Origin of the sequence: Aromatoleum anaerobium (assembly GCF_012910705.2) — a bacterium.
GTDB classification, from domain to species: Bacteria; Pseudomonadota; Gammaproteobacteria; order Burkholderiales; family Rhodocyclaceae; genus Aromatoleum; species Aromatoleum anaerobium.
The window spans coordinates 632,524-746,275 of record NZ_WTVG02000040.1; the positions used below are offsets into that span (position 1 = coordinate 632,524).

The window sequence follows — 113,752 nt, forward strand, 5'->3', positions numbered from 1 at the left end:
CGCGCTCGAGCGCTACCCGGCCGCGTTCCCGACGATCTACCGCGCCTCGGTCGCCGCCGGCGAGCAGTCCGGCGAGCTGCCCGGTGTGATGATGCAGCTCGCCGACTACCTCGAGCGGCGCAGCGCGTTGCGCCAGAAAACCCTGCAGGCGCTGCTGTACCCGGCGATCGTCGCGGCCGTCGCGCTGCTCGTCGTGATTGGCCTGATGACCTACGTCGTGCCGCAGGTCGTCACGGTATTCCAGCACAGCCGGCAGGCGCTGCCGCTCTTGACGCGCGCGATGATCGGCCTGTCCGCTTTCCTGCGCGAATGGGGCTGGCTGGTGCTCATCGCCACCGGCGGCCTGGGGCTGTGGGCCCGCATGCTGCTGCGCAATCCTTCGGTGCAACGGCGCTGGGACGCGCGGCTGCTGCGCCTGCCGGTGCTCGGCCGCCAGCTGCGCACGCTCGACGCGACGCGCTTCGCGAGCACGCTGGCGATCCTCACCGGCAGCGGCGTGCCGCTGCTGCCGGCGCTCGAGGCGGGCCGCGAAGTCATGACGCGCCTGCCGCTGCAGGACGCCGTGCGCGACGCGGCCGAGCGCGTGCGCGAAGGTCACGGCCTCGCGCGGGCGCTCGGCGCCACTGCGGCGTTTCCGCCGCTGCTGATCCACATGATCGCGAACGGCGAAGCCACGGGGCGCCTCGACGAGCTGCTCGAACGCGCCGCGCGGTTGCAGCAGCAGGAACTGGAAAACCGCACCGCGGTGCTGACCAGCCTGCTCGAACCCGCGCTGCTGCTCGCGATGGGGGCGCTGGTGCTCGCGATCGTGCTCGCGGTGATGCAGCCGATCATCGAAATCAACACCCTGCTGAGGTAAGCGAACAATGCCGCACCGCTCCACCCTCCCCCGCTGCCGCTGCCGCGGCTTCACGCTCATCGAAGTGATGATCGTCATCGTCATCCTCGGCGTGCTCGCCGCGCTGGTCGTGCCGCGCGTCATGAGCCGGCCCGACGAGGCTCGCGTCGTCGCTGCGAAGCAGGACATCGCCTCGCTGATGCAGGCGCTGAAACTCTACAAGCTCGACAACCGCCGCTACCCGACCAGCGAACAGGGCCTGCGGGCGCTCGTCGAGCGCCCCGCCGCGGCGCCGCAGCCGGACAACTGGAAGTCCTACCTCGAACGTCTGCCGAACGATCCCTGGGGCACCCCCTACCAGTACCTCAACCCAGGGCTGCAGAGCGACGTCGATGTGATGAGCCTGGGCGCGGACGGCACGCCCGGCGGCGAAGGTTTCGATGCCGACATTGGCTCCTGGAATCTCTGAGCAGCGCGCCGCGAGGCGGTCCGGCCACCGCACGGGGAGCGGTTTCACGCTCGTCGAACTGCTGGTGGTGATGATCGTCATCGGCATCGCCGTCGCGGGCGCGTCGCTCGGGCTCGACGCGCTGCGCGGCCGGGATGCGGCGCTCGCCGCCGAGCGCCTGCGCTGGGTGCTCGAGGCCAGCGCCGAGCGCGCGCAGGTGCGCGGCCGGCCGATCGCGATGGAATTGCTGCCGGACGGCTATCGCTTCAGCGCCCTCGATGCGGACGGCCGGTGGGTCGCGTTCGACGAACCTCCCGTGTTCGCGGAAAGACTCCTGCCGCAGCAGATGCATTGGGAATTGCGTGTCGAGGGCCGGCCGGCCGAGCGTCTCGTGTTCGGCGCCCGCGCGCCGCGCTTCGAGCTGGTGCTGCACGCCCCGGAAGGCGACATCACGCTGTCGGGCAGCGAAACCGGGGCGGTCGTCCAGCAGCGGTCGGCGGAGCGCGGCGCATGAAGCGCCCCGCCGGCTTCACGCTGCTCGAATGCGTCATCGCGCTCGCGATCCTCGCGGTCGCGATGACCTCGGCGCTGCGAGCAGTCGGCAACACCGTGCAGTCGGCCGCAGCGCTCAAGGAGCGCACGCTGGCCGGCTGGGTTGCGCAAAACCGCCTCGCCGAACTGCGCGCGACCGCCGCGTGGCCGGCTCTCGGACGCAACGCGGGACAAGCGATGCAGGCCGGCCGCCGCTACCTGTGGCGCGAAGAAATCCACCCGACGCCGAACCCGCTGTTCCGCCGGGTCGAAGTGCAGGTGTTCGGCGAATCCGGCACGACGGCGCTCGCCGGGTTTTCCGCTTTCGTCGCGAGGCCGCTGCGATGAGCGCCCGCCCCCAGGGACTCACGCTGATCGAGCTGATCGTCGCGCTGGCGGTGTTCGCGGTGCTCGGCACGCTGACTTACCGCGGTACGGCGCAACTGATCGACAGCCGGCAGCGGCTCGGCAGCGATCTCGAACGCTGGCGCGCGATCGAGCGCGCGCTGAACCTCATCGAGACCGACCTGCAGCAGCTCGCCGCACCGCGGCCGGTCGCTGGCCGCGCTGCCGCGATCGAACTGCACCGCAGCGGCGACGACAGCGAATTGCGGCTCCTCAGCCTGTCATCCGCAGACACGGCGCGCCGCATCGCGTTCCGCCATGCCGGGGCGCGCCTCGAATGGCTGCGCTGGCCCGGACGCGACGCGCACGAAGCGCCGCGGGTCGACACACTCCTCGATACGGTCAGCGCCGTGCGCTGGCGCTTTCTCGGCAGCGACGGATGGCTGGATCACTGGCCGCCCGGCTCCAGCCCCGGCAGCATTCCCGCTGGCGTCGAACTGCAGCTCGACCTGCCCGGGGCCGGCACCCTGACCCGCCTGTATGCGCTGCGCTGAGGCCGGTTCCCAACGCGGCGCGGCCGTGATCCTTGCGCTGCTCAGCGTCGCGCTTGCCGCCGGACTGGCAGCTGCGGTACTCGGCGATTTCGGCCGCTCGCTCGACAGCGTCGCTGGCCGCCAGGACCAGGCGCAGGCGCGGCTGCTCGCCCGCGGCGCGGTGGACTGGGCGCGCAACGTGCTGGCCGACGACTTCAAGCGCACGAACGTCGATCACGCGAAGGAAATGTGGGCGGTGCGCGTGCCGCCGACACCGGTCGGCGAAGGCGAAGTCGGCGGCGAGATCCAGGATCGCTCGGGTCTTTTCAACCTGAACAATCTGGTGCCCGACGGCAAGGCCGACCCGCTCGCACTGGCCCAGTTCGGCCGGCTGCTGGCGACGCTCGGCGTCGCGCCGGCAGACGCCGGCCGGCTCGCGCAGGCCGTCGTCGACTGGATCGGCCGCAGCGCGACCGGTGAGGAAAAAAACGGAATCGCGTCATCCGGCCTGCGCGACGCGCCGGGCGCGAACGGATCACTGCTCGATGCGGCCGAGCTGCGCCTTGCTGCCGGCTTCGACGAAGCCCTCGTCCAGCGGCTCGCCCCTTTCGTCACTGCGCTGCCGGCACCGAGCCGAATCAATGTCAACACCGCGCCGGCCGAAGTGCTGGCGGCGGTCGTCCCGGAGCTCGAACTGAACGACGCCCGCATCCTTGTCGCCGAACGTGAACGCGCGTGGTTCCGCGATCTGGCCGATTTTTCGGCGCGCCTCCCGTCCGGGGCGCAGCCGGCCGCGACGGCGCTCGACGTCAGGAGCCGCCACTTCGCCGTCATCGGGCGAGCCGGTTTCGGCAGCGCGGTGGTCCGCATGGAAGTACTGCTGGATCGCCGCGAAACCTGGCCCACCATCCTGTGGCAACGCCTCCTATGACCCAACGACTCATCATCTATATCGACGAAACCTGGCCCGCCGCCCCTTCGGCGCCGTGGGTGCTGCTCGATGAGCGCAACCGGATCGTGCAGGAAGGCCGATCCGAACCCGCGCACTGGCCGGTCGTGCCGCATTGCGAACTCGTGCTCGGCGGCGCCCAATGCAGCGCATTCGAGACCCGCATTCCGAAAGCCGCGCGCCGCGAACAGGAGCGGCTGCTGCGCTACGCGCTCGAAACCCAGCTGCTGAAGGACGTGGATGCACAGCACCTCGCGGTGACGCATCAACGCCCCGATGGCGCAGGGCTCGAGGCGGGCGTGCTGGTGATCAGCCGCGCGCGGCTTCGCACCGTGCTCGCCCGGCTCGCCGAAGTCGACCGCCTGCCGCTGCGCGCGGTCGCCGAACTGCAGGCGGTCCCCGACGCCGGATCGCGCTGGACGCTGGCGCTCGGCCCGACTGGCGGAGGCATCCTGCGTGTCGACGCGACGCATGCGTTCGTTGCCGATGCCGGCGCGCTCGCCGAGATCCTCGCGCATGCGCTCCTGCAGGCCCGCGCGAACGGCGCCGAACCGGATGCCCTGGAGGTCCGGCGTGCGCCCACGGCGCCGCGAAGCACGGAGCCGGCAGCGCTTGCCGGCACAGTGGCCGGGTTGAGGGTCGAGGCCGGCGCGGCGTATCGATGGTGGGAAACCCCGGCTGCGAGTGCCGATCTGCTGCACGGCGAATTCGCCCCCTCGCAGCGGAGGTGGGCCGGGCGACAGGCATTGCGCCGGCCGCTGATTCTCGCCGCCGTCGCGGTCGGGGTGTTTGTCGCGGTGAACCTTGCCTCCGTACTGTGGCAGCGCCACGAGCTCGACGGCATCGAAGAGCGCATGCGCCGGCTTTTCGTCACCGCGGTCCCCGACACGCCGGCGATCGCCCCCGCGCTGCAGTTGCGCCGCCATCTGGATGAAGCCCGGAGCCTGCACGGCGAACTTCGCGAAGACGACTTGCTCGCGCTGTTGGCCGCGTACACCGAGATCGGCGGCAGCGCGGCTCCCGCGTCGGTCCGCACCCTCGACTACGAAGCAGGGCAACTGAAACTCACGCTCGATGCAGCCTCGGCAAGCGGGATCGAGGTGCTGGAAAAGCGTTTCGCGTCGCTGGGCTACGTTGTTCGAAGCACCGGCGTCGCGGCGCCGAGCCTGACGCTTTCAAGGAAGAACCAGCCATGAACCCGCTGACCCGCATCGCGGGCGTATTCGCGGCGCGCTCGCCGCGCGAACGGCAACTGCTCGCGGTCGCTGCAATCGTCGTCAGCGCGAGCGCCCTTTTCCGCGTCGCGGACCAAGTGTGGGACGCACGCGCGCAGCTCGCCCGGCGCCTGCCCGAAGCGCGCAGCCAGCTGGCGCGCATGCAGGAAGACGCGGCCGAGCTGCAGCGACTACGCCGGGCACCACTCCCGGCAGCTGCAGCGATGCCGACGGTGCTCGAAACTGCGCGAGCCGCTGCCGCATCGCGCGCACTGCCGCTGCTGTCGATCGCCCTGTCCGGGGAAACGCTGCAGGTGCGGGGCGCAGCAGATTTCGCCATGCTGATCGAATGGCTCGCGGACATGCACGCGGAACTGGGTTTGCGGCCGCAGCGCGCGGTCATCGCCGCCCAGGGCGACACGGTGAGCGTCGACATCGATCTGACACGCGCAGCGACCCCCTGACCGATGAAGAAGCTCGCGCTCTTTCTGCTGCTGGGTCTTGCGCTGGTGCTGCTGCGCCTGCCTGCGAGCCTCATGGACCATGTCGTCGCCGCGGCCAGCGACGGACGCATCCGCGTCACCGCCGCCGAAGGCAGTTTCTGGCGCGGCAGCGGGACGCTCGCCACTTCGGACGGACAGCGCCGACTTCGCGCGATGCGGCCGCTCACATGGCGCTTCGGCGCCACCGGGAGCGCGCTGTCGCTGCAACTCGGAGAGCAAGGCAGGCCGCTGGCGCAACTGCTGATCTCCGTGAGCGGCGCCGATCTGTCCGGGCTCGATCTCGACCTGCCGGCGGCGCTTATCGCCGACGCGATCCCGCACCCCGCGGCACGCGCCGGTTGGCGCGGCAATGCGCAATTCTCAGCACCGGCGATCGCATGCGACTGGCAAGGCCTGTGCAACGGGGAACTGCGAATCACGTGGCGGGATGCCGGCGTCGATATCGTGCCCGGACAACGTTTCGGCGACTATCTGCTCACGCTGCGGCTGGTCGGCAAACGAACGGCGCTCGAACTCGACACGGTGATGGGGAGCCTTCGTGTTGCCGGCCGCGGCGAGCTGAACCGGAACGGCACGGGTTCATTCGCGGGCACGGTCGAGGGAGATCCCGAAATCGTCGACCGGATCCCGAACATCATGGACCGCAACGCGGCCCGAGGCGGCAAACCGGGGATGATCAGGATCATGTTCCCCTGAGCGGGATGCCGGGCAACCCCATTACTGCGGTGGCGTTTCCTTCGGCGGCCGCTTGCGGAACTTTCTTGCCGGTTTTCTGGGTTGCCCGTCTTCGGCCGGTTTCGCCTGGCCCTGCGGGGGTTTCGGCTGGGCCGGAGGTCTCGGCGCCTGCGGTCCGGAGCGCGGCTGGCCACTGCCCGGTTTCGCGTGTCGCCCCGGCTTGCGGGGCCCTCCCGTTCCCGAATCCATGCGCCGGGCGCCAGGCTGCGGAGCACCCTCACGGTTGCCCGGAGCCATTGAAATTTCGAGTTCGATGAGTTCGTCCCACTCGGCCTCGGTCCGCTGGCTATCAGGGATCTCCAGGAGTTCCTGCATGCGGCGGCGAGGGGAAGTCGGTTGTGGTGCGTTCATCGCGGCATTATCTCATCGTTCGCTGAATTCATGCTTTGAAAGTCGCCCGGTTTGTGCCAAATCGGCCACAAACCGGTGACACGACAGCAGTCGGCGCTGCATGTTCACCTGGGTGCACGCCGCGTGATGCGCTCCACGATCGAGTTTTGCGCGGCCATCTCGGTGGCGCCAGCCTCCTTGGCCGCCGCAAACGCCTCGGCGTCGAACTTGGACGCGAACGCGATGATGTCCACCTGCGGATGCGCCGCACGAAGCTCGGCGATGCGCACGCACGGGTTGCGCACTGCCATGTCGATGACGATACAGTCCGGCACCTCGGTCGTGTTTTTCTTCAGCACCGTCAATCCGGCTGCCGTCCATGCCGATTCGAGGTCCCGCCGGCTCGCCAGGTTGTCGCACCACATCAGTACTTTCATGTCCTACTCCACATCGTTAAGGTCGCGGTTTCACCGCGGCGGCTAGACTTCCGCTTCCTCCAGCGTGCGCCGTCGCCCGCGAACGATCTGCCGCGAAATCAGGAACATCGGCAACAGCCCGACCGCCACGATCGTCAGGGCCGCGGTCGAGGCTTCGGTCAGGCGTTCGTCCGAGGCGAGCGTGTGCGCCTGGGTGGCCAGCGTGTCGAAGTTGAACGGCCTCATCACCAGCGTGGCGGGAAGTTCCTTCATCACATCGACGAAAACCAGCAGGCCCGCAGTCAGGAGACTGCCGCGCAGGATCGGCACATGGACCCGACGCAGGGTGCCGAACTGTCCAAGCCCCAGGCAACGCGACGCGTCGTCCATGCTGGAGGTGATCTTGCCCAGGCTGGAATCCACCGTGTGCAGGGCTACCGCCAGGAAGCGCGTCAGATAAGCATACACGAGGGCCGCGATGCCGCCGGTCAGCAACAGCCCGGGGTTGACGCCGAACATGTCCTGCCACCACGCCGCGAGCTGGTTGTCGAGCCGCGTCACCGGGATCAGCACGCCGACCGCGATCACCGAACCTGGCACCGCATAACCGAGGCCGACGACCCGGTTGAGCACCTGCGGCAGTCGCGAACGGGCGAGCCGCGCCGCGTAGGCGAGCACCACCGCCAGCACCACCGCCAGCACCGAGGTCACCGACGCGAGGACGAAGCTGTTGCGCGCGAGGTGGAGAAAGCGCGAGCCGAATTGAGCATCGCCTTCCGAGAACGCCATGTCGAGCAGCAGCCCGGCAGGCAGCAGAAAGCCCAGCAGCAGCGGCATGAAGCAGGCCAGCGCAGCCACCAGCCCGACGAGCGGCGACAGGCGGATGGGGACCGGCGCCGCCTGCTGGCGCGAGGTGTTATTGAAGCGCGCCCGCCCCCTGCTGGCGTGTTCGAGCACGAGGACCAGCACGACAAACGCCAGCAACGCCGCCGACAACTGCGCCGCGGCGATGCGGTCGCCGAGCGAAAACCACGCCCGGTAGATGCCGGTCGTAAAGGTCTGCACGCCGAAATAGGCAACCGTGCCGAAGTCGGCCAAGGTCTCCATCAAGGCCAGCGCGGTCCCGGCGATGACCGCGGGGCGCGCCAGCGGCAGCGACACGCGGAAGAAACAGCCCCACGGGCCGAGGCCGAGCGAACGTCCGGCTTCGAGCATGCCCGAGGCCCGTTCGAGGAACGCCGTGCGGGCGAGCAGGTAGACATACGGATAGAGCACGAACATGAACATCGCGACCGCGCCGCCCGGCGTGCGGACGTCGGGAAACCAGTATTGTCCGGGACGCCAACCGAACGCCTCGCGCAGCCAGCTTTGCACCGGGCCGACGAACTGCAGGAAATCGGTGTAGACATAGGCCATGACATATGCCGGAACCGCAAGCGGCAGGACCAGCGCCCACTGGAAAAAACGCCGGCCGGGGAAATCGAGCATCGTCGTCAGCCAGGCCGTCGTGATGCCGATGCTCGACACGCCCAGCCCGACCCCGACGCACAGGACCACCGTATTGCGAATGAACTCAGGCAACACCGTGCTGGCGAGGTGCGACCACGTACCGGAAGTGCCCCCGGCAAAAACGTTCGAGAATACCGATATCACCGGCGTCGCGATCAGCGCAGCGATCAGGAGCGCGCCAAGCGTCAGCGACGATGCATTGCGTATCAGCTTCTCCAGTCCTCCTAGCAGCTTCATTACACTCCCGGCGCACAGTGCCGCGGACCCTTCCGCGCAGCAAATTGTCACGAATTATAATTGATCGCATTTGGATTGCCGCGATGCAATAATGCTTCGTGCGAAATCCTCTACTGTATCTGATCCGTCATGTCTCACCTTGAACTCGCCGACATCGACCTCGCCTACGGCGGTCATCGCGTCGTCCGCAAACTCTCGCTGCGACTCGAAAAAGGCAGCATCGGATGCCTGCTGGGGCCGTCCGGTTGCGGCAAGACCACGGTGCTGCGCTGCATTGCCGGCTTCGAACCGGTGGCAGCCGGCGAGATCCGGCTCGACGGCGTGGCCGTCAGCGGCAAAGGTCGCCACCTGCCCCCCGAGCGGCGCCGGATCGGCATGGTGTTCCAGGATTACGCCTTGTTCCCCCACCTCTCGGTCGCGGAAAACATCGCGTTCGGCCTGCGCGACCTGGACAAGACCCAGCGGCGCGAGCGCGTCGACGAACTGCTGCGCATCGTCGGCCTCGACCGCCAGGGCCACAAGTATCCCCATGAAATGTCCGGCGGCCAGCAGCAGCGCGTGGCGCTGGCGCGCGCCCTGGCTCCGCGCCCGAGCCTGTTGCTGCTCGACGAACCGTTCTCGAATCTCGACGTGGAACTGCGTGAACGCCTGTCGCACGAAGTACGCGACATCATCAAGGCGACACGCACCACGGCGATCCTCGTGACGCATGACCAGAACGAAGCGTTCGCGGTCGCCGACGAGATCGGCATCATGAACGAGGGGCGCATCCAGCAATGGGATACGCCGTACAACCTGTACCACCGGCCCGCGAACCGTTTCGTCGCGGACTTCATCGGCCAGGGCGTGTTCCTGCCGGGGGTGGTGTTGAACGATCACCAGGTGAAAGTCGAACTCGGTGTCCTGAACAGCGCGATCCCCGTCGAGTGCGGGGTCGGCTGCGCAAACTGCGATCGTGACTGCACGGTCGAAGTGCTGCTGCGCCCCGACGACATCGTCCATGACGACACCAGCGCGATGAAAGCCGAAGTCGCACACAAGGCGTTCCGCGGGGCGGACATCCTGTACACGTTGCGGCTGTCGAGCGGCGCACGGGTGTTGTCGCTGGTGCCCAGCCATCACAATCACGCGATCGGTGAAAAAATCGGCATCCGCCTCGATGTCGATCACGTCGTCACGTTCCAGAAAGACTCGCAAGACGCGGTGCACACTCGCCAGGAGCACCAACTCGTCCACTTCCCGGCATGATCCCGTGGCTCGCGGGACGACCGGATTTTCCGCCTGTCGAACAGGCGCTCGATGATCCGGACGGCCTGCTCGCCGCAGGGGGCGAGCTTTCGCCGGCGTGGCTGCTGGCTGCGTACCGCCGGGGAATCTTCCCCTGGTACACGCAAGACCAGCCCATCCTGTGGTGGAGCCCCGACCCGCGGCTGGTGCTGAATCCCGGACAAATCAGGATCAGCCGGTCGCTGCGCCGCACGCTGCGGCAGCAACGCTTCGACGTGCGCTTCGATACCGCCTTCGCCGACGTCATCGCCGCATGCGCCGAGCCCCGCGAACCGGGCGGCGGAACGTGGATCACTCCCGGCATCCAGGAAGCCTACCTGCGCCTGCACGAACTCGGATATGCGCACAGTGTCGAATCGTGGGTCGATGGGACGCTCGTGGGCGGGTTGTATGGCATTGCGTTGGGAAGGGCATTCTTCGGCGAATCGATGTTCAGCCGCCGAAGCGACGCATCGAAAGTGGCGCTCGCACACCTCGCCCTGCATCTGAAACGGCTCGACTTCGCCACGATCGATTGCCAGATGACCACTGCCCACCTGCTGTCGCTCGGTGCCGAAGAGATGCCGCGCGCCACGTTCTGCGCCGGCTTGGCCACCTGGACGAACGAAGGCCGCGGGCCTGGACGCTGGAGCTGCGACGAAGCGGCAGAGGTTTCCAGAAATTTTTCATGACGGGTGGAACATGCAAAAGGACTACCCCTACGCGCTCATCCAGTTTTACGCCACGGCGCCCTACACCTGTTCCTATCTGCCGGATCGCGTCGCGCGCTCCCAGGTCGCGACCCCCGGCCACCTGATCGACACGCCGGTCTACAGCGAGCTGGTGCGCAACGGCTTTCGCCGCAGCGGCATGTTCACGTACCGGCCGCACTGCGACCACTGCCGCGCCTGCGTGCCGGTCCGCGTGCCGGTCAAGCGTTTCGCGCCCGACCGCGGCCAGCGCCGCGCGTGGAAAATGCACCACGACCTGCGCGCCAGCGAGCAGCCGCTCGCGTATTCCGAGGAGCATTACGCGCTCTACCAGCGCTACCAGGCTGCGCGCCACGCCGGCGGCGGAATGGACCAGGACAACCGCGAGCAGTACGCCCACTTTCTGCTGCAAAGTCATGTGGACACCCGCCTCGTGGAATTCCGTGAAGGCGGGACGCTGCGCATGGTCAGCGTCATCGACCGGCTCACCGACGGCCTGTCGAGCGTGTATACGTTCTACGATCCGGACCACGCGCACGCGAGCTACGGCACCTACGGCATCCTGTGGCAGATCGAAGTGTGCCGCCGCCTCAAGCTGCCGTACCTGTATCTCGGCTACTGGATCAAGGAAAGCCGCAAGATGGCTTACAAAGTCCGCTTCCATCCGCTGGAGGGCCGGCTGCGCGGAGAATGGCGCGACATCGATCCGCTGCGCGATCGCGCCTCCGAATGAAAGGGCGGCTCGCAGCGAGCAAAAACCTGTGAGCAAAAACCCTGGAGCGGGGCGCCCTCCAAACCGGTAAAATCCCGCGATGCTCTACGACATCGCCCGCCCGCTGCTGTTTTCGCTCGACCCGGAAACCGCCCACGAATTCTCCCTCGCCGCCCTGCATCTGCTGGGGCGCGTCCTGCCCGCCGCAACCCCTGCGAAATCGGACCCCGTCGACGTCATGGGCCTGCGCTTTCCGAACCGCATCGGTCTGGCCGCCGGTCTCGACAAGAACGGCGAGGCGATCGACGGCCTCGCGCGCCTGGGCTTCGGTTTCATCGAGATCGGCACGATCACGCCCCGCTCCCAGCCCGGCAACCCCCGCCCGCGGATGTTCCGCCTGCCCGAAGCGCGCGCGATCATCAACCGCATGGGCTTCAACAACCACGGCGTCGATGCGCTGCTCGCGAACGTCAAGGCAGCAAAATACCGCGGCATCCTCGGCATCAACATCGGCAAGAACTTCGACACGCCGATCGAGCGTGCCGCCGACGACTACCTCGCCTGCCTCGACAAGGTCTATGCGCTGGCGAGCTACGTGACTGTCAATATCTCGTCGCCGAACACCCAGAACCTGCGGCAATTGCAAGGCGAGTCCGAACTCGACGATCTTCTCGGCCGGCTCAAGGCGCGCCAGCGCCAGCTTGCGGATAGTCACGGCCGTTACGTGCCGCTGACGCTCAAGATCGCTCCCGATCTCGAGCCGCCGCAGATCATCAACATCGCCGACGCGTTGCGCCGCCACCGCATCGACGGCGTGATCGCCACCAACACGACGATCGCACGCGACAAGGTCCAGGGTATTCGCTACGCCGAACAGCAGGGCGGGCTGTCGGGCGCGCCGGTCTTCGAAGCCTCCACCGCGGTCGTCGCGCAACTCGCCCGGGCGCTCGGCGGCGAACTGCCGATCATCGCAGCGGGCGGCATCCTCGACGGACGCGGCGCCTGCGCGAAACTTGCCGCCGGAGCGTCGCTGGTGCAGGTGTACAGCGGCCTCATCTACCGCGGTCCGTCCCTCATCGGGGAATGCGTACAGGCCACGACCGACTTCGCCGATCCCGGCCGCGCCGCCGTCCCCGCTTCCATCGGCGCCTGACCTCGCCCGCGGGGCGGCACAAATGGGTATAAGCCTATAATCCGGCCGTGCTTGAGCGGCGCACGGCGGGCGGCGATAATTCCGCGATTACACCCGGTACTGGATCATGAGCAGTTACATCTTTATCGTCATCGGTGCGGTCCTGGTCAATAACGTCGTTTTCGTCCGCATCCTCGGCCTGTGTCCGTTCATGGGCGTGTCGAAGAAGCTCGAGACCGCGATCGGCATGGGTGCGGCCACGACGTTCGTGCTGACGCTCGGATCGGGCACGAGTTACCTGATCGACCACTATCTGCTGCAGCCGTACGACCTCGCCTACCTGCGCACGCTGTCGTTCATCGTCGTGATCGCGGCGATCGTACAGCTCACCGAACTCGTCATCCAGAAGACCAGCCCGCTGCTGCACCAGGTGCTGGGCATCTACCTGCCGTTGATCACGACGAACTGCGCGGTGCTCGGCATCCCGCTGCTGAGCGTCGCGCTCGACTACACCCTGCTCGAGTCGCTGCTGTTCGGCTTCGGCTCGTCGATCGGATTCACGCTGGCACTGATCCTCTTCGCCGGCCTTCGCGAGCGCCTGGACGGCGCCGACATCCCCGCGCCTTTCAAGGGCACCGCGATCGCGATGATCACCGCAGGATTCATGAGCCTCGCGTTCATGGGTTTCGCGGGCCTCGACCGGTTCCAGTAATTGAAAATCAGCTCACGCATTTCTGACAAGACACAACACGCATCCGGGCGCGAGCGTTTGCGCTGCTGCGCCTCACTGACCGACATTTCATCATGCTGACCGCCCTCCTCGTCATGACCGGGATTGCCATCGTGCTCGGCGCAGCACTGGGCTACGCGTCGATCCGCTTCAAGGTCGAAGGCAATCCGCTGGTCGAAAAAATCGACGCGATCCTTCCGCAGACCCAATGCGGCCAGTGCGGTTACCCCGGCTGCAAGCCGTATGCGGAAGCGATTTCGAACGGCGAAGCCGACATCAACCAGTGCCCGCCCGGCGGCGAGGAAGGCATACGCAAGCTCGCCGACCTCCTCGGGCGCGAATTCAAGTCGCTGTCCGAAGAGCACGGCGCGGAAAAACCCAAATCGGTGGCGAGGATCGACGAGCAACTGTGCATCGGCTGCACGCTGTGCATCCAGGCCTGCCCCGTCGATGCCATCGTCGGCACCGCCAAGCACATGCATACCGTCGTCCCCGCGCTGTGCACCGGCTGCGAACTGTGCGTCGCGCCCTGCCCCGTCGACTGCATCGCGATGACGCCCGTCAAGGAAACGCTGGAAACCTGGAAATGGAAATACCCGGTGTTTGAACTGAGGTCCGCGGCATGATCGCCCGTCTGTTCAACTTCCACGGCGGCATCAAGCCGGATTCGCACAAGAACGCGTCCGCGGCGCCGCCGATCGCCGCCGCACCGCTGCCGCCGCGCCTGACGATCCCGCTGCGCCAGAGCGTCCGTTCGGTCGCCCGCTGCCTCGTCGCCCCCGGCCAGCGCGTGCTCAAGGGTGAACGCATCGGCGCCGGCGAAGGTCCGCTCGGCACCGACGTCCACGCCTCGACGTCGGGCACCGTCGTCGGCCTCGCCCCTTGCGCGATGGCCCATGCGTCGAGCCTCGACACGCTGGCGGTCGTCATCGAACCCGACGGCAAGGACGAATGGATCGAGCGCCGCGCATTCGACCACCGCGCCGTCCCGCGCGAAGCCGCGCTCCGGTACCTGAGCGCGTGCGGCATCGTCGGCATGGGCGGCGCAGGTTTTCCGACCCACATCAAGCTCGGTAATGGCCGCGGCATCGAAACCCTGATCATCAACGGCGCCGAATGCGAGCCGTGGATCACCTGCGATGACCGGCTGATGCGCGAGCGCGCCGCCGAAATCCTTTCCGGCGCGGCGATCCTGCACGAACTGATCGGCGCACGCCGCACGCTCGTCGGCATCGAGGACAACAAGCCCGAAGCGATCCGTGCGATGCGCGAAGCCGCAGCGGGTTTCCCCGGTCTCGTCGACATCGTCGCGATTCCGACGCGGTATCCCGCGGGCGGCGAAAAACAGCTGATCCGCGTGCTGACCGGCATCGAGATCGCCCACGGCAAGCTCGGCACGGAGTTCGGCGTGCAGTGCTTCAACGTCGGCACGGCGCAGGCCGTCCACCGCGCGATCCACCACGGCGAACCGCTGGTGTCGCGCGTCGTGACCCTGACCGGCAACGTCAGGCGCCCGGGCAACTACGAAGTGCTCGTCGGCACCCCGGTCGAGACGCTGCTCGCACTCGCGGCGCCGAAACCGGACACCGACCGCTATCTGATGGGCGGCCCGATGATGGGCATCACCATTTCCGACCTGTCGGTGCCGATCGGCAAGACGAGCAACTGCATCATTGCCGCCTCGGCGGCGCTGTTCCCGCCCCCACCGCCGGAGTTGCCGTGCATCCGCTGCGGCGCCTGCGCGCGCGCGTGCCCGGCCGACCTGCAGCCTTTCGAGCTGTACTGGTTCTCGCGCGCGAAGAACGTCGGCAAAGCACAGGAATATCACCTCTTCGACTGCATTGAATGCGGTTCCTGCGCCTTCGTCTGCCCTTCGCACATTCCGCTCGTCGATTACTTCCGCTTCTCGAAGAGCGAGATCTGGGCGCGCGAGCGCGAGCTCAAGGCGTCCGATCAGGCACGCGAGCGCTTCGAGTTCCGCAACTACCGGCAGGAGCGGGAAAAGGAAGAAAAGGCCGCCAAACTCGCGGCGAAAGCTGCCGAGACCCGGGCGAAGCTGAGCGGGTCCGCCACCCCGACCGACGCCGCAACCGGGGACGACCCGAAAAAAGCGCTCATCGCGGCGGCGCTCGCCCGGGCCAGGCAGCAGGTGGCGGTCGAACCCAGGAACACCGACACCCCCCACGCGGGCGTGCCGGGCGCAAGCCCGGGTATCGCCAGCCGGCGCGAGCAGCCGGACCTGCACGACAGCGACGCAACCTCCTGAACATGATCCATTCTCCCTACATCCGCAAACCGGCGAGCGTCCAGAGCGTGATGCTCGCAGTGCTGCTCGCGCTCCTTCCCGGCGTCACCGCCTACGTCATGCAGGTGGCCGCGGTCGTCGTCGTCAACCTGCTGATCGCGACCGTGACCGCGCTCGTCGCCGAAGCGCTGATCCTCACGCTGCGCAAGCGGCCGATCGCCCCGGCGCTGTCGGACCTGTCGGCCGTCGTCACCGCGTGGCTCGTCGTCCTGTGCTTTCCGCCGATCCTGCCATGGTGGGTCACGGTGCTCGGGGTGCTGATCGCGATCGTCGCGGTCAAGCATCTCTATGGCGGGCTCGGCCAGAATCCGTTCAACCCCGCGATGGTCGCGTACTGCGCGATGATCGTCGCGTTCCCGTCGCTGATGTCGCAGTGGCCGCCGGCCGGACAGATCGACTTCCAGACGCAGCTCGACCTCGTGCTCGGCGGCGCCCGCCAGCTCGACGCGATCACCGGTGCGACGGCGCTCGACGCGATGCGCACCGGCCTGCGGACAAGCGGCGCGAGCGTCGATAGCGTGCTGCAGCAAAGCGGTACGTTCGGCGCCGTCGGCGGCCGCGGCTGGGAATGGCTGGCGCTCGGCTACCTCGCCGGGGGTCTGTTCATGCTCGCGCGCCGCATCATCACCTGGCACATGCCGGTCGCGTTCATCGCGACGCTCGCCGTCGTGTCGGGCATCTTCTGGCTCGCGGAACCGGCGCGCTTCGCGCCGCCGCTGTTCCACCTCGCCAGCGGCGGCGCAATGCTTGCAGCGTTCTTCATCGTCACCGACCCCGTTTCCGGTGCGACGACGCCGCGCGGCAAGCTGATCTTCGCCGCCGGCGTCGCGGTCATTGCCTACCTCATCCGCGTATTCGGCGCCTTCCCCGAAGGCATCGCGTTTGCCGTGCTGCTGATGAACCTCTGCGTGCCGCTGATCGACATGAAAACGCAGCCGGCGGTATTCGGCCACCGCGGGAGCCGGCCATGAGCAACCGCTATACCGCCACCCATACCTCGCTGCGCACTGCCGGCATCATGGTGGTGTTCACGCTCGCCTTCACCGCGATGATGTCGCAGACGTACCGCGTGACCCGCCCGGCGATCGACGCGTCCGAACAGGAACAGAAGATGCGCCTGATCAACGACGTGCTCCCGCCGGGCAGCTACGACAACGCGCTCCTCGATGACTTCGTCGCCGCCGGGCCGACGCCCGAGCTCGGCCTCGACCGCGGCGGGCGCATCTATCGCGCGCGTCGCGCCGGCGTTCCCGCGGCCCTCGTGTTCGAAGCGGTCGCGCCCGACGGCTACGGGGGAAAAATCCAGCTCGTCGTTGCGGTCGGCGCAGACGGTCGCCTGGGTGGTGTTCGCGTGACCGCCCACAAGGAAACGCCGGGGCTCGGCGATTACATCGATCCCAGAAAGGATCGCAACAAGACCCGGCCGTGGATCGGTCAATTCGCCGGGATGTCGCTTGTCGAGGTTGCACCCGCGCAATGGAAAGTGAAGCGCGACGGCGGCGTCTTTGCGTATCGCATCGGCGCAACGATCAGTGCCCGCGCAGTGACGAACGCGACAGGGCGAGTCCTCGAATATGCGGCCGAGCACCGCGATGCGCTGTTTGCCGCATCTACCGGCAGCGCGATCTGATGGAAAAAAAATGAATCTCCAGACTTTTCGTGAAAACGCCTGGAATGGCCTGTGGAAGCAGAACACCGGCCTCGTGCAGCTGCTCGGCCTGTGTCCGATCCTCGCGGTCAGCACGAGCATCGTCAATGCGGTGAGTCTCGGGCTCGCGACGGTGTTGGTGATGGCCGTATCGAACTTCGCGGTCGCGTCGCTGCGCAACTTCATCCCCTACGAGATCCGGATCCCGGTGTTCATCCTGATCATCGCCGCGCTGACGACGGTGGTCGATCTCGCGTTCAACGCCTATCTGCACGACCTCTACCTGGTGCTGGGCATCTTCATTCCGCTGATCGTCACGAACTGCATCGTCCTCGCGCGGGTCGAGGCCTACGCGGCCAAAAACGACCCGGTGTCGTCCACCGTCGACGGCATCATGATGGGACTCGGGCTGGTGTGGCTGCTCGGCGTGCTCGGCGGCATTCGCGAACTGGTCGGCAGCGGCACGCTGTTTTCGGGTATCGAGATGCTGATCCCGGGCCTGTCGCCGCTGTCTGTGTTCGGCGACGATTACCCCGGCTTCCTGATCGGCGTGCTGCCTCCGGGCGCGTTCTTCACGCTCGGCTGCCTGATCGCGCTATCGAACCGGGTGCGTACGCGCGCGGCAGCCGGCAAGCCCGCACGCGCGGCGAGCGACGGCGAAGAAGCTGCCCCGGCTTCGGCAGCACCCTGAACAGCCGGATGAAACGCGAAGCGATCCGTGAATTTTTCCGCCGCCTGGCCGCGGCGAATCCGAACCCGACGACCGAGCTCGAGTACGGGTCGCCATTCCAGCTGCTCGTCGCCGTGGTGCTTTCCGCGCAGGCCACCGACAAGAGCGTGAACCTGGCGACGCGCGAGTTGTTCGCCGTCGCACCGACCCCCGAAGCGATGCTGAGCCTCGGCGAGGAAAACGTTGCCGCGCACCTCAAGTCGATCGGCCTTTACCGCAACAAGGCGAAAAACGTCGTCGCGCTGTCGCGGCTGCTGCTCGAGCGCCACGGCGGCGAAGTGCCGCGCAGCCGCGAAGCGCTCGAAGCGCTGCCCGGCGTCGGCCGCAAGACCGCGAACGTCGTGCTGAACACCGTGTTCGGCGAACCGGTGATGGCGGTCGACACGCATATCTTCCGCGTCGCCAATCGCACCGGCCTGGCTCCCGGCAAGGATGTTCTCGCCGTCGAGCAGGCCCTGATGCGTCGGGTGCCGAAGGAATATCTGCAGCATGCCCACCACTGGCTGATCCTGCACGGCCGCTACGTGTGCACCGCGCGCAAGCCCCGCTGCGGCGATTGCCCGGTGCGCGACCTGTGCGAGTTCCGCGACAAGACCGTTTGACAAGACGTTTAACCCAGCAACCGAGTCCCAAAGATGTTCAATCCCTCACGTGACCAGGTACGCAGCTTCTTCATCGAAAGCTGGCGGAAATATCAGGCGAAGGAAGTGCTGACGCCGCTCGAACACATCGCTTCCGACCTCGTGCTTCTGCATCCCGAATATCAGGCGCTGCTCGAAGACCCCGATTCGCTGTCGCGCGATTTCCTGCCGGAGGACGGACAGATCAATCCGTTCCTGCACCTGTCGTTCCACCTCGCGATCGAGGAGCAACTGTCGATCGACCAGCCGCCCGGCCTGCGCGCCGCGTTCGAAGCGTGCCAGCGCCGGCGGGGCAACCGTCACGATGCGCTCCACGACGTGCTCGAATGCCTCGGCGAAACGCTTTTCGACGCGCAGCGCAACAACGCCCAACCGGACGGCCCGGCTTACGTCTCGTGCGTCTTGCGCCGGGCACGCTCGAACTAGCCGGCGTGCCCCTCCCCTTCGCGCTCAGCGTTTCTGGTACAGGCCGCTCTGGCTGGCGAAGTACGCGGCAAGATCGCCCAGATCCGCAGGCGACAGGTTCTCGACCTGGGCGGCCATGATCGGATTCTTCCGCCTGCCCGTCTTGTAGTCGAGCAGCGCCTGGTAGAGATAATCTTCGTATTGCCCGCCCAGGCGCGGAAATTCCGGCGACGGACTGTTGCCGTCCGGGCCGTGGCACGCTGCGCAGACCGTCGACTTCTCCTTGCCTGCGGCAGGATCGCCCGCGTGCGCAGGGAAACCTGCCAGCGCAAGGGCCGCCAGTGCCGGGAGGGTGAAACTGCGCGTCATCATTGCGTCTCTCCTCCTGCAGCACTGTAGTAGGCCGCCAGGTCCGCCATGTCCTGCTCCGACAGGCTCGCGGCAATCGCGCGCATCGTCGGATGGCTGCGTTCGCCATCGCGATATGCCTGCAGCGCGCGCACCAGATAAGCCGCATGCTGCCCGCCGAGCTTGGGCACCGGGTAGACATCCGGGAAGGCGGTGCGATAGCCCGGAATGCCGTGACACCCCATGCACATCGAAGTCTTGGCCTGGGCGGCTTTTGCATCGCCTTCCAGCGCGAACGCGGCAGGTCCGCCCAGCGCAAGACAGGCGGCGATGAGCAAATGTCGTCCGTGCATGGCGTCTCCTCGGGTTGTTTTAAGTATGGCTGAAACGGTCGCAAAAAAATTCTACGTCGCCGAAAGCGGAATGCAAATACCTGTCATTCTTCGAAAAACTCCGTAAATCCGACAATCCGGCAGCCCCTTGCCCGCGCAGGCAGGCTCTATAATCGGTGCGGTCTAATCAGAGGATTCCCCGATGCGCTTCGAAGGTTCACAAGACTACGTCACCACTCCCGACCTGATGCTGGCCGTCAATGCCGCGATCAAACTGCAGCGCCCGCTGCTGATCAAGGGCGAACCGGGCACCGGCAAGACCATGCTGGCCGAGCAGGTCGCCGACGCGCTGGGGGTTCCGCTGCTGCAGTGGCACATCAAGTCGACGACCAAGGCCCAGCAGGGGCTGTACGAATACGATGCGGTGTCCCGCCTGCGCGACTCGCAACTCGGCGAAGACCGCGTCAAGGACATCGCCAACTACATCCTCAAGGGCGTGCTGTGGCAGGCGTTCGACGCGGAAACGCCAACGGTCGTCCTGATCGACGAAATCGACAAGGCGGATATCGAATTCCCCAACGACCTGCTGCGCGAACTCGACCGCATGGAGTTCCACGTCTACGAGACTCGCGAGACGGTGCGCGCGCGTCATCGTCCGATCGTCTTCATCACGTCGAACAACGAGAAGGAACTGCCGGACGCGTTCCTGCGCCGCTGCTTTTTCCATTACATCCGCTTCCCCGATCGCGACACGATGCAGCGCATCGTCGACGTCCATTTCCCCGGACTCAAGCGCGATCTGCTGCGCGAGGCGCTGGAAGTGTTCTTCGGCCTGCGCGACGTGCCGGGGCTGAAGAAGAAGCCGTCGACCTCGGAGCTGATCGACTGGCTCAAGCTCCTCGTCGCCGAGGACATTCCGCCCGAAGCACTGCGGGCAAAGGACCAGAAGGCCGCGGTCCCGCCGCTTGCCGGCGCCCTGCTGAAGAACGAACAGGATCTTCACCTGTTCGAACGGCTGGTGTTCATGGCGCGCAACAACCGCTGACGTCAGGGCGTTTGCCCCACTGCTTTCCCGGCATCGGCTTTCCCGGCATCGCCACTGGGCTCGCCACAAGAAATCATCCCGAAATCTTCCCCGGGTGCTCGAAATCGGGCGCCGGGGCGATTTCGGGAACGGAGCGGATCATGCTTATCGACTTTTTTCTGCATCTGAAAGCGGGCCAGCTCAAGGTGTCCACCCGCGAGTTCCTGACGCTCCTCGAAGGACTGCGTGACGGCGCCTGCAGCCACAGCATCGACGAATTCTATTTCTACGCCCGCACCTGCCTGGTCAAAGACGAATCCCATTACGACCGTTTCGACGCGGCGTTCGGGAGCTACTTCAAGGGAGTCACCGAGATTCCGGGGCTCGAAGCGGAGCTGCCGCAGGAATGGCTGCAGGCGATGATGAAGAAGCATCTTTCACCCGAGGACAAGGCGAAGCTCGAAAAGCTCGGCTGGGACAAGCTGATGGAAGAGTTCCGCAAGCGGCTCAGCGAGCAGAAGGAGCGTCACCAAGGCGGATCGAAATGGATCGGCACCGGTGGCAGCTCGCCGTTCGGCAACAACGGCTATCATCCCGAAGGCATCCGCGTCGGCGGCGAATCGGCCGGCAACCGCACGGCGATCAAGGTCTGGGAGAAGCGCGAATACCGCAACCTCGACGATTCCGTCGAACTCGGTACGCGCAACATCAAGGTCGCCCTGCGGCGGCTGCGGCGGTTTGCGCGGCAAGGCGCGGCCGACGAGCTCGATCTCGATGGAACCATCGCCGCGACGGCACGAAACGCCGGCTGGCTCGATCTGATGATGCGCCCGGAACGGCACAACGCGGTGAAAGTGCTGCTGTTTCTCGACGTCGGCGGCTCAATGGACGACCATATCAAGGTCTGCGAAGAGATGTTCTCGGCGTGCCGCAGCGAATTCAAGCACCTCGAGTATTTCTATTTCCACAACTGCGTCTACGAAAAAGTCTGGCGCGACAGTTCGCGACGCCACAGCGAAAACATCGCAGTCTCCGACCTGCTCCACCGCTACGGCCCCGACTACAAGCTGATCTTCGTCGGCGACGCCACGATGAGCCCGTACGAGATCCTGCACCCACACGGTTCGATCGAACACATGAACACCGAGCCAGGCGCGGCGTGGCTGCGCCGCCTGCTTGACGCATGGCCGGCAGCGGCATGGCTCAACCCCGAACCGGAACACCTGTGGCCTTACCGCAAGTCGATTGAAATCGTCGATCAGATCATGGGCGGGAGGATGTTTCCGATGACGCTCGGCGGACTCGAGCGGGCGATGCAGCAGTTGTCGAAGAAGCAGTAAAAGCAAGAAGCAGTAAAAGCAAAAAAGAAGCGGCCCGAAGGCCGCTTTCAAACTGCTGTCCGCACGTTCGCGAGACGATCGCCGGATGAACCGCCGGCGCGGTTTCCTACTCCGTAAAGGGCAAGGGCTGCATGCCGAAGCCCTCGTCCAGATCCTTGATCTGCCGCAGCAGACCGTCGAGTTCACGCTGCAGGCGCATCAGCGCATCTTCGTCGAGCAAGCGCAGCGCCTCGGGGAGCACACCCCGCGCGGGCGACGGAGAACGCTTGAGCAGATCGCGCCCTGCATCAGTCAGGTACAGACGGACGACGCGCTGGTCGGCGCTCGTGCGCTCCTTCCGGACCAGCTTTGCCGACTCGAGCTTGTCCACCATGTTCGACGCGGTCGACTGGTGTAGCGCCATTCTTCCCGCCAGTTCCCCGACCCGCAGCCCCTCCGCTTCATTGAGTTCCTGCAGCGCCCACAACTGGGCACCGGTGACGCCACTTTTGCGCTCGATCCACTGCGAATGACGCTGCGCAGTCCGGATGAGTACGCGAAAACGCTGCAAAACCGACAAGGGCGAAACCGATGACTTGCGTTCCGGGGATTTTGTCAAGGTCGAAGACTGCTCTTGCGACATGAATCAGGGCTCCAACTATATTTACTTGGGAAATATTTGTCAAAAACATTTAACAGCTGCACGCGGCGCGGGTATCGTAGCGGAAAGGGGATTCGCGGCGTACCGTGCTTTGGGTAAAAGACGACACCTTTCCCGATAAGCACGAGAACATGGTAAGCAGAACCTCAATGGCCACTTTCCCCGCACAGAGCAGGGTTTCACTCTCGTCGCAATGCATCCGCCACCAAGCTGGCGGACGACTGTCCAGCATACTGACTGACTCCTCTCATCGTGCCCCTCGATCCGCCAGGCGATAACGAAACCGCTTCCGGCCGCGCCCTGAGACAGTTCGCCCGCAGCAGCCGACGCTATGCGTTACCGTGGCTGTCGGTCGGCCGCTGGAGCAAGCGCATCCTGCTGGTCGGCGCGGCGCTGCTGGCCGGTCTCATTGCGATCCTCTTCGCGATCGGCGCCGATCTCGCCATCGACGCGCATCAACGCGTCATGGACGTGTCGCCGTGGCTGTCCCTGCTGGTCGCACCCGCGGGCTTTGCGGCGATGGCATGGATCGCCCGGCGATTTTTCCCCGGCACACAAGGAAGCGGCATCCCGCAGGCGATTGCCGCCTCGATGACCGACGACCGGCGCATTCGCCACAAACTGCTGTCGTTTCGGATCGCGATCGCGAAAGTCCTGTTGACGCTGGGCGGACTCCTGTCAGGGGGTTCGATCGGCCGGGAAGGGCCTTCGGTGCAGATTGGCGCCTCGGTCATGCACATGCTCGCCGGACGCAAGAAAGCGCGCGTCGCGTCAAGCCGCGACCTGATCGTCGCCGGCAGCGGCGCCGGCATCGCGGCGGCGTTCAATACCCCGCTCGGCGGCATCATGTTCGCGATCGAGGAAATGTGCCGCCACCGGGCCTTTCGCGCGAACAGCACGACGCTCATCGCCGTGATCTTCGCCGGGCTGATGTCGCTCGGGGTGCTCGGCAACTACACCTACTTCGGTCGCACGCCCGCGGCTCTGACGTGGCCGGCGGGGATCTGGCCGGTGTTGATGTGCGGCGCAGCCGGCGGCGTGCTGGGCGGACTTTTCAGCCGCCTGCTGATCGCATCCTCGCGCGGGCTGCCCGGCACGATCGGGGAGTTCTCGCGCAGTCGGCCGATCGCCTTCGCGGCCGCCTGCGGCCTCGGCACCGCGATCATCGGCCTGATGAGCGGGGGGCTTACGTATGGCACCGGCTATGCGGAATCGAAGGCCGCGCTCGAAGGCTCGGCCGCGCTGCCCTTCTACTTCCTGATCGCGAAGATGGCCGCGATCTGGCTCGCGTTCCTCAGCCGCATCCCGGCCGGCATCTTCGCTCCGGCGCTCGCCGTCGGCGCCGGGCTGGGCGCCGACCTCGCGATCCTTTTGCCCGAAGAACACAGCGCGGCGATTCTGGTCCTCGGCATGGTCGCGTTCCTCGCGGGCATGACGCAGACGCCGATCACGTCCTTCGTCATCGTCATGGAGATGACCGCGAACCACGAGATGCTGCTGCCGCTGATGGCGACGGCGGTTGTCGCTCACGCCTTTTCGAAGTCGGTCGCACCGGTCCCGCTCTACCACGCGCTCTCATATCCGACGTTGCGCCATGCCACCGCGCAGGTACGGGGCGAAAGCGCAATGCTGCCTGCCGGCAGTCGCAGCTCGGGAAAATAAAAAACGCCACATACCGTATGGGTACATGGCGTCGTCGCATCGCGCGGGCGCGCAGCCCGCCACGGCGCTCAGTCCGCGCCGGCGGAACTGCCCATCGCCATCATCAACTGGTTGATTCGTTTCACGAACGTCGCGGGGTCGTCGAGCGTGCCGCCCTCGGCGAGCAATGCCTGGTCGAACAGCACGGCTGCCCAGTCGTCGAACTGGCGTTCCTCGTATTTCAAACGCATCACGGCCGGGTGCTGCGGGTTGATCTCGAGGATCGGCTTCGACGCCGGCGCCTGCTGGCCAGCGGCTTTCAGGATCCGCGCGAGATTCATCCCGACGTCGTGCTCGTCGGCGACGAGGCAGGCCGGCGAATCGGTCAGGCGGTGGGTGACGCGGACTTCCTTGACGCGCTCGCCGAGGCTCGCCTTCATTTTCTCGAGCAGTTCCTTGTACTCGTCGGCGGCCTTCTCGGTTTCCTTCTTCTCCGCCTCGTCTTCGAGCTTGCCGAGGTCGAGGCCGCCCTTCGCGACGGATACTAGCGGCTTGCCGTCGAATTCCGGCAGGTTGCCGATGACCCACTCGTCGACCCGGTCGGTCAGCAGCAGCACCTCGATGCCCTTCTTGCGGAAGATTTCGAGATGCGGGCTGTTCTTCGCCGCGTTGAACGATTCGGCGGTGACGTAATAGATCTTGTCCTGGCCTTCCTTCATGCGGCCGATGTAATCGGCGAGCGACACGACTTCATCCGGCATGTCGGCGTGGGTGGAGGCGAAGCGCAGCAAGCCGGCGATCTTGTCCTTGTTCGCGAAATCCTCGCCGACGCCTTCCTTCAGCACGCGGCCGAATTCCTTCCAGAAGGTCGCGTATTTCTCCTTGTCGGCGGCGTCGTCGCTTGTGGCGAGGCTCTCGAGCAGGCCCAGCACCTTCTTCGTGCAGCCCGAGCGGATGGTGTCGATGTCCTTGCTTTCCTGCAGGATTTCGCGCGACACGTTGAGCGGCAGGTCGCTCGAATCGACGACGCCGCGCACGAAGCGCAGGTAGGCGGGCATCAGCTTCTCGGCGTCGTCCATGATGAACACGCGCTTGACGTAGAGCTTGATGCCGTGGCGCGCGTTGCGGTCCCACATGTCGAATGGCGCGTGCGACGGGATGTAGAGCAGCTGCGTGTATTCGTGGCGGCCTTCGACGCGCGCGTGAGTCCATGCCAGCGGCTCGTCGAAGTCGTGCCCGACGTGCTTGTAGAAGCCCTTGTATTCCTCTTCGGTGATGTCGTTCCTGGAGCGGGTCCACAGTGCGTTCGCCTGGTTGACCGTCTCGTCCTCCTCGGTCACGACCTGCTCGTTCTTGTCCTTGTCCCACTCTTCCTTCTTCATCAGGATCGGCTGGACGATGTGGTCCGAATACTTGCGGATCAGGCCGCGCAGCTTCCATCCCGACAGCAGGTCTTCCTGGCCTTCGCGCAGGTGCAGCGTGATCTCGGTGCCACGCGCGGCCTTGTCGATCGCTTCGACGGTGTATTCGCCGGCCGCGTCGCCGGTCATTGCGCATTCCCACTTCACACCTTCGCCCGCCGCCAGACCCGCGCGCCGCGTGACCACTGTCACCTTGTCGGCGACGATGAACGCCGAGTAGAAGCCGACCCCGAACTGGCCGATCAGGTGCGCGTCCTTCTTCTGATCGCCCGTGAGCTGCGAGAAGAATTCCTTTGTCCCGGATTTGGCGATCGTGCCGAGGTGCGCGATCACTTCCTCGCGACTCATGCCGATGCCGTTGTCCGACACGGTGACCGTCTTCGCATCGCTGTCGAAGCCGATGCGGATCGCCAGCTCGCTGTCGCCTTCGAACAGCTCCGGTTTGTCGAGCGCTTCGAAACGCAGCTTGTCGCACGCGTCCGATGCGTTGGAAACCAGTTCGCGGAGGAATATTTCGCGGTTCGAGTACAGCGAGTGGATCATCAGGTGAAGCAGCTGCTTCACCTCGGCCTGGAAATTGAGGGTCTGAGCGCCTGCGGCGTGCTCGGTCGTCATTGCGTGAACTCCATCTGCTGATTAACGCGCAGCAGATGGGAGCGGAGAGCCCGGATTTCAAGCCCCCGCACGAGATCAGACGTAGCGGATCTCGACCACTTCGATTTCGCGCGGCCCGGCCGGACTCATGAAGCGCACGACGTCGCCTTCGCGCGCCTTGAGCAGTGCCCGTGCGAGCGGCGAGATCCAGCTGATCCGGCCGACGCTGGCGTCGGCCTCGTCGACGCCGACGATCTGCCAGATCTGCTCGCTGCCGTCGTCACTGTCGACGTCGACGATGCTGACCGTGGCGCCGAAAAATACCTGGCCGATTTCCCGTTGGTCGGCGGGATCGACGACTTCGGCACTTTCGATGCGCTTGATCAGGAAACGGATGCGCCGGTCGATCTCGCGCAACCGTTTCTTGCCGTAGATGTAATCGCCATTCTCGGAACGGTCGCCATTCGACGCCGCCCAGGCGACGGTTTCGACCATCTTCGGCCGCTCGACGCGGACGAGGTGATCGAGTTCGCGGCGCAGGCTCTCGTAACCGCGCCGCGTCATGTAGTTTTTCGCGCCGGCCGGCAGGCGCACCGCAACGGGTACCTCGTCGTCATCGTCGGCGCCGTCGTTTTCTGTCACAAAGGCTTTGTTCACGATGGGTATCCAGTTCTTCGGGAAGGGCTTGCGGAAATGCGATAGCCGGTCGTCAGCGCTCAGCGTACGCCTTTCTCAGCAATTCGAGCACCCGCCGACCGGCGCGGCCGTCGGGCTCGAGCCCCTGCCCGCGCTGGAACTGCTGCACCGCTTCGCGCGAACGGGCACCCAGCACGCCGTCAGCCTCTCCGACGTCGTAGCCGAGCTGCGACAACAATGCCTGCACTTCGCGCCGCTCGGCGCGGGACAGGCCCGGGTCGTCGGTCGGCCACGAGGCGCGGAACGGCTCGCCGCCGCGGAGGCGATCGGACAAATGGGCGATCGCGAGCGCGTAGCTTTCGGCGGCGTTATAGGAATACAACGCATCGAAATTGCGCAGGACGAGGAAAGCCGGGCCCCGCTCGCCGGCGGGGAGCAGCAGGCCGGCGGCTTCGGTGCCCGGTTCGATCGCGCTTCCGTCCGCGCGCCGCACGCCGAGTGCGACCCATTCGGCCAGCGCCCGTTTGTTGCGGCGTCCGGCGAGCGCGGCGTTGAAGTCGGGCGGGAGAACGACTTCGAAACCCCATGGCCGGCCCGTCTGCCAGCCCGCCTCGCGCAGAAAATTCGCCGTCGAGGCGAGCGCATCGGGAACGCTGTCGATCAGGTCGCGCCGGCCGTCGCCGTCGAAATCGACTGCGACGCGCCGGAAAGTCGAGGGCATGAACTGCGTGTGGCCGAACGCCCCGGCCCACGAACCGGCGAGGCGCTGCGGTGCGACGTGGCCGTCCTCGATGATCTTCAGCGCAGTGAAGAATTCACCGCGAAAAAAGTCTTGGCGCCGCCCGAAGCAGGACAGGGTCGCGAGCGAAACGAGCAGCGGGCGTTTGCCGAAATTGCGCCCGAAGTTGCTCTCGACGCCCCACACCGCAACGACGGTGGCCGGATCGACACCATATCGCGCTTCAATGTCCTGCAGCGTCCCGGCCCATTGGACGGCCATCGCACGGCCGTCGGCGACGCGTTCGTCGTCCACCAGCCCTGCCAGATAGTCCCAGATCGGCGTGCGGAATTCGGGCTGGTAATCGAGCAAGCCGATCACTGCCATGTCCGGTTCGAGCCCACCCACATGCTGCTCGAAGGTTGCCGGCGCGATCTCGTGCGTGGCGGCCATGCCGCGCAACTGCTCGAGGCAGTCGGCAAAGGACTCCTGCGCGTCGGCGTGAAACGGAAGCAGCGCGGCACACAGCAGGGACCAGGCGGGGAGGCGTCGGGGAATCATTGTGGAACGGCTCGGGCAGGGGCGGACAGCGGCGAACGGGGCGGACGCAATTCGGACGCGGAGCCTGACACGAATGGCGGAACGAGGCAACCGGAGACACCCGCGCCATTTTCGTGCCCGGCACAACCACCGATCCCGCCTCCCTTGTCGATCGTGCAGTTGCCCGCTTCCAAAACCCCGGCCGGAGTTGTCATTGCCCGTTCTGCGGCATACCATCCAGCGTTACTGGCCCCGCCGCCCGGACGGCGTGCAATCCCCCTAAATTGAACAGGTATACGATGAGCGAGGAAGCATTCGACAACGTTACCAGCCTGCAGGTGAGGCTGGCCGAACTCAGGGCCGAGCATCGTGACCTCGACGAGGCGATCAGCCACCTCGATGCTTCGCCGCAGGAAGATGAATTGCTGTTGCGCCGCCTCAAAAAGCGCAAGCTCGCACTGAAAGACAGGATCGCCGTCGTCGAACGCATGCTCGAACCCGACGAGCGGGCCTGAAGCCGGACGACGAGGATTCCGGCCGCCAATGACCCAATACGGATCCCCCGCGCCCGAGACGCTCGCCCTGCATGCCGGGCAGTCTCCTGATCCGGCCTTCGGCGCCCGCGCGACGCCGATCTACTTCACCGCTGGCTACGTCTTTCCGGATGCCGATCACGCCGCGGCGCTGTTCAACCACGAACGCCCGGGGCACGTCGATACCAGCCACTCGAACCCCACCAACGCAGTCCTCGAGGAGCGCGTCGCGGCCCTTGAAGGGGGCATCGGCGCGATTGCGCTGGCGAGCGGCCAGGCTGCGCTGCATGTCGCGATCGCGACACTGATGGGCGCCGGCAATCATATCGTCGCGTCGCGTGCGCTAGGCGGTGCGGCGCGCAATCTGCTGGCCCACACGCTGCCGCGCTTCGGTATCCGGACGACCTTCGTCGATCCGCGCCGCCCGGACGAATGGCGCGACGCGATCAGGCCCGAAACCCGGCTCCTGTTCGGCGAAGCGCTCGGCAATTTCGGCCTCGAGGTGCTCGACATTCCCGCCGTTGCCGCGATCGCCCATGCCCGGCGCGTCCCGCTGCTCGTCGATGCGACGCTGGTCACACCCTGCCTGCAGCGCCCGTTGTCGCTCGGCGCGGATCTGGTCCTGCATTCGGCCACCGAGTTTCTCGGCGGCCACGGCGTCGCCGTCGGCGGCCTGCTCGTCGATGGCGGGCGGTTCGACTGGGAGCAATCGGGCCTGTTCCCGACGCTGACCGAACCGTACGACGGCTTTCACGGCATGGATTTCACCGAGGAGTCTTCGGTCGCGGCCTTCCTGCTGCGTGCCCGGTGCGAGGCGCTGCCGGACTTCGGCGCCTGTCTCTCGCCGATGAACGCATTCCAGATCCTTCAGGGCATCGAGACGCTGCCGCTGCGGATGCGCGCGCACGTTGCGAACGCACGTGCCGTGGCCACCCATCTTGCCGGTCAAGCACTCGTCGCACGAGTCGCGTATCCCGGACTCGCGCCCCATCCCGATCACGAGCTGGCGAGCCGCCTGTTACCGGATGGCGCGGGAGCGGTCCTGTCCTTCGAGCTGAGCGGCGGACGCGAGGCCGCCCGCGCCTTCATCGAGAGTCTGAAAGTGTTCTCGCACCTGGCGAACGTCGGCGACGCGAAGTCGCTCGTGAGCCACCCGTCGAGCACGACCCTTTCCCGCCTGTCCGCCGCCGCGCTCGCTGCCGCTGGAATCGGCGAAGGCACGCTGCGACTGTCGGTGGGGCTCGAGCACGTCGACGACCTGATCGAAGACCTGGACCGCGGATTGTATGCGGCGGGCCGGGTGGTTGGAGGATAAAGACGGTGCAGCTGACGGTATCCGGGCTCCCGGTCTTCATCTACACCGCCAGGCAGACTTTCGCTCCCGCGCAGCCGGTCGTCGTGTTGCTGCATGGCGCCGCTCACGATCACAGCGTGTGGAACTTCCAGGCACGCCACCTCGCGCACCACGGCTTTTCGGTTCTCGCCCCGGATCTCCCCGGGCATGGCCGCTCCGGCGGCGCGCCGCTCGCGTCGATCGAAGCGCTCGCAGACTGGCTCGCGGCGCTGCTCGATGCGGCCGGCGTCCGGCAGGCCGCCGTCGCCGGTCACAGCATGGGATCGCTCGTCGCGCTGCAGGCGGCGGCACAGTTCCCCGACCGCTTCACGCAGCTGATTCTGCTCGGAAGCGTCGCGCCGATGCCGGTGGCCGCACCGCTGCTGTCCGCCGCAAACGATGACCGGCCCACGGCCCACGCAATGATCAACCAGTGGTCCTACACTTTCGCCTCGCAGCTCGGGGCGAGCGCCGTGCCGGGAACCTCGCTCACGGGGCTGAATCGCCGCCTCATGGAACGGCAGGACGACGCCGTGCTGGCCACCGACCTCGGCGCCTGCAACGCCTACGAAGGGGGTCTCGCAGCGGCTGGCGCCGTCCGCTGCCCGACGCTGCTGCTATGCGCCGAGCGCGACCAGATGACCCCACGGCGCGCAGTCAAACCCTTGCACGAAGCGCTTGCCGGGGTAGCCGACGGCGCACGTATGATATCCATTCCTCGTGCCGGGCATGCGATGCTGGCCGAGGCCCCCGATGCAGTGGGCAATGCCATACGGAGCTTCCTCACCCGCAACTGACAACAAGACAAAGAGGCAATCCGTGCGCTGCATCGACAACAAAGTCCACAACAGGAGAGAGAGATGTCGCAGCCGGAGGATGTCAAGCTGGGAACCGAGGAGTGGGTGTTTCCCGTTGTCAGGGACGTCGGGGGAGGTGCGCCGTTGCACTGGATCAGGAGCGGCTGGGCGGATTTACGTGCCTGCCCGATACCGAGCCTGTTCTACGGATTCTGCTTTGCCGCGATGGGATTGCTCGTCACGATGGTTTTCGAGCACGCCTACGCCTACACCGTCGCCCTCACGTCGGGCTTTCTCCTGCTCGGGCCGTTTCTCGCGATGGGCCTCTATGAGATCAGCCGGCGGCGCGAGCAAGGTGCGGCTTGCGCGCTCCTTCCGACCCTGACCGTATGGAAGCGCAACGCCGGCAACATCGGCATTTTCGCCGTCGTGCTGGGCATCGTGTTCCTCGTCTGGGCGCGCGCATCGATGGTCGTGTTCGCGCTGTTCTACACCAACGAGATGCCGAACCTGTCAGGCTTTCTGACGCAGTTGCTGGCCCTCGACAACCTCGAGTTTTTGCTCGTGTATTTCGGCGTCGGCCTGATCTTTGCGACCATCGTGTTTGCCGTCAGCGTGATTTCCGTGCCATTGATGCTCGACCGCAACCAGGACGCGATTTCGTCGATGTTGACGAGCGTCGGGGCGTTGATGCGCAACCCCGGCGCGATGATCATCTGGGCTTTCATGATCGCCGGCCTCACGGTGATCGGATTCATGACCTTCCATCTCGGGCTGGTGGTGCTGATGCCGATCGTCGGCCACGCCAGCTGGCACGCGTATCGCGACCTCGTCGTGCAGCCGGGCGTGCCAGCAGGCTGAAGAACATCGTCAATCGTTCAATTCGAGCACCAGGGGCTGATGGTCGGACGCCGGTGTCGCGGTGTACACCTCCACTTTGGCGACACGGGCAGCAAGATCATCCGACACCCAGGCGTAATCGCAACAATAGGCCCGCCCCGGCCACTCGGCACCGTGAAGGCCGACCGTCGGATCATGTACACGGCTGCCATGCTTGACGCGCCAAGCGTCCCGCCACGGCGGGACGTGTAACGCGATATCCGCCGACATCAGCGTGTAGGCGCCGGATCCGGGCTCACAATTGAAGTCCCCGCAGACGACTGCGGTCACCGGCCCGCGCCGTGCGGCGAAAGCCGGGCTGGCTTCCCTGCCGCCAGGGCCGTCGCGGGCATGTCCGGCAACCTCCTTCTGCAGCGCCCGTAACATGGCCACCTGCGCCGCGCGCTGTCGTGCGGAATAGTATTCGAGATGCGTCGTCAGAACGCGGACGGAGCCCCACGGCGCCTGCAGTACGGCCTCGACGCAGCAGCGCTGAATCGCGGGCTGTTCCGGGTCGGCGGGACACGGAAGCAGATGCCGGAACACGGGGCCGACCGCAAGCCGTGACAACATCAGGTTGCCGAAACGCGCCCGCCCGCCGGCGCCATCGGGCACGTCGACGCCCGCCCCATATATCGCTTCATGGCCGGGAAAAGCCGCAGCCAGGATTCCCACTTCGTCTTCCCGGTTGCCGCCTTCGAGGCCGGGGAAATTCTGCGCGACCTCCTGCAGGCAGATCACATCCGCGTCGCCAATATCATGGATCGCCGCGACGGTCCGCGCCAGGTCGACACGCCCGTCCGCGCCGCGGCCCCATTGAATGTTCCACGAAACAATGCGCATACTTCGACTCCGGTTGCCCCGCCCGAACCCTCTCGTCCGGACGGTCACGCGCGCTCGCCCGGACCATGGGCAAATCCCGAGCACGGAACATGTTCATTGTAGGCATCCCCGCACGGGAACGCGGCGGGCACCTTTCGACGACCACGAACAGGATGACGGCGATCCACGACCACGCGCATCACGGCCACGGCGAGGCCCTCCACCGCGACGGGCGCCCCAACCGCGCCTTGCCCTGGGCGCTCGCGATGACCCTGAGCTTTGCGGCAGTCGAGGCCGTGGCAGGCTGGTGGTCAGGTTCGCTGGCGCTGCTCGGGGATGCCGGACACATGCTTACCGACAGCCTCGCCCTGGCACTGGCGACCGCGGCGAGCATGCTGGCCCGCCGTCCCTCCAGCGCCCGCCACACGTATGGGCTGCGCCGCGTCGAGACTCTCGCCGGGATGCTCAACGGACTGTTCATGCTGTTCGTCGTGGCGTTGATCGCGTGGCACGCGATCGAGCGCCTGATCACGCCGCACCCGGTGCAGGCCGGCACCGTGATCGGCGTCGCGGCGCTGGGACTGGCGGTCAACGTGATCGTCGCGTGGAGGCTGTCGCACGGCGAAGGCGATCTGAACACGCGCGCCGCGCTGCTTCATGTACTCGGCGATCTGCTCGGTTCTGTCGCCGCGCTCGCGTCCGGGATCGTGATCCATTACACCGGCTGGTACCCGGCCGACCCCCTGCTGTCGATGCTGATCTGCGGGCTGATCCTCGCCTCGACGCTGAAATTGCTTCGTGTGGCGACGCACACACTGCTCGAAGGCGTGCCCGACAATCTCTCACTGGTCGCGATCGGCCACGCGATGGCGGAAGTCGAAGGAGTGCATTCGATTCACGACCTGCACGTGTGGAGCCTGGACTCGAACCATGTCGCACTTTCGGCGCATGTTGTCCTGCACTCGTGGCAAGCGTGGCCGACAGCCCTCGTTGCGCTGCAACGGCTCCTCGCCGACCAGTTCGGCATCGGCCATGCGACGCTCCAGCCTGAACCCTTGCCGGGCCAGATCGTCACATTTTCATTGCGCCACCCGGGGCTCAAGTCTCCAGCGGGCGCTTCCCCCGGACCGCGCGGCGCAACGGAGACGTGATTCGCCGGCCGGGGAACGGGCGCCTCGCGACGATCCGCCGGATCGGGCAACTGCCCGGACCACGTTGCAAACTGGATCACCCCGGTGCTTCCGTGTCGGCAAGACGGTCGCCGCTCTTTCGCTTCCCGCCGGACGTCGGGGCGACAGGAATTCTTTTCATCAGGTCTCCGTCGCCCTTCCCGCACGAACCGCGCAAGACCCTTGCGGGACGTGGAATCGGGCGAAAACGGCCCTGCAGAACCTACTACATCTAGTGCAAATGTCGCTGTTGACATACTGCAATAAACGTTAAGTACTTGTTTTATAAATATTTTTAATTTTTTGCCTTATCGGCCTTTACACGCTATTCTTCGGCCACCTTCAGACCACTCCAAAAAAGACCATGAGCATCGCTATCCATCATCAGGCCAAGGGCAAGACCGACGTATCCACGCTGGCGCCGCAGGAGATTTCTGGTGAAGTCCTGGTCGAAAAATACGCCAAGGGTGACGAACAGAGCGTGGGCGAAGTGCGCGCACGGGTGGCACGTGCGCTGGCGATTGTCGAAGCCGAAGACAAGCGCGCACACTGGGAAGCGAAATTTCTCGAAGCCCAGGAAAAAGGCTTCGTGCCCGCCGGCCGCATCAACAGCGCTGCCGGAACGAACCTTCAGGCAACGCTGATCAACTGCTTCGTCCAGCCGGTCGGGGATTCGGTGACCGAAGCGGTCGATGGACGCCCCGGGATCTACACCGCCCTTGCGCAGGCAGCAGAAACGATGCGTCGCGGCGGCGGCGTCGGCTACGACTTTTCCAGCATCCGGCCCAAGGGCGCGCTGGTCCGGGGCACGCTTTCGAATGCCTCCGGCCCGGTGTCCTACATGCGCGTGTTCGATCGTTCGTGCGAAACCGTCGAATCGGCAGGTGCCCGTCGTGGTGCGCAGATGGGCGTGCTGCGCTGCGACCATCCGGACATCGAGGAATTCATCCACGCCAAGGATCATGGCGACCTGACCAACTTCAACATCTCGGTGGGCGTGACCGACGCATTCATGAAAGCCGTCGACACCGATACCGACGTCGAACTTGCGCACAAAGCCGAGCCGATCGAGGAGCTGAAGGCGGCCGGCGCCTACCAGCGTGACGACGGCCTGTGGGTCTACCGCAAGCTGCCCGCGCGCGAACTGTGGGACCAGATCATGCGTTCGACGTACGACCACGCCGAGCCGGGAATCCTGTTTCTCGACCGGATGAACCAGGACAACAACCTTCACTACTGCGAGACGATCGAGGCGACCAACCCTTGCGCCGAACAGCCCCTGCCGCCGTACGGCTGCTGCGACCTCGGTTCGATCAACCTCACGCCGTTCGTGAAGCACCCCTTCACGGACAAGGCGGAATTCGATTACCCGGCGTTCGGCAAGGTCGTCGACGTCGCGATCCGTATGCTCGACAACGTGCTCGATGTCACGCACTGGCCGCTGCCGCAACAGGAAAACGAAGCGCAGTCGAAACGGCGCGTCGGCCTCGGCTTCACGGGACTTGGCGACGCCCTGATCATGCTGTGCAAGCGCTACGATTCGCCCGAAGCGCGCGCCGTGGCGACGAAGATCTCGGAGTACATGCGGGACCGAGCCTACCTCGCGTCGATCGAGCTTGCGAAGGAGCGTGGCGCTTTCCCGCTGTTCAACGCCGATCTGTACCTGTCCGGCGGCAACTTCGCATCGCGCCTGCCCGCCGACGTCAAGGACCGGATACGCAAGCACGGGCTGCGCAATTCCCATCTTCTCTCGATCGCCCCGACTGGTACGATCTCGCTCGCTTTTGCCGACAACGCGTCGAACGGCATCGAGCCGCCGTTCTCCTACACCTACACGCGCCGCAAGCGCATGGCCGACGGGACCTACAAGGAATACGCGGTCGAGGACTACGCGTGGCGGCTCTTCAAGCACCTCGGCGGCAACGTCGACGAGCTCCCGCCCTATTTCGTCACCGCGCTCGAAATTTCCGCCCAGGCGCACAAGGACATGGTCGCAGCGGTCGCCCCGTACGTTGACACGTCGATCTCGAAGACGGTGAACGTGCCCGAAGACTACCCGTATGCGGAGTTCGAGGACCTCTACCTTTCCGCGTGGAAGGCCGGTCTCAAGGGTCTTGCGACCTATCGCCCGAACTCAGTGCTCGGTTCGGTGCTGTCGGTGACGCCATCCGCCGGCCCGAAGCAGCCGCAGGACATTGAATTTTCCGGCCCGAACAAGCGCTTGGCGATCAAGAGCCTGCCTGCCCCGGTGCTGTCGAGCCTGCGCTGGCCCGGCCGCCCTGAATTGCCCGACGGCAACCTCGCGTGGACCTACATGCTCGGCACGCCGCAAGGTGAATTCGCGCTGTTCGTCGGCCACATCGAAACCGAAACCCAAGGCGTCGGCGGCTTCCCGTTCGAGGTCTGGGTCAATGGCGCCGACCAGCCGCGCGGACTTGGCGCAGTCGCCAAGACGCTGTCGATGGACATGCGCACCAACGACCATGGCTGGCTGAAGCTGAAGCTCGAAACGCTGGCCATGACGATCGGCGAAAAATCGTTCGAGATGCCGTTCCCGCCCCACGGCGAGAAAAAACTCTTCCCGGGTGTCGTCTCCGCCTTCGCCCAAGTCGTGCGCTATCGTTGCGAGCGCCTCGGCGCGCTCGCCGTCGAGGGACCGACCCCGGTGCTCGATACGCTGTTCAGCCTGCAGGAGCCGAAGACCGGCACCGATGGCACGCTGTCCTGGACTGTCGACATCCAGAACCCTGCTACCGGCGAAGACTTTGTACTCGGGATGAAGGAGATCACGCTACCGGCCCAGGACGACTTCTCGGTGGGCGTCACCCGGCCGTACTCGCTGTGGCTCTCGGGCAATTACCCCCGCGCGCTCGACGGGCTGACCCGTATCCTGTCGCTCGACATGCGGGTCATGGACCCGGCGTGGATTGGCATGAAGCTGCGCAAGCTGCTGAACTACCCGGAACCCCTCGGTGACTTCATGGCGTTCGTGCCCGGGACGAAGCGCCAACAGAACTACCCGAGCACCGTTGCGTACATGGCGCGGCTGATCATCCACCGCTACGCGATGCTCGGCGTTCTCGACGAAAAGGGTTATCCGGTGCGCGAGATGGGGATTCTCGAGGCGCCACGCGAGAACAGCGACCCGAAAGTCATGCAGGGCGCGTTGTGCGCCGAATGCGGGAATTATTCGGTGATCCGCAAGGACGGCTGCGATTTCTGTACCGCCTGCGGTGCCGTCGGGACCTGCGGCTGAGGAGCCAAACAAAAGCCCGCGACTGGAAAATCGCGGGCTTTTGTTCATCGGAAAACAGCAAGAGGCAAAGCGAGGCACGCCTTGCCTCGAAACCGTTCAGCTGCCGCCAGCCGGCCCCACCGCCAGACCCAGCGCGCGAAAGCCACGGAACAGCGCAACGATGCTCTTGCCGTCCGTGATGCGTCCGTCCTGCGCAGCCTCCAGCGCCTCCTCGACGGAAAGGGTCAGGACCTCGAGAAATTCACCGTCGTCCAGGGCATCCCCGACATGCGAGAGGCCGCGCGCGAGAAAAATCTCGATGCGTTCGTCCGAATAACCGATGCACGGGTGCATCACACCCAGATACTGCCATTCGTCCGCCTCGTAGCCGGTCTCTTCCCGCAGTTCCCGGCAAGCACAACTCAGCAGGTCTTCGCCGGCATCGATCTTTCCGGCCGGCAGTTCGAGAAAAGCACGCCGAAGCGGGTAGCGATACTGGCGCTCGAACAGCAGCCTGCCGTCGGGAAGCACCGCAAGTACCACCACCGCACCGGGATGCCGCACATATTCGCGCATCGATTCCGCCCCGTCGGGCAGCCTGACCCGATCGCGTCGGACTTTCAGCAACGCCCCCTCGAAAACCGGCTCGGAGTCGAGTTCGAGTTCTTCGAGCGGGTCCCGCTCAGAGGGAGGCGAGCAACGCATAGGCGCAGACCGACATCAGCCCCTGGGGCAGCAGGCCGAGTACCGCGATCGCCAGACCGTTGGCCGAAAGCATCACGCGTACTTCGGCCGGAGCACGGATCGGCGCGGAGTCGGTGGGTTCGTCGAAATACATGACCTTCACGACGCGCAGGTAGTAATACGCACCGATCACCGACATCACCACAGCCAGCACGGCGAGCCACACATAGCCCGCTGCGACGACCGCCTGGAGCACGGACAGTTTCGCGAAGAACCCGATGAAGAACGGAATGCCCGCCATCGAGAACATGACGATCATCATCATTGCGGCGAACCACGAACTACGCTTGTTCAGCCCCTTGAAGTCGTCGATATTCTCGGCTTCGAACCCCGCACGCGACAGCAGGATCACCATTCCGAACGAGGCAAGGCTCATGATCACGTACGACACGGCGTAGAACATCGCCGAACTGTAGGCGTTGAGTGCGAAATGGCGGTCGCCCTCCACCACGCCGGAAAGCAGGCCCAGCAGCACGAAGCCCATGTGCGAAATGCCCGAATACGCCAGCATCCGCTTGATGCTCGACTGGGCGATCGCCGCGAAGTTGCCTAGAATGATCGACAGCACGGCGAGGAACATCAGCATCGACTGCCACTGTTCTGCCAGTTCGAACAGGCCATACACCAGCAACCGCATCGTCATGGCAAACGCGGCAAGCTTCGGTGCCGACGAGATCATCAGCGTCACGGCGGTCGGGGCGCCTTGATAGACGTCGGGCACCCACATGTGGAAAGGCACCACCCCCAGCTTGAATGCGATTCCCGCGACCAGGAACACCACGCCGAACAACAGCACGGTCTTGTTTGCGGCCTGGTGATAGATCGACTGCGCGATCCCCGAGAACTCGAGGCTGCCGGTCGCGCCATAAACCATCGACATGCCGTACAGCAGCAGCCCGGACGCGAGCGCGCCGAGCACGAAATACTTCATCGCCGCTTCGGTCGAGCGAGCCGACTCGCGGTCGAACGCCACCATCCCGTAGAGCGACAGCGACATCATCTCCAGTCCGATGTACAGCGACAACATGTGGTTCGACGTGACCATCACCATCATGCCGAGCGTCATCAGCAGCGTGAGCAGATAGTATTCGGGGCGATCGATGTTGCGGTCGGCGAGGTAGCCTCGCCCGTACAGCAGGGCGATCGCGACGGTGAAGTAGATCATGACCTTCAGGAAATCCCCCATCAGGTCTGAAATGAACATGTTGCTGAAAGTCAACGTGACCTGACCGTCCATCGTCCCAATCGTGATCAACGCGGCGACGACCAGGGTCGTCTGGGTCAGATAGTAGGCCAGACCGCGTGCAATCCGCCGCGCAAAGGTCGTCGCCATCATGATGATGAGCGCCATCACGGCAACAAAAATCTCGGCCGCCGCGGGGTAGAAGTCGGGAATAACAAAATTCATCTTCTGACCAGTCCGAAAAAAGTCTCGCCCGCTCGATTAGAGCTTGCTTACGGCAACGTGCCGCAGGAGTTCATTGACCGAAGCATGCATGACTTCGGTAAAGGGATATGGATACAAGCCCATTGCCAGCACGCACAGAGCCAGAACCCCGAGGAACGCGAACTCTCGCCCGTCGATATCATTCAGCTGCGCCACATGGCTGTTGCCGACCACGCCGAACATCACGCGCTTGTACATCCAGAGGGTGTATGCGGCGCCGAGAATCAGCGTAATCGCTGCCGCAAACGCGACCCAGAAATTGAACTGCACCGCACCGAGAACGACCATGAACTCGCCGACGAAGCCGCTGGTACCGGGCAACCCGGCATTGGCCATCGCAAACAGCATGAAGAATGCGGCGAACTTCGGCATCACCTTCACCACCCCGCCGTAATCGGCGATGTTGCGCGAGTGCATGCGGTCGTAAAGCACGCCGATGCAAAGGAACATCGCGCCCGAGACGAAGCCGTGCGAAATCATCTGCACCAGCGCGCCCTCGAGGCCGATGGTGTTGAACATGAAGAACCCGAGCGTGACGAAACCCATGTGCGAGATCGACGAGTACGCGACGAGCTTCTTCATGTCCGTCTGCACGAGGGCGACGAAGCCGATATAGACCACCGCTATCAGTGACAGCGTAATCATCATCGGTGCCATCGCCTGGGCCGCGTCTGGGACGATTGGCAGCGAAAAACGCAGGAAACCGTACGCACCAAGCTTCAGCGCGATTGCCGCCAGCACCACGGAACCCCCGGTCGGCGCCTCGACGTGCGCATCGGGCAGCCACGTATGAACCGGCCACATCGGCACCTTCACCGCGAACGCGATGAGGAAGGCCCAGAAAATCAGCGTCTGCGGCCCCATCCCGAGCGGCAGCTGGTGCCAGTCGAGAATGTTGAAACTGCCACCGGCCTCCATGAACAGATACAGCAACGCAATCAGCATCAGCAGCGAGCCGAGCAGCGTATAGAGGAAGAACTTGATCGCTGCGTACACCCGGTTCGCGCCGCCCCAGATCCCGATGACCAGATACAGCGGGATCAGCGAAGCCTCGAAGAACGTGTAGAACAGCACGGCGTCCAGTGCCGAGAAGATGCCGTTCATCAGGCCCGACATGATCAGGAAGGCAGCCATGTACTGCGCCACCTTCTCCCGGATCACCTGCCATCCCGCGATCACCACCATGATCGTGATGAACGCGTTCAACAGGATGAACAGGACCGAAATTCCGTCGACCCCGAGGTGGTAATTGATGTTGAAGCGCGGAATCCACGGCAGGATCTCGACGAACTGCATCGCGCTGGTACTCGCGTCGAACTGCGAGTACAGCGGCAACGTCACGAGGAAACCGGCAATGGCGACCAGCATGGCCAAGAATCGCGCCAGCGGCGCATTACGATCCGACCCGGTCGCTAGCACGAGCAACCCCCCCAGGATCGGTACCCAGATCGCAAGGCTCAGGAATGGCAAACCCGTCATCGTTACTTTCCGTCAAGTGCGTCGACGACCGACGCGCGTTTATCGTTATTCACTGTTCCGACCCGTTCAACCGAGATTGAACCAGAAGGTGAGCAGGATGAAGACCCCGATGATCATTGCGAACGCGTACTGGTAGAGGTGCCCGGTCTGGAACAGCCGGCTGATCTGTGCGACCCAGCCGACCAGCCTGGCGGTCCCGTTCACCGCAATTCCGTCGATCAACCCCTGGTCGCCGCCCTTCCATAATCCCTTGCCGAGTTGTCGCGAGCCGCCGGCAAAAACGATTTCGTTGAAACGATCGAAGAAATACTTGTTCTCGAGCAGCGCATGCAGCGGCTGGAAGGTGCGCTGTATCGCCGCCGGAATGTCCGGGCGCACCATATAGAAGAACCATGCGAGCCCGACGCCGCCCATCGCGAGCCAGAACGGCGCGGTCTGCAGCCCGTGGATCGCCATGGCCACCGGCCCGTGGAAGTTCTCAGCCAGTTCGGACAGACCGACGTGGTTGGCGCCGACGTGAATCACGCCCTTGAACCATTCTCCGAACAGCATCGGCTCGATCGTGAAGAACCCGATCACGACCGACGGAATCGCGAGCAGCACCAGCGGCAGCGTGACGACCCACGGCGACTCGTGAGGCTTCTGTCCGGGGGCCAGGCCATGATGGTGATCGGTCGACGGTTCCTCGTCGTCATGATCGCCGACATGCTCATGGTGTCCATGGTTGTTGCCGAACCGCTCCTTGCCGTGGAAAACAAGGAAATACATGCGGAACGAATAAAATGCGGTGATGAAGACACCGAACAGCACACAGAACAGCGCGTAGCCGGCACCCGGAATCGTCGAAGCATGCACCGCCTCGATGATCGAGTCCTTCGAATAGAAACCCGCGAAGAACGGAAAGCCGATCAGCGCGAGCGACCCCAGCAGCGACGTGAACCAGGTCACGGGCATGTACTTCCACAGGCCGCCCATGTTGCGCATGTCCTGATCGTGATGCATGCCGATGATGACCGAACCGGCGCCGAGGAACAGCAGCGCCTTGAAGAATGCGTGCGTCATCAGATGGAACACTGCCGCCGAATACGCCGAGACGCCCAGGGCGACGGTCATGTAGCCCAGTTGCGAGAGCGTCGAGTACGCGACGACGCGCTTGATGTCGTTCTGGACGATGCCGAGGAAACCCATGAACAGGGCGGTGGTCGCGCCGATCACGAGCACGAACGACAGCGCGACGTCCGACAGTTCGAACAGCGGCGACATGCGCGCGACCATGAAAATCCCGGCCGTCACCATCGTCGCCGCGTGAATCAGCGCGGAAATCGGTGTCGGGCCTTCCATCGAATCGGGAAGCCAGACATGCAGCGGGACCTGCGCGGATTTGCCCATCGCGCCGATGAACAGGCAGATGCAGATCGCGGTGATCAGCGGCCAGCCTGTAACCGCCATGTCCTGCGCGGCGAGTTCGCCCGCCTTGGCGAATACTTCGGCGTAATCGAGGCTCCCAGCGTAGGCGGCGATCAGGCCGATGCCGAGCAGGAACCCGAAGTCGCCCACGCGGTTGACCAGGAACGCCTTGAGGTTCGCGTAGATCGCGGTCGGACGCTCATACCAGAAGCCGATAAGCAGGTACGAAACGAGACCCACTGCTTCCCAGCCGAAGAACAACTGGAGAAAGTTGTTCGACATGACCAGCATCAGCATCGAGAACGTGAACAGCGAGATATAGCTGAAGAACCGCTGGTAGCCAGGGTCGTCATGCATGTAGCCGATGGTGTAGATATGCACCATCAACGACACGAAGCTCACGACAAGCATCATCATCACGGTCAGCGAGTCGATCAGGAAGCCGACCTCGAGGGTCAGGTTTCCGGTCGTCATCCACGTGTACACGGTTCCGTTGAACGTATTCCCGGCCTGCACATCCTGATAGATCACCACCGATGCCACGAGCGCCACTGCGACGCCGAGGATCGTGACGATGTGCGCGCCCGCGCGTCCGATCAGCTTGCCGAACAGTCCGGCGAGGAGTGCGCCGGCCAGCGGTGCCAGCGGCACCAGGAGATAAAGCTTTTGCATGTCCGTCATCGAGCCGCTTCCTTAACCCTTGAGGCTGTCGAGATCATCCACATGGATCGTCCGCAGATTGCGGAACAACACCACCAGAATCGCAAGACCAATTGCCGATTCTGCTGCTGCCACGGTGAGAATGAAGAAAACAAAAATCTGCCCTGCCAGGTCGCCGAGATAATGCGAAAAGGCAATGAAGTTCAGATTGACCGCGAGCAACATCAACTCGATAGCCATCAGCAGGACGATCAGGTTCTTCCGGTTGAGGAAAATCCCGACCACGCTGATCGCGAACAGGATCGCGCCCAGAACGAGATAGTGGGAAAGCGAAAGCATCAATGACTCCCTGATTGCATCGGCCTAACAGCGGCAGCAGTTCTTATTCTTTCTCGGCGGGCATCGAAATCAGTTCGACGCGATCGCCACGCTTGATCGAAATCTGTTCGGACGGATTGAGATAGCGGACGCCCTTGCGCTTGCGCAGCGTCAGAGTCACCGCGACGATCATCGCCACGAGCAACAACAGCGAAGCCAGCTCGAACGGATACACATAATCGGTGTAGAGCAAGCGCCCCAATTCCCGTGTGTTGCTGTATCCCGCCTGCGCCGCCGGCGGCTCGGGCATTGCTTCCAGTCCGAAGTACCGCCCGCCGAGCACCAGCGCCATTTCGACCACTAGCAGCACCCCGATCAGCGCGCCGACCGGCAGATAGCTCCAGAATCCCTGTCGCAGCCGATCGAGGTTGATGTCCAGCATCATGACGACGAACAGGAACAGCACCATCACCGCGCCCACGTACACCATGACGAGGACAATTGCGAGAAATTCTGCCGCCAGCAACAGCCAGATACCGCCGGCCGTGAAGAACGCCAGCACCAGAAACAATGCTGCCTGCACCGGGTTCCGCGCCGTAATGACCCTCAGCGCGGCAAAGACCATGATCGCGGCGAGAATGTAGAAGACGAAAGTCTTGAAATCCATTTTCTTTATCGTGGCGCCCGTCAGCGCCCTCCCTTAGCGATACTTGGCGTCGGCTTCGCGATCGGCAGCGATCTGTGCTTCATAACGATCGCCCACGGCAAGCAGCATCTGCTTCGTGTAGTAGAGATCGCCGCGTTTTTCACCGTGATACTCGAACACGCGGGTTTCAACCACCGCGTCGACCGGGCACGCTTCCTCGCAGAAACCGCAAAAGATGCACTTGGTGAGGTCGATGTCATAGCGCGTGGTGCGCCGCGATCCATCGTCCCGCTGCTCGGATTCGATCGTGATCGCCAGCGCCGGGCAGATCGCTTCACAAAGCTTGCATGCAATGCAGCGCTCCTCTCCGTTCGGATAGCGACGCGGCGCGTGCAATCCACGGAACCGCGGGCTCGCCGGCGTCTTCTCCTCCGGGAACTGCACAGTAATCTTGCGCGCAAACAGGTGACGCCCGGTCAGCGCCATGCCCTTGATCAGTTCCGTGAGGAACAGGCTACCGATGTAATCCTTCGCACCCATCTTCAGCCTCTCATTTCCAGATCGACAGCGGCGACATCATCCACACTGCCACCACGATCACCCACACCAGGGTGATGGGAATAAATACCTTCCAGCCCAGCCGCATGATGTGGTCGTAACGGAAGCGCGGGAACGTTGCTCGCGCCCACAGGAACACGAACAGGAAAAATGCTGTTTTCAACGCCAGCCAGAAGAACCCATCAGGCAGGAAACTGACCGGGGACAGCCAGCCGCCGACAAACAGCACCGACGTCAGGATCGAGACCAGGATCATGTTCGCGTATTCGGCGAGGAAGAACAGCGCGAACGCCATGCCCGAATACTCGACCATGTGGCCGGCCACAACTTCGGACTCGCCTTCAACGACGTCAAACGGCGCGCGGTTGGTTTCGGCAATGCCCGAAATCAGGAACACGATGAACATCGGAAACAGCGGGATCCAGTTCCACGACAGGAACGACAACCCCATTTCGTGGAATTGACCCTGCCCCTGCGAGCGGACGATGTCAGTGAGGTTGAGGCTCGCCGATATCAACAGCACGCAAATCAGCGCGAAACCCATCGCGACTTCGTACGACACCATCTGTGCCGCAGCACGCATGGAGCCGAGGAACGGGTACTTCGAGTTCGATGCCCAGCCAGCAATAATCACGCCATATACTTCAACCGACGTGATTGCCAGCAGGAAGAGCAACCCCGCATTGACATCGGCAAGCACCATCCCGTCACCGAACGGCACCACTGCCCAGGCTGCCAGCGAGGGCGCGATCGCCAGGATCGGGCCGAGAATGAACAGCCCTTTGCTGGCGCCGGACGGGACGATGATTTCCTTGAAAAGGAGTTTCATCCCGTCGGCGATCGGCTGCAGCAGTCCCTTCGGGCCGACCCGGTTCGGTCCGATCCGGACTTGCATGTAGCCGATGACCTTGCGCTCCGCCAGCGTCAGATACGCGACGCAGATCATCAACGGTGCGATGATCGCGACGATCTTCGCAAGCGTCCACACTGCGGGCCATGCGGGCCCGAACAACTGCGCCACGGGTTCCAGCAAAGCTTCCATCAGACACGCTCCAGGCTGATTTCGCCGCACATCGGGCCGAGGGCCGAGGTCGCAGGGTGAGCGGCCGCGATGCGAACACACTTGTCCGCAACGTTTTCATCGACGACCACGGTCAATTCAGCGGCTCCGCCCTGCTTCACGCGAACACGCGCACCTGCTTCGAATCCCAGGCGCGCCAAAGTCGCCGCGCTCGCACGAACGGACGGCGCCGCGGCATCCCGCGTCTTCTGCAGCGGGGGCGACCGGCGCACCAGCGGATCGGCGAAATAGATTGGCACGTCGCTCACCCGCTCCAGCCCGCCTGCAACAGCAGGGCGCGCCGAAAGCTCAACGCCCGACACGCCGTTCCCCAAGCGCTCGGCGACGTCCGTGGACAGCACTTCCGCGGCGACCGCCTCGGAATCGTTCTGGTCGAACCCTTCCAGTTCGAGCAGGTTGCCGAGAACGCGAAGCACTTTCCAGCCCGGTCGAGCCTCGCCGCGCGGACGCGCGACGGCATTGAAGTTCTGCGCACTGCCCTCGCAATTGACGAACGTGCCGGACGTTTCGGTAAAGGGAGCAATCGGCAGCAGCACGTTTGCACAGGACCGCAGCGCGGGCGACGTGAATGCGGACAGCGCTACGACTAGCCGCGCGCCGCGCAGCGCCGCCATCGTCGCGACAGGATTCGCAAAATCGAGATCCGGCTCGGCGTTGAGCAGCAGATAGGATTTCAGAGGCTGCTCGACCATCTGCCGGGCGTTGAACCCGCCGACGATCGGTGCCGCCTTTGCGAGATACCCGCCGACGCTGTTTGCCGCTTCGCCGATGAAGCCCAGGGATCCGCCGCTCAACCGGGCGATCTCCTGTGCAACGACCTGCAGTTCGGCAGCGAACTCGGACTGTTCGGCAAAGTTGCCCAACCACACGGCGACGCGAGCGCCAGTGCCGAGACTTTGTGCGATGGCACGCGCATCGCTCGAGATTTCCGCAGGCACGAGGGGGGCGATTTCGTCTGCGACCGGCAGGCCTTTTTCGGTCGCCAGAGCTCCCGCGACCTGCAGCAGCATGCCGACCATTGCCGACGGGGCGACCAGCGCCCGGTTCTTGACCGGCAACAACCAGTCGTCGCTCGCGGCATGAATCGCATTCACCTGCAGCCCACGCTTGGCCGCCTGGCGCACGCGCTGCGCAAGCAGCGGCGCGTCCTTGCGGAAGAAGCTGCCGATGATCAGCAGCCGGTTCAGCTCCGTGACCTCGGAGATCGCCATCCCGAGCCACGGAGCGCCCGTCCGATGACCGTCCGCGCGGAAATCCCACTGGCGCAGCCGGAAGTCGATGTTGTCGGTACCGAGCGTGCGCGCGAGTTTCTGCAACAGGTGCAATTCTTCGAGGGTCGAATGGGGCGATGCCAGTGCGCCGATCGTCGCCGGCCCATTCTCCTTCGCCGTCGCGAGCAGGCCGTTTGCGACGAATTCGAGCGCCGCCTGCCAGGCGACCTCTTTCCACTCACCACCCTGCTTGATCATCGGGACCGTCAGGCGATCCTCGCTATTCAAGCCTTCATACGAAAAACGGTCCTTGTCGGACAGCCAGCACTCGTTGATTGCCTCGTTCTCGAGCGGCAGCACACGCTTGACGATATCGTGTTTGACCTGAACGACGAGGTTCGAGCCGAGCGAATCGTGCATGCTGATCGATTTGCGCCGGGAAAGCTCCCATGTCCGCGCGGCGAAACGGAAGGGCTTCGACGTCAGTGCACCGACGGGGCAAAGGTCGATGATGTTGCCCGACAGTTCGGAGTCCAGCGTCTTTTCGATGAACGGCATGATTTCCGCATGCTCGCCACGAAATGCCTGGCCGAGTTCCATCATGCCTGCAATTTCGGTCGTGAATCGCACGCAGCGTGTGCAGTTGATGCAACGCGTCATGTCGGTTGCCACGAGCGGGCCGAGGTTCTTGTTGAACACGACGCGCTTTTCTTCCTCGTAGCGCGACTGGCTGCCGCCGTAACCCACTGCGAGATCCTGCAGCTGGCACTCGCCGCCCTGATCGCAGATCGGGCAATCGAGTGGGTGGTTGATGAGCAGAAACTCCATCACCCCCTTTTGCGCCTTGATCGCCTGGTCCGACCGCGTCCACACCTTCATGCCGTTGGTGACCGGAGTCGCGCACGCGGGCAGCGGCTTCGGCGCCTTTTCGACCTGAACGAGGCACATGCGGCAATTTGCCGCGATGGACAGTTTCTTGTGATAACAGAAGTGCGGAATGTATGCACCGATCTTGGTCGCGGCATCCATCACGGTGCTGCCATCCTCGACCGATACCTGCTTGCCGTCGATTTCGATCTCTAGCATCACGGACTCACGTAGATTTGGCTGCCCAGGTACTGAACCTCGGGCGGCACTAGACATTTCTTGTTTTCGATGTGGTACTCGAACTCCGAGCCGAAGTGCTTGATAAAACTCTGCACCGGCATCGACGCGGCATCACCGAGGGCGCAAATGGTGCGTCCCATGATATTGCCGGTCACCGAGTTGAGCAGATCGAGATCGTCCCGACGTCCCAGCCCGTTCTCGATCCGATGAACCACCCGATAAAGCCAACCGGTTCCCTCGCGGCACGGCGTGCACTGCCCGCAGGATTCCTCGAAGTAGAAATACGACAGGCGCTCGAGCGCCTTCACCATGCACGTGGTCTCGTCCATGACGATCACCGCGCCTGAACCGAGCATCGAGCCCGCCTTGGCGATGGAGTCATAGTCCATCGTGCAGTCCATCATCGCGGCTGCCGGCAGCACAGGCGATGACGAGCCGCCGGGAATCACGGCCTTGAGCTTGCGTCCGCCGCGCATTCCGCCCGCCATTTCAAGCAACTCCGCAAAGGGAGTGCCCATCCCGATCTCGTAATTCCCCGGACGATTGACGTGCCCCGAAATCGAGAACAGCTTCGTGCCGCCGTTGTTCGGCTTCCCGAGGTTGAGAAAATTCTCGCCGCCCATATTGACGATGAACGGCACCGACGCGAATGTTTCGGTGTTGTTGATCGTCGTGGGCTTGCCGTAAAGGCCATAGCTTGCCGGAAAGGGCGGCTTGAAGCGGGGCTGCCCTTTCTTGCCTTCGATCGACTCGAGCAGCGCGGTCTCTTCACCGCAGATGTAAGCACCGTAGCCGTGGTGCGCGAACAATTCGAACGAAAAATCCGAACCCAGGATTTTCTGCCCGAGCAGGCCCGCTTCACGCGCTTCGGCCAGCGCCTCCTCGAAGCGCTCGTAGATCTCGAAAATCTCGCCGTGGATGTAGTTGTAGCCCCGTTCGCATCCCATCGCATACGCCGCGATCGTCATGCCCTCGATGACGCTGTGCGGGTTGTAGCGAAGAATATCGCGGTCCTTGAAAGTGCCCGGCTCGCCCTCGTCGGAATTACAGGCGAGGTATTTCGCTCCCGGGAATGAACGCGGCATGAAGCTCCATTTGAGTCCGGTGGGAAAACCCGCACCCCCGCGTCCGCGCAGCGAAGAAGCCTTCAATTCGGCGATGATCGTTTCGGCCGGAATCTTTTCCGCGATGATTTTTTTCAGAGCGGAATAACCACCGCGTCCGAGATAGTCCTGTAACCGCCAGGTACGGTCGCCGTCGACCCCGGCGAGAATAAGTCCGCATGCGCTCATTTGTCTTCCAGATCGGCCAGCAGTTGATCGATCTTTTCCGTCGTCATCCAGCTGCACATGTGGTGATTATTCACCAGCAGCACTGGAGCGTCGCCACAGGCCCCCATGCATTCACCCTCCTTGAGGGTGAATTTGCCGTCCGGCGTGGTCTCGTTGAAATCGATCCCGAGCTTCTGCTTGACATAATCGGCCGCATGCACACCGCCCGACAGGGCGCACGGGAGGTTGGTGCACACCGTGATCTTGTGGCGTCCCACCGGCTGAAGATCGTACATGTTGTAGAAACTCGCCACCTCGTAAGCAGCGATTGCCGGCATATCGAGATAGCCGGCGACAAATTCGATCGTCTCTTTCGCCAGCCAACCCATTTCAAGCTGGGCGATGCGCAACGCCGACATTACCGCCGACTGTTTCTGATCGGGCGGATATTTCGCGATCTCGCGATCGATCTGTTGTAGCGATTCCTGACTCAGCATTTCGTGTTCGTCTTCCCGGATTGCCTGCCGACGTTTGTCATGCCAGTTCGTTCAGCGGTCGATTTCGCCGAACACCACATCCATCGTGCCGATGATCGCGACCACGTCCGCAATCATGTGGCCGCGGGCGATCTCGTCCATCGCCGCCAGATGCGCGAACCCCGGCGCCCTGAGTTTCAGACGATAAGGCTTGTTGGCGCCATCGGAGACGGCATAGACGCCGAATTCACCCTTCGGGTGTTCAATTGCCGCATACACCTCGCCGCTCGGGACATGCATGCCTTCGGTGAAGAGCTTGAAATGGTGGATCAGCTCCTCCATGTTGCCCTTCATCCTCTCGCGCGGCGGCGGCGCAACCTTGTAGTTGTCCGCGATGACCGGTCCCGGATTCTTGCGCAACCAGTCGATACACTGCTTGACGATCCGGTTCGACTGGCGCATCTCTTCCATGCGGCACAAATAACGGTCGTAACAATCGCCGTTCTTCCCGACCGGAATGTCGAAGTCCATGCGGTCGTATACTTCGTAAGGCTGTTTTTTGCGCAGGTCCCATGCGACGCCGGAACCCCGCAGCATCGGCCCGGTGAATCCCCAGGCCTTGGCCTGCTCGGGCGTGACCACACCGATACCCACCGTGCGCTGTTTCCAGATCCGGTTGTCGGTGAGGAGTGTCTCGTAGTCGTCGCAATAGCCGAGGAACCGGGTGGTGAAATCCTCCAGGAAATCGAGCAACGAACCCTGGCGGTTGTCATTCAGTTCCCGGACGGTATTCGCATTCTTGAACTTGTTAACAGCATATTGCGGCATACGATCCGGCAGATCGCGATAAACGCCACCGGGACGGTAATACGCGGCATGCATCCGCGCGCCCGAAACCGCCTCGTAGGCATCCATCAAATCTTCACGCTCGCGGAACGTATACAGCACCATCGTCATCGCACCGATATCGAGCGCGTGCGTGCCGATACCGAGGAGGTGATTCAAAATCCGGGTGACTTCGTCGAACATAACCCGGATGTATTGGGCACGGATCGGCACTTCGAGCCCCAGCAGGCGCTCGATCGCCATGCAGTAGGCGTGCTCGTTGCACATCATGGACACATAGTCGAGCCGGTCCATATAAGGAACCGATTGCACCCAGGTGCGTGTTTCCGCGAGTTTCTCCGTTCCGCGATGGAGCAGGCCGATATGCGGATCGGCACGCACCACGACCTCGCCGTCGAGCTCAAGCACTAAGCGAAGCACGCCATGGGCAGAAGGGTGTTGCGGACCGAAGTTGATCGTGTAATTGCGAATCTCAGCCATTGCCGACATCCCCGTAGTTCTCTTCGCGCACGATGCGCGGCGTGTTCTCACGCGGCTCGATGGTCACTGGCTGATACACCACCCTTCCCTGCTCGGGGTCGTAACGCATCTCGACGTAGCCGGAAACAGGAAAATCCTTGCGGAACGGATAACCCACGAATCCGTAATCCGTCAAGATTCGGCGCAGGTCCGGATGGCCGGCAAACATGATGCCATAGAGATCGAATGCCTCACGCTCGTACCAGTTGACACCCGGCCACACCCCAACCAGCGACTCGAGTACCGGAAATGCGTCGTCATCGGCGAATGCACGCAACCGAATCCGCCAGTTATGCGTGATCGAAAGCAGATGCACGGCGACAGCGAACCGTCTTCCCGCCCAGACTCCGTTTCCGTAAGCCGAATAATCCAGACCGGTAAGATCGACCAGTTCCTCGAACCGCAGATCGCGATGATCCCGCAGCAGTTGCGCAACGGGGAGGTAATCGGCCGCCGCGACTTCGAGCGTAACCTCACCACGGTCAACGACCACCGACCGTACCTTCGCACCCAGGATATTTTGCAGCGAACTGCTCAGACGTTCCAGCTTCGAGCTCATAAATGGGCCACCTGTCACCGCGCTATGGTGTTAGTGCGCTTGATCTTGTTCTGCAACTGAATGATGCCGTACAGCAACGCTTCTGCGGTCGGCGGGCAGCCGGGCACGTAGACATCGACCGGTACGATGCGATCACACCCCCTTACGACCGAATACGAGTAGTGATAATAGCCACCGCCATTGGCACAGGAGCCCATCGAGATCACCCAGCGAGGCTCGGCCATCTGGTCATAAACCTTGCGCAATGCCGGCGCCATCTTATTGCAAAGCGTGCCCGCCACGATCATGAGATCCGACTGCCGCGGACTGGGACGAAACACCACGCCGAAGCGGTCAAGATCGTATCGTGCGCAGCCTGCGTGGATCATTTCGACGGCACAGCAGGCCAGGCCGAAGGTCATTGGCCACAGAGAACCCGTGCGCGTCCAGTTGATCACCGCATCGAGCGAGGTGGTAACAAATCCCTCGCGAAAAACGCCCTCAATGCTCATGCATCACTCCCAGTCGAGTGCACCGTTCTTCCACTCGACGACATAGCCGATAACCAGCACGGCGAGAAAAACCATTACCGAACCGAATACAAACCAGGCAATTTCGCCGGCCGCAATGAATTCCTGAAAAACAGTCGCCCAAGGAAACAGAAAGGCAATTTCAAGATCGAAGAGAATGAAAAGAATGGCTATGAGGTAATAGCGCACATCGAATTTCATGCGAGCGTCTTCGAACGCCTCGAAGCCACACTCATAAGGTGACAGCTTCTCACCATCAGGCCGGTAAGGAGCGAGAACACGCCCGAGAATCACGGGAACCAGACCGAATCCCAGACCAACGAGGATGAACATCAGGACAGGAAAGTAGTTTTCCAGCATCGAAACACCCCGTTTTGAAATTAGACTTGCTCTGACTACGCTGTTGTACGGCATGAAAACGCCCGCATTAGCGGGCGATCTTCAATACCTGGTGCCGACGGTGAGACTCGAACTCACACGGCTTTCGCCACCACCCCCTCAAGATGGCGTGTCTACCAATTTCACCACGTCGGCAATATTTGTTACAGCCGCGAAATTATACGACTTTTTCCGCAGTGCGCAAACCCAAAATGAACTTATTTTGGAATCGCCTGCGCCTTCGAATCCTGCGCTCCGCCGCCGTCCGCAGGCTTCGCGTCCGTTGCCGGTGTGGATAAGGTCGAAGCGCCCTCCATCACGCTCGAGGGCTGGCTCGGCTTGTTGCTGGCAAGGTAACTGAGACCCAAACTGGTTATGAAAAAGACCGTGGCAAGGATGCCTGTCGTTCGACTGAGAAAATTAGCCGAACCGGATGATCCGAACACGCTGCCGGAGGCACCGCCGCCGAATGCCGCTCCGGCATCCGCCCCCTTGCCATGCTGCATCAACACCAGTCCGATAATGAACAAGCCTACCAGCACGTGAATCGTCAGAACGATTGAAAAAATATAGTTACTCATCGAGAACCTTTGAAATCACCCACATCGTCGTCCTGCGTAGCTACGGCAGCAGCTTCGCAGATCTCAAGAAATTGCTCGGCAACCAGCGACGCACCGCCAATTAGCCCGCCGTCCGAATCAGGCAGACTGAACAATGCAGCGGCACTGCCTGCCTTCACGCTTCCCCCGTACAGGATTCTGACCGCGCGAGAATTCCCCACGCGACGGGACAACCAGCACCGCACGAATGACAGGATCAACTGGACCTGCTCCGGGGAAGCTGCTCGTCCGGTCCCGATTGCCCATACCGGCTCGTACGCGATCACCAGCCGTGCGAGCGATGCGCCGTCGAGCATCTGGGCCAATGCTTCGAGCTGGCGCAGCAGGACATCTTCTGCATGCCCTGCTTCTCGTTCGACAAGCGACTCCCCGACGCATACGATCGGCACGAGGCCTGCGGCCAGCGCGGCACGGGCCTTTCGCGCAACAAGCAGATCATCCTCACGGAACAACGTACGCCGCTCGGAATGGCCGACGATGACGAAGCGGCAATCGAAGTCCGATAACATTCGCCCGCTGACTTCGCCCGTATACGCCCCGGCATCGAATTCACTCAGATTCTGGGCGCCGAGCATCATTGCACTACCCGACAACGCTCGCTGCCCCTGCGCCAGATAAGGAAACGGAAGGCACAGGGCAGTATCGACGCTGCCGGGACTGCGGCCGACAAGCTGTTCGAAGAGCGCCTGATTGCCTACCAGATCGCCGTTCATCTTCCAGTTGCCGACGACAAGCTTGCGTTCCATGCACTCGAATCCGCTAAATCGGGGCATTCTATCGTGCCCGACCCCGCGGGGTAAAGACGACCCGATGGACTGGCGGCCGCCAGGCTGGGCGGGGTGGGCCACCGATCCATCGCAGAAAAGCCGGTGCGCAGCGCAATCCCTAACCGAAGCGTCCCGTGATGTAGTCCTCGGTTTCCCGGCGAACAGGATTGACAAACAGTTGGCGGGTCCGGCCGAACTCGATCAGTTCTCCGAGATACATGTATGCGGTGAAGTCCGACACCCGCGCCGCCTGTTGCATGTTGTGCGTGACGATCAGAATCGTGACTTTCTGCCGCAGCTGGTCGATGAGTTCCTCGATGCTGGCGGTGGCAATCGGGTCGAGCGCCGAGGTCGGTTCGTCGAACAGCAGCACTTCGGGATCTGTCGCGAGACAACGCGCGATGCACAGTCGCTGTTGTTGCCCGCCGGACAAGGCAAACGCAGGTTCGTTCAGGCGATGTGCGACTTCCGCCCACAGGGCCGCGCCCTTGAGGGCCTCCTCCACCCGACCGTCGAGGACAGAGCGGCTTTTTTCCCCGCGGATGCGCAGTCCGTACGCCACATTCTCGTAGATCGATTTCGGGAACGGGTTCGGTTTCTGGAACACCATGCCGATTCGCATCCGGACCTCGATCGGATCGACAGCAGGGTCGAGCAGATTGGTGTTGTCCGGCAGCAGCCGGATCGCGCCCTCGTACCGGTTGCCCGGGTAGAGATCGTGCATCCGGTTGCAAGCCCGCAGCAGCGTGGACTTGCCACATCCGGACGGCCCGATGAGCGCCGTAACGTGCTTCTCGTAGACCGGCAGCGTTATGGATTTAAGTGCCTGGAACTGGCCGTAATAAAAACTGAAGTTTTCCGCCGCGGCCTTCACCGGCGGCGTGTCCGGCAAGGACCTGGCGTCGCGTGCATGCGCATTCGGTGCGCCAGCGACGCTCGCGGCAGTTGGTGTCGCTGCCTGCCGGTCGGGTCGATCAATTGAACGCATTGCGATGTTGCCTACCATTTGATGTCCTTGCGCAGATGATAACGAATCCAGATCGAAATCGCGTTCATGGCCAGCGTCATGAGAACGAGGACGAACCCGGCAGCGGCGGCATTCTGCTGGAAAGCCTCCTCGGGACGGGAAGTCCAGTTGAACATCTGGATGGGCATGACAGTGAATCCCGATTTCAGCCACTCGAAGTTGAGCCAGGGAAACTCGGGCCCGATCGGTGACTCCGGCAGGAAAGCGATGAAGGTCAGCGCGCCGATCGTGATGACCGGGGCAGTCTCACCGATCGCACGCGACATGCCGATGATGACGCCGGTAAGGATGCCGGGCATCGAATAGGGCACGATGTGGTCGCGCGTGACCTGCCAGCGCGTCGCGCCGAGCGCATAGGCCCCTTCGCGGATGTGCTGGGGAATCGAGCGTATCGCCTCGCGGGTGGCGACGATGACGACAGGGAGGATCAACAGACCCAGCGTCAGGCCGGCCGAAAGGATGCTCTGGCCCAAGCCGAAAGCGTAGACGAAGACGCCGAGTGCGAGCAATCCGTAGACGATCGAGGGCACACCCGCGAGGTTGGTCACGTTGATTTCTATGAGATCAGTGACCAAACTCCTCGTCGCATATTCCTCGAGATACACCCCTGCGGCGACGCCCAGCGGGACGGCTGACACCGCAGTCACCAGCATCACGAGCACCGAGCCGACCCAGGCGGAGAGGATCCCTGCCTGGCCGGCACGCCGTGACGGGAAAGAGGTAAAGAACTCCGGGGTCAGTCGCTCCCATCCCGCGAAGGCCATCTGCAGAAAGAGCGCGAGAAAGGTCAGCACGCCGATCAGCAGTGCAATGAAACCGAAGATCGCAAAGATCAGATCCCGGCGCTTGTTGCGCCGAATGATGCGTTGAATGCCGGAGAGATCCGCGGGAATCATGCTCATCCTCTCAATAGGCTTCACGATAGCGGCGCCGGACAAAGTGACCGGCAACATTGAGGAGCAGCGTCATCAACATCAGACTCAGGCCGGCGGCAAAGATGGACTGGTAGCCGATGGAGCCGTGAGGCAGGTCGCCGAGCGCAACCTGCACGATGTACGCAGAAATCGTTTGCGCAGGCTCCATCGGATTCATCGTGAAGTTCGGCTGCATGCCGGCGGCGACCGCGACGATCATCGTCTCTCCCACGGCGCGCGAAACCCCGAGGATGTACGCCGACAAAATGCCCGAAAGCGCCGCAGGAATCACGACCCGGACGGCGGTCTGGAATTTTGTGCCACCCATCGCATAGGAGCCCTCGCGCATGCTCATCGGCACCGCTCGCATGGCGTCCTCCGCCAATGAGCTCACATAGGGAATGATTGCGATGCCCATCACGATGCCGGCTCCGAGCATGTTGAAACCGGGCAAGCCCGGGATGAGCAACTGCAGCAGCGGTATGACGACAATCAGCGCAAAGTAGCCGTAGACGATCGACGGGATGCCGCCCAAGAGCTCGAGGAACGGCTTCACCGCTTCCCGCACCGCTGGCCTGGCGAACTCCGAAAGGTAGATCGCGATCGTCGTCCCGAGCGGAATCGCGACCACGACCGCGACCAACGAAGTCGTAAGCGTACCGGCCAGCAGCGGCAGGATGCCGTAATGGGCATCGGCAAAAAGCGGCGTCCACATCGTGTCGGTCAGGAAGGACCAGATCGGTACGACCGTGAAGAAGTGGTAGGACTCGCTGACCAGCACCCACACGATGCCGACTGTCGTCAGCACCGAGACACCTGCTGCGGCGAAAAGCAGAGCCTCGATGACGCGTTCCTTCGTGTTGCGCAGCGCCTTCCTGGCCAGCCGGTCGCTGACCCTCAGCGGCTCGAAGGATGCGCTTTCGAGCGATTCCATGCTGTTTGCGTCTTGCATTCTTGGCCCGTCGACAAGGAAAAGGGTGCGCGAGCCCTGCCCGCGCACTCGGACGTCAGAGCTTTGCTTCGCGGCTCAGAAGCGACTCGATGGTGACGCCGACCTCCGCCTCACCGCCAAAAACGGTGCCGACCTTCTTCTTGCTCATATTCTCCATCGCTGTTTCATATGCCTTCGGTGGCAGCGGAACATATTTCACTTCGGTCGCAAGATTCGATGCGTTCTTCATGTAATAAGTCACGAAATCGCGAACTTCCGGCCTCTCCAGCGCCTTTTCACTGACATAAATGAAGATCGGGCGCGACAGCGGATTGTAGGCACCGCTGATCACCGAATCGGGACCGGGCGAAACCGCCTTGCCTTCCTTGTTCACGATCGGCACGGCCCTCAACTTGCCCTGATTCTCGGCATAGTAGGCGTAACCCAAGTAGCCGATCGCCTCCTGATCGCGTGAAACACCCTGAACGAGGACGTTGTCGTCTTCCGACGCCGTGAAATCACCGCGCGAAGCCTTCGCCTTGCCAACGACCGCTTCAGTGAAATAATCGAAGGTGCCGGAATCCGAGCCCGCACCGAAGAGCTTCAGCGGAACATCCGGGAACGACGAGTCGATCTGCTTCCAGCTGGTGACCTTGCCCTGCGCGTCGGGCTCCCACATTTTCTTGAGTTGCTCGACGGTCAGCTGTTTGACGAAGGTGTTCTTCGGATTGACGATGACCGTCAACGCGTCGAAGGCAACCGGCAGTTCGTAATACCTGATGCCGGCGCTCGCGCACGCTTCCATCTCCTTTTTCATGATCGGACGCGAAGCCCCCGAAACATCAATCTCGCCCCGGCAGAATTTCTTGAAACCACCGCCTGTGCCCGAGATGCCGACCGTGACCTTCACCGAGCCTTTCCTGGCCTTCTGAATATCCTCGGCTACGGCCTCCGTGATCGGGAACACGGTGCTGGAACCATCCACCTTCACGATGGACTGGGCCTGCGCAGCGTGCGAACCGCACACGACGAGAGCAGCCGCCAAGGCGACCTGCTTGAAACCCGACATACGGAATCTCCTGGTAAATGAACGATGCCCGGTGCCGCTGCGATCTTGCCGCGACTTCAGGCGCCTCGAATCATCCTCGTCAAATGTGTCAGAAATTTGACATTGGCCGGGCGCCGATCCGCCGCATCCATGGCGAAGCCGATATCCATCGCAGAAAAACGATCCGGCTCGATGCTGCTCGGGCGGTCGAAGTGTACGGAGGCAATGTTTCAGGAGTGTTACAGGAAGGCTACTCGCTGCCGGAACCAAGAGAATTGGCCACAACGAGGCCGTCGAAGCCCTCGTCGCCGAAAGCCCCAAAGGCTCGGTGGCCCTCCGTCAGGCGCTGGCGTGCCGAATGCAGTCGGCGATATGCCGCGCCAGTCTATCGACTTGCGCACCGTCCTTCCCTTCAACCATGACCCGGAGCAGCGGCTCGGTTCCCGAAGGGCGCAGCAGCACCCGGCCCTGCTCGCCGAGCTCCAGTTCGGCATCGCTCCGCGCTTGGTCAATGCGCTTGTCGGATCGCCAGTCGAATCCTGCGGTCAGAGGCACATTGATGAGTTTCTGTGGATAGAAGACGAGGTCCGCACAAGCAGCCGCCAACGTGCACTGGCGCTTGATCAGCGCCGCGATCACCTGGAGCGCGGAGACGATGCCGTCGCCCGTGGTATGACGATCGAGGCAGATGATATGGCCGGAGTTTTCCCCGCCGAGTTTCCAGCCCCGTTCGTGCATGGTTTCCAGCACGTAGCGGTCGCCGACCTTTGCCCGCGCGAAGGCAAGGCCGAGGCGGCCGATCGCGCGCTCAAGGCCGAGATTGCTCATCAGCGTGCCGACGACGCCCTCCAGGCGCCCTTCGGCCTGCCGCGAGGCTGCAATCACGTACAGCAGCTTGTCGCCATCGTAAAGCTCTCCGTCTCCATCGACCATGATCACGCGATCGCCGTCGCCGTCGAGGGCGATGCCGAAGTCCGCCTTGTTCGCCAGTACAGCCGAACGCAGCGTCTGCGGATGCGTGGCGCCGACCTTGTCGTTGATATTCAATCCGTTGGGCTCGACCCCCAACGGGATCACTTCCGCGCCCAGTTCGTGAAATACGCTCGGCCCGATGTGATAGGCCGCGCCGTGGGCGCAGTCGAGGACGATGCGGTAACCACGCAGATCGAACTCGTTCGGAAACGCACTTTTGCAGAACTCGACGTAACGCCCCGCCGCATCGACGATCCGGCGCGCCTTGCCCAGGCGGGACGCCTCGGCGCAGACCATCGGCTGATCGACACGGAACTCGATCTCCTCCTCGAGCGCATCCGGCAACTTGGTGCCGTTCGCCGAAAAGAACTTGATGCCGTTATCGTCGTATGGGTTGTGCGAGGCGGAGATCACGACTCCGGCCTGAAGACGGAGGGCACGGGTGAGATAGGCCACCGCGGGCGTCGGCACCGGACCGGCAAGCATCACATCGACGCCCGCCGCTGCAAAGCCGGCTTCGAGAGCGGCCTCGAGCATGTAGCCGGAAATGCGGGTGTCCTTGCCGATGAGAATCGCGGGCCGCTCCCCGGGCGGCAACTGCTCCCGCCCTACCAGCGTCACCCCCGCCGCATAACCGAGACGCATGACGAATTCGGGCGTGATCGTCGAATCGCCGACCCGCCCCCGCACGCCGTCGGTGCCGAAATACTTTCTCCCCATTTTTCCCCCGCGACATTCGTCGAAAAGCGAATTATCGCATCAACCACGGGAGACTTCGTGCACGCATGTCTATGCCGGGACGCCGCTTACCGCCTGCCACACTTTCAAGGCATCGCGCGTCGCGGCCACGTCATGGACTCGCACGATCCGTGCGCCCCGTTCGACAGCGATCAGCGCCGCGGCGACGCTGCCATGCACTCGCTCGCCGACCGGTCGTCCCGTGATCGCCCCGATCATGGACTTTCGCGACACCCCGACGAGCACCGGATAGTCTTGCGCAACGAAGCGGTCGAGGGCGCGGAACAGGGCGAGGTTGTGCTCGAGTGTCTTGCCGAATCCGAACCCCGGGTCGAGGAGGATCCGGTCCCTGCCCACACCCACGTCCGCGAGAGCCCGAACACGCCAGTCCAGGAAATCGAGCACTTCCGCAACGACATCATCGTAGCGGGGATCGGACTGCATGCCGCGAGGCTCGCCCTGCATGTGCATCACGCACAGTGCCGCCTCGCTGTCCCGCACGGCGTCGATCGCGCCCGGCGCGCGGAACGCGTTGATGTCGTTGATCAGGCTCGCTCCGGCCCTCAGGGATTCACGCATCACGGCCGGCTTGAGCGTGTCGACCGAAACCGGCACCGCCCAGTCGGCCAGACGCTCGACCAGCGGGATGACGCGGTCGAGTTCCTCCTGCTCCGAAACAGGCTCGGACCCCGGACGGGTCGATTCGCCCCCTATATCGAGCAGATCCGCTCCCGCATCGACTGCAGCCTGCGCCCGTCGCACTGCCGCATCCAGATCCCGACCGAGGCCATCGCCCGAAAACGAGTCCGGTGTGACATTGACGATCGCCATGATGCGTGGGCGGTCCAGTTCCAGGCGGAATCGACCACATCTCAAAACCTGCATTTCAGTCCTCAAATGAATCGGGCCGGCTAAATGCCGGCCCGAAGAAGGTCGAACCTCTTGTCTCGTGCCGCGCGAATTACCCTGCCGGGGCAGGAGCCGTCGGCTCGGCTCCAGGCGCATCGTCCTTCGGACGGCTCGCCGGCGGTGTAATCGGCTTGGGTGCCCGCGGAGCACGTCCCGCCATGATGTCGTTCAGTTGTTCCGCATCCAGCGTTTCCCATTCGAGCAGTGCATGCGTCATCGCCTCGATCTTGTCGCGGTTGTCTTCGATCAGGCGCCGCGCCAGCGCGTACTGTTGATCGATGATCCGGCGTATCTCGGCATCGACCTTCTGCATCGTGGCCTCGGACACGTTCCGGTGCGTCGTCACCTGGCGGCCGAGAAAGATCTCTCCCTCTTCTTCGCCATACACCATCGGCCCGAGATTGTCCGACATGCCCCACTGCGTCACCATCCGGCGGGCGAGGTCGGTTGCCCGCTGAAAATCGTTCGAAGCGCCGGTAGTCATCTGGTTCATGAAGATCTCTTCGCAGATCCGGCCACCGAACAGCACGGCGATCGTCTGGAGCAGCCGTTCACGGTCCTGGCTATAACGATCCTGCTCCGGCAACTGCATCGTCACACCCAGCGCACGACCTCGCGGGATGATCGTGACCTTGTGCACCGGGTCGGTCTTGTCGAGCAACTTCGCGACCAGCGCATGTCCGGACTCGTGGTACGCCGTGTTGCGACGCTCCTCTTCCGGCATCACCATCGACCGCCGCTCGGACCCCATCATGATCTTGTCCTTGGCACGCTCGAAGTCTTCCATATCGACGAGCCGCTTGCCGCCCCGCGCAGCGAACAACGCTGCTTCGTTGACGAGGTTCGCCAAGTCGGCGCCGGAAAATCCGGGCGTGCCGCGTGCGAGGACGACGGGTTCGACGTCCGGTGCAATGGGCACCTTGCGCATATGGACCTTCAGGATCTGCTCCCGGCCACGGATATCGGGCAGCGGCACGACGACCTGCCGGTCGAACCGCCCCGGGCGCAGCAGTGCCGGATCGAGCACGTCCGGGCGGTTCGTCGCGGCGATCACGATGACACCCGTTTGCCCTTCGAAGCCGTCCATCTCGACGAGCAACTGGTTGAGGGTCTGTTCGCGTTCGTCGTTGCCGCCACCCATGCCAGCACCACGCTGACGGCCGACAGCATCGATTTCGTCGATGAAGATGATGCACGGCGCGTGTTTCTTCGCCTGCTCGAACATGTCACGCACGCGCGCCGCGCCGACGCCGACGAACATCTCGACGAAATCGGAGCCGGAAATCGAGAAGAACGGCACTTTCGCCTCGCCGGCAATCGCCTTCGCGAGCAAGGTCTTGCCGGTACCCGGCGAACCGACCATCAGCACCCCTTTCGGGATGTGCCCGCCGAGTTTCTGGAACTTGGAAGGGTCGCGCAGGAAATCGACGAGTTCGGACACTTCCTCCTTCGCTTCATCGCACCCTGCGACATCCGCAAAAGAAAGTGAGTTGGCGCTCTCATCAAGCATTCTGGCTTTCGACTTGCCGAACGAAAACGCTCCGCCTCGCCCGCCCCCTTGCATCTGGCGCATGAAGAACACCCAGACCCCGATCAGCAGCAACATCGGGAACCAGGAAACGAAGATGCTCATCAGGAATGACTGCTCTTCTTCGGGCTTCGAGGCGTTCACGACCACGCCGGCGCGGATCAGGTCGGATACCATCCAGATATCCTGCACGCCAGGCGTATACACGGTAATCTGCCGGCCTTCCTGCGTCGTCGCACGCACCAGGCGACCGTCGATTGTCGCTTTCGCAATGCGCCCGGCCCTGGCTTCCTCCAGAAACTGGGAGTACTCCATCGTACTGGCCGAAACCTGCCGCGTATTGAACTGGTTGAATACCGTCATCAGTACGACGCCGATAACCATCCAGATCGCGAGATTCTTGAAGAGATTATTCAACTTCTTTCCTTGAAAGCCCAACGAGGGCAGCGACAGATGGACTCATTCTAGTGGCGAACGTTCCGCGGCGTAAACCAATAGGCTCGATGAGCTGTTTCAATCACCGGATCAGCAGGCCGCAACGACTCCGATATGGGGTCGCCGGCTTGAATTGCAATACGGCCGCGAAAAGGATTGCGACCTCTCCGATCACCAACGGCAGACTCGAGGCCCGACTGCAGAGTTCCGCAGTTTTTGGCGCTGTGATGAGCATACTAACTGCCTCGGTGCCCGACACCCACCAGATACACTTCCGCACTGCGGTCGCGCGATGCCTTCGGTTTTCGCACGTGCAGCGCGTTGAAATGCTTCGCGGCCTCGTTTCGATACTCCATGAAACCCTGTCCCTGGAACACTTTCACGATGAAACTGCCACCGGCCTTGAGGTGCCGCGCCGCGAACTCCAGCGCCAGCTCCCCGAGGTAGATCGAGCGGGCCTGGTCGGTCGTGTCGATGCCGGACATGTTCGGCGCCATGTCCGACAGTACGACGTCGACGGGGAGCCCGCCGAGCCTGGACTCGAGTTCGGCAAGCACTGACTCTTCCTGAAAGTCGCCCTGTATGAACTCGACGCCGCCCAGCGGTTCCAGCGCCAGCAGGTCCAGTGCGAAGACCCGGCCCTCGCGTCCGACCCGCCGCAATGCGACCTGGCTCCAGGATCCCGGGGCTGCGCCCAGATCCACGACGACCATTCCGCTTCGCATCAGGCGATCGCGCTCATCGAGCTCGATGAGCTTGAAGGCTGCCCGCGAGCGGTAACCTTCGCTTTTTGCACGCTGTACGTACGGGTCGTTGACATGTTCCTGCATCCACGCCTTGCTGGTCTTGGTTCGCTTCATCGGAGTAGAATCCATGCCCCTGAAAGATTTGAGAAAAGTATGAGCGAGCTCACCCCCGCCCGGCGGCGCGAACTGCGTGCCGGCGCCCATCACCTGAACCCCGTCGTCAGCATTGCCGGAAACGGCTTGACGCCAGCCGTGCTGGGCGAAATCGACCGTTCCCTGCAGGCGCACGAGCTGATCAAGATCAAGGTCCACGGGGCCGAACGTGCTGCACGCGAAGCACTGATGAAAGCGGTCTGCGAGGCCCTCGATGCCTCACCGGTCCAGCACATCGGCACAATTCTCGTCATCTGGCGCCAACGTCGGGAAGAAGCCGAAAAATCCGTGCAGGCTAAACCTGTGACATCCAGCGCGAGCACGGGCGTCGCGAGGGCGAAATCGGCGCGGGCCTTTGCAGCCGCTGCGCGTCGCACCGCGCTGATCAAGGCCGCGTCGGACAAGAAGCGTCTTGCGGCAAAGCGCAGCCGGACTTACACCCGCAAAACCGGGCCTGCCGGCGGCAAATAGTTCGCCTGACGGGACGCCCCCGTCAGCGACCCAACAGTTTTCGGACACCCAGCACCAGCGGCAACGCGAGCACGCTCTGGATAAGATAGAGCACGCTCGAGACGCCGTGCCACGTGGCGAAACGGTCCCGCATCACGGTGTCCATCACCTCGCGCGGCCAGGCATCCGCTTTCATCTGCGCCATCAGCGGCTGGATGCCGAACTGGCTCGCGAGGGTCGCCAGCAGCATCGCCACGACCAGCCAGAACAGGCTGCTCCGGAACGCTCGCCATCGCCAGCGTGCGAGCATGAAACCCAGCACGTAAAGGGCACAGCCGACCCCGATCCACCCCAGTAGCGCAAAGAGACGCCCCGCGATGTCGCCGGCGAGTGCGCGGTCGGAAAGCATGCCGAACAGGGTCGGTGCGACGATGTAACCAATCGACCACAGCGCACCGGCCCAAAGCGTGATCAACACTACCAGCAGATGCTCGGAAAGACGGGTCACGATTTTTTCCGGCTGATGCCCGAACGAGACTCCTGATACGAAACCGGCGCTGCGCTCACACGTAGCGGACGTCGATGATCTCGTACTCCCTTACCCCGCCCGGCGCCTGGACTTCGGCGATGTCCCCGGCGAATTTGCCGATCAGGGCGCGAGCGATCGGCGAGCTGATCGAAATTTTGTTCTCCTTCAGATCCGCCTCGTCATCGCCGACGATCTGATAGGTCACCGGCCGTCCGGTGTCCATATCCTCCAACTCGACGGTGGCGCCGAACACGCATCGCCCGTCGGCATCGAGCAATTTCGGATCGATGATCTGCGCGCTCGAAATCTTGCCTTCGATCTCCTTGATCCTGCCCTCGACGAATCCCTGGCGCTCCTTGGCGGCGTCGTACTCGGCGTTTTCCGACAGGTCGCCATGGGAGCGCGCTTCCGCGATCGCGGCGATCACGCTGGGGCGCTCGACGGTTTTCAGCCGGTGCAGTTCGTTGCGAAGTTTTTCCGCACCCGCGACGGTAAGAGGAGTCTTGATCATGATTTTTGATTCAGTTCGGCATGCAGCGACTGCAACCCGTACACCTGCAGCCCCTCGAGATGGCGCATCCCCATGCATGCGGCGCGTGCACCTTCGATGGTGGTGAATACCGTGAGTTTCGCCGCGAGGGCGCTGGTGCGGATCGAGCGCGAATCGATGATCGCCTGGCGCTTTTCCTCCACGGTGTTGATCACGAGGCTGATTTCATTGTTCTTGATCATGTCCACGATATGCGGACGGCCTTCGTTGACTTTATTGACCATCGTGACGGGAAGGCCGGCGGCCTCGATCGCCGAGCCCGTGCCGCGGGTTGCGGCGAGTCCGAACCCGAGCTCATGAAGCTCGCGCGCGACCTCGACCGCGACGCCCCGGTCGGTCGGCTTGACGCTGATGAAGGCCGTGCCAGACTGCGGCAGGCGCACCCCGGCGGCGAGCTGCGATTTGACGAAGGCTTCGGCGAAGCTGCGTCCCACGCCCATCACTTCACCGGTGGACTTCATTTCCGGTCCGAGAATCGTATCCACGCCGGGGAACTTGACGAACGGAAAGACGGCTTCCTTGACCGCGTAGTAAGGAGGCACGATCTCGCTGGTCACGCCCTGGCTCGCCAGACTTTGTCCGGCCATGCAGCGCGCGGCAATCTTCGCCAATTGCAGGCCGCACGCCTTCGACACGAACGGCACGGTACGCGACGCGCGCGGATTGACTTCGAGCACGTAGACGGTCGCCTCGTCGCCGTCGCCCTGGATCGCGAACTGGACGTTCATCAGGCCGCAGACGTTCAGCGCGCGGGCCATCGCTTCGGTCTGGCGGCGCAGCTCGTCCTGGAGCTTCGCGGAGAGCGTGTAGGGCGGCAGCGAGCACGCTGAATCGCCCGAGTGGACACCGGCCTGTTCGATGTGCTCCATGATGCCGCCGATGATGACCTGCTTGCCGTCGGACAGCGCATCGACGTCGACTTCGGTTGCGTCGTTGAGGAAGCGGTCGAGCAGCACCGGCGATTCGTTCGAGACCTTCATCGCCTCGCGCATGTAGCGCTCGAGATCCTTCTGTTCGTGCACGATCTCCATCGCCCGGCCGCCGAGCACGTAGCTCGGACGCACGACGAGCGGGTAACCGATCTCGGCCGCGAGCCGCACTGCGGCTTCGGGCGTGCGCGCAGTGCGGTTCGGCGGCTGCTTGAGGCCGAGGTCGTTGAGCAGCTTCTGGAAGCGCTCGCGGTCTTCGGCGGCGTCGATCATGTCCGGGCTGGTGCCGATGATTGGCACGCCGTTGTCTTCGAGCGCCTGCGCCCTCTTGAGCGGCGTCTGGCCGCCGAACTGGACGATGACGCCGACGGGCTTCTCGATATGCACGATCTCGAGGATGTCTTCGAGCGTGATCGGCTCGAAATACAGGCGGTCGGACGTATCGTAGTCGGTCGACACCGTTTCCGGATTGCAGTTGACCATGATGGTCTCATAGCCGTCCTCGCGCAGCGCGAGGGCAGCGTGGACGCAGCAGTAGTCAAACTCGATCCCCTGCCCGATCCGGTTCGGCCCGCCCCCGAGCACCATGATCTTCTTGCGATCCGTCGGACGTGCCTCGCACTCGTCCTCGTACGAGGAGTACATGTAGGCCGTCGAGGTCGAGAATTCTGCGGCGCAGGTATCGACGCGCTTGAACACCGGGCGCACGCCGTTCGCGTGGCGATGCAGGCGCACGGCTGTCTCGTCGACGCCGAGCAGCTTCGCGAGCCGCCGGTCGGAAAAGCCCTTGCGCTTCAACTCGCGCAACTCGGCAGCCTGGATCGCCTTCAGCGACCGGCCGGCGAGCGCCTTCTCGGTCAATACGATGTCCTCGATCTGCGCGAGGAACCACGGATCGATTTTCGTCAGGTTGAACACCTGTTCCTGCGTGTAACCTTCGCGGAAAGCCTGGCCGACGTACCAGATGCGCTGCGCGCCCGGGTTCGCGAGTTCGTGCTCGAGGTCCTCGCGATCGGCTTCGACCTCGTCGAGGCCGTAGGCGCCGACTTCGAGCCCGCGCAGCGCCTTCTGGAACGACTCCTGAAACGTGCGGCCCATCGCCATGACTTCACCCACCGACTTCATCTGGGTGGTGAGGCGGTCGTTGGCCATGGGGAACTTCTCGAACGCAAAACGCGGAATCTTGGTGACGACGTAGTCGATCGAGGGCTCGAACGAGGCCGGCGTGGCACCGCCCGTGATGTCGTTCTTGAGCTCGTCGAGCGTGTAGCCGACGGCGAGCTTCGCCGCGACCTTCGCGATCGGGAAGCCGGTCGCTTTCGATGCCAGCGCCGACGAACGCGACACGCGCGGGTTCATCTCGATGACGATCATGCGACCGTCCTTGGGGTTGATCGCGAACTGCACGTTCGAGCCGCCGGTGTCGACGCCGATTTCGCGCAGCACCGCGATCGAGGCGTTGCGCAGGATCTGGTATTCCTTGTCGGTCAGCGTCTGGCTTGGCGCGACGGTGATCGAATCACCGGTATGCACGCCCATCGGGTCGAGGTTCTCGATCGAGCACACGATGATGCAGTTGTCCGCGCGGTCGCGGACGACTTCCATCTCGTATTCCTTCCAGCCGATCAGCGATTCCTCGATCAGCAGTTCGCTCGTCGGGCTCGCCTCGAGACCACGCTTGCAGATCTCGTCGAACTCTTCCATGTTGTAGGCGATGCCGCCGCCGGTGCCGCCGAGCGTGAAGCTCGGCCGAATGATCACCGGAAAACCGATGCCGCCCTGCACCTGCAGCGCCTCTTCGATGCTGTGCGCGATCGCCGAGCGGGCGGAACCGAGCCCGATCTTCGTCATCGCGTCCTTGAACTTCAGGCGGTCCTCGGCCTTGTCGATGGCTTCGCGCGACGCGCCGATGAGTTCGACGCCGTATTTCTCGAGGACGCCGTTGCGGGCGAGGTCGAGCGCGCAGTTCAGCGCCGTCTGCCCGCCCATCGTCGGCAGCAGCGCGTCCGGCCGCTCCTTCTCGATGATGCTCTCGACCACCTGCCAAGTGATCGGCTCGATGTACGTGACGTTCGCCGTTTCCGGGTCGGTCATGATCGTTGCCGGATTCGAATTGACGAGGATGACCTTGTAGCCTTCCTCGCGCAGCGCCTTGCACGCCTGCGCGCCGGAATAGTCGAACTCGCACGCCTGGCCGATGATGATCGGACCGGCGCCAATGATGAGTATGCTTTGAATGTCTGTACGCTTAGGCATTGCCTAACCTCGGTCTTGCGTTGATGAGCGGCAGCTGCGGCTGCCGCTGGCGAATTACTTGGCGCGCGTCTCGAGCATCCTGATGAAACGGTCGAACAGGTAGGACACGTCGTGGGGTCCCGGACTCGCCTCGGGATGTCCCTGGAAGCAGAACGCCGGCACGTCGGTCCAGGCGAGCCCCTGCAGGCTGCCGTCGAAGAGCGACACATGTGTCGTGCGCACATTCTCCGGAAGCGTATCGGGATCGACCGCGAAGCCATGGTTCTGGCTCGTGATCAGGACCTGCCCGGATTCGAGATCCTTGACCGGATGGTTGGCGCCGTGGTGGCCGAACTTCATCTTGACCGTCTTGGCGCCGGCCGCAAGCGCCATCAGCTGGTGTCCGAGGCAGATGCCGAAGGTCGGGATGCCGCGCTCGAGGAACTTGCGCACAGCCTCGATCGCATAATCGCAGGCACCTGGGTCCCCCGGACCATTCGACAGGAAAACGCCATCCGGATCGAGCGCGAAGACTTCCGCGGCCGGCGTCTGCGCGGGCACCACGGTGAGCCTGCAGCCCCGGCTGGCGAGCATCCGCAGGATGTTGCGCTTGACGCCGTAATCGTACGCAACGACGTGATAGCGCCCGTCTGCCTGCTGATCGTAGCCGCTACCGAGCGCCCACTCGCTTTCGGTCCATTGGTAGGGGCTTTCGACACAGACCGTCTTGGCCAAGTCCATGCCGTCCAGCCCAGGGAACGCGCGCGCCTGGGCGATCGCCGTGTCGGCGTTCAATGCGGCCCCGTCGGCCGCGGTGACGATGCAGCCGCCTTGGGCGCCCTTTTCACGCAGCACGCGCGTCAGCTTGCGGGTATCGATCCCCGCAATCGCAATGATGTTCTCGGCCTTTAGATAGGCATCGAGGGTCTGCTCCATGCGGAAGTTCGAGGGCAGTATCGGCAGGTCGCGGATCACCAGGCCTGCGGCATGAACACGTTCCGCTTCGACGTCCTCCCGATTGATGCCGGTGTTGCCGATATGCGGATAAGTCAGCGTTACGATCTGGCGGCAGTAGCTCGGGTCGGTGAGGATTTCCTGATAACCGGACATCGAGGTGTTGAACACCACCTCACCGACCGTGCTGCCGGCCGCACCGATTCCCTTGCCAAGAAATACCGTCCCGTCGGCAAGCGCTAGTAGGGCGGGCGGGGAAGCAGTCACGACAAACTCCTGAGTTCAGCCGAAAAGACACGGGGAAAGCCATCAAGCCACCCCGAACGTGAAAAAAACGGGACGAGCCGACCGGCCAATCCCGCTTTCAAGAAGCCGCTGATTATAGCGTTCCGCGCCCGTCGAGGCAATCGCGCGCGCCTCGCCGCCAGGCCCGAATCAGCGCAGGCCGAGCACGTCCTGCATGTCGAACAAGCCACTCGAGCGTCCCGCGAGAAAACGCGCCGCGCGCAGCGAACCGGAAGCATACGGCATGCGGCTGCCCGACTTGTGGGTGATCTCGATACGCTCGCCGATACCGGCGAACAGAACCGTGTGGTCCCCGACCACGTCGCCGCCGCGGATCGTCGAAAAGCCGATCGTCTCGGCCTTGCGCTCCCCGGTCACGCCTTCGCGCCCATAGATCGCGCACGTTTCCAGATCGCGCCCCAACTCGCGTGCGACCACTTCCCCCATGCGCAGCGCGGTACCCGACGGGGCATCGACCTTGAAGCGGTGATGCGCTTCGATCACTTCGACGTCGTACCCCTCGTTGAGAATACGGGCAGCCACTTCGAGCAGCTTGAACACCGCGTTCACGCCGACTGCCATGTTCGGCGCGAACACGACCGGGATTGTTTGCGCCGCCGCGGCAATCGATTCCTTCTCCGTCGTCGAGAAACCGGTCGTGCCGATGACCATCGCCTTGCCGAGTTCGCGTGCGATCGCAAGGTGGGCGAGCGTGCCTTCGGGGCGGGTGAAATCGATGACGCAATCGGCTGCTGCGATCGCGGCGCGCGAATCGTCCGTGATGAGAACACCGGTCGCGCTTCCGCACAGCTCGCCGGCGTCGCGTCCGATGAAGGTCGTGCCGGGACGATCGAAAGCCGAAGCGAGCACCGCTCCCTCCTCCTTCAGCGTGGTCTCGATCAGCATCCGGCCCATTCGGCCGGACGCACCTGCTATGGCAATGCGCAATGGCGACATCAATGAATTCCTCTTGCTCGACATGATCGGGAGCTTCGCGCGATGCGCGACCGCTTCCAGGACAAGGCTCAATCCTTGGCTGCCGGCGCGATCTCGACGACGCGGCTGCGCTCGGCCTGCGGCGCAGCCGTTGCAGCTTGCGGATCGCCGGGCTCGATGTCTCCTTCGACCCGGTCGAGCCGGTCGCTGACAAAGAAAACGCTCAGCGTACGCTGCTGCGGTTCGCCCCTGCCGGGCTGGAAGCGGTAAACGTAATCCCAGCGATCGGGATGGAAGGCGTCGACGATCAGCGGCGTGCCGAGCGCAAACCGTACCTGCTCGCGCGTCATGCCCTTTTTCAGCCTGGCCACCATTTCCTGATCCACGTAGTTGCCCTGCCGCACGTCGATACGGTAGGGATTGATCTGGTCGGTGAGCGAGCTGATGGAACAACCGGCCAACAGGCCGAAGGCGGGGACGGCCGCCAGGAGAGTCACGAAGCGCATGGATGGAGTTCTTGGTCGGTGGCGCCAGACGGCGTATCGTTCAGGCAAAGGCGAAAAAATATATCATACGCAGGCACGAGCCATGAGTTATTGGCTCCGGGGCCACCCAGCGGGGCGAGCATGTCAGAAAATTCCGAAAACCTGAAAAACATCGGCCTCAAGGCCACTTATCCGCGCCTGAAGATCCTCGATCTGTTCCAGACGTCCGACCTGCGCCACCTCACCGCCGAGGACGTCTACCGTCTCTTGATTGCAGAGGGAATGGATATCGGCCTGGCGACGGTTTACCGCGTGCTGACCCAGTTCGAGCAGGCGGGCCTGCTCGAACGGCACTATTTCGAGTCGGGCAAGGCAGTGTTCGAACTCAAGAAAGGCGGCCATCACGATCACCTCGTGTGCGTACAGTGCGGCAAGGTGGAAGAGTTTTTCGACGCGGAAATCGAGCGGCGGCAAAACAGGATCGCCGAAGAGCGCGGTTTCGTCGTCCGCGAACACGCGCTTTATCTTTACGCGGACTGCCTGAGAAAGGACTGCTCGAACCGCAAACTGGAAGACTGAGCAGGACGCTCGCCCCGCGGTCCGTTTTTTCGGCCGCGGCAGGCGAATCCTGCGATCAGCGTCCGAACGAGTCCGCACCGAGCATTTCCGCCGCGTGACGGCGGGTCGTCTCGGTGATGTTCACGCCGCCCAGCATGCGGGCAATCTCCTCGACCCGCGCTTCCCTGTTCAGCACGCAAACCGTGCTCAGGACTTCCGATCCGCGTGGCGTCTTGGCGATGCTCCATTGCCAATCGGCGCACGCCGCCACCTGCGGCAGATGGGTCACGCACAGCACCTGGCGCTCCTGCCCCAGCCGGCGCAGCAACTGGCCGACGATCTCCGCGACCCGCCCGCCGATCCCGACATCGACCTCGTCGAAGATCAGCGTCGGCGTCGCCGAGTCGCGGCTGGTGATGACCTGGATTGCGAGTCCAATGCGCGACAGCTCTCCGCCCGACGCAACTTTCGCGAGCGGGCGCAGCGACTGGTTGGGATTGGCTGCGACGCGGAATTCGACGGATTCCAGGCCGTAGGCCATTGGCGAAGCGCAGGCTTCGAGCGCCACTTCGAATTTTCCACCCGCCATCGCCAGCGTCTGCATCGCATCGGTGATGCCGCGCGACAAAGCTCTGGCTGCCGGCCCGCGTGCCTCGGAAAGACGCAGGGCGGCTGCCTCGTATTCGCCGCGGAGGCGCTTTTCCTCTTCGACAAGGCGGGCCGGATCCGCGCGGGAGACGAGATCGTCGAGCTTTCGCCCCCACTCGGCGCGAAGGTCCGGCAACTCGTCAGGGGTCACGCGGTGCTTGCGGGCCAGCGCCATGACGTCCTCGATGCGCCGCTCGATCTCGGCCAGGCGCTGAGGATCGAGGTCGAGCCGCTCGCGGTAGCGCCGCAGCGTGTGCAGCGCTTCGTCGGCCTGGATCGCCGCGCCGGCGAGCAGGTCACGGACATCGGCGAGATCGGAATCGATCTCGGCCATCCCATCGACCCGGACGCTGACGTGGCGCAGCTGCGAAGCGACCGCGAGATCGCCTTCGCCGAGCGTCGCGAGCACTTCGTCCGCTCCCTCGATCAGACCCGCCGCATGGGCAAGACGTGCATGTTCGACATTGATCCGGTCCCATTCCTCGGCGCTGAACGCGAGCTCGTCGAGTTCGCGTATCTGCCAGGCAAGGAGTTCACGCTCACGCTCGGACGCGGCCGAGTCCTGGTCCGCCGCACGGCGCAGCTCGACGAGGCGCTGCCACGCGTGGAAACGGGCGCTGACTTCCGCGGCAAGCGCTGCAGCCCCCGCGTGCGTGTCGAGCAGCGCGCGCTGCGCGTCGGGCTTGAGCAGCGCGTGATGGGCATGCTGGCCATGAATGTCGGCGAGCCAGTCGCCCGCTTCGCGCAACTGCCCCTGCGTGACCGGCACGCCGTTGAGCCACGCCCGCGAGCGCCCGCCGGCCTCGACCACTCGTCTCAGGATCACCACTCCGTCATCCGCCGCCAGGTCCTGCCCCGCCAGCCACTCGCCGAGCGGGCTCGACGGCGGCAGGTCGAACTCGGCCGCGATATCCGCCTTGCCGCATCCCGCGCGTACCGCGCCGGCCTCGGCACGCCCACCCAGGGCAAGGCCGAGCGCGTCGAGCAGGATCGACTTGCCCGCTCCGGTTTCCCCGGTCAGCGCGCCGAACCCCGCTTCGAACTCGAGCTCGAGGCGGTCGACGATCACGAAATCCCGAATGGTCAGGCGACGGAGCATGAGCGGTGCAGTGGTGGGGAAACTTTGGTCAGGGACGACGCGGCGGCGCGCTCCAGTGAAGCTTCTCGCGCAGCATGGCGAAATAGCTGTAGCCCTCCGGGTGCAGCAGGCGGACGACATCAGGCGAACGGGTGACGCGCAGCCGGTCGCCGGCGCGGGCGTCAAAGCGGGCCTGACCGTCGAAATGTATCCGGGCGTCATGCTGGGGCAACAGCACGATCTCGATATGTGAGGTATCCGGCAACGTGACCGGACGCGCGGTGAGCGCGTGGGGGCACAACGGCACCAGGGCGATCCCGCCGACGTTCGGATGGAGGATCGGCCCGTTGGCCGACAACGCGTATGCCGTCGAACCCGTCGGGGTCGTCAGGATCATTCCGTCCGAGCGCTGCGTATAAACAAATTCCCCGTCGATCGACAGATCGAACTCGATCATCCGGCCCAGGTCGCCTTTGTTCACGACCACATCGTTGAGCGCCAGCGTCTGGAATACGCGATGGCCCGCCCGCAGCACTTCGGCGTCGAGCATCGCCCGCGATTCCTCGCTGTAGCGTCCGTCGAGAATCTCGGCGAGTTTCGGCAACGCTTCGTCGCGCGAGATATCGGTGAGGAAACCGAGCCTGCCCTGATTGACCCCGACCAGCGGCACGCCGTGCTGGGACAGCCGGCGCGCCGTATTGAGCATCGTGCCGTCGCCGCCGAGCACAACGGCAAGGTCCGCCTGGGCGCCGATCTCGTCGTAGCTCGCGACGGCAAACTGGCCGGCCATGCCGATGGAACTCGCGGTCCCCTGCTCGATCCACACGTCAAGTCCGCGCACCCGCAGGAATTCGGCGATGCGCAGCACCGCCTCCGCCACGTCGGGGCTCTGGTACTTGCCGATCAGTGCAACGATGCGGAAGTTCTTGCTCATGCGCGGATTAAACCACATCGCGTAATGCCTTGGCAGACGCCAGTGCTCGTCCGCAGGCTGTTAGAATCATCGCAATAGTGCATACCGGATCATGAAGCTGCTAGACCCCCGCTCCCAGATACTGCTGAAGACCCTGATCGAACGATACATCGTTGAAGGTCAGCCGGTCGGCTCGCGTGCGCTTTCACGTTATTCCGGCCTCGAGCTGTCGCCGGCGACGGTGCGTAACGTGATGAGCGACCTCGAGGAGATGGGTTTCATCACCAGCCCGCACACTTCGGCCGGGCGCATCCCGACCGCCCTGGGCTACCGTTTCTTCGTCGATTCGCTGCTGACCGTGCAGCCGCTCGAACAGGCGCGCGTGCGCGAACTCAAGGGCCAGTTGCAGCCCGATCAGCCGCAGCGCCTGATGAATTCCGCGTCGCACCTGCTGTCCGACCTCACCCAGTTCGCCGGCGTGGTCGTTTCGCCGCGCCGCGATACGGTGAAGATCCGCCAGATCGAGTTCATCAGCCTCGCCGAGAACCGCATCCTGCTGATCATCGTGACCACTGCCGGAGACGTGCAGAACCGCATCCTGATCACGCGCCGCGCCTACTCCTCGGCGGAACTCGTCGAGGCGGCGGCCTACCTTACCGAGCACTTCGCCGGACTCGGATTCGACGACATCCGCGCCCGCATCCGCGACGAACTCAAGCAGTTGCGCAGCGACATGAGCGAACTCATGACGGCCGCCGTCGAGGCCGGCAATGCAGCCGCCGAAGAGGACAGCGCGAGCTATGTACTGTCGGGCGAAACCAACCTGCTCGACGTCGAGGATCTGTCGTCGAACATGGCCCGCCTGCGCGAACTGTTCAAGCTCTTTGAGCAGAAGACCGGCCTGATGCAGCTGCTCGACCTCTCGAACCGTGCGCAGGGCGTGCAAATCTTCATTGGCGACGAATCCGGGCTCTCGCAACTCGACGGCTGCAGCGTCGTGACCGCGGGCTACGAAGTCAACGGCAAAGTGGTGGGCTCGGTCGGCGTCATCGGCCCGACGCGCATGGCCTACGATCGGGTCATCCCGATCGTCGACATCACGGCCCGCCTCCTGTCGAACGCGCTCTCGAGCCCTGGCTGAACGCTTCGGCCCGCCCCCCAAAGGACTTGCATGGCCCGTTACTGGCCCGAACCCGCCCACACCCACGGCACCCCAGAGCGCACCGGCGTCCTGCTTGTCAATCTGGGCACCCCCGCGGCACCCACGGCCGCGGCGGTTCGCCCTTACCTCAAGGAATTCCTCTCCGACCCGCGCGTCGTCGAGATCCCGCGCGTGATCTGGTGGCCGATTCTGAACGGCGTCATCCTCAACCTGCGGCCGAAGAAATCAGCCGAGAAATACGCCGCCGTCTGGAGCGACGCCGGATCGCCACTCAAAGTCCACACCGAACGACAGGCAAAACTCCTGGCCGGGTATCTCGGCCACTCAGGGGTGAGCGGCGTCGTCGTCGACTGGGCGATGCGCTATGGGGCGCCGTCCATATCCGACGTCCTCGTCCGCATGAAAGCCGACGGCTGCAGCCGGATCCTTGTCGTGCCGCTGTATCCGCAGTATGCGGCGAGCACCACCGCGAGCGTCATCGACGAGGTCGCGCGCTGCCTGACCCGCTGGCGCAACCTGCCCGAGATCCGCTATGTGCGCAACTTCCACGATCACCCCGGCTACGTCGGAGCGCTCGCCAAGAGCGTACGCGACCACTGGGCAAAACACGGCGAGCCCGACCAGCTCGTGATGAGCTTTCACGGCATACCGAAGCGCTCGCTCGATCTCGGCGATCCTTACCACTGCGAGTGCCACGTCACCGCCCGCCTGCTCGCAGCGAAGCTCGACCTGCCGCCCGAGCGCTGGCAGCTCACCTTCCAGTCCCGCTTCGGCAAGGCGGAATGGCTGAAACCCTACACCCAGCCGACCCTCGAAGCACTCGGCCGCAAGGGGACCGGGCGCGTCGACGTGATCTGCCCGGGGTTCGCTTCGGACTGCCTCGAAACGCTCGAGGAAATCGCCCTCGAATGCAGGACGGCGTTCCTCGGCGCCGGCGGCAAGGCCTTTCATTACATTCCCTGCCTCAACGAGCGACATGACTGGATTGCCGCACTGACCGACATCGTCCGCAGCCGGATCGGTGACTGGCTGGAAGCTCCCCTGCCGGAGGCTGGGCACCTCGCCGCGACAACCCAACGGGCCCGTGCCGCGGGAGCGGAACGCTGAATAGTTCGATCGTCGCCAAGCTGCGCTGGAATTGACGGAAGCGCCGTTGGCAGCGCAAGTTTCCCGACTTATTCCTCGAGGATCTGCAGATCGAGCCCGCCCGTGGCGGTCAGGTCACCGATAACGGCCGGCTCGCCATACCTCCCCAGTTCCCGCGCCGCGGCCGCGAGCCGCCGCGCAACCGTCGTCGCCACCAGCCGGCGGAAAAGTTCCCGGACCTCTTCCGTCGCCAGTGCCAGCGCTGCCGGGTTGACCTCGATATACGTCGTCGGCGCCACCGCGACCGCGGTGACCGGATGCCGGTGGTCGATCGTGTCGAGCCATGCCAGCTCGCCGAAGACCTCCCCCGGGCCGAGCCGCTGCACCCGGCGTCCATCGACAGACAGTTCCACCTCGCCGGCCACCACGACGCCGAAGCGCTGGTCGGCGTCGCGCTCGCGAATCAGCGTCGTCCGTGCCGCCACGCTGCGCCAGGTCGAAGTGCGCAGCACCTCCCACAACTCGACATCGTCGAATTCGGTGAAGAAGGCAAGCTTGCGCAGAGTCGTAAACCGCGTCGTATCCTGCGGCACATCCTCGTCGTCGACGATCTTGTAGCGCACCGCTGACAGATCCTTTGCAAACTCGGCGCCGTTGCGGTAGCGCGAGTAAAGATCCTTCTCCAGCGCCTTGCGCAGGACCGTGTCCATCAACTCCGGCATGTCCGGGTTCAGCTGCGAAACCAGCGGCGGGTCCGCATTAATGATCTTGTAGATCAGCTGCGCCGGATTGGCCGCACGAAACGGCAAGCGCCCGGTCAGTAAATGGAACAGCACGACGCCGAGGGAATAGAGGTCGGTTTTCTGGTTCAGCGGGTAGCCCTTGATCTGCTCGGGGCTCATATAGGCGGGCGAACCGACGCCCATGATGAAAGTCGAGTCGGTCTCGACCTTCTTGTTGATGTTCAGCGCCAGGCCGAAGTCGGTGATCTTTACGTTGTCGTTGTCGTCGACAAGGATGTTGGCCGGCTTGATGTCCCGGTGGACAACGCCCTGCCGGTAGGCGTGGTCGAGCGCCATGCAGCACTTGAAGACGATGCCGATCGTGCGATGAATCGGCAGCAGGCGCTCGAAGCTGCAGTACCGCTCGAGCGATTCGCCGGGAAAATACTCCATCACCACGTAAGCCTGGTCCGGCTCGGTGACGACTTCATGGATGCGGACGATGTTCGGATGGTCGAGGCGGCTGACGACCGCCTGTTCGGCCTTCAGCAGCTTGAGCAGGCGACGGTTCCACTTCGCCTCGTCTCTCGCCTTGTCCTGGAAGCGGACGAGCTTGACGGCCAGCGGTTCGGGATCATCCGGCGATTCCACCCTATAGACGATGGCAGTCGCGCCGCGCCCCACCTCCTCGATGACCCGGTATTTTCCGATGCTGTGCGGAATCTCGCTCATCCTCGTTCCATGCCTTCCCGCCCGCAGTAAGCACTGCCCCGCGCGCGCCATTCACGCCAAGGGGGGCGAATCGTGACACACCCGCCGGCGAACCGGCAACCTTCGAAAAATCGCTGCACCTCCCTTGAAAAATGAAATCATGCCCCCAATTGGGCACGGTCGAAGAACAAAGGGAGATTCCACCCATGCAGGAAAACAAGCAGCCTTCCGAAATCCAGGGCGAACTGCCCGAGCTTCCAGAGGGCGAAACAGTGCAGCCGCAACCGGCGAACGAGCAGGCGGCCCCCGATACGGACACGATGCCGCGACTCGAGGAAACCCTGCGCCAGGCCGAACTGAAAGCCGCCGAACACCACGACGCGTGGCTGCGAGCCCGCGCCGAAACCGAGAACGTCCGCCGCCGGGCCCAGGAAGACATCGCCAAGGCGTCGAAGTTTGCAGCCGAAAAATTCGCCGCTGGTGTGCTTCCGGTCAAGGACAGCCTCGAAGCCGCGCTCACGAGCGAGAAACAGACTCTCGAGAGCCTGCGTGAAGGCGTTGAATTGACGCTCAAGCAACTGAACGCTGCCTTCCAGAACGCGGGCCTCACCGAAGAAGACCCGACCGGGCAAAAGTTCGATCCGAACAAGCATCAGGCGATCAGCGCGATCGAAGCCGAAGGCGAGCCCAATACAGTACTCAGCGTACTGCAGAAAGGCTACCTGCTGCACGGCCGCGTGATCCGTCCGGCAATGGTGATGGTCTCGAAAGCCAAGGGTACGTAAGCCTCGCCGCGAATGCTTGAAATCCGGCGCGGCGCCCCGATCTACTGAACAACGAAAATCCGGTGAGGCGTGGTTAGGCGACGCCAGGCGTCCTCCGCCTCACCCTTCACCCCTCACTTGAAAGGAACGGCAATGGGAAAAATCATCGGTATCGACCTGGGCACGACGAATAGCTGCGTCGCCGTAATGGAAGGCGGCAAGCCCAAGGTCATCGAAAACTCCGAAGGCGCGCGCACCACCCCGTCCGTCGTCGCGTACGCGGAGGACGGCGAGATCCTGACCGGCGCACCGGCCAAGCGTCAGGCGGTCACGAACGCGAAGAACACGCTGTTCGCCGTCAAGCGCCTGATCGGCCGCCGCTTCGAAGAGAAGGAAGTGCAGAAGGACATCGACCTGATGCCCTACACCATCTGCAAGGCCGACAACGGCGACGCGTGGGTCGAAGTGCGCGGCAAGAAGATCGCGCCGCCGCAGGTTTCCGCCGAAGTGCTGCGCAAGATGAAGAAGACCGCCGAGGACTACCTCGGTGAGGAAGTCACCGAAGCGGTCATCACCGTGCCGGCCTACTTCAACGACAGCCAGCGCCAGGCGACCAAGGACGCCGGCCGCATCGCCGGCCTCGAAGTCAAGCGCATCATCAACGAGCCGACCGCGGCGGCGCTCGCCTTCGGCATGGACAAGAAGCCGGGCGACTCGAAGATCGCCGTGTATGACCTCGGCGGCGGCACGTTCGACATCTCGATCATCGAGATCGCCGACATCGACGGTGAACACCAGTTCGAAGTGCTCGCGACCAACGGCGACACCTTCCTCGGCGGCGAGGACTTCGACCAGCGCCTGATCGACTACATCGTCACCGAGTTCAAGAAGGAACAGGGCGTCGACCTGAAGAAGGACGTGCTCGCGCTGCAGCGCCTGAAGGAAGCAGCCGAGAAGGCGAAGATCGAGCTGTCGTCGGGCCAGCAGACCGAAGTGAACCTGCCGTACATCACGGCCGACGCATCGGGCCCGAAGCACCTCGCGGTGAAGATCACGCGCGCGAAGTTCGAATCGCTCGTCGAAGAGCTGGTTCAGCGCACGATCGAGCCGTGCCGCATCGCGCTGAAGGACGCCGGGCTGAAGATCACCGACATCGACGACGTCATTCTCGTCGGCGGCCAGACGCGGATGCCGAAGGTGCAGGAGAAGGTCAAGGAGTTCTTCGGCAAGGAAGCGCGCCGCGACGTGAATCCGGATGAAGCGGTCGCGGTCGGCGCCTCGATCCAGGGCGGCGTGCTGCAGGGCGAAGTCAAGGATGTGCTGCTGCTCGACGTGACCCCGCTGTCGCTCGGCATCGAGACGCTCGGCGGCGTGATGACGAAGCTGATCCAGAAGAACACCACGGTACCGACAAAGGCGAGCCAGGTGTTTTCGACTGCCGACGACAACCAGAACGCGGTGACGATCCACGTGCTGCAGGGCGAGCGCGAAATGGCATCGGGCAACAAGAGCCTCGGCCAGTTCAACCTGTCGGACATCCCGCCCGCTCCGCGCGGCATGCCGCAAATCGAGGTCACGTTCGACATCGACGCGAACGGCATCCTGCACGTATCGGCGAAGGACAAGGCCACCGGCAAGGAAAACAAGATCAAGATCCAGGCGAACTCGGGCCTGTCCGAGGACGAGATCCAGCGCATGGTGCAGGACGCCGCCGCGCACGCCGAGGAAGACAAGAAGGCCCACGAACTCGTCGATACCCGCAACCAGTGCGACGCGCTGGTGCATTCGGTGAAGAAATCGCTGACCGAATACGGTGACAAGATCAGCGCCGACGAAAAGGCCAAGATCGAACAGGCGATGAAGGACGCCGAAGAGGCGCTGAAGAGCAACGACAAGGACACCATCGAAGCCCGGATGCAGGCGTTGGCGACGGCCAGCCAGAAGCTCGGCGAGCAGATGTACGCGCAGTCGCAGGGTGCCGAAGGCGGTGCCACGGGCGAGGCAGCGGGCGGCAAATCCGCGGGCGGCTCGAAGGCTGCCGATGCCGACGTGGTCGACGCCGAGTTCACCGAAGTCAAAGACAAGAAGTAATCGCTCGCCGGAAGGCGAGATGTCGGCCGAGCCCCTGCCGGTGCCCCTCGCACTGGCCGGCTCGGCCTTTTGCATGATCTGGAGACCCTCCCGGTCTCACAGCCTGAGCGGACCAAGATGGCAAAAAGGGATTACTACGAGGTGCTGGGTGTCAACCGCGACGCCTCGGATGATGAGATCAAGAAGGCCTACCGCAAGTTGGCCATGAAGCACCATCCGGACCGCAATCCGGACAACAAGGACTCCGAGGACAAGTTCAAGGAAGCGAAAAACGCGTACGAAATCCTGTCCGATGCGCAAAAACGCGCCGCGTACGACCGCTATGGACATGCCGGGGTGGATTCGTCTGCCGGCGCCGGGCCTGGCGGGCAGGGTTTCGACGGGTTTGCCGACGCGTTCTCGGACATCTTCGGCGATATCTTCGGCGGCGCGGGCGGAGCCGGACGCGGACGGTCGAACGTGTATCGCGGCGCGGATCTTCGCTACAACCTCGAAATCTCTCTCGAAGAAGCGGCCCGCGGTGCCGACAAGACGATCCGCATCCCGACCGTCGAGGAATGCGACACCTGCCACGGCAGCGGCGCGAAACCCGGCACGCAGCCGAAGCCCTGCCCCACCTGCGGCGGCGCCGGCCAGGTGCGCATCCAGCAAGGCTTCTTCTCGATCCAGCAGACCTGCCCGAAGTGCCACGGCACGGGGCGGATCATTCCGGACCCGTGCCGCGACTGCGGCGGGGCCGGGCGGGTGAAGCGGCAGAAGACGCTGGAAGTGAAGATCCCGGCGGGAATCGACGAAGGAATGCGACTGCGCCACGCCGGTCACGGCGAACCGGGCGTCAACGGCGGGCCTCCGGGAGACCTGTACGTCGAGATCCATATCCGCGCCCACCCGGTGTTCCAGCGCGACCACGACGACCTGCACTGCGAGATGCCGATCAGCATCACGACCGCAGCGCTCGGCGGGGAGATCGAAATCCCGACGCTCGAAGGCATGGCACGGCTGAAAATTCCCGCCGAGACGCAGAGCGGCAAGGTGTTCCGGCTGCGCGGGAAAGGAATTCGCAACGTCCGCTCGCAGGGTCACGGCGATCTGATGTGCCATGTCGTCGTCGAGACCCCGGTCAATCTCACGGAGCGTCAGAAAGAGCTGTTGCGCGAATTCGAGGAGGTTTCCAGTTCGGACGCCGACCGCCACAACCCCAAGGCAAAATCCTGGATGGACAAGGTCAAGGACTTCTTCGGCGCCTGAGCCCCAGGCTCACCAGGGCAATCGTTACCTGCCCGGAGGCTCGCGTTCGCAAGTCTCCGGAAGCAAGCCCATTCAGGCGCGGCGCCAGACGGTGCCTTGCGGCGTATCCTCGAGGACGACTCCCGACGCGAGCAATTGCGCACGAATCCGGTCGGCCTCCGCGTAGTCCTTCGACTTCTTCGCCAGCGCGCGGCGCTCGATCATCGCCTCGATCGCGACGCCTCCCTCCTCGTCCGGTTCGCCGGCTATCCTGCCCTGAAGGAAGCTCGCCGGCTCGCGCGCGAGCAGTCCGAGCACGCCTCCCAACCCCTTGAGCTGGGCCGCAGTCGCGGCGGATCCGGTGCGGTTGGCTTCGTTCGCAAGTTCGAAAAGCACCGCCACCGCCTCCGCTGTATTGAAATCATCGTCCATCGCAGCGCGGAATCGCACTGCGTGCGGTTCGTCCCAATCGATCCCTGCATCGGACGGCTCAACGTTGCGCAATGCAGTGTAGAGGCGTGTCAGCGCCTGGCGTGCATCTTCAAGGTGGGCGTCGGAATAATTCAGCGGACTGCGGTAGTGCGCGCGCAGGATGAAAAAGCGGACGACTTCAGGGTCGAAGCGCTTGAGGACATCGCGGATCGTGAAGAAGTTGCCGAGCGATTTCGACATCTTTTCGTCGTCGACGCGGACGAAACCGTTGTGCATCCAGTAATTCACGAACGTATGCCCGTGCGCGCCCTCGGACTGCGCGATCTCGTTCTCGTGATGAGGAAACTGCAGATCCTGGCCGCCGCCATGGATGTCGAACCGTTCGCCGAGCAGGTCCGAACTCATCGCCGAGCACTCGATGTGCCAACCCGGGCGCCCCGTTCCCCACGGTGACGCCCACTTGACTTCGTCGGGCTCGTCGGTCCGGGCATGCTTCCACAGCACGAAATCGAGCGGATCCTGCTTGTCGCCGGCGACTTCGACGCGCTCGCCGGCGCGCAGTTCGTCGAGCGACTTGCCGGAAAGCCGACCATAGCTGTCGAATTTTCGAACCGAGTAGCACACGTCGCGGTTCCCGGCCACATAGGCGAGCCCCTTTTCCCGCAAGCGGCCGATGAGCGACTGCATCTGCGTCACATATTCCGTTGCACGCGGCTCGTGGTCGGGCCGCAGTACGCCGAGGGCGTCCGCGTCCTCGTGCATCGCGGCAATGAACCGGTCGGTGAGCGTGCGGATCGATTCGCCTCTCTCGCCCGCCCGCCTGATGATCTTGTCGTCGATGTCGGTGATGTTCCGCACATATGTGAGTTTGAAACCGCTCGCCCGCAACCAGCGCGCCACCAGGTCGAAGACCACCATCACGCGCGCATGCCCGAGGTGGCAATAGTCGTAGACCGTCATCCCGCAGACGTACATCCGCACCTTGCCCGGGTCGATCGGAACGAAGGCTTCCTTTCTTCGTGTCAGCGTATTGTGAATGTGCAGCATGTTTCTTCCGCCTGGTCGGGTTCCGGTCAGCTGATTCGCAGGGTCGCAAATGGAATCGGCCACCGCTACCGATACAACAAAAAGGGCGGTACCCGTCGGTCCGCCCCAGCCGTTTCGCCTCCATCACTCGATGCGATGCGGCGCAGATTTCTTTGATAGAATGTCGCGTCGATCCGCGCGGATTTCACGGAAAGTCGGGGTGATTCTAGCACAACGACGACATGTTCCGAGCCGGAACCGGTTCGAATCCATTCGTTGCACGGACTCACCCGTGCGGCTTTCATCACGACCCGAGGCGGGGCTCGACGATCACCGCCAAGGCCGTGGCCCGATTAAATACCTGCTTCCCCTCCTCACTCCTGGAAACCCGAAAATGAAGCGCCTGCTCGCCTCTCTCTTTCTGTTCGGCTGGCTCCTTTCCGCCGGCGCAGCCAACCCGGTTGTCGAGATGCGGACCAGCGAAGGTCCGGTGATGATCGAACTTTTCGCCGACAAGGCGCCCAAATCGGTCGCGAACTTCATTGAGTACGTAAAGAGCGGCCACTTCAACGGCACCATTTTCCATCGCGTCATCGACGGCTTCATGATTCAGGGCGGCGGCTTCGACGCGACGATGAGGCAGAAACCTACCCGCGCCCCGATCGAAAACGAAGCGAAGAACGGCCTGCGCAACGAAGCCGGCACGCTCGCGATGGCACGCACAGCCGATCCTCATTCGGGCAGTGCCCAATTCTTCATCAACCTCGTCGACAACCGCTTTCTCGACTACCCGTCCCGCGATGGCTGGGGGTATGCCGTTTTCGGCAAGGTCACCAAGGGGTTCGACGTCGTGCAGAAAATCGGCCGGCTTCCGACCCGCACCGTGAATGGCATGCAGAACGTTCCCGAGCAGCCGGTCACGATTGAATCGGTCCGCATCGTAGACGCGGTGCCGGCAAAATCCACCAAGCAGTAAGCCCAACCAGGAGCTTTCCATGGCAGTCAAGCTTCATACCAACCACGGTACGATCACCCTCGAACTGGATTCCGAGAAGGCTCCGGAAACGGTCAAGAATTTTCTCGCCTACGTTACCGCCGGCCATTACGACAACACGATCTTTCATCGCGTGATCAAGGGCTTCATGATCCAGGGTGGAGGTTTCGAACCCGGCATGGTGCAGAAACCCACTCGCGAGCCGATCAAGAACGAAGCCGACAATGGCCTGAAGAACGTCACCGGCACGGTCGCGATGGCCCGTACGCAGGCCCCGCACTCCGCGACGGCGCAGTTTTTCATCAACGTTGCCGACAACGACTTCCTCGATTTCCGTTCGGCGGACACCCAGGGCTGGGGCTACTGCGTGTTCGGCCGGGTCACTGAAGGCATGGATGTCGTGGATGCGATCCGCTCGGTCAAGACCGGCTCCAGCGGCTTTCATCAGGATGTCCCGGTCGAGGACGTCGTGATCGAGCGCGCCGAAATCGTCTGACTCGTTGCGTAACTTGCCGGCACAGGCCTCGATGTCGGCCCTGTTCATTTCCGACCTCCACCTGTGCGAGCAACGGGCCGGGACGCTCCGGGCTTTTTTCGCGTTCCTTCAAGGCCCGGCGCGCAGCGTCCAGGCCCTCTACATCCTTGGCGACCTTTTCGAATACTGGGCCGGGGATGACGATGCGACGCCACTGGGCAACGCGGTGGGCAACGCGGTGGGCGACGCGCTGGCGGCGTTCGCCGAGACGGGGGCGAGCGTCTTCTTCCTGCCGGGCAACCGCGATTTTCTGCTTGGCGAATCGTTCGCGCGCCGAGCCCGCCTGCAGATCCTTCCCGATCCGGCGCTGATCGATCTCGGCGGCGAAGCGGTACTGCTGAGTCACGGCGATATCCTGTGCACCGATGACGAGCATTACCAGTCGTTTCGTCGCCTGGTTCGCGACCCCGCATGGCAACGGGCCTTCCTGGAACGGCCGCTCGCGCAGCGCAAACAGGTCATCGAGGGCCTGCGATCCCAAAGCGAAACCGCGAAGCAGGAAAAGACGATGGAGATCATGGACGTGAATGCGTCCGCCGTCGAAGCGCTACTGCGCGAGCACGGTTATCCGGCGCTCATCCACGGCCATACGCATCGCCCGGCGCACCACGTGCACGTCGTGGACGGCCGCTCATGCGAACGATGGGTTCTCGCCGACTGGCACGACGACGCGCCCTATCTGCGCTGGGACGGGGCCGGCCCCCCGGTGGCGCTGCGGTTCCGGCCGAAACCCGACGGCTGACTGCGTACCTCTCCGACGAGACCGAAGGATCAGGCCCCCAGCCCCCGGGCAAGGTCGGCACGCAGATCCTCGATCGACTCGAGGCCGACGGCGATGCGCAGCAATCCTTCTCCGATTCCCGCAGCAGCACGGGCTTCGGCGCTGATGCGGCCGTGCGTCGTCGACGCCGGATGAGTGATCGTCGTTTTCGTGTCGCCGAGATTCGCGGTGATCGAAATCATGCGCGTGGCGTCGACCACCTGCCACGCGCGTTCACGGCCCCCCGCGACTTCGAAGCTGACGATCGCGCCGCCGGATTTTTGCTGGCGCATCGCCAATGCGTGCTGCGGGTGCGAGGCGAGGCCGGGGTAAAACACGCGTACCACTCCCGGCTGCTGTTCCAGCCAGCGCGCCAGATTGAGGCTCGTCGCCGACTGCGCTTCCATCCGGATGCGCAGCGTCTCCAGACCTTTCAGAATCACCCAGGCATTGAATGGCGAAATGCTCGGTCCGGCAGTACGCAGGAACTTGAGCACCTCGTCGACGACGATTTTCGCCCCGGCCACTGCACCGCCGAGCACTCTTCCCTGCCCGTCGAGGTATTTGGTCGCCGAATGCACGACGACGTCGGCGCCCAGTTCCAGCGGGCGCTGCAATGCGGGGGTGCAGAAACAGTTGTCGACGGCGAACAGTGCGCCCGCAGCGTGGGCAATCTCCGCGACCGCCGCGATGTCGATGACTTCGGTGAGCGGGTTCGACGGCGTTTCGACGAAGAAGAGGCGCGTATGCGGCGTCACCGCAGCGCGGTACGCATCGAGTTCGGTGGCGGCGACAAAGCTGGTGTCGATGCCGAATTTCGAGAGGATCGTGCCGAATAGCTGCTGCGTTGCACCGAACAGCCCCGTCGAAGCAACCACGTGATCACCGGCTTTCAGCGTCGCCATCGCCAGCGAGAGAATCGCCGCCATTCCCGACGCGGTCGCGACGCACGCCTCGGCGCCTTCGAGCGCCGCGAGCCGCTCCTGCATCGCCGTGACGGTCGGGTTCGAGAAGCGCGCATAGACGTTGCCCGGCTCCTCGCCGGAAAAACGCGCTGCCGCCTGCGCGGCACTGCCGAACACGAAGCTCGAGGTCAGGTAAAGCGCCTCGCTGTGCTCGTTGAACTGGCTGCGTGCAGTGCCTGCCCGCACTGCCAGGGTGTCGAATTCGTAGGGATTCATGGGCGCGGTTCAGTTGTCGTGGCTGCCTACCAGGTTGAGATCGAGTTGTCCGTCCTCGCTCTCGTCCGACGAGGAGGTGCCGGCTTCGCGCCGGTTCTCGATCCCGTTGAGATACTCCGACGTGATGTCTCCGGTCACGTAGCATCCGTCGAAGCACGAGGTTTCAAAGAAGTTGATCGCCGGATTCACGGCTCTCACCGCGGCCTTCAGGTCGGCGAGGTCCTGGTAGATCAGCCCGTCCGCGCCGATCTCCCGGCAGATTTGCGCCTCGTCGCGGCTGGCGGCAATCAGTTCGCCGCGCGTTGGCATGTCGATCCCGTACACGTTCGCATATCTGACCGGAGGGGCCGCCGAGGCCATGTAGACTTTCTCGGCGCCGGCCTCGCGCGCCATCGTCACGATTTCGCGGCTGGTCGTTCCCCGCACGATCGAATCGTCGACGAGGAGCACTTTCTTGCCCCTGAATTCCTGCGGAATGGTGTTCAGCTTCTGGCGCACTGACTTACGCCGGACCGCCTGTCCCGGCATGATGAAGGTGCGTCCGATATAACGGTTCTTCACGAAACCTTCGCGATAGGGAAGGTTCAGCCGGTGGGCCATTTCCATCGCGGAAGGTCGGCTCGAGTCGGGAATCGGGATCACGACATCGATCTCGGCGTGCGGCATCACGCGCTTGAGCTTGTCGGCGAGGAACTCGCCCATCTTGACGCGCGACTCGTACACCGACACCCCGTCAATGATCGAATCCGGCCGCGCGAGATAGACAAATTCGAACATGCAAGGCGCTTCGACGGTTTTGTCCGCGCACTGCCGGCTCCGGAAATTCCCCTGCGTATCGATGAGGATCGCCTCGCCGGGGGCGACGTCGCGCAGCATCCTGAATCCGAGGACATCCATCGCGACGGACTCCGAGGCGACGAGCCACTCCTGTCCGGCCTCGACATCATTGCGCCCGACCACGAGCGGCCGGATCCCGTACGGATCGCGGAACGCAAGCAGGCCGTAGCCGGCAATCATCACGACCACCGCGTACGCGCCCCGACAGCGCCGATGGACACCGGAGACGGCGCGGAAGACCGCGTCCTCATCGAGCTTGAAACCCTTCGCCGCTGCCTGCAGTTCATGGGCCAGCACGTTCAGCAGCACTTCGGAATCCGAATTCGTGTTGATGTGCCGCAGATCGGAAAGGAACATTTCCCGCTTGAGTTCCTCCGAGTTCGTCAGGTTGCCATTGTGTGCAAGCAGCAGCCCGAACGGAGAATTGACATAGAACGGCTGCGCTTCGGCGGGATTGCACGCGGATCCCGCGGTGGGATAGCGCACATGGCCGATGCCCCAGTTGCCGACGAGATTGCGCATGTTCCGGGTACGAAACACGTCGCGCACGAGACCCGGCCCCTTGTGCATCAAGAAGCGCCCGCCCTCGGAGGTCGCGATCCCGGCAGCATCCTGACCACGGTGCTGCAGGACCTGGAGGCCATCGTAGAGCAACTGATTGACCGGGGAAGTTGCGACGACCCCTAAAATTCCGCACATGGGATAAACACCTATCTGAAACGAATCCTGTCGGCCACCACGTCAGGCAGCCACGGTTTGACGGAAATCACCGCCATTTCCATCGGGGGCGCAAACATCGCGTTTGCCCACCAGGGCTCCCGCGCCACACCGACCATTCCTCCAAGCAGCACCGCCGAGAACACGATCGCCAAGCCTCGTGCCAACCCATAAATCGCGCCAAAAAGATGATCGGCAGCGCCGAGTCCGACAGCTTTCAACAATTCCCGGAGCAAAAACCGCAACAGCGCCCCCAGCAACAGAACCGCGATGAAGATCAGGACAAACGCCGCCACATACTGCCACGCGGGCTCGCTCACGATTCCCGCCAGCGATGCTGCCGCCTCGCTCCCGTAACGCCAGGTTGCAAACAGCGCCAGCACCCACGCCAAAAGGGAAATCACTTCGCTTGCCAGGCCTCGCCACAGGCCGATCAATGCCGAAAATCCCAGCACGCCCAGAAAAATGTAGTCAAACGCGGTCATCAAGAACGCGAACTCGCAGCAGACTCACCGCTGCACCACGACGCCGCTCATACCGCTCAATCTCAGCTTTTCGGCGACCTTGTCCGCCTCTTCCCGACTGCCGAAAGGTCCGATGCGTACCCGCGTGACGGCCCCGGCCTTCTCCGTATAGGCAGCAAATCCGCGGCTCTTGAGGTCCGCGCCCAAGGCACTTGCTTTCGATGCTTCGCCGAACGCGCCGATCTGGACCACGAAAGACTCGCTAGCCGAAGCTGCAGCCGGTTTCTTGCCCTCCAGCAACGCCAGCGCTCGTGCCGCGTCATCGCCGGGCGGCGCTGCAAGCGCGCGATCCGGCGCAGGACGGACGTTCGGCTCGACCGGTTTCGGAGCAGTGCCGGCCGACCCTGCAGGAGACGGCGGCTTCGGCTCGACAAGCGGTGCAACAGGCACAGGGTCCGCCTCGACAGTCTTGTCCGGCGGCGATGGCTGTTCCTCGGGCGACTGCACGAGCGGGGGCTCGACCGCTGCTGCAGGGCGACCGGCGATCGGCAGGGAAAGCGCAGCGTCGCCTTCCCGGTCGGGAATCGTGATCTGGATGTCCTCGGCGGGCGGGCGGGGCTCCTGATCCATCACCATCGGGAGCACGATTGCCGCAAGCAAGGCAATGGCCGCGGCACCCACCAAACGGCGTCGCGACCGTTTCTTGAGGTCGAGGTTGTCGTTATCTGTCACGCGAAACCTCAGCGGCGAGCAGCGAGCACTGCTTCGAGCACGTCCGCCACCGTGAGAAATGAACCGAAGGCGACAATTCTATCACCCTCCCCGGCGCTCGTTCGGGCGAGTTCGAACGCATCCGACGGGCGATCGAAACAGCGCACGTCTCCGCCGACCCCGGACGCAGCGAGGCGCTCGGCCAATGCGGGGGCGGACAGACCGCGCGCGCCCGGCAGACTGGCGAGCAGCCAGTGGTCGATCTTGTCGCGAATCAGGCTGACGACGCCTTCGACGTCCTTGTCGGCGAACATGCCGAATACTGCCCACGTCTCCGGGAAGTAGCCCATGTTCGAAAGATTCTCGGCCAGCACGCCCGCCGCCTGGGGGTTATGCGCCACGTCGAGCACCACCGAGGGCTTCCCCGCGAGCACCTGGAAACGCCCCGGCAGTTCGACCAGCATCAAGCCCTCGCGCACCGCCTGCATCGATACCGGAATACGCTCGCGCAAGGTTTCCAGCGCCATCAGGACCGCCGCCGCATTGAGCAGTTGATTCGCCCCGCGCAGTGAGGGGTACGCGAGCCCGCCTCGACGGCGCCCGTCCCGGCTCCACCAGGTCCACTGCGTGCGATCGCCCGAAAACCCGAAATCCTGGCCTGCGAGGCGAAGGTCGGCGCCGATCTGCCGGGCGTGCGCGACGAGCGATTCCGGTGGCAGCGGATCGGAACAGATCGCGGGGCGGCCGGGGCGGAAGATTCCCGCCTTCTCGAAGCCGATTTTCTCGCGGCTATCGCCCAGATAATCCATGTGATCCATCGCGACGCTGGCGACGATCGCGCAATCCGGCTCGAACACATTGACCGCGTCGAGGCGACCACCCAAACCGACTTCGAGAATGATCACGTCGAGCGGCTCACGACAGAACACGTGCCAAGCTGCGAGCGTGCCCTGTTCGAAATACGTCAGCGGCACGTCGCCGCGCGCCCGTTCCACTTCATGGAAAGCCGCAACGAGCGCTTCGTCGCCGACCTCGCGCCCGTCGATGCGCACGCGTTCGTTATAGCGCAGCAAATGGGGCGACGTATAACAGCCGACGCGATACCCCGCCGCGATCAGAATGGCTTCGAGCATCGCGCATGTCGATCCTTTGCCGTTCGTGCCTCCGACAGTTATCACGACCGCGCGGCTTCGGCTGTCGAGAGCGTCCCGGACTTGGGCAACCCGCTCCAGGCCAAGCCGGATCGGCAGGCCGGGGCGGCGCTCCAGCAGTTCCAGCCAGCCTTTCAGGGTTTCGGGAGATTGCATCGGGAGTCGATTCCGCTTCGCCTATACGCCGATCGCCGGCTGGCGCGTCAACAGCGTCAGCAGTTCGGCGAGCTTCGGCCGCATCTCGCGCCGATCGATGATTAGATCGATCGCGCCTTTTTCGAGCAGGAACTCGGATCGCTGAAATCCCTCGGGGAGGGTTTCGCGCACCGTCTGCTCGATCACCCGCGGGCCGGCGAAGCCGATCAGCGCGCCGGGCTCGGCGATCACAATGTCGCCGATAAACGCAAAGCTCGCCGACACCCCGCCCATCGTCGGATCCGTCAGCAGCGTGATGAAGGGCAGCTTGCGCTGGGCGAGCTGGGTGATCGCCGCGGTCGTCTTCGCCATCTGCATCAGCGAGAACAAGCCTTCCTGCATCCGCGCCCCGCCGGTCGCCGTGATGCAGATGAACGGCAGGCGCTGATCGAGCGCGGCCTTGGCGCCGCGGACGAAGCGCTCGCCGACGACCGAACCCATCGACCCGCCCAGAAACTCGAACTCGAAGCAGGCGACGACCACGGGGACGGTCAGGATCGCGCCCTGCATCACTACCATCGCGTCCGCTTCGGAGGTATCTGCGCTCGCCGCCGACAGGCGTTCCGTATAGCGGCGCGAGTCCTTGAATTTCAGCGGGTCGACCGGCACCACCTCGGCGCCGATCTCGAACCGGCCTTCCGCGTCGAGCAGCAGGTCGAGGCGCGCCCGTGCGCGCAGGCGTTGATGATGTCCGCATTTCGGGCACACCATCTGGTTGCTTTCGAGATCCGATCGGTACAGCACCGCTTCGCATGCGGAGCACTTGCTCCACAGCCCTTCTGGGATCGACTTGCGCGCCGCCGATTCCGCCCGCTTGATCTTGGGCGGCAACAGTTTCTGGAGCCAGCTCATCGCACGGCCCCTTCGACCTGGTCGAGTGCCGTGCGAACTTCCCTGAGGAAGGCAGTGACGTTGGCGGTGAGCCGATCACGCGGGCTGCGCTCGATCTCCTCGATGATGCGGCTGCCGATCACCACCGCGTCGGCCACTTCACCGATGCGCCGCGCGGACTCGGCATCACGGATGCCGAAGCCGACGCCGACCGGCATCCCGACCTGCGCGCGAATCTGCGGAATGCGCGTCGCCACCTCGTCGAAATCGAGCGTCGCGGCGCCGGTGACGCCTTTCAGCGAGACGTAATAGATGTAGCCGCTGCCGACTCTCGCGACATCGCGGAAGCGCTGCTCGGTCGAGGTCGGCGCGAGGAGGAAGATCGGATCCAGTCCGGCGTCTTTTGCCGCCTGCGCGAAGCTCTCGCACTCTTCCGGCGGGTAGTCGACGATCAGCACGCCGTCGACCTGCGCCTCGCGCGCGGCCGACACGAACCGCTCGACGCCCATCGCCTCGATCGGATTCGCGTACCCCATCAGAACCACCGGCGTCTCGGCGTTGCCGGTGCGAAACTCACGAACGGTATCGAGCACCCTGCGCAACGTCATGCCGTTGGCCAGAGCGCGTTCCGAGGCGCGCTGTATCGTCGGGCCATCGGCCATCGGGTCGGAGAACGGGACTCCCAGTTCGATGATGTCGGCGCCCCCCTCGACCAGCGCGTTCATCAACGGCACCGTCAGTTCCGGTGCCGGATCGCCGGCAGTGATGAAGGGAATCAGCGCCCGCCGCCCGGTGGCTTGCAGGCGCTGAAAAGTGGATTGGATTTTGGACATATTCGGTGTCAGGAATGCGGGCCGCGAGTCGACCCGTCAGGCTCAGAACTGGATGCCGGATTTCTCGGCGACGGTGTGCATGTCCTTGTCCCCGCGCCCGGAGAGATTGACCAGCAGGATCTTGTCCTTCGGCAACGTCGGCGCGAGCCTTGCCGCGTAGGCGAGCGCGTGCGACGACTCGAGCGCGGGAATGATGCCCTCCAGGCGGCACAGGTCATGAAACGCCTTCAGCGCCTCCTGGTCGGTGACGGTCACGTATTCCGCGCGGCCGCTGTCCTTGAGCCATGCATGCTCGGGTCCGACGCCGGGATAATCGAGGCCGGCGGAAATCGAATGCGTCTCGATGATCTGGCCGTCGTCATCCTGCAGCAGATAAGTCCGGTTGCCGTGCAGGACGCCGGGTTTGCCTGCGGTGAGGCTGGCTGCGTGCCGGCCCGATTCCATCCCCTCGCCTGCCGCCTCGACGCCGATCAGGCGCACGTCGGGCACGTCGATGTACGGGTGGAAGATGCCCATCGCGTTCGACCCGCCGCCGACACAGGCGATCACGCAGTCCGGCTGCCGCCCCGTCATTTCCGGCATCTGCAGCAGGCATTCCTGCCCGATCACGGTCTGGAAATCGCGCACCATCAGCGGATATGGATGGGGGCCGGCAACGGTGCCGATGATGTAGAACGTGTTATGGACGTTCGTGACCCAGTCGCGCATCGCCTCATTGAGCGCGTCCTTCAGGGTTTTTGAACCGGATTCGACCGGCACCACCGTGGCGCCGAGCAGTTTCATGCGATAGACATTGGCAGCCTGCCGCCTGACATCCTCCGACCCCATGTAGACGACACATTCCATGCCGTAACGCGCGGCAACGGTCGCGGTGGCTACGCCGTGCTGCCCCGCGCCGGTTTCGGCGATCACCCTCGGCTTGCCCATGCGCCGCGCGACCATCGCCTGGCCGATGCAGTTGTTCACCTTGTGTGCGCCGGTGTGGTTGAGGTCCTCGCGCTTGAGGTAGATTTGTGCGCCGCCGAGCAGGTCGGACCAGCGCCTGGCATGGTAGATCGGGCTCGGGCGGCCGACGTAATGCTTGAGCTCGTAGTCGAACTCGGCAATGAACGCCGGGTCGTCGCGGCAGGCTTCGTATGCCGCACGCAGTTCGTCCAGCGCCGGTATCAGCGTCTCGGCAACGAAGACGCCGCCGTAAGGACCAAAGTGACCGCTCGGGTCGGGAAAACGGTAAGGCGCGTCAGCCATCTGCATGTCGAACTCCAGCGATGAACGCGGCGATGCGCGCCGCGTCCTTGATCCCCTTGCCCGACTCCACGCCGCTCGACACGTCGACGGCCCATGGCCTGACGCGACGGATGGCCTCGCCGACGTTGTCGGGATCGAGTCCGCCGGAAAGGATCAGAGGTTTGTCCAAGCCTGCAGGAATCAGGGTCCAGTCGAATACTTTGCCACCGCCTCCGTAGCCTTCGACGAACGCGTCGAGCAGCAGCCCCGAGGCACCCGGATGGCAAGCCGAGAATTCTACCAGATCGACTCCGGGACGCACCCGTGCCGCCTTGACCCACGGACGCCCATGATGCGCGCAATCGCTGTCGTCTTCATCGCCGTGGAACTGGAGCAACTGCAGCGGTACGCGGCTCAGCGCCGCGGTGACGAAAGCCGGATCGGGATTGACGAAAAGTCCTACTGTCGTGACGAACGGCGGGACGAGCGCAGCGAGCTCGGCGGCCGTTTCGAATGACACGAAGCGCGGACTGGGCGGATAGAACACCAACCCGATCGCATCGGCGCCGGCCTCGACCGCAGACCGGACATCCTCGGCGCGGGTCAGGCCGCAGATCTTGATACGGGTTCGGGCCACTCAGACGAAAGGAATACGAGGAACGGCGATGATACGCCCTTCACCCGGCAGAGACCAGTGCGGGGCATACTCGACGCCGCACAGGTAAAGGCCGTCAGCGGGAAACGTCAGCGCGGCCAGACTGCGGTCACGGGCGGCGAGCACTTCTGCGAGCCAAGCGGCCGAATGGCGTCCCTTGCCGACGTACACCAGGGCGCCGACGAGATTGCGCACCATGTGATGGAGAAAGGCGTTGGCCCAGAAATCAAACACGATGTAGTCGCCATCGCGCTGCACCCGAACCTCGTGCATCAGCTTGACCGGCGATTTCGCCTGGCAACCCGCGGCGCGAAATGCGGAAAAGTCGTGCCACCCTTCGAGACAGCGCGCCGCTTCGGCCATCGCGATCTCGTCCAGCGCCGGATGGAACCATCCGACACGGCCGGCGAGCAGTGCGGGGCGGACCGGCGAATTGTGCAGGATGTACCGGTAGCGGCGCGACACCGCGCAGAAACGCGCATGGAATTGGTCGCTGACCTCGGTCGCCCAGCGCACGACGACCGGAGAAGACAGCCGGCTATTGACGCCGCGCACCCAGCCGGAGTTGGGCCTGACCGATTCGGTATCGAAATGCACGACTTGCGCCGTCGCATGAACGCCGGCATCGGTGCGGCCGGCGCAGTGGAGACGCACCGGATGGGCGGCAATATGTCCGATCGCGGCCTCCAGGTGATCCTGCACCGTGCGCCCATGAGCCTGGCTCTGGAAACCCTCGAATGCATTTCCGGCGTATTCCACGCCGAGCACGATTCTCACTTCACGATCCCCAGCAAGGCCGCGCCCATCGCGATGCACAACGCCGATATCGCGATCTCGCGCAAGCCGAAACGCTCCCGGGCAACGCTGATCGTCTCGTCCGACGGATTGTCGGCCTCGTCGAGCCAGTGCGTCCAGCCGTGCTCGGCCCCGGCTTCGACGTAACGCATGACGAGCAGCAGGCGAACCGCGAGCCGGCTCGCCGGCAGGCCGGCAAACTCCAGCGGCCGTAACAGCGCATACAGACCGCTGACGAGGCGATCGACGGAAAGCCGCTGGAGCAGGATGGCGACGCAAAACACGACTGCGACGAGCCGCCCGCCATGCTGCGCGGCCAGCAGCACGCCTTCCGCAGTCGGGCTCAGCACGGGCCAGTCCGTCACCAGCGCCTCACCGGGCGTGAACCAGGCAAAGAACACGACGATTGCAAGCAGCAGGAAGCGCACCCGCCGCGCGAGGCGCCAGGTGCGCGCCGGAGCGAGCAGCGATGCAACGAGCCCGCTCGCGATCACCGCGGCCAGGAGCCACACGCCGGAGAGGGCCTGTATGACCGTAACGCCGGCGGCCCATATCAGTATCAGTAATCCTGCGTGCATGCCAAAACCGCTTTGCAGGCGAGGCGGCCGGGCAATAGCGGGAAACCGCGACGCGCGCTGCAATCAGACAAGCTGCTCGAGCAGGCGTTTCCCCGCTTCGCGCTGGGCGGGCGAGCCTTCTCGCAGCACCTCGTCGATCAGTTCGCGCGCGCCTTCCTTGTCGCCCATCTCCTCATAGGCCCGTGCGAGTTCAAGCTTGGTGTCGACTTCCTGGATCGCCTCGTCGCTCAACGCTCCGCCCGTCGGTTGCGGAATGTCGAGCAGTGGCGCAGCGATCCCGCGTTCACCGCGCCGGGGCTCGTCAAGCGTGATGCTGGACGGGTCCAGCGCCGGGACAACGCCCGAGGAATCCATGCTGGTGTCGTCGAAGTTGAAATCGAAGTCGAGAAGGTTGCTGTCGAATGTCGTTTCCTCGGGATCCTGAGCGGCAAGGCTTGTGTCGCCGGAAGCTTCACCGGAAATCAGCTTTGTCGCTTCGAGATTGAAATCGGTGGTCCCGGCATCCGGCACTGGTTCCTCGATATCCGGCGGAAGATCGAAGTGGGTGTCCGGCATCAGCGCCGGCAGGTCCGCGCCGCTGTCGCTGACGAACGTTGCCCCCAGAAGCGCTTCAGCTGCTGACGGAGCGCCGGCTTCACCGAGAAAATCAAGATCCGGAACCGGGCCGCTTTGCAACGGAGAGTCGACTGCCGCGCCGGCATCCTGGTCGCCGCTCGCAGACGCGGCTTCGCCCCCCCACGGGAGGCCGACATCCAGGTCGAAATCAAGTGCTGCGGCATCGATCTCCGGCAACTCATCAAAGACGACCGGATCGAGCTCGGTTGCATCCAGTGTGATGTCGCTCGCGTCAGCGCCCGGTTTGTCACCGGTTTCGCCGGCGGGGATCTCCCACGGATTCTTCAACAGCGCCGATTCGGCTTCGGCGGACAGCGAATCTGCTGGTGAAATATCGCCCACGTCCTGGGAATAGGTGGTGAAATCCAGGTCCTTGACCGCTCGCCCGGCCCTGTCGGAGGCCGGCGAAGACGCGGCAGACTGATCGAAATCCGGGGAGGTGCCGCCGGCTTGCGCCGCGACGGCACCAAACCCGGCGCCCATCGCCGCGAAGGGGAGCGTGTCGCTCGCGGTTGCGCCTTGCTGAAGTTCGGTGGCGACGGTGCGGGAAGCCGCGGTCGATGCGCCGTAGAGCGGATTGTCCGGATCGATCTTCCGGCCCATCTCCGCCGCTTTCTCCCAGTCCTGCCCCACGCCCCCGGTACGGGAATGGAGCGCCGACGCGGTCGCTTCGAACTGCTTCGGACTGTTGCGCCGGGCATAAATTTCGAGCAGTTTCAGCGGTATCGCAAGGCGCGAAGTGTCTGCCTTGAGCGCATCGAGGAGTATCTCCTCCGCCTGGACATCCCGTCCGTACGCCATATATACATCAGCCTCGGCAACGGGATCGACTCCCTCGTCGGTATCGATTGCGGAGAGGCCGGACTGGCTGAAATCGGTGTCGAGGATGCTGCGCTCCCCGGTGTTCACGTTCTGCCCGCCGGCCGCACCGAAGCCCGCGGCGAGTGGCAACTCGCTCATGATTCCCAGTGCGTCGCGGCTGTCCTGCACCCCCTTGCGCCGTTCGCGCACCTTGATTCCGGCATAGCCGAGAAGCAGCACGAGAATGCCGCCCCCTGCCGCGAGCAGCTTCGGATCGTCAGCGAGGCCCTGGAGAAAATCGGCCTCGACAACCGGCGCCGCGACTTCCGCCGCCTTTGGTGCCGGAAGCTGCGCTTCGGGTTTCGACTCATCCGCGAGCGGTCGCGAAGCCTGAGTCTCCACGGTCGGCTGTTGTGCACTCGCGCCCCCGGCCGGCGCCGCTGCCGCCGGTTCATGCGCCTGCGACGCACCCGGGCCAGCGCCGTCCGGGGTACTGCCGCCAGCCCGCTGCTGCAGTTCTCCGAGGCCTTCGCTTCGAATTTCCAGCAGTTGCTGCATTTCGCGGATGCTGGCCTCAAGGGCGGCGAGCCGGCTGTTCGCTTCCTCCAGTGCCTTGTCGCGGACGACCAGTTCTTCCTCGAGCGACTGAAGCCGGGCAAGGCGCGGAGACTGGACGGCCGGGGCCGCCGTCGGATTCAAGGGAGCCGATACTTTTACCTGATCGCCGCCTACCCCCTGCCCCGCGGGTTCGTCGACTCTTGCCACGATCGCGCCGGCCCCGGCCCGAGACGCCGGCGGCTCGCTTGTTGCGGCGCGTGCGGCAACGGTTCCGGCCAACCGTTTTCGATAGGCTTCGAAATCGGCTGCCTGGGCGACAACTTTCCGGTGCGCCTGGGCTGGTTCCACTGCAGTCACGGCCGCCCCCGAGGGAACCTTGAGAATTGCACCGGCCCGCATCCGGTTTATGTTCTCGCCCTCGAACGCGTCGGGATTCTCGTGGAATAGTGCAACCAGCATCTGGTCGAGACTCGCGCCCGGGGGGCGATGCGCTTCGGCGATTCCATGCAGCGTATCGCCGCGCCGTACCTCGTGCCGGGCCGGGGGAGCCGACGGGCCGGAAAGCGGCGGCCGTGACGGCGGTGCAGCGCGTTGCGTCTCTGACGACGCGGCGACAGCCGGGGCCACCGGCGCCGCCACGACTGCCGGCGGCGTTCCTGCCGGAGCCGGATCGAGCAGGAACGTGTATTCGCGAATGACGCGCCCGGAAGCCCAATCGAGCTCGATAAGCAAATCGACGAACGGGTCGCTCAGCGGACGGTCGCTCGAAATGCGCACCACGGCGCGGTCTCCGCGGCTCTCCACCGCGAGCTTCAACGCGCTCATGATGGGGGAATAGGCAGGCTCGCTTGCCGAAATGCTTCGGCCGACGCAATCCTGGCGGTCAGCGACTGCATCTCCTGCGACGTCGCCTTGAGTTCGACCTCTGCCCTGAGCGGCTGGCCGATGGCACTGAAAACGTTGATCGGACCAAGTCCGGCAGCGTGACTGCCGGAGGGAAGCGTGGCGATCGCGGCTGCGACCAGGGAAGCCTTGAGCGAGGTCTTCATAGCTGTATATCATCCGCACCCTGCAAGGGCACCAAGCTGCGTGGAAGATGGCGTCGTGGACGTGAGCGAGCGTTCGCTATGCCTCGCGCAATCTAACATTTTGTTTCAAAACTGGCAGCAATTCTCTGATCGCCGAGGCAATTCACCCACGAACGCCTCCCCGAACGGCCTTCGTGACATGCAGGAGACGAATTGGGCCGGAACCGCGTCAGAGGCGCGATTTCCGGCCGGCAATTTCACTGCGACAGCAGGATCCGCAGCATGCGCCGCAGGGGCTCGGCTGCGCCCCAGAGAAGCTGGTCGCCGACGGTAAAGGCGCCCAGGTATTCCGGTCCCATCGCCATCTTGTGCAGCCGCCCGACCGGAACACTGAGCGTCCCCGTCACGGCGGTCGGCGTCAGTTCCCGTTCGCTGATTTCGCGCTCGTTGGGAACGACTTTCACCCAGTCGTTGGCCGTGCCGATGATCTCGCCGAGTTCATCCAGCGGCACATCCTTGCGCAACTTGATGGTCAATCCCTGCGAATGACAGCGCATCGCACCGATGCGGACGCACAGTCCGTCGATCGGCACGCTGCCGGCGCTGCGGAACGGGGGGTTGCCGAGAATCTTGTTGCATTCCGCCCCGCCCTTCCATTCCTCCTTCGACTGGCCGTTTTCGACCGGGACGTCGATCCACGGGATCAGGCTGCCCGCCAGCGGCACACCGCGGAAATTCTTCACCGGGAAATCGGCCGAGCGCATCGTCGCGGCGACTTTGCGGTCGATGTCGAGGATTGCCGATGCGGGGTCGGCCAGCTCGGCCCGCACCGCGTCGTGCAGCACCCCCATCTGGCTGAGGAGTTCGCGCATGTTCTGGGCACCCGCGCCGGACGCGGCCTGATAGGTCATCGCCGAGACCCACTCGACGAGTCCGTGGCGGAACAGTCCGCCCAGGCCCATCAGCATCAGCGATACGGTGCAGTTGCCGCCGATCCAGTCGCGGCCGCCCTTCGCGAGCGCGTCCTTGATGACGTCGAGGTTCACCGGATCGAGGATGATCACGGCGCTGTCTTCCATCCGCAGCGCGCTCGCCGCGTCGATCCAGTGACCCTTCCAGCCCGTCGCGCGCAGCTGCGGATACACGGCTTTCGTGTAGTCGCCGCCCTGGCAGGTGATGACGATGTCCATCTGCCGCAGCATGTCGACGTTCATCGCATCCTGCAGCGGCAGCGGCGCTTCCCGGCCGCCGAAAGCCGGGGCTTTTCCGCCCGCCGCGGACGTCGAGAAATACACCGGCTCGATGTGGGCGAAATCGCCCTCCTCGACCATCCGCTGCATCAGCACGGAGCCGACCATGCCACGCCAACCGACCAGACCTACCTTGTTCATTGCCTTCACCTCGAATTGCCAGAAATCTCAGAGTGCCGCCAACACGGCGTCGCCCATTTGCTTGGTACCGACCTTCGTCGTACCCGGCTCGAAAATGTCGCCGGTGCGCAGGCCCTGCGCCAGCACCTTCTTCACCGCGTTCTCGATGCGGAGCGCCGCACTTTCCTGATTGAACGTGTAGCGCAGCATCATCGCCACGGAAAGGATCGTCGCCAGCGGATTGGCAATGCCCTGACCGGCGATGTCGGGTGCCGAACCGTGCGACGGCTCGTACAAGCCCTTGTTGTTCGCGTCCAGCGACGCCGACGGCAGCATGCCGATCGAGCCGGTCAGCATCGACGCCTCGTCGGAGAGGATGTCGCCGAACATGTTGCCGGTGACCATCACGTCGAACTGCTTCGGCGCGCGCACGAGCTGCATTGCGGCGTTGTCGACGAGCATGTGGCTGAGTTCGACGTCCGGGTACTCGGGGGCCAGCTCGATCATCACGTCGCGCCACAGCTGCGTCGTCTCGAGCACGTTCATCTTGTCCACCGAACACAACCGCTTGTTGCGCTTGCGCGCAGCCTCGAACGCGACGCGGCCGATGCGGCGGATCTCGGATTCGGTGTAGTGCATCGTGTTGAAGCCGAAACGCTCGCCGTCACGAACCTCGATGCCACGCGGCTGGCCGAAATAGATGTCGCCGGTGAGTTCGCGCACGATCAGGATGTCGAGCCCTGCCACCACCTCGGGTTTCAGCGACGACGCATTCGCGAGTTCGGGGTACAGAATCGCCGGGCGCAGGTTCGCGAACAGGCCGAGATCCTTGCGGATGCCGAGCAGGCCGCGTTCCGGGCGCTGTTCGCGCGGCAACGTATCCCACTTCGGCCCGCCGACCGCACCGAGCAGCACCGCGTCGGCCTCGCGCGCGAGCTTGCGCGTCGCCTCCGGATACGGATCGCCGGTCGCATCGACCGCTGCTCCACCCAGCAGGGCTTCTTCCATCTCGAACTTCAGGTCCAGCGCCTCGAGCACGCGCACCGCCTCGGCCGTGATCTCCGGCCCGATGCCGTCACCCGGCAGAATGCAAATCTTCATCGGCAAACGTCTCCTGCTATGCCCGGCCGGTCCGGCTCAGGCAACAAAATAATAAGGATGATCGGCGCGGCGCTTCTCTTCGAAGGCGCGGATCCTGTCCGCATGCCGCAGCGTCAGGCCGATGTCGTCCCAGCCGTTGAGCAGGCATTCCTTGCGGAACGGGTCGACGTCGAACGCAATCGTCTTGCCGTCGGGACGGGTGATTGTCTGCGCCGCGAGATCGACCTTGAGCCGATACCCGTCGGTGGCCTCGCACTGCCGGAACAGTTCATCGATTTCCGGCGCGGGCAGCACGATCGGCAGCAGGCCGTTCTTGAAGCAGTTATTGAAGAAGATGTCGGCGAAGCTCGGACCGATCAACACCCGGAAACCGTAGTCTTCGAGCGCCCAGGGGGCGTGCTCGCGCGAACTGCCGCAGCCGAAGTTGTCGCGCGTCAGCAGGATCTGCGCTCCTTCATAGCGGGGCTGGTTCAACACGAAGTCCGGGTTTTTCGGCCGGTTCGCACAATCCTGGCCGGGCTCTCCGTGATCGGTATAGCGCCATTCGTCGAACAGGTTCGGGCCGAAGCCGCTGCGCTTGATCGACTTCAGGAACTGCTTCGGAATGATCGCGTCGGTGTCGACGTTCGCGCGATCGAGCGGGGCAACGCGCCCGTTGAGTTCGGGAAACGGCTTCATGATCTCACCACCTCTGGACGGCTTCGCCATCCTTTCGAAATATCCATACCCTGCGCCGCGGCGACGATCACGCCAGTTCGCGCACGTCGACGAAATGCCCGGTGACCGCTGCCGCGGCAGCCATCGCCGGGCTGACGAGATGCGTCCGACCGCCGGCGCCCTGCCGGCCCTCGAAGTTGCGGTTCGACGTCGAAGCGCAGTGTTCGCCGGGCTCGAGCCGGTCGGCATTCATCGCGAGGCACATCGAACACCCCGGCTCGCGCCATTCGAATCCGGCAGCGAGGAAGACCTCGTGCAGCCCTTCGGCTTCGGCCTGACGCTTGACCAGGCCCGAACCGGGCACGACCAGCACGCGCTTGACGCTCGGCGCCTTGCTGCGCCCCTTCGCGACCGACGCCGCCTCACGCAGGTCCTCGATGCGGGAATTGGTGCAGGAACCGATGAACACCTGATCGACCGGAATCTCGCTGATCGGCGTGTTCGGCGCGAGGCCCATGTACTTCAGCGCACGCTCGATTCCCTCGCGCCTGACCGGATCGGCGACGCTGGCCGGATCGGGCACGCGTCCCGAAACCGTCTCGACCATCTCCGGTGAAGTCCCCCACGTGACTTGCGGCTGGATCTGCGCGGCGTCGAGTTCGACGGTCCTGTCGAATTTCGCGCCCTCGTCCGTTTTCAGCGTGCGCCAGTAATCGACTGCCTGATCCCACGCCTCGCCTTTCGGCGCCAGCGGCTTGTCGCGCAGATAGTCGATCGTGGTCTGATCGACCGCGACCAGACCGGCCCGAGCGCCCGCTTCGATCGCCATGTTGCAGATCGTCATCCGGCCTTCCATCGACAGCGCGCGGATCGCGCTGCCACCGAACTCGATCGCGTAGCCGGTTCCGCCCGCGGTACCGATGCGGCCGATGATCGCCAGCGCGATGTCTTTCGCCGATACGCCGCAGCCCAGTTCGCCGTCCACCCGGACCAGCATCGTCTTCGAACGCTTTTGCAGCAGGCACTGGGTCGCGAGCACATGCTCGACTTCGGAGGTTCCGATGCCGTGGGCGAGACAGGCGAACGCGCCGTGCGTCGACGTGTGGGAATCGCCACACACGACCGTCATGCCGGGGAGCGTTGCGCCGTTCTCGGGCCCGATCACATGGACGATGCCCTGGCGCGCGTCCCTGAAAGGAAAGTAGGCCAGCGCGCCCACCTCGCGGATGTTCGCGTCGAGCGTTTCGACCTGTTGGCGCGAGACGGGATCGAGAATGCCTCGTTCCCAGTGGTCGGTCGGCGTGTTGTGGTCGGCCGTCGCGACGATCGAGCTGACGCGCCACGGCTTGCGCCCGGCAAGCTTCAGGCCTTCGAAGGCCTGCGGGCTGGTCACCTCGTGGATCAGGTGGCGATCGATATAAATCAGCGCCGTGCCGTCCGCCTCCTGGTGAACGACGTGACTGGACCAGAGCTTTTCGTACAGCGTTTGGGCTTCCATCCCATGCATTCCGTGGAAAGAAAAGGGATTGATTATTTCACAGGGGAGACAGCGTGAATAGCCGCGCCCCGCAAGGCCTTCCTCATCGTTTGGCCGCTTCGTACAACGGCATCACCCGCGCTGCGTATTCGGCCAGATCCTTCTGGCGATTGGCATGGGCGGGGTGAGTCGACAGCCATTGCGGGGGCGAACCGCTCGCGCGCGACGCCATCTTGTCCCACAGCCGCACCGCCGCACGCGGATCGTAGCCGGCCCGGGCAGCGAGTTCGACGCCGATACGATCCGCCTCGACTTCGTGCAGGCGCGAATTGGGCAGCTCGAAAGTCACCTTGGCCACCATGCCCATCAGGTCCTGTCCCACCTCGCCGACGCCCAGCAAGGCTCCGGCGACGGAAATACCCAGACCGGTCGCCATCGCTTTCGAAACCTGCTCGCGCGAATGTTCGCGCAGTGCGTGCGCGATCTCGTGCCCCATCACCGCCGCGATTTCATCGTCGCTCAGCTGAAGCTGCTCGATCAGCCCCGAATAGATCGCCATCTTGCCTCCGGCCATGCACCATGCATTGAGCTGGTCGGAACTGAGCACATTGACCTCCCACTGCCAGTCGCCGGTATCGGGGCGGAATGCCGTCGCCTGCGAAACCAGCCGGCTGGCGATCGCGCGGACTCTGGCCACCTGCCGCGGATCGCGATTGAGCGCGTTCTTCTTGCGCGCTTCGGCCAGCACCTCGGCGTATTGCTTGCTCGACGCCTGCTCGACCTCCTCGGCCGACACCATCATCATCTGCCCGCGCTCCACGCCGACTGTCCCGCCCCGCGTGGTTTGCACCGTCTGACATCCAACTGCGATAAAGCCGGCGATCAGTGCCGCGATGCAATACCTCAATCCGTTTTTCACGCTACCTCTCCTTTGATCGTTTCCAACCCCGGGCGCCATCCCCACAGCAACCACAGCAGGCCGCCCAAGGCAAAGCCGGAGCCGAAAGTATAGGTCCAGGCCGGCCCGATCGTTTCCCACGTAAAACCACTCAGCAGCCCGCCGAGCATGCCACCGGCACCAAAGGAAATGCTCCCGTACAACGCCTGCCCCCTCGATTGGAGCTTGCCGGGGAACCAGAGGTTCACCGTGGCGATGGCTGCGGCATGATAGGCGCCGAAAGTCGCGCCATGGAGCAGCTGCGCGAACACGAGGGCGGGCAGCGACTCGACTCCCCAGCCGATCAGCGCGAAGCGCAGCACCGCGCAGGCGAACGCGAAAACCAGGATGGTGCGCATCGAAAACGACCGGGCGATGCGGGGCATCAGCATGAACACCCCGATCTCGGCGAGCACGCCAAGCGTCCACATCCAGCCGACGAGGGCCTTGCTGTAGCCGTGATCGACAAGATAGATCGAATAGAACACGTACAATGCGCCGTGCGCCGCCGACATGAAGAAACATGCGCCGAAAAGGGCCTGCACTTCGGGCCGGCGCAGCGTGTCACGCAAGCGCCCGGTCTCGCAGTGCAGCGCCGGAACGCGGACTTCGGGCAGCGTGAGTGCACACAGCGCGATGCCTCCCAGCACCAGCGCAGTCATCCACAGCACCGAATCGAGCGGCAGGAAATCGAGCAGGTAGCCGATACCGAGCACTGCGACGATGAACCCGATCGATCCCCACACCCTGACGCTGCCGTAACGGCTTGCCTGGGCCCCGAGATGCGCGAACGTCAGGCTCTCGACCAACGGCAACGCCGCGCTCCAGAAGAAGGCCATCAACGCCATCGCGATCAACAGTCCATCGAAGCGCGTCGTCACGAAGAAGATGCAGAATCCGGCAAGGCTGGCAATCGCCGACAGCCTGATGATGAACAGGCGCCGTCCTGCATGCTCGGCGAGCCAGCCCCAGAGGTTGGGTGCGATCACGCGCATCACCTGCATCAGCGACATCAGGATCGCGATATCGGCTGCAGAGAGCGAGATCGACTGGAGATAGAGCGTGAAATACGGCGAAAAGGCGCCGACGAACGCGAAATAGAAAAAGTAATAGGCGGACAGGCGCCAGTACGGCAACACGGATGCGCCCTAGCTGCGCCGGCCGCGGGCGGCAGACAGTGCCTGACGCACGGCCGGCGCCCGAACGAACGGCAAAGCCGTCAGCGCGGGGGCGCGGGAACGCGCTGCACGCCGGAGGGCGCGAGCCGGGCGAGCTTCGGCGTCGCGCAGGAAACGTCGCCGCACTGGGCGCGATGACGCAGCGCGTGGTCCATCAACACGATCGCCAGCATCGCTTCGGCGATCGGGGTGGCGCGGATACCGACACACGGGTCGTGGCGACCATGGGTGTTGATGACCACGGCGTCGCCCTGCTTGTCTATCGAGCGACGATCGAGTCGAATGCTCGAGGTCGGCTTCACAGCCATGCTCACGAGAATGTCCTGCCCCGTCGAAATGCCGCCCAGCACTCCACCGGCATTGTTCGACAGGAAACCTTCGGGGGTCATTTCGTCGGAATGTTCGGTGCCGCGCTGCGCAACGCTGGAAAAACCGGCGCCGATCTCGACGCCTTTCACCGCGTTGATGCCCATCATCGCGTAGGCGATATCTGCATCGAGCCGGTCGTACACCGGCTCCCCCCAGCCCACCGGAACGCCGCTGGCCACCACATCGATGCGCGCTCCGACCGAGTCGCCGGATTTGCGCAGTTCGTCCATGTAGTCCTCGAGCGCCGGCACGATCGACGCGTTGGGGGCGAAGAACGGGTTGCGCCCGACTTCATCCCAGTCGACGAACGGGATCTCGATCGGTCCGAGCTGCGACATGAAGCCGCGGATGACGACTCCGTACTGCTGATTCAGCCATTTGCGTGCGATCGCACCCGCCGCCACGCGCACCGCCGTCTCGCGCGCCGACGAGCGGCCGCCACCACGGTGATCGCGTATCCCGTATTTCTGCCAGTACGCATAATCGGCATGACCGGGGCGAAACGTCTCGGCGATGTTGCCGTAATCACGAGAGCGCTGGTCCTGGTTGCGAATCAGCAGCGCAACCGGAGTGCCGGTCGTAACGCCCTCGAACACTCCCGAAAGAATCTCCACTTCATCCGGTTCGCGCCGCTGCGTGACGTGCCGCGACGTCCCGGGCTTGCGCCGATCGAGCTCGACCTGGATCTCCTGCGTCGAAATCGGCATGCCCGGCGGACACCCGTCTACGACACAGCCGATCGCCGGACCATGCGACTCACCAAAAGAAGTGACGCAAAAGAGTTTGCCTAAGCTATTGCCGGACATCGAATCCCGATTTCAGACGAGGGGTGGAGATGCGCCAAGTTTAGCACAGCGCTTCAGGACGCCCTCCCGGTCTTGTCCGGGCCGCTCTCCGCACTCTGCAGCCCATTCGCGCCATCGCTCGATGCTCAGTAGAAGAATTTCTCCAGCCGTTCGAATACTTCATGCTCCGCCCCGTGGCGGCGCACCGACAATACGTCGACGAGCTTCTCCACCTGCAGCACCATCTGCTCCAGCCGCTGGTCCTCGAACACCAGCAGCCAGATGCGGCTGCGGCGCGGATCGGACAGCGGCATGCACAAGATGCCTTCGACGTTGAACGCACGACGGGCGAACAGATTGCAGATGTGACTCATCACGCCGGGGTGATTGTTGACCTCGAGTTCCAGCACGACTTTGGCGAAGCCGGATTGCTGCAAGGGTTCGGCAACTTGTTCGATCATGTCAGCCTCCGATCATTTCGGTGTTCGCACCGCCGGGAGGCACCATCGGATAGACGAATTCCTCGCGGTCGATCGATGCGTGGATCAGGCACGGCCCCGGGGCGTTCAGCGCCTGGGCAAGCGCCGCGCGGGGGTTCCGGGCCGTATCGAGATCGACGCCGTCGATGCCGAAGCCCCCGGCAATTTTCAGAAAATCCGGTGCGCCCTGGTACTTCGACGCGAACACCCGTTTACCGTAGAACAGGCTCTGCTGCTGATACACCAGCCCGAGCGAGTTGTTGTTCATCAGCACGATCTTCACGTTGAGTCCCTCTTCGGCGAGCGTCGCGAGCTCCTGGATGTTCATCTTGAAGCTGCCATCACCGGTGAAGCAGATGACCGTTCGCGCGGGAGCTGCCAGCGCTGCGCCGACCGCCACCGGCAAGCCGAATCCCATCGTCCCGAACCCGCCGGAGGTCAGCCACTGACGGGGCCGGCGAAACGGATAAGCCTGGGCAACCCACATCTGGTGCTGCCCGACGTCGGTGGTGACCACTGCCTCATCACTCACCGCACAGGCGACCGCCTGAACGAGACCATAGGGGCTGCGCGGATCCTCCAGCCTCGGCATGTGCAGCGGAAAACGGCTTTTGAGGCTACCGACATGTGACAGCCAGCGCTTGCGCAGCCTGATGTTCACCCGCGGCAACAGCGCGTCGAGAACCACGCCGACATCCCCATTGATCGCGACATGCGCGTTCCTGATCTTGTGCAGTTCGGACGGATCGATGTCGATATGTACGATCTTCGCCCGCGGGCAGAATTGCGCCGCCTTGCCGATCGCCCGGTCGTCGAAGCGCGCACCGACGCAGATCAGCAGGTCCGATTCCTCGAGGATGAAATTCGTGTAGCGCGCGCCATGCATCCCCAGCATGCCGAGCGAAAGCGGGTGGTCGATCGGCATCACGCCCAGCGCCATCAACGTCATCGTGGTGGGCAAGCCGGCACGCTCGGCGAGCATGACGATTTGCTGCGCTGCGCCGGAATGAATCACGCCGCCGCCGACATACAACACCGGGCGTTCCGCAGCATTGATGAGTCGTGCCGCCTCCTCGATCGCGTCCGGATCGCTTGCGGGCGCGGCATCCGGGATGGCCGGCAGCGGAAACGCATCGAAGCTCACGACCTGGGTCTGCACATCCTTCGGGATGTCGATCAGCACCGGGCCGGGACGCCCGGACATCGCGAGGCGAAACGCGTCGGGAATCACCTCCAGCAATTCGGCTGCCGAGCGCACGAGGAAATTATGCTTCGTGACCGGCACCGTCATGCCGTAGATGTCGGCTTCCTGGAAGGCGTCGGTGCCGATCATCGAAAGTGGCACCTGCCCGGTGATCGCCACCATGGGAATCGAGTCCAGATGCGCGTCGGCGATCGCCGTGACGAGGTTGGTCGCGCCAGGGCCGCTTGAAGCGAAGCACACTTCCGGGCGGCCCGACACCCTGGCCATCCCCTGGGCGATGAATCCGGCCCCCTGTTCATGACGGGCGAGCACGTGGCGAATCAGCTTGCTATTCGACAAAGCATCGTAGAGCGGCAGGATCGCTCCGCCCGGAATGCCGGCAACGGTGCGTATGCCCTGCCGTTCAAGCAAGCGCAGGATCAGTTCGGCGCCGGTCATCTGGATCATGATGATCTCCTTCGGTTCATATTCGGCGACAGAAACCGGCGGCGCAAAAACCAACCCCCGCCGGGCTTGCGCGCCGGCGGGGGTTGGAATCGATGCTACTGGTTGTCCCTTGCCCTTAAGACGCGCGCCTGCCTACGCTTGCTATTACGCGTACCGGCAGTACTACGGCGAGGGAGAGAACCAGATGCGTCATGGCATTACAAAATATCGGGGACCAGTGCTCCGGATTCTAACTACGGATCGAACGAAAAAACAAGCGCGACGCACCAGCGCGTTTCTTCACGCCTTCCCGTCCCGCAACAGGCGCCGCAGGATCTTCCCGACATTCGTCTTCGGCAATTCGTCGCGAAACTCCACGAGGTGAGGGACTTTGTATGCGGTCAGGCTTTCGCGACAATGGGCAATGATCATCTCGCGGGTCAGCGAGGGGTCCTTGCGCACGACGAACACTTTGACCGCTTCGCCGGTGCGCTCGTCCGGCACGCCCACCGCGGCGACCTCCAGCACGCCCGGATGGCTTGCGACGACATCCTCGATCTCGTTCGGAAAGACGTTGAAACCCGACACCAGGATCATGTCCTTCTTGCGATCGACGATGCGCACAAAGCCTTTGTCGTCGATCGTCGCAATGTCACCGGTGCGCAGGAAACCATCGGGCGTAAAGACGTGGGCCGTATCCTCCGGCCGATTCCAGTATTCGCGCATCACCTGTGGTCCTCGGACGCACAGCTCGCCGGGCTGCCCGAGCTGCATTTCGCTGCCGTCGTCACCGCGAATGCTCACTTCCGTCGATGAAACGGGCAGGCCGATCGAATGATTGAAGGCGGGCAGATCCAGCGGGTTTATGGTCACCGCGGGCGAAGTTTCGGTCAGCCCGTAGGCCTCGATGAGCGGCTTTCCGGTGATCCTGCCCCACCGCTCCGCCACCTGCTGCTGCACCGCCATTCCCCCGCCAAGCGCGATGTGGAGCCGGGAGAAATCGAGCTTGGCAAAATCCGGGTTGTTCAGTAACGCATTGAACAGCGTATTGACGCCGGTAATGGCGGTGAATTTGTACTTGGCCAGCTCCTTGATGAAGCCGGGAATGTCGCGAGGATTGGTGATCAGCACGTTCGTCGCGCCGAGCTTGAAGAACGTCAGGCAGTTCGCAGTCAGGGAAAAAATATGATAGAGCGGGAGCGCCGTGATGATGATTTCCTCGCCTTCATACAGGAAGGGCCGGATCCAGGCGTGTGCCTGCTGCAGGTTCGCGATGATGTTGCGATGGGTCAGTACCGCCCCCTTCGCCACGCCGGTGGTGCCACCCGTGTATTGGAGAAAGGCGATGTCGTCGTGTCCGACGCTCACCGGCTCGAGCGGGAATGCGGCGCCCCTGGATAACGCCGCCGAAAAGCTCACATGGCCCGGGAGATTCCATGGCGGCACCAGCTTCTTGACCTGCCGGACAACGAGATTGACGATCAGGTTTTTCGGAAAACCGAGCATTTCACCGAGGCTCGTGACCACGATGTGAGGCATCCTGAGCTTCGGCAGCACGTGTTCGAGCGTGCTGGCGAAATTCTCGACGATGACAATCGTCTCGGCGCCGGAGTCGCGGAGCTGGTGCTCCAGTTCACGAGCGGTGTAAAGCGGATTGACGTTGACGACGACGTAGCCGGCCCTGAGCACTCCGAACATTGCGATCGGGTATTGCAGCAGGTTAGGCATCATCAGCGCAACGCGCGCCCCCTTCGGAAGCTTCAATGCGCCTTGCAGGTAGCCTGCGAACCGGGCGGACAACCGGTCGAGTTCGGCATAGCTGATGCCCTTGCCCATGTTGATGTAGGCGGTCCGATCGCCGAACTGCCGTACGCTGCGGCTGAACAGGTCGCCGATGGAGCTGAACTCGCCGGGATCAATTTCTGCGGGAACGCCACGGGGATAACTCTGCAGCCAGATCTTTTCCATCATCGACTCCTTCAGCTAGAAAACCGCTGCCGGCAAGCGTGATGGGCATGCTCGTCCGGGACCTGCTCGGAGCCAGACGCACGGCGCCGGTTTCCAGCCTGTAACCGGAGCCGCGGCGATCGTCACGCCTCCTCACCGGACTCGCAAATCCGCCGCAACGGGAAGCTACTGCGTTATTTTTCGTCCTCTTCGCCTGGCTCGCGCGGCCAGTTGCGAATGTAGTTTTTCAGCATCCGGTTCTCGAAACTCTGCTCTTCAAGCACCGCCTTCGCCACGTCATGGAAGGACACCACGCCCATCAGCGTATTACCGTCCATCACTGGCAGATAACGCTGGTGGTGATCGACCATGAGGCGGCGCAGCGCGTCCATCTCCATGTCCGGGGACGCGATCATCGGTCCGGAAAGCATCGCCGCTTCAACGGGCATCTCGGCCCATCCCGCCCCGCCTTGTATACCGCCTGCAGCACCTCGCGAAAGGTCAGCATGCCGGTCATCTGGCCCTGCGAAAAAACCACGAGCGAGCCGACGTCCTGCTCCGTCATGATGGCTACCGCTTCAGCCATGCTCCTGCTGGGGGCAATCGTATAGAGCACCTTGCCCTTGATCGCAAGAATCTCGCTCACCAGCATTTGTGTTCCCCCACCATTTTCATGTAATTCACCTTGAGCGATGTTAGTGGATTGTCGTGAGCGCGAACAGCGCCTGCATAAATCGCCGCACTCGCCGTCGCGGCGTCCGCGGACGTCGAATGCGGCTCTCCACTTCGTTATTCGGGTTTCTTATTTGGCCAGTTCGTCGAGCTTGCCCGTTCGCTTCGCCCACTCGTCGGCATCCGGCAAAGGATCCTTGCGTTCGACGATGGGCTTCCACTGCTGCGCGAGTTCCGCATTGAGGGCGATGAAATGGCGCTGCCCCTCGGGGACGTCGTCCTCGGCAAAAATGGCTTCCACCGGGCACTCTGCGACGCAGAGGGTGCAGTCGATGCATTCCGTCGGGTCGATCACAAGGAAATTTGCCCCTTCCCTGAAGCAGTCCACCGGACAGACGTCAACACAGTCAGTGTACTTGCAGCGGATGCAGGCTTCAGTTACAACATAAGTCATTATTTGAACTCCATCAGTTCGATACACGGTCAAAATGGGCGATACTCCCAGTGCTCACAATATAGCCGAGAGAGCCCGCTTCATGCCATTGCCGCCACCCTCGGCTCACCAACGCAGCGCCCGACCCGGAGAACTTCTTGACGCGCGGGCCGGCTTCGCATAACTTTTCGGAAACTCCCAGCACAAGGCGGTTCGATTCCGCCTTTGTCGACCGGGCCCGTCGGGGCCCGTCCCCTATCCGAAGCACTACCGTTACCCCTGATGCGAGGAAACATGAGCGAGCATATCCACTACGTCACTGACGGCAATTTCGAAGCCGAGGTGCTTCAGTCGCAGACCCCCGTGCTGGTCGACTACTGGGCCGAATGGTGCGGTCCGTGCAAGATGATTGCGCCGATCCTGGACGACGTCGCCAAGGAATACGCCGGCAAGCTGAAGGTCGCGAAGCTCAACATCGATGAAAACCAGGAGACGCCCGCCAAATTCGGCGTGCGGGGCATTCCGACGTTGATGCTGTTCAAGGGCGGCAACGTCGAAGCCACCAAGGTCGGGGCGCTGTCCAAGTCCCAGCTCACCGCCTTCATTGACAGCAACCTCTGACCAGCGCTACAGTCCAGGTCGTTTCCGCGGCGCCTTCCGCGCCCCGTGCCGAAATTCCCGGCGCCGCGATTGCCTCTCTCCCCGATCCCTTCACCTGCTTCATCCAATAGCGCCTTGTTGCGCCCTCTCGCCATGCAATTATCGGAGCTGAAGTCCCTCCACGTAAGCGAACTGCTGGAAATGGCCATCGCGAATGAAATCGATGGCGCCAACAGACTGCGCAAACAGGAACTCGTGTTCGCCCTGCTCAAGAACCGGGCGAAGAAGGGCGAACCGATATATGGCGACGGGGCGCTCGAAGTCCTGCCCGACGGGTTCGGATTCCTGCGTTCCCCGGACATTTCCTATCTTGCCGGAACCGACGACATCTACGTTTCCCCGTCACAGATCCGGCGCTTCAACCTTCACACCGGCGACACGATCGAGGGCGAGATCCGCACGCCCAAAGACGGGGAGCGATATTTCGCGCTGGTCAAGCTGGACAAGATCAACGGCGAACCTCCCGAGGCCTGCAAGCACAAGATCCTCTTCGAGAACCTCACGCCGCTGCACCCGAACGAATGCCTCAAGCTCGAACGGGACATCCGCGGAGAAGAAAACATCACGAGCCGGGTGATCGACATGATCGCGCCGATCGGCAAAGGCCAGCGCGGACTGATCGTCTCCCCGCCGAAGAGCGGCAAGACGGTGATGCTGCAGCACATCGCCCACTCCATCGTCGCCAATCATCCCGACGTCGTCGTCATCGTGCTGCTCATCGACGAGCGCCCCGAGGAAGTGACCGAGATGCAGCGATCGGTCAAAGGTGAAGTGGTCGCCTCCACCTTCGACGAACCCGCTTCTCGCCACGTGCAGGTCGCCGAGATGGTGATCGAGAAGGCCAAGCGGCTGACGGAGCACAAGAAGGATGTCGTGATTCTGCTCGACTCGCTGACGCGCCTCGCACGCGCCTACAACACCGTGGTGCCCGCTTCCGGCAAGGTGCTCACCGGCGGCGTCGACGCGAACGCGCTGCAGAAGCCCAAGCGCTTCTTCGGCGCTGCCCGGAACATTGAGGAAGGCGGATCGCTGACGATCATCGCGACCGCGCTGATCGACACCGGCAGCCGCATGGACGACGTGATCTACGAAGAGTTCAAGGGCACCGGCAACATGGAGTTGCACCTCGATCGCCGCATGGCCGAGAAGCGGGTTTACCCGGCCATCAACGTCAATCGGTCCGGCACGCGCCGCGAGGAACTCCTCCTCAAGCCCGACGTACTGCAGAAAGTGTGGATCCTGCGTAAATTACTGTACGGCATGGACGACATCGACGCGATGGAATTCCTGCTGGACAAGATCAAGGCCACCAAGAGCAACGGTGAGTTCTTCGACGCGATGCGGCGCGGCTGAAGCAGAACGCTCAAGTCATAACGCCACCCGAGGGTGGCGTTTTTTATTGCACCGTTCCGGAGGAGGCTCTACAGCGGGACTCTACAGCCGGCCGCCTCTCCGGAGTAGTTATTTGTACTCGAAGAAGCCTTTGCCTGACTTGCGGCCGAGGTAGCCCGCCTCCACCATCTCCACGAGAAGCGGAGCCGGGCGATACTTCGGATCCTTGAAACCCTCGAAGAGCACCTGCATCACCGCGAGTTCCACGTCCAGACCGATCATGTCGCCAAGCGCGAGCGGGCCGATTGGATGGTTGCAGCCGAGCTTCATGGCCTCGTCGATCTCGGCCGCGCTCGCGAGGCCTTCCCCGAGGGCAAAAATCGCCTCGTTGATCATCGGACACAGCAGCCGGTTGACGACGAAACCCGGGCTGTTGCGCACTTGCACCGGCGTCTTGCCGACCGCCCGGGCAAGCGTCTCGACGGCCGCGTAAGTGGCGTCGGATGTTTGCAGGCCGCGAATGAGTTCCACCAGCGCCATCACCGGGACGGGATTGAAGAAATGCATGCCGATGATTCGCTCGGCGCGTCGCGTGGAAGCAGCGAGCTTCGTGAT

110 protein-coding genes, 1 tRNA gene and 2 pseudogenes (2 of these 113 running past the window's edge) are annotated in these 113,752 nt (G+C 63.8%); 42 read left to right on the forward strand and 71 right to left on the reverse strand.

What is annotated here, in order from left to right:
• The 9 genes in view from gspF to gspN are tightly spaced (at most 7 nt apart) and all read left to right on the forward strand, a layout consistent with a single transcriptional unit that may run on beyond the window.
• Positions 1 to 859, forward strand: partial view of a type II secretion system inner membrane protein GspF gene (gspF, locus tag GO606_RS18435; RefSeq protein ID WP_169117042.1) — the 3' portion only. It extends 344 nt beyond the left edge of the window; only the last 859 of its 1,203 coding nucleotides appear in the window; its start codon lies beyond the left edge, outside the window; its stop codon occupies positions 857 to 859.
• 7 nt (positions 860 to 866) lie between these two features.
• Positions 867 to 1,307: a type II secretion system major pseudopilin GspG gene (gene gspG / locus GO606_RS18440; RefSeq protein WP_169117041.1), complete on the forward strand. Its 441-nt coding sequence runs from the start codon at positions 867 to 869 to the stop codon at positions 1,305 to 1,307.
• Entirely contained in the window at positions 1,279 to 1,800 is a 522-nt protein-coding gene (locus GO606_RS18445; RefSeq protein WP_169117040.1) for a prepilin-type N-terminal cleavage/methylation domain-containing protein, read from the forward strand. Before gspG ends, GO606_RS18445 begins: the two co-directional genes overlap by 29 nt.
• Positions 1,797 to 2,165, forward strand: coding sequence for a type II secretion system minor pseudopilin GspI (gspI, locus tag GO606_RS18450; protein ID WP_169117039.1), 369 nt, complete (start codon positions 1,797 to 1,799; stop codon positions 2,163 to 2,165). The genes GO606_RS18445 and gspI overlap by 4 nt, the downstream gene beginning before the upstream one ends.
• Positions 2,162 to 2,716 carry a type II secretion system minor pseudopilin GspJ gene (gene gspJ / locus GO606_RS18455; RefSeq protein WP_169117038.1) on the forward strand — a complete coding sequence of 185 codons (555 nt, stop codon included), beginning with the start codon at positions 2,162 to 2,164 and terminating at the stop codon, positions 2,714 to 2,716. Before gspI ends, gspJ begins: the two co-directional genes overlap by 4 nt.
• The gene (gspK, locus tag GO606_RS18460; RefSeq protein ID WP_281503930.1) at positions 2,703 to 3,626 is read left to right on the forward strand and encodes a type II secretion system minor pseudopilin GspK; all 924 of its coding nucleotides are present in this window, start codon (positions 2,703 to 2,705) and stop codon (positions 3,624 to 3,626) included. The genes gspJ and gspK overlap by 14 nt, the downstream gene beginning before the upstream one ends.
• Positions 3,623 to 4,840, forward strand: coding sequence for a type II secretion system protein GspL (gene gspL / locus GO606_RS18465; protein ID WP_169117036.1), 1,218 nt, complete (start codon positions 3,623 to 3,625; stop codon positions 4,838 to 4,840). The genes gspK and gspL overlap by 4 nt, the downstream gene beginning before the upstream one ends.
• Entirely contained in the window at positions 4,837 to 5,322 is a 486-nt protein-coding gene (gspM, locus tag GO606_RS18470) for a type II secretion system protein GspM (RefSeq protein ID WP_169117035.1), read from the forward strand. The genes gspL and gspM overlap by 4 nt, the downstream gene beginning before the upstream one ends.
• A gap of 3 nt (positions 5,323 to 5,325) precedes the next feature.
• Positions 5,326 to 6,057: a type II secretion system protein N gene (gspN, locus tag GO606_RS18475; protein WP_169117034.1), complete on the forward strand. Its 732-nt coding sequence runs from the start codon at positions 5,326 to 5,328 to the stop codon at positions 6,055 to 6,057.
• Between the two features lie 494 nt (positions 6,058 to 6,551).
• On the opposite strand, the gene GO606_RS18480 is transcribed toward gspN, so the two are convergent.
• Together GO606_RS18480 and GO606_RS18485 are read right to left on the reverse strand one after the other, a co-directional pair.
• A complete protein-coding gene (locus tag GO606_RS18480) occupies positions 6,552 to 6,863 on the reverse strand; it encodes a hypothetical protein (RefSeq protein ID WP_169117033.1) in 312 nt (103 codons plus the stop codon).
• Positions 6,864 to 6,905: 42 nt separating this feature from the next.
• Positions 6,906 to 8,588, reverse strand: coding sequence for an ABC transporter permease (locus GO606_RS18485; RefSeq protein WP_169117032.1), 1,683 nt, complete (start codon positions 8,586 to 8,588; stop codon positions 6,906 to 6,908).
• Positions 8,589 to 8,717: 129 nt separating this feature from the next.
• Here GO606_RS18485 and GO606_RS18490 point away from each other — a divergent pair, with 129 nt between their 5' ends.
• The 12 genes from GO606_RS18490 (at position 8,718) to GO606_RS18545 (ending at position 18,888) form a co-directional block, all read left to right on the forward strand.
• Complete coding sequence (locus GO606_RS18490) at positions 8,718 to 9,836, forward strand: ABC transporter ATP-binding protein (RefSeq protein ID WP_169117031.1); 1,119 nt, start codon at positions 8,718 to 8,720, stop codon at positions 9,834 to 9,836.
• A complete protein-coding gene (gene aat / locus GO606_RS18495) occupies positions 9,833 to 10,546 on the forward strand; it encodes a leucyl/phenylalanyl-tRNA--protein transferase (RefSeq protein WP_169117030.1) in 714 nt (237 codons plus the stop codon). Before GO606_RS18490 ends, aat begins: the two co-directional genes overlap by 4 nt.
• A gap of 10 nt (positions 10,547 to 10,556) precedes the next feature.
• Complete coding sequence (locus GO606_RS18500; RefSeq protein ID WP_169117029.1) at positions 10,557 to 11,297, forward strand: arginyltransferase; 741 nt, start codon at positions 10,557 to 10,559, stop codon at positions 11,295 to 11,297.
• Positions 11,298 to 11,376: 79 nt separating this feature from the next.
• Positions 11,377 to 12,429, forward strand: a complete 1,053-nt coding sequence (locus GO606_RS18505; RefSeq protein ID WP_169117028.1) for a quinone-dependent dihydroorotate dehydrogenase — start codon at positions 11,377 to 11,379, stop codon at positions 12,427 to 12,429.
• Between the two features lie 106 nt (positions 12,430 to 12,535).
• A complete protein-coding gene (gene rsxA / locus GO606_RS18510) occupies positions 12,536 to 13,120 on the forward strand; it encodes an electron transport complex subunit RsxA (RefSeq protein ID WP_169117027.1) in 585 nt (194 codons plus the stop codon).
• 92 nt (positions 13,121 to 13,212) lie between these two features.
• The gene (gene rsxB, locus GO606_RS18515) at positions 13,213 to 13,764 is read left to right on the forward strand and encodes an electron transport complex subunit RsxB (RefSeq protein ID WP_169117026.1); all 552 of its coding nucleotides are present in this window, start codon (positions 13,213 to 13,215) and stop codon (positions 13,762 to 13,764) included.
• Positions 13,761 to 15,404, forward strand: a complete 1,644-nt coding sequence (rsxC, locus tag GO606_RS18520) for an electron transport complex subunit RsxC (protein WP_169117025.1) — start codon at positions 13,761 to 13,763, stop codon at positions 15,402 to 15,404. Before rsxB ends, rsxC begins: the two co-directional genes overlap by 4 nt.
• A gap of 2 nt (positions 15,405 to 15,406) precedes the next feature.
• Positions 15,407 to 16,414 (forward strand): RnfABCDGE type electron transport complex subunit D, encoded by a 1,008-nt coding sequence (locus tag GO606_RS18525; RefSeq protein ID WP_169117024.1) that lies wholly within the window; start codon positions 15,407 to 15,409, stop codon positions 16,412 to 16,414.
• Entirely contained in the window at positions 16,411 to 17,073 is a 663-nt protein-coding gene (locus tag GO606_RS18530; protein WP_169117023.1) for an RnfABCDGE type electron transport complex subunit G, read from the forward strand. Before GO606_RS18525 ends, GO606_RS18530 begins: the two co-directional genes overlap by 4 nt.
• A gap of 10 nt (positions 17,074 to 17,083) precedes the next feature.
• Positions 17,084 to 17,782 carry an electron transport complex subunit E gene (locus GO606_RS18535; protein WP_169117022.1) on the forward strand — a complete coding sequence of 233 codons (699 nt, stop codon included), beginning with the start codon at positions 17,084 to 17,086 and terminating at the stop codon, positions 17,780 to 17,782.
• Between the two features lie 8 nt (positions 17,783 to 17,790).
• Positions 17,791 to 18,423, forward strand: a complete 633-nt coding sequence (gene nth / locus GO606_RS18540; RefSeq protein WP_169117021.1) for an endonuclease III — start codon at positions 17,791 to 17,793, stop codon at positions 18,421 to 18,423.
• Positions 18,424 to 18,456: 33 nt separating this feature from the next.
• Entirely contained in the window at positions 18,457 to 18,888 is a 432-nt protein-coding gene (locus tag GO606_RS18545) for a DUF1841 family protein (RefSeq protein ID WP_169117020.1), read from the forward strand.
• Between the two features lie 24 nt (positions 18,889 to 18,912).
• Here GO606_RS18545 and GO606_RS18550 read toward each other — a convergent pair whose 3' ends face one another.
• Both GO606_RS18550 and GO606_RS18555 read right to left on the reverse strand, forming a co-directional pair.
• Positions 18,913 to 19,239, reverse strand: a complete 327-nt coding sequence (locus GO606_RS18550) for a c-type cytochrome (protein ID WP_246979734.1) — start codon at positions 19,237 to 19,239, stop codon at positions 18,913 to 18,915.
• The gene (locus GO606_RS18555; RefSeq protein ID WP_169117019.1) at positions 19,236 to 19,568 is read right to left on the reverse strand and encodes a c-type cytochrome; all 333 of its coding nucleotides are present in this window, start codon (positions 19,566 to 19,568) and stop codon (positions 19,236 to 19,238) included. The genes GO606_RS18550 and GO606_RS18555 overlap by 4 nt, the downstream gene beginning before the upstream one ends.
• Before the next feature lie 181 nt (positions 19,569 to 19,749).
• Here GO606_RS18555 and GO606_RS18560 point away from each other — a divergent pair, with 181 nt between their 5' ends.
• Together GO606_RS18560 and GO606_RS18565 are read left to right on the forward strand one after the other, a co-directional pair.
• Positions 19,750 to 20,592, forward strand: coding sequence for an AAA family ATPase (locus GO606_RS18560; RefSeq protein WP_169117018.1), 843 nt, complete (start codon positions 19,750 to 19,752; stop codon positions 20,590 to 20,592).
• Between the two features lie 140 nt (positions 20,593 to 20,732).
• Positions 20,733 to 21,911, forward strand: a complete 1,179-nt coding sequence (locus GO606_RS18565; protein WP_169117017.1) for a vWA domain-containing protein — start codon at positions 20,733 to 20,735, stop codon at positions 21,909 to 21,911.
• A 106-nt stretch (positions 21,912 to 22,017) separates the two neighbouring features.
• Here the strand turns inward: GO606_RS18565 and GO606_RS18570 are convergent, their stop codons facing one another.
• A complete protein-coding gene (locus GO606_RS18570) occupies positions 22,018 to 22,533 on the reverse strand; it encodes a MarR family winged helix-turn-helix transcriptional regulator (protein ID WP_169117016.1) in 516 nt (171 codons plus the stop codon).
• A 270-nt stretch (positions 22,534 to 22,803) separates the two neighbouring features.
• On the opposite strand from GO606_RS18570, the gene GO606_RS18575 reads away from it, so the two are divergent.
• Positions 22,804 to 24,213, forward strand: coding sequence for a chloride channel protein (locus GO606_RS18575; RefSeq protein WP_169117015.1), 1,410 nt, complete (start codon positions 22,804 to 22,806; stop codon positions 24,211 to 24,213).
• Positions 24,214 to 24,281: 68 nt separating this feature from the next.
• On the opposite strand, the gene htpG is transcribed toward GO606_RS18575, so the two are convergent.
• The 3 genes from htpG to GO606_RS18590 all read right to left on the reverse strand — a co-directional run bounded on the left by htpG (position 24,282) and on the right by GO606_RS18590 (position 28,122).
• On the reverse strand, positions 24,282 to 26,228 hold the full coding sequence (htpG, locus tag GO606_RS18580) for a molecular chaperone HtpG (RefSeq protein ID WP_169117014.1): 1,947 nt from the start codon (positions 26,226 to 26,228) through the stop codon (positions 24,282 to 24,284).
• Between the two features lie 75 nt (positions 26,229 to 26,303).
• Positions 26,304 to 26,864 carry a transcription elongation factor GreB gene (gene greB / locus GO606_RS18585; RefSeq protein WP_169117013.1) on the reverse strand — a complete coding sequence of 187 codons (561 nt, stop codon included), beginning with the start codon at positions 26,862 to 26,864 and terminating at the stop codon, positions 26,304 to 26,306.
• 52 nt (positions 26,865 to 26,916) lie between these two features.
• Positions 26,917 to 28,122 carry a lytic murein transglycosylase gene (locus tag GO606_RS18590; protein ID WP_169117012.1) on the reverse strand — a complete coding sequence of 402 codons (1,206 nt, stop codon included), beginning with the start codon at positions 28,120 to 28,122 and terminating at the stop codon, positions 26,917 to 26,919.
• A gap of 278 nt (positions 28,123 to 28,400) precedes the next feature.
• On the opposite strand from GO606_RS18590, the gene GO606_RS18595 reads away from it, so the two are divergent.
• The 4 genes from GO606_RS18595 (at position 28,401) to GO606_RS18610 (ending at position 31,625) form a co-directional block, all read left to right on the forward strand.
• Positions 28,401 to 28,616 carry a DUF465 domain-containing protein gene (locus GO606_RS18595; RefSeq protein ID WP_169117011.1) on the forward strand — a complete coding sequence of 72 codons (216 nt, stop codon included), beginning with the start codon at positions 28,401 to 28,403 and terminating at the stop codon, positions 28,614 to 28,616.
• Positions 28,617 to 28,644: 28 nt separating this feature from the next.
• Positions 28,645 to 29,949 carry an O-acetylhomoserine aminocarboxypropyltransferase gene (locus tag GO606_RS18600; protein WP_169117010.1) on the forward strand — a complete coding sequence of 435 codons (1,305 nt, stop codon included), beginning with the start codon at positions 28,645 to 28,647 and terminating at the stop codon, positions 29,947 to 29,949.
• A gap of 5 nt (positions 29,950 to 29,954) precedes the next feature.
• A complete protein-coding gene (locus GO606_RS18605) occupies positions 29,955 to 30,764 on the forward strand; it encodes an alpha/beta fold hydrolase (protein WP_169117009.1) in 810 nt (269 codons plus the stop codon).
• A gap of 63 nt (positions 30,765 to 30,827) precedes the next feature.
• Complete coding sequence (locus tag GO606_RS18610; RefSeq protein ID WP_169117008.1) at positions 30,828 to 31,625, forward strand: DUF2189 domain-containing protein; 798 nt, start codon at positions 30,828 to 30,830, stop codon at positions 31,623 to 31,625.
• Between the two features lie 9 nt (positions 31,626 to 31,634).
• Here the strand turns inward: GO606_RS18610 and GO606_RS18615 are convergent, their stop codons facing one another.
• Positions 31,635 to 32,486 carry an endonuclease/exonuclease/phosphatase family protein gene (locus GO606_RS18615; RefSeq protein WP_169117007.1) on the reverse strand — a complete coding sequence of 284 codons (852 nt, stop codon included), beginning with the start codon at positions 32,484 to 32,486 and terminating at the stop codon, positions 31,635 to 31,637.
• Positions 32,487 to 32,575: 89 nt separating this feature from the next.
• On the opposite strand from GO606_RS18615, the gene GO606_RS18620 reads away from it, so the two are divergent.
• Both GO606_RS18620 and GO606_RS18625 read left to right on the forward strand, forming a co-directional pair.
• Complete coding sequence (locus GO606_RS18620; protein WP_246979736.1) at positions 32,576 to 33,616, forward strand: cation diffusion facilitator family transporter; 1,041 nt, start codon at positions 32,576 to 32,578, stop codon at positions 33,614 to 33,616.
• A 382-nt stretch (positions 33,617 to 33,998) separates the two neighbouring features.
• Positions 33,999 to 36,890, forward strand: coding sequence for an adenosylcobalamin-dependent ribonucleoside-diphosphate reductase (locus GO606_RS18625; protein ID WP_169117006.1), 2,892 nt, complete (start codon positions 33,999 to 34,001; stop codon positions 36,888 to 36,890).
• A 96-nt stretch (positions 36,891 to 36,986) separates the two neighbouring features.
• On the opposite strand, the gene GO606_RS18630 is transcribed toward GO606_RS18625, so the two are convergent.
• From GO606_RS18630 to rlmE, 26 genes are all read right to left on the reverse strand, one after another.
• Positions 36,987 to 37,574: an NUDIX domain-containing protein gene (locus GO606_RS18630; protein WP_169117005.1), complete on the reverse strand. Its 588-nt coding sequence runs from the start codon at positions 37,572 to 37,574 to the stop codon at positions 36,987 to 36,989.
• Positions 37,552 to 39,021 carry an NADH-quinone oxidoreductase subunit NuoN gene (gene nuoN / locus GO606_RS18635; RefSeq protein WP_169117004.1) on the reverse strand — a complete coding sequence of 490 codons (1,470 nt, stop codon included), beginning with the start codon at positions 39,019 to 39,021 and terminating at the stop codon, positions 37,552 to 37,554. The genes GO606_RS18630 and nuoN overlap by 23 nt, the downstream gene beginning before the upstream one ends.
• A 36-nt stretch (positions 39,022 to 39,057) precedes the next feature.
• Positions 39,058 to 40,539, reverse strand: a complete 1,482-nt coding sequence (locus GO606_RS18640) for an NADH-quinone oxidoreductase subunit M (RefSeq protein ID WP_169117003.1) — start codon at positions 40,537 to 40,539, stop codon at positions 39,058 to 39,060.
• Between the two features lie 66 nt (positions 40,540 to 40,605).
• Positions 40,606 to 42,627, reverse strand: coding sequence for an NADH-quinone oxidoreductase subunit L (nuoL, locus tag GO606_RS18645; protein ID WP_169117002.1), 2,022 nt, complete (start codon positions 42,625 to 42,627; stop codon positions 40,606 to 40,608).
• 12 nt (positions 42,628 to 42,639) lie between these two features.
• On the reverse strand, positions 42,640 to 42,945 hold the full coding sequence (gene nuoK / locus GO606_RS18650; RefSeq protein ID WP_011238557.1) for an NADH-quinone oxidoreductase subunit NuoK: 306 nt from the start codon (positions 42,943 to 42,945) through the stop codon (positions 42,640 to 42,642).
• Positions 42,946 to 42,988: 43 nt separating this feature from the next.
• Complete coding sequence (locus GO606_RS18655; protein WP_169117001.1) at positions 42,989 to 43,591, reverse strand: NADH-quinone oxidoreductase subunit J; 603 nt, start codon at positions 43,589 to 43,591, stop codon at positions 42,989 to 42,991.
• A gap of 33 nt (positions 43,592 to 43,624) precedes the next feature.
• On the reverse strand, positions 43,625 to 44,110 hold the full coding sequence (gene nuoI, locus GO606_RS18660; protein WP_169117000.1) for an NADH-quinone oxidoreductase subunit NuoI: 486 nt from the start codon (positions 44,108 to 44,110) through the stop codon (positions 43,625 to 43,627).
• Positions 44,111 to 44,120: 10 nt separating this feature from the next.
• A complete protein-coding gene (nuoH, locus tag GO606_RS18665) occupies positions 44,121 to 45,170 on the reverse strand; it encodes an NADH-quinone oxidoreductase subunit NuoH (RefSeq protein WP_169116999.1) in 1,050 nt (349 codons plus the stop codon).
• Positions 45,170 to 47,506, reverse strand: a complete 2,337-nt coding sequence (gene nuoG, locus GO606_RS18670; RefSeq protein ID WP_169116998.1) for an NADH-quinone oxidoreductase subunit NuoG — start codon at positions 47,504 to 47,506, stop codon at positions 45,170 to 45,172. The genes nuoH and nuoG overlap by 1 nt, the downstream gene beginning before the upstream one ends.
• The gene (gene nuoF, locus GO606_RS18675; RefSeq protein WP_169117061.1) at positions 47,506 to 48,819 is read right to left on the reverse strand and encodes an NADH-quinone oxidoreductase subunit NuoF; all 1,314 of its coding nucleotides are present in this window, start codon (positions 48,817 to 48,819) and stop codon (positions 47,506 to 47,508) included. The genes nuoG and nuoF overlap by 1 nt, the downstream gene beginning before the upstream one ends.
• Positions 48,816 to 49,295: an NADH-quinone oxidoreductase subunit NuoE gene (gene nuoE / locus GO606_RS18680; protein ID WP_169116997.1), complete on the reverse strand. Its 480-nt coding sequence runs from the start codon at positions 49,293 to 49,295 to the stop codon at positions 48,816 to 48,818. The genes nuoF and nuoE overlap by 4 nt, the downstream gene beginning before the upstream one ends.
• Positions 49,296 to 49,346: 51 nt before the next feature.
• A complete protein-coding gene (locus GO606_RS18685) occupies positions 49,347 to 50,600 on the reverse strand; it encodes an NADH-quinone oxidoreductase subunit D (RefSeq protein WP_169116996.1) in 1,254 nt (417 codons plus the stop codon).
• A complete protein-coding gene (locus GO606_RS18690) occupies positions 50,593 to 51,198 on the reverse strand; it encodes an NADH-quinone oxidoreductase subunit C (protein WP_169116995.1) in 606 nt (201 codons plus the stop codon). Before GO606_RS18690 ends, GO606_RS18685 begins: the two co-directional genes overlap by 8 nt.
• Positions 51,199 to 51,212: 14 nt before the next feature.
• Positions 51,213 to 51,689: a NuoB/complex I 20 kDa subunit family protein gene (locus GO606_RS18695; RefSeq protein ID WP_011238548.1), complete on the reverse strand. Its 477-nt coding sequence runs from the start codon at positions 51,687 to 51,689 to the stop codon at positions 51,213 to 51,215.
• 3 nt (positions 51,690 to 51,692) lie between these two features.
• The gene (gene ndhC, locus GO606_RS18700; protein ID WP_011238547.1) at positions 51,693 to 52,067 is read right to left on the reverse strand and encodes an NADH-quinone oxidoreductase subunit A; all 375 of its coding nucleotides are present in this window, start codon (positions 52,065 to 52,067) and stop codon (positions 51,693 to 51,695) included.
• An 89-nt stretch (positions 52,068 to 52,156) separates the two neighbouring features.
• Positions 52,157 to 52,241: transfer RNA gene (locus GO606_RS18705), tRNA-Leu, on the reverse strand.
• Between the two features lie 62 nt (positions 52,242 to 52,303).
• Positions 52,304 to 52,666 carry a preprotein translocase subunit SecG gene (secG, locus tag GO606_RS18710; RefSeq protein ID WP_169116994.1) on the reverse strand — a complete coding sequence of 121 codons (363 nt, stop codon included), beginning with the start codon at positions 52,664 to 52,666 and terminating at the stop codon, positions 52,304 to 52,306.
• Positions 52,663 to 53,451 carry a triose-phosphate isomerase gene (tpiA, locus tag GO606_RS18715; protein ID WP_169116993.1) on the reverse strand — a complete coding sequence of 263 codons (789 nt, stop codon included), beginning with the start codon at positions 53,449 to 53,451 and terminating at the stop codon, positions 52,663 to 52,665. The genes secG and tpiA overlap by 4 nt, the downstream gene beginning before the upstream one ends.
• A 139-nt stretch (positions 53,452 to 53,590) precedes the next feature.
• On the reverse strand, positions 53,591 to 54,460 hold the full coding sequence (pstB, locus tag GO606_RS18720; RefSeq protein WP_169117060.1) for a phosphate ABC transporter ATP-binding protein PstB: 870 nt from the start codon (positions 54,458 to 54,460) through the stop codon (positions 53,591 to 53,593).
• 11 nt (positions 54,461 to 54,471) lie between these two features.
• Positions 54,472 to 55,395 (reverse strand): phosphate ABC transporter permease PstA, encoded by a 924-nt coding sequence (pstA, locus tag GO606_RS18725; protein WP_169116992.1) that lies wholly within the window; start codon positions 55,393 to 55,395, stop codon positions 54,472 to 54,474.
• A 10-nt stretch (positions 55,396 to 55,405) separates the two neighbouring features.
• Positions 55,406 to 56,347, reverse strand: coding sequence for a phosphate ABC transporter permease subunit PstC (gene pstC / locus GO606_RS18730; protein WP_169116991.1), 942 nt, complete (start codon positions 56,345 to 56,347; stop codon positions 55,406 to 55,408).
• A gap of 73 nt (positions 56,348 to 56,420) precedes the next feature.
• Positions 56,421 to 57,413 carry a PstS family phosphate ABC transporter substrate-binding protein gene (locus GO606_RS18735; RefSeq protein ID WP_169116990.1) on the reverse strand — a complete coding sequence of 331 codons (993 nt, stop codon included), beginning with the start codon at positions 57,411 to 57,413 and terminating at the stop codon, positions 56,421 to 56,423.
• 318 nt (positions 57,414 to 57,731) lie between these two features.
• Positions 57,732 to 59,084 carry a phosphoglucosamine mutase gene (gene glmM / locus GO606_RS18740; protein WP_169116989.1) on the reverse strand — a complete coding sequence of 451 codons (1,353 nt, stop codon included), beginning with the start codon at positions 59,082 to 59,084 and terminating at the stop codon, positions 57,732 to 57,734.
• Between the two features lie 69 nt (positions 59,085 to 59,153).
• Entirely contained in the window at positions 59,154 to 59,987 is an 834-nt protein-coding gene (gene folP / locus GO606_RS18745) for a dihydropteroate synthase (RefSeq protein ID WP_169116988.1), read from the reverse strand.
• Positions 59,988 to 60,063: 76 nt separating this feature from the next.
• A complete protein-coding gene (ftsH, locus tag GO606_RS18750) occupies positions 60,064 to 61,956 on the reverse strand; it encodes an ATP-dependent zinc metalloprotease FtsH (protein ID WP_169116987.1) in 1,893 nt (630 codons plus the stop codon).
• Between the two features lie 254 nt (positions 61,957 to 62,210).
• Positions 62,211 to 62,834: a 23S rRNA (uridine(2552)-2'-O)-methyltransferase RlmE gene (rlmE, locus tag GO606_RS18755; protein WP_169116986.1), complete on the reverse strand. Its 624-nt coding sequence runs from the start codon at positions 62,832 to 62,834 to the stop codon at positions 62,211 to 62,213.
• A gap of 39 nt (positions 62,835 to 62,873) precedes the next feature.
• On the opposite strand from rlmE, the gene GO606_RS18760 reads away from it, so the two are divergent.
• Entirely contained in the window at positions 62,874 to 63,344 is a 471-nt protein-coding gene (locus GO606_RS18760) for a YhbY family RNA-binding protein (protein WP_169117059.1), read from the forward strand.
• Positions 63,345 to 63,366: 22 nt separating this feature from the next.
• On the opposite strand, the gene GO606_RS18765 is transcribed toward GO606_RS18760, so the two are convergent.
• The 6 genes from GO606_RS18765 to GO606_RS18790 form a co-directional block, all read right to left on the reverse strand.
• The gene (locus GO606_RS18765; protein ID WP_169116985.1) at positions 63,367 to 63,831 is read right to left on the reverse strand and encodes a DUF4149 domain-containing protein; all 465 of its coding nucleotides are present in this window, start codon (positions 63,829 to 63,831) and stop codon (positions 63,367 to 63,369) included.
• A 55-nt stretch (positions 63,832 to 63,886) separates the two neighbouring features.
• Positions 63,887 to 64,363 carry a transcription elongation factor GreA gene (gene greA, locus GO606_RS18770; protein WP_169116984.1) on the reverse strand — a complete coding sequence of 159 codons (477 nt, stop codon included), beginning with the start codon at positions 64,361 to 64,363 and terminating at the stop codon, positions 63,887 to 63,889.
• Positions 64,360 to 67,587, reverse strand: a complete 3,228-nt coding sequence (carB, locus tag GO606_RS18775; protein ID WP_169116983.1) for a carbamoyl-phosphate synthase large subunit — start codon at positions 67,585 to 67,587, stop codon at positions 64,360 to 64,362. Before carB ends, greA begins: the two co-directional genes overlap by 4 nt.
• 54 nt (positions 67,588 to 67,641) lie before the next feature.
• The gene (carA, locus tag GO606_RS18780; RefSeq protein ID WP_169116982.1) at positions 67,642 to 68,787 is read right to left on the reverse strand and encodes a glutamine-hydrolyzing carbamoyl-phosphate synthase small subunit; all 1,146 of its coding nucleotides are present in this window, start codon (positions 68,785 to 68,787) and stop codon (positions 67,642 to 67,644) included.
• A gap of 168 nt (positions 68,788 to 68,955) precedes the next feature.
• Positions 68,956 to 69,762 (reverse strand): 4-hydroxy-tetrahydrodipicolinate reductase, encoded by an 807-nt coding sequence (dapB, locus tag GO606_RS18785; protein WP_169116981.1) that lies wholly within the window; start codon positions 69,760 to 69,762, stop codon positions 68,956 to 68,958.
• A gap of 68 nt (positions 69,763 to 69,830) precedes the next feature.
• Positions 69,831 to 70,247: an outer membrane protein assembly factor BamE gene (locus tag GO606_RS18790; protein ID WP_169116980.1), complete on the reverse strand. Its 417-nt coding sequence runs from the start codon at positions 70,245 to 70,247 to the stop codon at positions 69,831 to 69,833.
• A gap of 120 nt (positions 70,248 to 70,367) precedes the next feature.
• Between GO606_RS18790 and fur the strand changes: the two genes are divergently transcribed.
• Complete coding sequence (gene fur / locus GO606_RS18795) at positions 70,368 to 70,805, forward strand: ferric iron uptake transcriptional regulator (protein ID WP_169116979.1); 438 nt, start codon at positions 70,368 to 70,370, stop codon at positions 70,803 to 70,805.
• A 55-nt stretch (positions 70,806 to 70,860) separates the two neighbouring features.
• On the opposite strand, the gene recN is transcribed toward fur, so the two are convergent.
• On the reverse strand, positions 70,861 to 72,531 hold the full coding sequence (gene recN / locus GO606_RS18800) for a DNA repair protein RecN (RefSeq protein ID WP_169116978.1): 1,671 nt from the start codon (positions 72,529 to 72,531) through the stop codon (positions 70,861 to 70,863).
• Positions 72,532 to 72,559: 28 nt separating this feature from the next.
• Entirely contained in the window at positions 72,560 to 73,444 is an 885-nt protein-coding gene (locus GO606_RS18805) for an NAD kinase (RefSeq protein WP_169116977.1), read from the reverse strand.
• A 91-nt stretch (positions 73,445 to 73,535) separates the two neighbouring features.
• On the opposite strand from GO606_RS18805, the gene hrcA reads away from it, so the two are divergent.
• On the forward strand, positions 73,536 to 74,564 hold the full coding sequence (hrcA, locus tag GO606_RS18810; protein ID WP_169116976.1) for a heat-inducible transcriptional repressor HrcA: 1,029 nt from the start codon (positions 73,536 to 73,538) through the stop codon (positions 74,562 to 74,564).
• 30 nt (positions 74,565 to 74,594) lie between these two features.
• Positions 74,595 to 75,692, forward strand: a complete 1,098-nt coding sequence (gene hemH, locus GO606_RS18815) for a ferrochelatase (protein ID WP_169116975.1) — start codon at positions 74,595 to 74,597, stop codon at positions 75,690 to 75,692.
• A 68-nt stretch (positions 75,693 to 75,760) separates the two neighbouring features.
• On the opposite strand, the gene GO606_RS18820 is transcribed toward hemH, so the two are convergent.
• A complete protein-coding gene (locus tag GO606_RS18820; RefSeq protein WP_169116974.1) occupies positions 75,761 to 77,125 on the reverse strand; it encodes a serine/threonine-protein kinase in 1,365 nt (454 codons plus the stop codon).
• A gap of 185 nt (positions 77,126 to 77,310) precedes the next feature.
• Between GO606_RS18820 and grpE the strand changes: the two genes are divergently transcribed.
• The 3 genes from grpE (at position 77,311) to dnaJ (ending at position 81,207) form a co-directional block, all read left to right on the forward strand.
• Complete coding sequence (grpE, locus tag GO606_RS18825) at positions 77,311 to 77,889, forward strand: nucleotide exchange factor GrpE (RefSeq protein WP_169116973.1); 579 nt, start codon at positions 77,311 to 77,313, stop codon at positions 77,887 to 77,889.
• Between the two features lie 132 nt (positions 77,890 to 78,021).
• The gene (gene dnaK / locus GO606_RS18830) at positions 78,022 to 79,959 is read left to right on the forward strand and encodes a molecular chaperone DnaK (protein ID WP_169116972.1); all 1,938 of its coding nucleotides are present in this window, start codon (positions 78,022 to 78,024) and stop codon (positions 79,957 to 79,959) included.
• A gap of 117 nt (positions 79,960 to 80,076) precedes the next feature.
• Positions 80,077 to 81,207, forward strand: a complete 1,131-nt coding sequence (gene dnaJ, locus GO606_RS18835; protein WP_169116971.1) for a molecular chaperone DnaJ — start codon at positions 80,077 to 80,079, stop codon at positions 81,205 to 81,207.
• A gap of 72 nt (positions 81,208 to 81,279) precedes the next feature.
• Here the strand turns inward: dnaJ and cysS are convergent, their stop codons facing one another.
• Positions 81,280 to 82,665, reverse strand: a complete 1,386-nt coding sequence (cysS, locus tag GO606_RS18840; protein ID WP_169116970.1) for a cysteine--tRNA ligase — start codon at positions 82,663 to 82,665, stop codon at positions 81,280 to 81,282.
• A 373-nt stretch (positions 82,666 to 83,038) separates the two neighbouring features.
• Between cysS and GO606_RS18845 the strand changes: the two genes are divergently transcribed.
• The 3 genes from GO606_RS18845 to GO606_RS18855 are packed head-to-tail and all read left to right on the forward strand — an operon-like array spanning position 83,039 to position 84,915.
• Positions 83,039 to 83,620 (forward strand): peptidylprolyl isomerase, encoded by a 582-nt coding sequence (locus GO606_RS18845; protein WP_169117058.1) that lies wholly within the window; start codon positions 83,039 to 83,041, stop codon positions 83,618 to 83,620.
• Positions 83,621 to 83,639: 19 nt separating this feature from the next.
• Complete coding sequence (locus tag GO606_RS18850) at positions 83,640 to 84,134, forward strand: peptidylprolyl isomerase (RefSeq protein WP_169116969.1); 495 nt, start codon at positions 83,640 to 83,642, stop codon at positions 84,132 to 84,134.
• A gap of 31 nt (positions 84,135 to 84,165) precedes the next feature.
• A complete protein-coding gene (locus GO606_RS18855; RefSeq protein WP_211166461.1) occupies positions 84,166 to 84,915 on the forward strand; it encodes a UDP-2,3-diacylglucosamine diphosphatase in 750 nt (249 codons plus the stop codon).
• Between the two features lie 29 nt (positions 84,916 to 84,944).
• Here GO606_RS18855 and GO606_RS18860 read toward each other — a convergent pair whose 3' ends face one another.
• The 25 genes and pseudogenes from GO606_RS18860 to fdxA all read right to left on the reverse strand — a co-directional run bounded on the left by GO606_RS18860 (position 84,945) and on the right by fdxA (position 111,166).
• Positions 84,945 to 86,114 (reverse strand): O-succinylhomoserine sulfhydrylase, encoded by a 1,170-nt coding sequence (locus GO606_RS18860; RefSeq protein ID WP_169116968.1) that lies wholly within the window; start codon positions 86,112 to 86,114, stop codon positions 84,945 to 84,947.
• Between the two features lie 9 nt (positions 86,115 to 86,123).
• On the reverse strand, positions 86,124 to 87,650 hold the full coding sequence (purF, locus tag GO606_RS18865; RefSeq protein ID WP_169116967.1) for an amidophosphoribosyltransferase: 1,527 nt from the start codon (positions 87,648 to 87,650) through the stop codon (positions 86,124 to 86,126).
• Between the two features lie 11 nt (positions 87,651 to 87,661).
• Positions 87,662 to 88,153 carry a CvpA family protein gene (locus GO606_RS18870; protein ID WP_169116966.1) on the reverse strand — a complete coding sequence of 164 codons (492 nt, stop codon included), beginning with the start codon at positions 88,151 to 88,153 and terminating at the stop codon, positions 87,662 to 87,664.
• Between the two features lie 24 nt (positions 88,154 to 88,177).
• Positions 88,178 to 88,813: an SPOR domain-containing protein gene (locus GO606_RS18875; RefSeq protein WP_246979738.1), complete on the reverse strand. Its 636-nt coding sequence runs from the start codon at positions 88,811 to 88,813 to the stop codon at positions 88,178 to 88,180.
• 59 nt (positions 88,814 to 88,872) lie between these two features.
• The gene (gene folC, locus GO606_RS18880) at positions 88,873 to 90,150 is read right to left on the reverse strand and encodes a bifunctional tetrahydrofolate synthase/dihydrofolate synthase (RefSeq protein WP_169116964.1); all 1,278 of its coding nucleotides are present in this window, start codon (positions 90,148 to 90,150) and stop codon (positions 88,873 to 88,875) included.
• Between the two features lie 21 nt (positions 90,151 to 90,171).
• On the reverse strand, positions 90,172 to 91,041 hold the full coding sequence (accD, locus tag GO606_RS18885) for an acetyl-CoA carboxylase, carboxyltransferase subunit beta (protein ID WP_169116963.1): 870 nt from the start codon (positions 91,039 to 91,041) through the stop codon (positions 90,172 to 90,174).
• Entirely contained in the window at positions 91,038 to 91,853 is an 816-nt protein-coding gene (gene trpA, locus GO606_RS18890; protein WP_169116962.1) for a tryptophan synthase subunit alpha, read from the reverse strand. Before trpA ends, accD begins: the two co-directional genes overlap by 4 nt.
• A 42-nt stretch (positions 91,854 to 91,895) precedes the next feature.
• Entirely contained in the window at positions 91,896 to 93,107 is a 1,212-nt protein-coding gene (gene trpB / locus GO606_RS18895; RefSeq protein WP_169116961.1) for a tryptophan synthase subunit beta, read from the reverse strand.
• A complete protein-coding gene (locus GO606_RS18900; RefSeq protein ID WP_169116960.1) occupies positions 93,094 to 93,717 on the reverse strand; it encodes a phosphoribosylanthranilate isomerase in 624 nt (207 codons plus the stop codon). The genes trpB and GO606_RS18900 overlap by 14 nt, the downstream gene beginning before the upstream one ends.
• Positions 93,718 to 94,512: a tRNA pseudouridine(38-40) synthase TruA gene (truA, locus tag GO606_RS18905; protein WP_169116959.1), complete on the reverse strand. Its 795-nt coding sequence runs from the start codon at positions 94,510 to 94,512 to the stop codon at positions 93,718 to 93,720.
• Complete coding sequence (locus GO606_RS18910; protein WP_169116958.1) at positions 94,509 to 95,108, reverse strand: energy-coupling factor transporter transmembrane component T; 600 nt, start codon at positions 95,106 to 95,108, stop codon at positions 94,509 to 94,511. Before GO606_RS18910 ends, truA begins: the two co-directional genes overlap by 4 nt.
• A gap of 63 nt (positions 95,109 to 95,171) precedes the next feature.
• The gene (locus tag GO606_RS18915; RefSeq protein ID WP_486187738.1) at positions 95,172 to 97,541 is read right to left on the reverse strand and encodes a motility hub landmark protein FimV; all 2,370 of its coding nucleotides are present in this window, start codon (positions 97,539 to 97,541) and stop codon (positions 95,172 to 95,174) included.
• Between the two features lie 267 nt (positions 97,542 to 97,808).
• Positions 97,809 to 98,131 (reverse strand): annotated as a pseudogene (locus tag GO606_RS18920) (type IV pilus assembly protein FimV); the annotation flags it as partial.
• Positions 98,132 to 98,367: 236 nt separating this feature from the next.
• The gene (gene asd, locus GO606_RS18925; RefSeq protein WP_169116957.1) at positions 98,368 to 99,501 is read right to left on the reverse strand and encodes an aspartate-semialdehyde dehydrogenase; all 1,134 of its coding nucleotides are present in this window, start codon (positions 99,499 to 99,501) and stop codon (positions 98,368 to 98,370) included.
• A gap of 27 nt (positions 99,502 to 99,528) precedes the next feature.
• Positions 99,529 to 100,581, reverse strand: coding sequence for a 3-isopropylmalate dehydrogenase (gene leuB / locus GO606_RS18930; RefSeq protein ID WP_169116956.1), 1,053 nt, complete (start codon positions 100,579 to 100,581; stop codon positions 99,529 to 99,531).
• A 36-nt stretch (positions 100,582 to 100,617) separates the two neighbouring features.
• On the reverse strand, positions 100,618 to 101,259 hold the full coding sequence (leuD, locus tag GO606_RS18935) for a 3-isopropylmalate dehydratase small subunit (protein WP_169116955.1): 642 nt from the start codon (positions 101,257 to 101,259) through the stop codon (positions 100,618 to 100,620).
• 67 nt (positions 101,260 to 101,326) lie between these two features.
• On the reverse strand, positions 101,327 to 102,736 hold the full coding sequence (gene leuC, locus GO606_RS18940; protein ID WP_169116954.1) for a 3-isopropylmalate dehydratase large subunit: 1,410 nt from the start codon (positions 102,734 to 102,736) through the stop codon (positions 101,327 to 101,329).
• A gap of 82 nt (positions 102,737 to 102,818) precedes the next feature.
• Positions 102,819 to 103,634: a M48 family metallopeptidase gene (locus GO606_RS18945; protein WP_169116953.1), complete on the reverse strand. Its 816-nt coding sequence runs from the start codon at positions 103,632 to 103,634 to the stop codon at positions 102,819 to 102,821.
• Entirely contained in the window at positions 103,631 to 104,791 is a 1,161-nt protein-coding gene (locus GO606_RS18950; RefSeq protein WP_169116952.1) for an MFS transporter, read from the reverse strand. The genes GO606_RS18945 and GO606_RS18950 overlap by 4 nt, the downstream gene beginning before the upstream one ends.
• An 80-nt stretch (positions 104,792 to 104,871) precedes the next feature.
• Positions 104,872 to 106,005, reverse strand: coding sequence for a chorismate synthase (gene aroC / locus GO606_RS18955; RefSeq protein WP_169116951.1), 1,134 nt, complete (start codon positions 106,003 to 106,005; stop codon positions 104,872 to 104,874).
• 125 nt (positions 106,006 to 106,130) lie between these two features.
• A complete protein-coding gene (ilvN, locus tag GO606_RS18960) occupies positions 106,131 to 106,445 on the reverse strand; it encodes an acetolactate synthase small subunit (protein ID WP_011238495.1) in 315 nt (104 codons plus the stop codon).
• Between the two features lies 1 nt (position 106,446).
• Positions 106,447 to 108,114, reverse strand: a complete 1,668-nt coding sequence (gene ilvB / locus GO606_RS18965) for an acetolactate synthase large subunit (protein WP_169116950.1) — start codon at positions 108,112 to 108,114, stop codon at positions 106,447 to 106,449.
• Between the two features lie 279 nt (positions 108,115 to 108,393).
• Complete coding sequence (locus GO606_RS18970; protein ID WP_169117056.1) at positions 108,394 to 110,061, reverse strand: long-chain-fatty-acid--CoA ligase; 1,668 nt, start codon at positions 110,059 to 110,061, stop codon at positions 108,394 to 108,396.
• 173 nt (positions 110,062 to 110,234) lie between these two features.
• A pseudogene (locus tag GO606_RS18975) lies at positions 110,235 to 110,692 on the reverse strand (CBS domain-containing protein).
• Positions 110,693 to 110,842: 150 nt separating this feature from the next.
• The gene (gene fdxA / locus GO606_RS18980) at positions 110,843 to 111,166 is read right to left on the reverse strand and encodes a ferredoxin FdxA (protein ID WP_169120754.1); all 324 of its coding nucleotides are present in this window, start codon (positions 111,164 to 111,166) and stop codon (positions 110,843 to 110,845) included.
• Between the two features lie 273 nt (positions 111,167 to 111,439).
• On the opposite strand from fdxA, the gene trxA reads away from it, so the two are divergent.
• Positions 111,440 to 111,766 carry a thioredoxin TrxA gene (gene trxA / locus GO606_RS18985; protein ID WP_011238489.1) on the forward strand — a complete coding sequence of 109 codons (327 nt, stop codon included), beginning with the start codon at positions 111,440 to 111,442 and terminating at the stop codon, positions 111,764 to 111,766.
• A gap of 132 nt (positions 111,767 to 111,898) precedes the next feature.
• Positions 111,899 to 113,158, forward strand: a complete 1,260-nt coding sequence (gene rho, locus GO606_RS18990) for a transcription termination factor Rho (RefSeq protein WP_169120756.1) — start codon at positions 111,899 to 111,901, stop codon at positions 113,156 to 113,158.
• Positions 113,159 to 113,266: 108 nt separating this feature from the next.
• Here rho and GO606_RS18995 read toward each other — a convergent pair whose 3' ends face one another.
• Positions 113,267 to 113,752, reverse strand: partial view of a 3-hydroxybutyryl-CoA dehydrogenase gene (locus GO606_RS18995; RefSeq protein WP_169120758.1) — the 3' portion only. 366 nt of this gene lie beyond the right edge of the window; 486 of the gene's 852 nt are visible here — the last part of the coding sequence; its start codon lies beyond the right edge, outside the window — the gene reads right to left on this strand; its stop codon occupies positions 113,267 to 113,269.

Bases quoted from the DNA above. Each gene is read 5' to 3' on its own strand.
- gspG (WP_169117041.1), top strand. From the start codon at position 867: ATGCCGCACCGCTCCACCCTCCCCCGCTGCCGCTGCCGCGGCTTCACG.
- GO606_RS18445 (WP_169117040.1), top strand. From the start codon at position 1,279: ATGCCGACATTGGCTCCTGGAATCTCTGAGCAGCGCGCCGCGAGGCGG.
- gspI (WP_169117039.1), top strand. From the start codon at position 1,797: ATGAAGCGCCCCGCCGGCTTCACGCTGCTCGAATGCGTCATCGCGCTC.
- gspJ (WP_169117038.1), top strand. From the start codon at position 2,162: ATGAGCGCCCGCCCCCAGGGACTCACGCTGATCGAGCTGATCGTCGCG.
- gspK (WP_281503930.1), top strand. From the start codon at position 2,703: ATGCGCTGCGCTGAGGCCGGTTCCCAACGCGGCGCGGCCGTGATCCTT.
- gspL (WP_169117036.1), top strand. From the start codon at position 3,623: ATGACCCAACGACTCATCATCTATATCGACGAAACCTGGCCCGCCGCC.
- gspM (WP_169117035.1), top strand. From the start codon at position 4,837: ATGAACCCGCTGACCCGCATCGCGGGCGTATTCGCGGCGCGCTCGCCG.
- gspN (WP_169117034.1), top strand. From the start codon at position 5,326: ATGAAGAAGCTCGCGCTCTTTCTGCTGCTGGGTCTTGCGCTGGTGCTG.
- GO606_RS18480 (WP_169117033.1), bottom strand. From the start codon at position 6,863: ATGAAAGTACTGATGTGGTGCGACAACCTGGCGAGCCGGCGGGACCTC.
- GO606_RS18485 (WP_169117032.1), bottom strand. From the start codon at position 8,588: ATGAAGCTGCTAGGAGGACTGGAGAAGCTGATACGCAATGCATCGTCG.
- GO606_RS18490 (WP_169117031.1), top strand. From the start codon at position 8,718: ATGTCTCACCTTGAACTCGCCGACATCGACCTCGCCTACGGCGGTCAT.
- aat (WP_169117030.1), top strand. From the start codon at position 9,833: ATGATCCCGTGGCTCGCGGGACGACCGGATTTTCCGCCTGTCGAACAG.
- GO606_RS18500 (WP_169117029.1), top strand. From the start codon at position 10,557: ATGCAAAAGGACTACCCCTACGCGCTCATCCAGTTTTACGCCACGGCG.
- GO606_RS18505 (WP_169117028.1), top strand. From the start codon at position 11,377: ATGCTCTACGACATCGCCCGCCCGCTGCTGTTTTCGCTCGACCCGGAA.
- rsxA (WP_169117027.1), top strand. From the start codon at position 12,536: ATGAGCAGTTACATCTTTATCGTCATCGGTGCGGTCCTGGTCAATAAC.
- rsxB (WP_169117026.1), top strand. From the start codon at position 13,213: ATGCTGACCGCCCTCCTCGTCATGACCGGGATTGCCATCGTGCTCGGC.
- rsxC (WP_169117025.1), top strand. From the start codon at position 13,761: ATGATCGCCCGTCTGTTCAACTTCCACGGCGGCATCAAGCCGGATTCG.
- GO606_RS18525 (WP_169117024.1), top strand. From the start codon at position 15,407: ATGATCCATTCTCCCTACATCCGCAAACCGGCGAGCGTCCAGAGCGTG.
- GO606_RS18530 (WP_169117023.1), top strand. From the start codon at position 16,411: ATGAGCAACCGCTATACCGCCACCCATACCTCGCTGCGCACTGCCGGC.
- GO606_RS18535 (WP_169117022.1), top strand. From the start codon at position 17,084: ATGAATCTCCAGACTTTTCGTGAAAACGCCTGGAATGGCCTGTGGAAG.
- nth (WP_169117021.1), top strand. From the start codon at position 17,791: ATGAAACGCGAAGCGATCCGTGAATTTTTCCGCCGCCTGGCCGCGGCG.
- GO606_RS18545 (WP_169117020.1), top strand. From the start codon at position 18,457: ATGTTCAATCCCTCACGTGACCAGGTACGCAGCTTCTTCATCGAAAGC.
- GO606_RS18550 (WP_246979734.1), bottom strand. From the start codon at position 19,239: ATGATGACGCGCAGTTTCACCCTCCCGGCACTGGCGGCCCTTGCGCTG.
- GO606_RS18555 (WP_169117019.1), bottom strand. From the start codon at position 19,568: ATGCACGGACGACATTTGCTCATCGCCGCCTGTCTTGCGCTGGGCGGA.
- GO606_RS18560 (WP_169117018.1), top strand. From the start codon at position 19,750: ATGCGCTTCGAAGGTTCACAAGACTACGTCACCACTCCCGACCTGATG.
- GO606_RS18565 (WP_169117017.1), top strand. From the start codon at position 20,733: ATGCTTATCGACTTTTTTCTGCATCTGAAAGCGGGCCAGCTCAAGGTG.
- GO606_RS18570 (WP_169117016.1), bottom strand. From the start codon at position 22,533: ATGTCGCAAGAGCAGTCTTCGACCTTGACAAAATCCCCGGAACGCAAG.
- htpG (WP_169117014.1), bottom strand. From the start codon at position 26,228: ATGACGACCGAGCACGCCGCAGGCGCTCAGACCCTCAATTTCCAGGCC.
- GO606_RS18590 (WP_169117012.1), bottom strand. From the start codon at position 28,122: ATGATTCCCCGACGCCTCCCCGCCTGGTCCCTGCTGTGTGCCGCGCTG.
- GO606_RS18595 (WP_169117011.1), top strand. From the start codon at position 28,401: ATGAGCGAGGAAGCATTCGACAACGTTACCAGCCTGCAGGTGAGGCTG.
- GO606_RS18600 (WP_169117010.1), top strand. From the start codon at position 28,645: ATGACCCAATACGGATCCCCCGCGCCCGAGACGCTCGCCCTGCATGCC.
- GO606_RS18610 (WP_169117008.1), top strand. From the start codon at position 30,828: ATGTCGCAGCCGGAGGATGTCAAGCTGGGAACCGAGGAGTGGGTGTTT.
- GO606_RS18615 (WP_169117007.1), bottom strand. From the start codon at position 32,486: ATGCGCATTGTTTCGTGGAACATTCAATGGGGCCGCGGCGCGGACGGG.
- GO606_RS18620 (WP_246979736.1), top strand. From the start codon at position 32,576: ATGTTCATTGTAGGCATCCCCGCACGGGAACGCGGCGGGCACCTTTCG.
- GO606_RS18625 (WP_169117006.1), top strand. From the start codon at position 33,999: ATGAGCATCGCTATCCATCATCAGGCCAAGGGCAAGACCGACGTATCC.
- GO606_RS18630 (WP_169117005.1), bottom strand. From the start codon at position 37,574: ATGCGTTGCTCGCCTCCCTCTGAGCGGGACCCGCTCGAAGAACTCGAA.
- nuoN (WP_169117004.1), bottom strand. From the start codon at position 39,021: ATGAATTTTGTTATTCCCGACTTCTACCCCGCGGCGGCCGAGATTTTT.
- GO606_RS18640 (WP_169117003.1), bottom strand. From the start codon at position 40,539: ATGACGGGTTTGCCATTCCTGAGCCTTGCGATCTGGGTACCGATCCTG.
- nuoL (WP_169117002.1), bottom strand. From the start codon at position 42,627: ATGACGGACATGCAAAAGCTTTATCTCCTGGTGCCGCTGGCACCGCTG.
- nuoK (WP_011238557.1), bottom strand. From the start codon at position 42,945: ATGCTTTCGCTTTCCCACTATCTCGTTCTGGGCGCGATCCTGTTCGCG.
- GO606_RS18655 (WP_169117001.1), bottom strand. From the start codon at position 43,591: ATGGATTTCAAGACTTTCGTCTTCTACATTCTCGCCGCGATCATGGTC.
- nuoI (WP_169117000.1), bottom strand. From the start codon at position 44,110: ATGGGTGCGAAGGATTACATCGGTAGCCTGTTCCTCACGGAACTGATC.
- nuoH (WP_169116999.1), bottom strand. From the start codon at position 45,170: ATGGAAGCTTTGCTGGAACCCGTGGCGCAGTTGTTCGGGCCCGCATGG.
- nuoG (WP_169116998.1), bottom strand. From the start codon at position 47,506: ATGCTAGAGATCGAAATCGACGGCAAGCAGGTATCGGTCGAGGATGGC.
- nuoF (WP_169117061.1), bottom strand. From the start codon at position 48,819: ATGAGCGCATGCGGACTTATTCTCGCCGGGGTCGACGGCGACCGTACC.
- nuoE (WP_169116997.1), bottom strand. From the start codon at position 49,295: ATGCTGAGTCAGGAATCGCTACAACAGATCGATCGCGAGATCGCGAAA.
- GO606_RS18685 (WP_169116996.1), bottom strand. From the start codon at position 50,600: ATGGCTGAGATTCGCAATTACACGATCAACTTCGGTCCGCAACACCCT.
- GO606_RS18690 (WP_169116995.1), bottom strand. From the start codon at position 51,198: ATGAGCTCGAAGCTGGAACGTCTGAGCAGTTCGCTGCAAAATATCCTG.
- GO606_RS18695 (WP_011238548.1), bottom strand. From the start codon at position 51,689: ATGAGCATTGAGGGCGTTTTTCGCGAGGGATTTGTTACCACCTCGCTC.
- ndhC (WP_011238547.1), bottom strand. From the start codon at position 52,067: ATGCTGGAAAACTACTTTCCTGTCCTGATGTTCATCCTCGTTGGTCTG.
- secG (WP_169116994.1), bottom strand. From the start codon at position 52,666: ATGAGTAACTATATTTTTTCAATCGTTCTGACGATTCACGTGCTGGTA.
- tpiA (WP_169116993.1), bottom strand. From the start codon at position 53,451: ATGGAACGCAAGCTTGTCGTCGGCAACTGGAAGATGAACGGCGATCTG.
- pstB (WP_169117060.1), bottom strand. From the start codon at position 54,460: ATGCGTTCAATTGATCGACCCGACCGGCAGGCAGCGACACCAACTGCC.
- pstA (WP_169116992.1), bottom strand. From the start codon at position 55,395: ATGATTCCCGCGGATCTCTCCGGCATTCAACGCATCATTCGGCGCAAC.
- pstC (WP_169116991.1), bottom strand. From the start codon at position 56,347: ATGGAATCGCTCGAAAGCGCATCCTTCGAGCCGCTGAGGGTCAGCGAC.
- GO606_RS18735 (WP_169116990.1), bottom strand. From the start codon at position 57,413: ATGTCGGGTTTCAAGCAGGTCGCCTTGGCGGCTGCTCTCGTCGTGTGC.
- glmM (WP_169116989.1), bottom strand. From the start codon at position 59,084: ATGGGGAGAAAGTATTTCGGCACCGACGGCGTGCGGGGGCGGGTCGGC.
- folP (WP_169116988.1), bottom strand. From the start codon at position 59,987: ATGCAGGTTTTGAGATGTGGTCGATTCCGCCTGGAACTGGACCGCCCA.
- rlmE (WP_169116986.1), bottom strand. From the start codon at position 62,834: ATGAAGCGAACCAAGACCAGCAAGGCGTGGATGCAGGAACATGTCAAC.
- GO606_RS18760 (WP_169117059.1), top strand. From the start codon at position 62,874: ATGAGCGAGCTCACCCCCGCCCGGCGGCGCGAACTGCGTGCCGGCGCC.
- greA (WP_169116984.1), bottom strand. From the start codon at position 64,363: ATGATCAAGACTCCTCTTACCGTCGCGGGTGCGGAAAAACTTCGCAAC.
- carB (WP_169116983.1), bottom strand. From the start codon at position 67,587: ATGCCTAAGCGTACAGACATTCAAAGCATACTCATCATTGGCGCCGGT.
- dapB (WP_169116981.1), bottom strand. From the start codon at position 69,762: ATGTCGCCATTGCGCATTGCCATAGCAGGTGCGTCCGGCCGAATGGGC.
- GO606_RS18790 (WP_169116980.1), bottom strand. From the start codon at position 70,247: ATGCGCTTCGTGACTCTCCTGGCGGCCGTCCCCGCCTTCGGCCTGTTG.
- fur (WP_169116979.1), top strand. From the start codon at position 70,368: ATGTCAGAAAATTCCGAAAACCTGAAAAACATCGGCCTCAAGGCCACT.
- recN (WP_169116978.1), bottom strand. From the start codon at position 72,531: ATGCTCCGTCGCCTGACCATTCGGGATTTCGTGATCGTCGACCGCCTC.
- GO606_RS18805 (WP_169116977.1), bottom strand. From the start codon at position 73,444: ATGAGCAAGAACTTCCGCATCGTTGCACTGATCGGCAAGTACCAGAGC.
- hrcA (WP_169116976.1), top strand. From the start codon at position 73,536: ATGAAGCTGCTAGACCCCCGCTCCCAGATACTGCTGAAGACCCTGATC.
- hemH (WP_169116975.1), top strand. From the start codon at position 74,595: ATGGCCCGTTACTGGCCCGAACCCGCCCACACCCACGGCACCCCAGAG.
- GO606_RS18820 (WP_169116974.1), bottom strand. From the start codon at position 77,125: ATGAGCGAGATTCCGCACAGCATCGGAAAATACCGGGTCATCGAGGAG.
- grpE (WP_169116973.1), top strand. From the start codon at position 77,311: ATGCAGGAAAACAAGCAGCCTTCCGAAATCCAGGGCGAACTGCCCGAG.
- dnaK (WP_169116972.1), top strand. From the start codon at position 78,022: ATGGGAAAAATCATCGGTATCGACCTGGGCACGACGAATAGCTGCGTC.
- dnaJ (WP_169116971.1), top strand. From the start codon at position 80,077: ATGGCAAAAAGGGATTACTACGAGGTGCTGGGTGTCAACCGCGACGCC.
- cysS (WP_169116970.1), bottom strand. From the start codon at position 82,665: ATGCTGCACATTCACAATACGCTGACACGAAGAAAGGAAGCCTTCGTT.
- GO606_RS18845 (WP_169117058.1), top strand. From the start codon at position 83,039: ATGAAGCGCCTGCTCGCCTCTCTCTTTCTGTTCGGCTGGCTCCTTTCC.
- GO606_RS18850 (WP_169116969.1), top strand. From the start codon at position 83,640: ATGGCAGTCAAGCTTCATACCAACCACGGTACGATCACCCTCGAACTG.
- GO606_RS18855 (WP_211166461.1), top strand. From the start codon at position 84,166: ATGTCGGCCCTGTTCATTTCCGACCTCCACCTGTGCGAGCAACGGGCC.
- GO606_RS18860 (WP_169116968.1), bottom strand. From the start codon at position 86,114: ATGAATCCCTACGAATTCGACACCCTGGCAGTGCGGGCAGGCACTGCA.
- purF (WP_169116967.1), bottom strand. From the start codon at position 87,650: ATGTGCGGAATTTTAGGGGTCGTCGCAACTTCCCCGGTCAATCAGTTG.
- GO606_RS18870 (WP_169116966.1), bottom strand. From the start codon at position 88,153: ATGACCGCGTTTGACTACATTTTTCTGGGCGTGCTGGGATTTTCGGCA.
- folC (WP_169116964.1), bottom strand. From the start codon at position 90,150: ATGCAATCTCCCGAAACCCTGAAAGGCTGGCTGGAACTGCTGGAGCGC.
- accD (WP_169116963.1), bottom strand. From the start codon at position 91,041: ATGAGCTGGCTCCAGAAACTGTTGCCGCCCAAGATCAAGCGGGCGGAA.
- trpA (WP_169116962.1), bottom strand. From the start codon at position 91,853: ATGTCCAAAATCCAATCCACTTTTCAGCGCCTGCAAGCCACCGGGCGG.
- trpB (WP_169116961.1), bottom strand. From the start codon at position 93,107: ATGCAGATGGCTGACGCGCCTTACCGTTTTCCCGACCCGAGCGGTCAC.
- GO606_RS18910 (WP_169116958.1), bottom strand. From the start codon at position 95,108: ATGCACGCAGGATTACTGATACTGATATGGGCCGCCGGCGTTACGGTC.
- GO606_RS18915 (WP_486187738.1), bottom strand. From the start codon at position 97,541: ATGCTGGTTGCACTATTCCACGAGAATCCCGACGCGTTCGAGGGCGAG.
- asd (WP_169116957.1), bottom strand. From the start codon at position 99,501: ATGAACAAGGTAGGTCTGGTCGGTTGGCGTGGCATGGTCGGCTCCGTG.
- leuB (WP_169116956.1), bottom strand. From the start codon at position 100,581: ATGAAGATTTGCATTCTGCCGGGTGACGGCATCGGGCCGGAGATCACG.
- leuD (WP_169116955.1), bottom strand. From the start codon at position 101,259: ATGAAGCCGTTTCCCGAACTCAACGGGCGCGTTGCCCCGCTCGATCGC.
- leuC (WP_169116954.1), bottom strand. From the start codon at position 102,736: ATGGAAGCCCAAACGCTGTACGAAAAGCTCTGGTCCAGTCACGTCGTT.
- aroC (WP_169116951.1), bottom strand. From the start codon at position 106,005: ATGTCCGGCAATAGCTTAGGCAAACTCTTTTGCGTCACTTCTTTTGGT.
- ilvN (WP_011238495.1), bottom strand. From the start codon at position 106,445: ATGATCGAACAAGTTGCCGAACCCTTGCAGCAATCCGGCTTCGCCAAA.
- ilvB (WP_169116950.1), bottom strand. From the start codon at position 108,114: ATGATCCAGATGACCGGCGCCGAACTGATCCTGCGCTTGCTTGAACGG.
- GO606_RS18970 (WP_169117056.1), bottom strand. From the start codon at position 110,061: ATGGAAAAGATCTGGCTGCAGAGTTATCCCCGTGGCGTTCCCGCAGAA.
- fdxA (WP_169120754.1), bottom strand. From the start codon at position 111,166: ATGACTTATGTTGTAACTGAAGCCTGCATCCGCTGCAAGTACACTGAC.
- trxA (WP_011238489.1), top strand. From the start codon at position 111,440: ATGAGCGAGCATATCCACTACGTCACTGACGGCAATTTCGAAGCCGAG.
- rho (WP_169120756.1), top strand. From the start codon at position 111,899: ATGCAATTATCGGAGCTGAAGTCCCTCCACGTAAGCGAACTGCTGGAA.